Origin of the sequence: Halopenitus malekzadehii (assembly GCF_900108505.1) — an archaeon.
GTDB lineage: Archaea > Halobacteriota > Halobacteria > Halobacteriales > Haloferacaceae > Halopenitus > Halopenitus malekzadehii.
Genome location: NZ_FNWU01000003.1, coordinates 110,128 through 225,470 on the forward strand (window position 1 = coordinate 110,128; position 115,343 = coordinate 225,470).

Sequence of the window (115,343 nt, forward strand, 5' to 3'; positions counted from 1 at the left end):
TCTCGACACGCAGGACCTCGAGGAGGTCGCCGTCGTCCCGATAGAGCACGACGGGATCACGACGGACGCCGTGGTGGAGTCGATCGACTTCCGTTCGGTCAACGACCCCGAACGATGCCGGGCGACCGTCACCGCTCGAGCTGGAGCGTCGTCGCTGTCTCGCGGCGAGACGGTCTCGATCGGACCGACGCCGAACACCGGATTGACCCTTGCGGGTACGATCGAGTCGCTCGAGAACGCGGGATCGACCGCCACGTTCACCCTCACGATCGACGAGTTGACGACGGACGCCATCGAGAACACCCCGACGACGACGGCAACGGCCGCCGCGGATCGCGCCATACCGGCTGACTCAACCGCTGATTGAGGCAGCGACGCTTCCGTCGATCGGCCGCAGCGATCGCCAGTCGACCGACAGCGTCCCGTCGCCAGTCGACCGACAGCGTCCCGTCGCCAGTCGACCGACAGCGTCCCGTCGCCAGTCGACCGACAGCGCAGCGATCACCAGTCGACCGACAGCGTCCCGTCGCCGTGCGGATCCGGGGCGATCTCCTCGTCGGTCCGCCGGTCAACCACGTGGATGATGCCGTCGCCCTTCTTGGCGGGACACAGCCGCGCCGCTTCGACGTTTGCCGCGAGTTCGTCCTCGCCGATGTAGTAGGATCGGGGTTTGGCGAGCCCGGTCCCGATGTCCATCTCCCAGTTGTCGGCCGCCTCCGCACACCGCCCCGCGCCGAAGCACTTGTTCGCCTCGAAGACGATCTTATATGGCTTCTCCTCGATCGGGGGGCCCTCACCGCCGATGTCGCTCGGGCGAACCACATCCTCGCGCTCGTCGCTCATAGGTGTAGATCAGGGCGCGATCGCCTTTCGTCTATCGGTCGCCGGGCGCCGACAGCCTTAGGAAACGTCCGCCGGTACTTATGGTCGTGATCGTCGTCGCGACTGCAGACTTTCAGCTCTACCACACCGTCCTGGAGGAGCTGCGCGATCGCGGCGTCACCTTCACCACGATCGAGCCGGACGCGACGGTCAACAACGGCCTCCCTGACCGCACATCGGTGGTGATCGCGACGCCCGAGGATCGAGTCAGCCTCGGCGACCGGGACGACATCGCGTTCGTCGCCGCCGATCCCGAGGATCCCCGCGCCGCCGTCGACGAGGCGCTGGCCGCGCTCCGCGGTGGCGGCGGCCGGACCGTGGTCGGCGTCGATCCGGGCCCCTCGCCCGGGATCGCGGTCCTCGTCGGGGACACCGTCGTGGCCGCCTTTCGGGTTCCGCTGTCCGAGGCAGTCGAGACGATCGGCTCGGAGACGACAGGCGAACCCGATGCGCTGGTGCGAGTCGGGGACGGTGACCGGCTGAAAGGCGCCCGGATCGTCAACGACCTCCCGGAGGACCTCGCGGTCGAACTCGTCGACGAATCCGGCACGACCCCGTACCTCGGGGCCGGCGTTCGTGGGATGGGCGACGTCCTCGCCGCGGTCAACATCGCCCGGATCGAGGGGGAGCCCACGGCTCGGCGGGAGATCGAACCCACGGCGGGCGAACTCCAGCGGATCAAGGACGAATCCCGGAAGCGGTCGGCGGGCGACCGCACCATCGACGAAGTCCTCGCACGTCGGGTCGCTGCCGGCGAGTTGACGCTTGAGGAAGCGATCGACGAGCACCGATCCGACGATTCCTCGTGAGATCGGTGCAGTATGGGTGAGACTGTTACGGGACTGTTACTGGTCACCCCACGTCGATCGACGCGGACGCATCGCTGACCGGTGGTGAAAACGAAAGGGGAGCGCCCGAGCCGAAACGGCCCGGGCGTGCCGCCCTAAATAGGTCCCCGCTGACGCTTCGGCCCTCCAAGCGAAGCGTCACGTGAACCCAATGGCTACGTGAACTTAAGCGTGCCGGGGGCGGCAGCAATCCCCTGTCCAATCGGTCAGTTGATGCGGACGCAGTCGGTCGATCCGCTGGGACGCTGATTCGTCGTGTATTGGGACGCTGATCCTCTGGAGCGGCGAATCACCGACGCACTCTCGACCGGCCGATCCTCACTGCTTTGCCGGATGGTCGGCACGCAGGTGCGAGTTCCCGGGGCCGTGCAGGCGCTCGCGGAGGGTACCGCTACCGCGTGACCCGCCGTCGTCATCGTCGGTCGTCGAGAGGAGTCCGCGTTCGCGAAGTTCCGGAACGACCAGATCGACGAAGTCCTGGAGCGAATCGGGACGGACGACCTCCTTGACGTTGAATCCGTGGACGCCGACCTCCTCGTGCCAGTAGGCCAGTTCGTCGGCAACCTCGCTCGGCGTGCCGACGATCGTCGGGGACGTGGTTCCAAGTCCGCAAAACTGGGCGACCTCACGAACCGTCCACTCGCGGTCGGGTTGGGACTTCGTGAACGCGTTCATCGTTCCCTGGATCGCGTCGGTCTCGATGTGTTCGACCTTCTGGTCGGGATCGAGTTCGGAGAGGTCCATGTCGAGGAATCCGGACAGCAGCGCCAGCGTCGCATCGACGTCGACGTGGTCACGGTACGCGTCGTGTTTCGCCTCGGCGATCGCCTCGGTCTCGCCGACGATCGGGACGACGCCGATGAAAAAGCGCAGGCCCCCGGGATCACGACCGTGGTCGGCTGCGCGGGACTTCACGTCCGACATATACTCCCGGATCCCCTCCTCGGTGGGCTGGCTCGCGAAGACGGCCTCGGCGTTCGCGGCCGCGAACTCCCGCCCGCGGTCGGAGGAGCCGGCCTGGTAGATGACCGGCGTGCGCTGCGGTGAGGGCTCACAGCCGTGCGGGCCTGGCACCGAAAAGTGCTCGCCCTCGTGGTCGATCGCATGGACCTTCTCGGGGTCGGTATACCGGCGCGCCTCGCGATCGATCTCGACCGCGTCGTCCTCCCAGGAGTCCTCCCAGAGGGCGTAGCAGACGTCGAGAAACTCGTCGGCACGGTCGTAGCGCGTTTGCTTGTCCATCCGCTCCGCGAGCCCGAGGTTCTCCGCAGCCGACTCGAGGTAGGAGGTCACGACGTTCAACGCCACGCGGCCGTCGGTGAGATGGTCGAGCGTACTGAACTCGCGGGCGAGCTGGTAGGGGTGGGTGTAGGTCGTCGATCGGGTGATCGCGAAGCCCAACTCGTCGGTGACCTCGGCCATCGCGGGCACGACGAGCTGTGGATCGTTGGCCGGCGTCTGGACCGCCTTGTGGACGGCGGTCTCGCGATCGTCGCCGTAGACGTCGTAGACGCCGCGGACGTCGGCGAAGAAAACCGCGTCGAACCCGCCGCGTTCGGCCGTTCGCGCGACCTCGGTCCAGTATTCCCGGTCCGTATATCGGTGTGACTGGTCGCCCGGGACCGTCCACGAACCCGGCGAGACGTGTTCTACCGAGTTCATCGTGAAGAGGTTGAGGTGGATACCCTCGGACATACCGCTTGCTACCACCTCGACGTGTAATAGCCCGTAGGTAGTGGCGGGGTTTGTGGCTACCTCGGACCGGTCACGGTGTCCGGTTCGCGACGATCGCTAGTCCGTCAGCCCGTAGCCACGCCGGAACAGCGCGACGTCGATCAGCACGACGCCGGCGGTCAGCCCCGACAGCACGACCAGCGAGAACCGCGGGTCGACCTCGGCGGTTCCCAGGAAGCCGTACCGAACGCCGTTGACCATGTACACCATCGGGTTCACGAGCGAGACGTCGCGCAACAGCGGTGTGAGGTCCTCAAGCGAATAAAAGACCGCCCCGAAGAAAACGAGCGGCCGGAGGATGAACTGATTCATCACCGTGAGGTCGTCGAAGTCGGTCGCGACGAGTCCGCCGATGACGCCGAAGCTCGCGAACAGCAGCGTGATCACGATCATAAAGGCGAGCAGATAGACCGGCTCCTCAACGGGGACGGGTCGATAGAGTCCGGAGATGATCCCCCAACCGATGACGCCGATCAGGCCGCCGACGATCAGGCCTCGGGTCGCCGCCGACAGGATGTACGCCCAGACCATCCCGGTGTACGACAGCGGCGAGGTGAGAACCTCGTGAATGTACTCGTTCCACCGGCCGTGGAAGATCGAGAAGGAGGCGTTCTCGAAGCTGTTCGAGACCGCTCCGAGCACGATCAACCCGGGAAGGATGAACAGGATGTAGGGGACGTCCGCGATCGTCCCGACGCGCTGGCCCAGGATGACGCCGAAGACCGAGAAGTAGAGCACGTTCGTGATGAACGGCGGCGCGAACGTGTTCCGGGGTCGCCGGATGAACCGGAGGATCTCCCGCTTCGTCAGCGTGAGGAAGCCGGTGAGGTCGATCCGTGAGTCCTCGGTGGCCATTATCGCCCTCCCTCCCGGTCGACTGACCCGCCGACCGACCCGCCATCCCCGATCAGGGGTTCGACTTCGGATTCGGCGTCGTCGGTGCCGGAGTCCTCAGCGTCGGTGCCGGAGTCTTCAGTGTCGGTGCCGGAGTCTTCAGTGTCGGCACCGTCGCCATTAACGTCGGCACCGGCAGCACGTTCGATGTCGCCCGCATCGTCGGCGTCGGCGGCAGTATTTTCCGCGCCACCGCCGGTCGCCTCCGCCTGGCGTGTGAGGTCGACGAACACCTCTTCGAGGGAGGTCCGTTTGATCTCCAGATCGAGGATCTCGTGGCCGGCGCCGTCGAGTTCCCGGACGAGGTCCGGCGCGACCAGCCCGCCCCGTCGAGCGGTCACGACGAGGCGGTCGTCCTCGGCGGTCACCTCGTCGACGCGATCGTCGTCGCTTCTGACCGAGGCGGCGATCGTTTCGAGGGGTGCGGCGTCGTCCCGCAGCGTGACGACGATCCGGTCGTTGCCCCGGTCCATCAGCTCCTCGGGGGAGGCCACGGTCACGACCTCGCCCGAATCGAGGATCGCGACCTCGTCGCACAGCCGCTCGGCCTCCTCGATGTAGTGGGTGGTGAGCAGGATCGTGGTTCCGCGGTCGTTGAGGTCGGTGACGAGGTCCCACAGGTCCCGCCGCAGCTGGACGTCGACGCCGGCGGTCGGCTCGTCGAGGATGAGCAGGTCCGGCTGGGTCACGAGCGCCCGCGCGAGCATGAACCGGCGCTTCATCCCGCCGGAGAGCCAGTCGAACCGCGTGTCGCGTTTGTCCCAGATCCCGACCTCCTTAAGCGCCTCGTCCGCGCGCCGGCTGGCTTCCTCGGGCGGAACGCCGTGGTAGCCCGCCTTGTGCTCGAGCACCTCGCGGATCGGGAAGAACCGGTCGACGTTGAACTCCTGGGGCGCGAGCCCGATCCGGTCGCGGGCCTCCCGGTAGTCGTCCTCGACGTCGTGGCCGAAGACGGACGCCTCCCCGCCCGACGCCCGGACCAAACCGACCAGGACGTTGATGAACGTCGTCTTGCCCGCCCCGTTCGGGCCCAACAGGCCGAAGAAGGAGCCCTCGGGCACCGACAGCGACACCCCCTGCAACGCCTCCACGTCCCCGTAGCTCTTGCGGAGATCGTGGATCTCCAGCGCGTTCGTCATACCCGGATCGACGCCGTGCGCGTGGTTAAACGCCGCGAACGCCGCCCTCCGTGGGGATGTTCGACACTCGCCACGTTTCGGATTCGACCAAGCGGGAGTCGGTCGCTGACCAATCTGGCACCTATATGGCGTGAAAAATGTGGTAGACGGTCCGGAGAGGGGGATCCCATATATCGATGCCATCATTCCAATGGAGGATCGTTGTAACTACTTTCTTATTAAATATATTATATTATGCTGCTAACGAACCGTTGGAATCGGGCGAGGTACCGCTAGAGTTTTCAGACTGTTTCCTAATAGGAATCGTATGCCTAATAGGAAAGAGTCGATCTCGATAGAGTTGCGGTATCCGTTTCCGGAGGAACGGGTGTTCCGATATCAGGCAATGCAGGACGTCCTCGACGTGCTCATCGACCAACCGTATGCGGCGTACTCGATGACCGATCTCGCGACCGTCACGGGGGCAAATAAAGGAACGATCTCGAAGGCGGTCAGGCTGCTGTCCGAACTCGAGATCGTCGAGACGACGCGGGACGGGCGGACCCAGAAGGTCCGGATCAACCGTGACCGGCTCACGAAACCGGACCCGATTCTCTCGATCCCGCAAAGCGAGTTTCACCGTCCAATTCGAGCATTCCTGCAACGAATCCGGGACGAGTTGGATGAGTTGGTCGGAGTCGTCCTGTTCGGCAGCGTCGCTCGGGGTGAGGCGGACAGGGTCAGCGACATCGATCTGTTAGTGATCGTCGACGACGACAAGACGGCAGCTCGTCGGACCATCCAGGCGATCGTCAGCGATCTCGAGGACCACCGGTTCGAGGGGAACCGATACACGTTCCAGCCGCTCGTCGAATCGACTGACAGCGTTCGACGAATCGGTGACCAGCTCCGCCCCCAGTTCGACGCCGGGATCACGTTGATCGGCTCCGACCAACTCTCCGAGCTTCGGACCGAGGTGTACACGGATGAATGACGATATCCGAGACCAATTGGTCGACGCCGAGCGGACCTTCGAGGGCAGTCCCGGAACGATCGAGGAGGGGTTGGATGTGGACGACGCGGAGTTGGTCCAACTTTGCCGTGCATGCCGGCTATTGGACGTCGGAGCAAATCTCCCCGAACGAGGGTACTACACGGTCGTGATCGAGTCGGCGTTCGTCGCCATCGAGCGAACCATCCAGTTCCGGTTGATCCACGACGGGGCGATGTCTCCCGAGGAGGTCATCAGTAGCCACCGACGGCTCTACCAACGTGGTGCCGAGATCGGTCTTTATGACGACACGTTCGGGGACGACCTCGCCGAGCTGTGGACCCGGAACCGAACGAAGACCTACTACAGGCTTGGCATCGCAACGAAGGAACAGGCCGAGGCGATGTACCGGCTTGCCGACGACATTCACCGGCACCTCGTCGATATGACTCGGGTATCATACGAGTGTCTCTGTCAAGGCTAACTGATGGATACTCAATAGATAGGTGCCGGCCACTGATCCACTGGTAGAACGGACACTCTGTCGGCTCGGCCGTCGGACTTCGGATCTGAGAGTACGAGCTCCGTTGAAATCCTCCGTAGTCGATAGCTTGCAACGCCCTCAATCGCTCAGTACAGACGACTTACTAATTGCATCCTTTAAATTCAGACTCAGATGGCATATCTCTAAATCTACCGTCTGTTCCAATACGAACAGTTACTGAATAACAGTCTCCGCCTTTCGTCGGATACGTTCTCTCTATCGAATCCTCTCCATCATTGAGCGTAGCAGAAATTGTGTAGTTTCGGGGTTCGGTCGGCAATCCGCCGTCCTGTGTAATAACAGGCTGTTCCTCTTCTGCTGGGGGGACTGCTGTACTGGCATCGTAGTGTATGTCTTCTGATGATTGGACCTGTACTCGAACAGTGTGGGAACGATCGCTCCTATTTAATAATACGATCTCGCCGATACGAGTTTGAGGCTGCTGACGGCGAGCGGAACAACCTGCAAGGGAAGGTAGACCGGCACTCAACCCGACGAGGAACGTACGACGGGGCGGGGACATAACTGTCGAAACGGTCTCAATCGTGTAATGTCTTCCTATTTATAAGAAATTAAACTGATAATTATCGAAGTATATATACTATACCTTGTGTGAAATATAATATAACTATTGAGTTTGTAATTCTGGTGATTCTGCAGAAACAGATAGCTGTTGGCTTTGCGTACTATCGATATGAATTGTCAGTACGATCGATCGTGGAGCAGGGTCCGCACCTCGTCCATCCGGATATACGTCAGCTATATTCTGATACGTATATCTGCCTGCGGGGAGACAGGCAGACACAGTAGCAGCGGTATACACGGAATACCGTTCTGTAATGTTATCTGATGGATCAATAGTATTATATTTGAGAATACTTTGGATAGATCGAGTTCCGTCTTCGGGAAAGCGCCAACAGTCATCCCCAGTTTGTACGGGATCGCTCCATGGGCCGACGTCGGTGTCTGGGTCGATGATGAGTTTGTCTGCCCACGTAGGATTCTCCTCAGAGCCGGTATCTGAAATCATCAGCGCGGGGCCCATACCGGTTGTGATAGCCTCAGGCCCTCTGTTTGCGAGTGTCGCTTCAAAACGAGCTGGTGTGTCAGCTGATTGTTGGGAGAGCATCTCGGCATTGAAACTCAGATTTTGGATTTGTTGGTCAAGAGTCGATGTCGGAGATTGCGTTTCGCTCGCAGTTCCATCCGCAGATGATGGCGTCTTCCCGTCAGATCCGGATGACGACAAACACCCTGCGAGTCCACAGGCCGTAATGCCAACTAACTGGAGAGCTGAACGGCGCGAGCGGGAGTACGACATAGTTCAGGTACATCTTACAACTGTACATGTCTTGTGATGAGACTGTACTGCACGATCGTCACACTCCTCCCATCTGTCTTTTTATATAATGAATATATGCCCTATATATTTCATATATTCCAGAAATATGTGAATTATAATAATTCACCGTAAAATAAGAGAAATCTTCAGCAATCGATCGTTTCACCTCTTTCGTGTTCGCCAAATCGGCTTTCAACGAAGCCGATCCACGTCGCCACGCACCCGGATCCGCACGCTTTAGCGGCACCACGCCCTCGATCGGGTATGGACGTACTCGAGGTCGCCGCCGACGCGGTCGCGACGGGGCCGGTCTGTGACGCCTGCCTCGGCCGGCTCGTCGCCGACCGGAGCTTCGGGCTCACCAACGCCGATCGCGGACGCTCGCTGCGGACGGCGCTGGCGCTCGCCCGCGACGAGCCCTTCGAACCACCCGAGCCGGACGACTGTTGGGTGTGCGAGGGTCGCTGCACCGAGTTCGACGACTGGGCCGACCGCGCCGCGGCGGCCGTGGAGGGGATCGCGTTCGACACCTACAACGTGGGCACCCGAGCGCCGCCGCTGATCGAGGAGAACGACCGGTTCCTTCGGGAGGAATGCGGGCTCGACCCCGACGCCGGCGAGGCGTTCAACTCCGAGTTCAACCGCGAGGTCGGCAAGCGCGTCGGGCGGCTGACGGACGCCGAGGTCTCCTTCGACCGGCCACACGTCCAGTTCACGATCGATCTGGCCGAGGACCGGATCGACGCGAAGGTCAACTCCGCGTTCGTGTACGGACGCTACCGGAAGCTGGAGCGCGACATCCCGCAGACCGAGTGGCCCTGCCGGGAGTGTCACGGGTCCGGCCGTGACGGGCGGGAGCCCTGCGAGCACTGTGGCGGGACCGGTTACCTCTACGAGCACAGCGTCGAGGAGTACGTCGCCCCGATCGTCGAGGACGTGATGGACGGGACCGACGCCGTCTTCCACGGCGCCGGCCGCGAGGACGTCGACGCCCGGATGCTCGGCACCGGCCGGCCGTTCGTGGTCGAGGTCGAGGAGCCGCGTCGTCGCCGGGTCGACGTCGAGCGGCTCGAGTCCGACGTCAACGCCTTCGCGGAGGGGGCCGTCGAGGTCGAGGGGCTCCGGCTCGCCACCTATGAGATGGTCGAGCGCGTCAAGCAGCTCGATGCCTCCAAGCGCTATCGGGCGTTCGTCGCGTTCGATGAGGCCGTCGACCCCGAGGACCTCCGCGCAGCCGCCACGGAGCTTGAGGGGTCCACGATCGAACAGTACACGCCGAACCGCGTCGACCACCGGCGGGCCTCTCTGACGCGCGAGCGCGAGGTCTACGACGTCACCGTCCACGAGTCGCTTGCGGACCTCCCGGACCGTTCGGATCCCACGGACGGCACCTCGGTGGACGACACGATCGACACCGCCGTTCCGAGATCGCGTGCAGAGGAGGCGCTCCCCGATTTCGATCCCGACGATCCCCGCCACGCGATCGTCGACATTCACGGCGAAGGTGGACTCTACATCAAGGAGCTCGTCTCGAGCGATGAGGGCCGTACCGAGCCGAGCCTCGCCGGTCTGCTCGATGTCGGGGCCACGGTGATCCACCTCGACGTTCTCGCCGTGGCGGGCGAGGAGGAGCCGTTCGCCGCTGACGACTACTTCCTCGATCCGGAACCCTGACGCCGCCCCGACCATCCCGGACAGACGGATCCATCCCGACGTTGGTCGTTCGACGAAGCCGTGTGCCACCGCGGAGAACCGCCATCCGGCAGCAGCTTTATGCCCTTGTTTCACAACCACACAGGTACCGAATGAGTCGCGCACACACGATCGCGAACGTGTCCGGTGAGATCGACGGCGACGAGGCGTTGACGCACAACGTCTCCGCCGCCGCCGCGCTCGCGGACGTGGTACGGACGACGCTCGGGCCCGTCAGCCGCGACAAGATGGTCGTCAGCAACGGCGAGGTGCTGGTGACGAACGACGGGTCCCACATCGTGGACCGGCTCGACGTCGAGGCGCCGGCCGCGCGGATCGTCGCCGACCTCGCCCGTGCACAGGGCGTCGATCTCGGCGACGGTGCCACGTCCGCCATCGTCCTCGCGGGCGCCCTGCTCCGGGAGGCCGAACCCCTGCTCGAGGACGGTCTCCATCCGACGACGATCGTGAACGGCTACACGGCCGCGGCCGACCGCGCCAGGGAGCGGGCGGCTGCGGTTGCCGACTCGCGGCGCGTCGACGATGAAGAGGCGCTCCGAGACGTCGTCGCGACCGCGATCACCGGACGGTGGGACGCGGAGCGAACGGCCTTCCTGTCGGCCCTCACCGTTCGCGGCTATCGGTCGACGCTGACCGGCGACCGCGACGGAACCACCCGATCCGAACGCCTGACGATCCAGCGCGCGCCGGGCGGGGAGACAACTGACTCGGCGCTGATCGACGGGCTCGTCGTGGACACCGGCCGATCCTCGACGTCGCAATCGGACGTGCCGGCGGCCCTTCCGGACCGGCTCTCGGATCCGCGGATCGCGATCGTCGACGACGAGATCGCCCTCGAACCCGACGGCTCCGCGGCACGGGTCTCGATCGAGACCGCCGACCAGCGTCGACGTCTTCAGGAGTTCGAATCCGAGGCCTACGACGAGATCATCGAAACGCTTCGCGGGCTCGAGGTCGGCGTGCTCTTCACACAGAAGTCGATCGACGACCGACTCCGGTCCCGGCTTGCGCAGGCGGGCATCGTGTCCGTCGAGCGAACCCGACAGGACGAGATCCACAAGCTCTCGCGCGCGACCGGCGCGGAGCCGGTGATGCGGGTCGACGACCTCACGTCGGCAGCCCTCGGACGCGCGGACCTGGTGGAGCGTCGCTCCCTCGGCGGGTCGACGTTCGTGATCGTTCGTGCTGCAACGTCCACGCAGACCTCGTTGCTCCTCCGGGGCAGCCCCGAACACGTCGTCGAGGAGACCGAGCGCATCGTCGCCGACGGGCTCCGCCTGCTCGAGGGGTTCGGCCGCCGGCCGGCGCTGCTTCCGGGCGGTGGAGGGGCCGAAATCGCGCTTGCCCGTGACCTTCGCGAGTGGAGTCCGACGATCCACACCCGCGAACAGCTCGCGGCCGGTCGGTTCGCCGACGCGCTCGAGACGATCCCGGCCGCGCTCGCGCGAAACGCCGGCGCCGACGCGCTCGAGATCGTCCTCGAGCTGCGACGACGACACGATGCGGGCGATCGATCCGTCGGCTTCGACGCGACCACCGGAACGGTGACGGACGTTCTGGACGAGGGCATCGTCGATCCCCTTCCGTTGAAGGCGCGGATCATCTCCAACGCGACCCAGGCGGCGTGTGCGATCCTCCGGATCGATGGGATCATCCGGATCGCCGGGTCGATCGGTGACGCCGGACCTCACGACGCGGATGGGCTCGAAGGACACGACCACGATCACGGAAGCGGTGGCGGTCACCAACCCTCCACCCACGGGTATCCGTGGGCGATCGGCCACTGACGGTTCGAGTTCCCGTGGACGGGCCGAGGTCCTACTGAGGACCACTCATCGATCGATCGTCAGTCAGACGACCCCGACCACGATCCGGGCGAGGCCGAGCGCGGCGAGCGCGCCCACGAGGTTCACCGCGGCGTACCAGCCGGCACGCAGCCGCCGGCCCGCCTCCCACAGCCGCACCGTCTCGACGGAGAACGAGGAGAACGTGGTGTAGGCGCCGCAGGCGCCGGTGCCGACGAGAAACTGGACCGACGTGCTCGCGCCGGCGAACGCCACGAGTCCGAGGACGAACGAGCCGACGACGTTGACGGTGAACGTTCCGTACGGGAGGTCGCGATCGCCCAGACGGGCCGCAACGACCGAGCCGGTTCCGTGACGGAGTAGTGCCCCGACCGCAGCCCCGAGCCCGACGAGCAGCGATGGGTCGACCATCCCCGTCTCACCCCTCCGTGACCGTCATCGCGGCCGATCGACCCAGGAGCACGGCGATCGCTCCGAGCCCGTAGTTGGCGACGACGTTGCCGGCGCCCAGGAGGGGCGCCGACTGCATCGTCTCGAGCGCGAACGTGCTGTAGGTCGTGAACGAGGAGAGGAATCCGGTCGAGAGCACGTATCCCGTCTCCTCGGACAGCGTCCCCGCGAGCTCGGCCTCGTAGGTCAGGAACCCGAGCGCGAGACAGCCGAGGACGTTGGCCACGAGCGTGCCGCCTGGCGCGGCGACCACGCCCGCGATCGCGTGTCTGAGGGTGCCGCCGACGAATCCCCCGATCGCGATCAGCAGCGCAACCTCCATCGTCCGGCCCCATCCGTTTCCCGCGAACATATCACCGAGAGTGGGTGGAACGTACATACCTCTACCGACGGAGCGAACGGTTCACGGTGGGCGGTCCCACGCACCGATAGAGTAATGTGTCAGATGTCCGTAGGTCTTTGTGGAATGATGACAACCAACACGAAACGTGGCATCGCGGATCGGTATCGGGGTGATGCTGATGGTGTATAGCGTCCTGGGAATGGGCCTACTGTTCGTGGGCGGGGTGCTCTTCGTCAACGGGCTGTGGCTGTTGGGATACGGTTCCGACGACGACGTCGCCGTATTCAACTTTCTGACCGGGTTGATCACGTTCCTGATCGTCCTGTATTGGGCCTTCGGCGGCGACGCCTCCCTCGGAACGCCGTTCAACGCGGCCGGAACGATGCTCTTCTCCTTCACGTACCTCTGGATCGGCGCCAACGCGTATCGGGGCATCGAGGACCAGCGATCGTTCGGGTGGTACTGTTTCTTCGTCGCGCTCACGGCGATCCCAACCGGATACCTCGTCCTGCTCACTGGCGACGTCGGATTGACGGGACTGTGGTGGGTGTGGGCGGTCCTTTGGGCGGCGTTCTTCGTGCTGCTCGGGCTCGAGCGCGATGAGTTCACTGCCCCGGTCGGCTGGTTCACGGCGGCGACCGGTGTTCTCACCGCCGTCGCCGGGTACCTGATGGCCGCCGGCTACTGGCCGTGGGGGTGATCGAACGTCCACGTTTTACGGCAATATTCCGTGTTCACCGCTACCAAACCTCTAAGTACGATTCACGAGTAGACACGGACGGGTCATATGGCCCACGATACCAATGCCCGAGGTAAAGTTCGAAGTCGACGTCGACAGTCCCCCTGACGAACAGCCCGGTGCCAACCCGTTCAACCGGTGGCACCCAGACATCCCCGCCGTGGTCGAGGTCGACCCCGGCGAGACGGCCCGTCTCGAAGCCCTCGACTGGACCGGCGGCCAGATATCCGACAACGACGACCCGAACGAGGTCCGCGACGTGGACCTCAATCAGGTCCACTATCTGGCCGGTCCCGTCCACGTGAACGGCGCCTCACCGGGTGACCTCCTGAAGGTGGAGTTCCTCGATATGGGGCCGCTCAACGGGCGCTCGGAGTTCGGATTCACCGGCACCTTCTCCCAGCAGAACGGCGGCGGGTTCCTCACCGACCACTTCTCGAAGGCGGCGAAGTCGATCTGGGACCTCGACGGCTATACCGTCTCCTCTCGACACGTTCCCGACGTCCGGTATGAGGGCAAGATCCATCCCGGACTCGCCGGATGTGCCCCCAGCCAGGAGCTCCTCGAAGAATGGAACGAACGAGAACAGGAGCTCATCGACAAACACGCCGAGGACCCCGAGTCCATCCCGAACCACCCGACCGGCGAGGCCGAACCCGGCGTCGCGAACCCGCCGACGAAGGACGGCGCGCAGATGGGCGAGATGGATCCCGAGGAAGCCGACGCGGCCGCCGAAGAGGCTGCCCGAACGGTACCGCCGCGTGAACACGGCGGCAACCACGACATCAAGGACCTCTCGATCGGCTCCACGGTCTACTTCCCGGTCTACGTCGACGGCGCCAAGTTCGGCATCGGCGACTTCCACGCCTCCCAGGGCGACGGGGAGATAACCTTCTGTGGCGCCATCGAGATGGCGGCCTACGTGGACCTCAAATTCGAGGTGATCGAGAACGGGATGGAGGAACACGGGGTTTCCCATCCGATCTTCGAGCCCGGCCACCGCGGGCCGAACTTCGAGAATTACGTGACGTTCTGCGGCTACTCGGTCACCGAGGACGGCGAGCAGAAGTACATCGACTCCCACACCGCCTATCGGCGGGCCTGTCTGCAGGCCATCGACTACCTGAAGAAGTTCGGGTACACCGGCCAGCAGGCGTTGCACATCCTCGGCACGGTCCCGATCGAGGGTCGCCAGAGCGGCGTCGTCGACGTGCCGAACGCGTGCTCGACGCTGGCGCTGCCGACCGGCGCCTTCGAGTTCGACCTCTCGCCCGGCAGCCTCGGAAACGCCGAGGACCGCGGCAACCTGGTCGTCACCGACGATCCGCTGAGGTGATCCATCGGCTGCTCCCCTCGAAAGCGGCTCACTCGCGATCCGCGACACGATCGACGTCGTCGACCGCGTCGTGGATCGCGGCCGTCAACGCGGCGATATCCGCTCGATCGGCCTCCTTCTGATCGTCTTCCGTCCGATCGCCATCTGCACGGTCGTCTTCCGTCCGATCCACCCCATCCGTGAGCTCATGCTGCCGCGCGGCCGCCTGCAGGGCCAGCCGGACGACGTCGTCGGTGTCAACCACCGTGTGGCCGATCCGGTCGTTCAGGTCGTCACGGATCGCGCTCAGGGTGTTTCGCGTATCCAGCGACATCGACACCGAGGTCCGGAACGCGTGGGTCGTCTCCTCGTGAAGTCGTCGTGCCTGCCGTTCGAGGTCGTCAGCCGTGTCGGCGTCGGTCATACGGTGAGTCTCGCCGGGCAGCCTCTTAAACGTCCCCGCGCTTCCGGCGTCGATCGGGCGTGGCGCCGCGGATCCGTGTCGCGATCCCCGGGACGTTTTTTCGGCTGCGGATCCCACACCGGGTATGAGCGAGATCTCACTCGCGATCCCGCAGGGTGTCATCGACGGCCTCCCCGAGGACAGCCAGGCGACGAAACAGGACGTCCAACGGGCGGTTTCCGGGATCGAATCCCGGTTGAACGCCGAGATCGAGGCGGCGGAGGGGACCGCCGAGGCGGCGAGCATCGTCGTCGACGCCGTCGAGTTCCTCGAGGACCGGATGGAGCGATACGACTCGTTCGTCCCGGAGCTGCGTGCGTGGGGGCAGTCGCCGATCTACGCCATCACCTGGCGCAACCTGTACGCGGAGCTGATCGCGCAGTTGTACGACCACGAGTGGCTCGCCGAGGAGCTCGACCGCGAGCGGAACTACCGGATCGTCGAGGACGGGATCCGATTCGGCGGTTGACATCCTCCCCGCCCTGAGGGCGGGGTTTGAGTATTGAATCCTCCATAACCGACGACGTCCACCGCCCGTATTTAAGCATCCACCGGCCCGTGATCGGGTATGGAACTCGAGTTGCGGTTCTTCGCCACGTTTCGGGAGGCCGCCGGGTCGAAGACGGTTCACTACGAGGTCGACGGCGACGATGTGATCGTCGGCGACGTGCTCGCGGCCCTCGAGGAGGACTACGAGGGAATGCGCGGGCGCCTCATCGAGGATGGGGCGCTCGCCCCGCAAATAAACGTCCTGAAGAACGGTCGCGAGGTGCTGCACATACAGGGCCTCGAGACGCCGCTTTCGGCCGGGGACACCCTCTCGATCTTTCCACCAGTCGCCGGCGGGATCGATGAAGTCCCCGAAGGCGCGGACGAAACCGACGCGACCGATCGTCGGGAACGGTCCTACAGAGGGATCTCGCGACGGTTGGCGGCCCACTACCTCCGGAACCTCGGCGGGACCCTGGTCGGCACCGACGATCCGGTCGAGGCGACTCGGGTCGAGGGCGACGGCTGGACGGCGGAGTTGTCGGCCGATACGGTGGCCATCGGCGGCTCCCTGACGCTCACCGAGGTGACGATCGGCTTCACCGGCGATCCGTCGATCCTCGACGACCTGATCGAACGGTTCTCACAGAAGGCGATGCGGGCGGGCGGATGACGCCGGACCGATCGTCGCCCGATCGAACGACCTCCACGGACGTTGAGGGGGCTACACCGGCTGATGCGGAGGGATCCGACTCCGGATCGGATGCCGATTCCGACTCCGAGTCCGGATCCGACCCCGACTCCGGGTCGGATCCCGGTGAGGCCGCCGACGAGCTCCCGTTCGATGGAACCGTACTGGTCCAAGCCGGGGCCCTCGCGAGCGTCCCGCTCTCACGGCTCCCCGGGATCCTCCGACCGCTTCAGCGCCATCTCGGCGATCGGATCGACCAGTATCGACGCGAGTACGAGCGGGTCCTCCGGGAACCCGACCGGGAGTTGTTCCTCGTCGATCCGTCACACTGGGACGTCCTTGCGTCCGACGTCGGGCTGGACGACCGTGCGCGTGACGCCGCCAGACGAACCCACGAGGCGCAGCTGACGCGGTCCGGATCCGTGCACGACCGACGCGCGGAGTTCGAGGCCGCCCTGGAGATCCGGTCCGTGGTCGTGATCGGGGCCGACGACGACTGAGACGCGGCGGGACCCTCCGACTCCGATACGGCTTTCAGCCGCCCCGTTGGAAGGTGGGTGTATGCACGCGGATTTCCGGACGGGAGCTCGCGACGTGATCCCCGTTCTGCTCGGGGTCGCTCCCTTCGCGACGGTCGTCGGGATCGCCGCGATCGACGCCGGATTGACGCCGATGCAGGCGATCGGGATGTCCCTGTTCGTCTACGCCGGATCCTCACAGCTCGCCGCGATCGAGCTGCTCGGGGAGACCGCGCCGATCGTCGTCGTGGTCTTCACCGCGATCATCATCAACCTCCGAATGGTGATGTACTCGGCGTCGATCGCACCGCATCTGGCCGACTATCGGCGTCGTACCCGCGCCTTCCTGGCGTATTTCCTCACCGACCAGGCGTACGCGCTCTCGTTGACGGCCTACGAGAACGACGCGGTTGACGACGAGCGATGGTACTACCTCGGCGTCGCAACCCCGATATCGATCGTCTGGATGGTCTGTACCGTGATCGGCGTGGTTCTCGGCGCGGGGATCCCCGAATCCTGGGGGCTGTCCTTCGCGGTCCCGCTCGTGTTCCTGGCGATCCTCGTACCCGTGATGAAGGATCGTCCGCGAACCGTCGCCGCCGCCGTGTCGGGGGTCGTCGCGGTGGCGCTCGCCGGCGCCCCCTTCAACCTCGGCCTGCCGATCGGCGCCGTGGTTGGGATCTGTGCCGGCCTCCTCACCGAGGTGATCCGAAACAGATGACCGAACACTCCCCGGTCGCGATCTGGGCAGCGATCCTCCTCATCGGCGTCGCGACCTACCTGATCCGGCTGTCGTTCATCCACCTGTTCGGCCGGATCGACGACGTTCCGCCGGCTCTCGAGCGCGCGCTTCGGTTCGTCCCGCCCGCGGTCCTCGCCGGGCTCGTCGCCCCCGCGGTGATCACCGTCGGCCCGACGCTCGAGGCGACGATCGTCGACGAACGGCTCCTCGCCGCGGTCCTCGCGGGCGCCGTCGCCTGGCGGACCGAGGACATGTTCGCCACGATCGGCGCCGGGATGGTCGCGTTCTGGGTCCTGCGGTTCGTCGTTATGTGACCACTCTCTCCCGTGCCTCCGATTCACCTTTGAACCGCGTCGACCCCCGATCGTTTTCACGGCTCCGGCCGATCCCGCACGTATGTACGACGAGATACTGCTTCCGGTCGCTCCCGACGGCGACACGTCACGGGCGGTTCCACACGTCGTGACGCTTGCGGAGCGCTATGACGCCCGCATTCACGTCCTGGCGATCGTCGACACGCTCGAGGAGGCGCTCGGCGACCCCCAACTCGAGACGCTCACCCAGCGCCTCGAAACCGCGGCACACGACCGCGTTCACGAGGTCCGATCCGAACTCGACGAGCGAGGGATCGACGCCGACGCCCACGTCCACCGCGGCACGCCCCACGAGGCGATCCGAGCCACGATCGACGACCTCGACGTCGACCTCGTGGTGATGCCGACCCACTCCCGGGAAGGGCTCGAACGGGTCCTGCTCGGATCGGTGACGGAACGCATCATCCGACAGTCACCGGTCCCGGTGTTGTCGGTCCCGATGGAGTGACGTCGACCGTGCGTGCGTTCCGACTCGCGTACGACGGGCGGCCGTTCTCCGGGTTTCAACGCCAGCCCGACATGCCCACGGTCGAGGACGCGATCTTCGACGCGCTCGAGGGGCTCGGCGTCGCCGACCTCCCCCGTGAGCGGTCCGGCCGGCGTCCCCGTCCACCCGGCTACGCGGCCGCCGGCCGGACCGACGCGGGCGTCTCCGCCGCCGCCCAGACGATCGCCTTCGAGGCCCCGTCGTGGCTCACGCCGCGCGCGTTCAACGGACACCTCCCGAAGCACGTTCGGGCGTGGGCCGCCGCCGACGTGCCGGCCGACTTTCACGCAACCCACGACGCGACCCGGCGAACCTACCGGTATCACCTGTATGCACCCCCCGCGGAGTCGGACGGCGACACACCGTCGACCGAACCGACCGCACCGACCACGCGGACCGCGCCGACCGCGCCGGCAGTCGACGATGAACGGGTTCGGGCGGCGCTCGACCGCCTCACCGGCGAGCACGACGTGCACAACCTGACGCCGGATACCGACGGAACGATCCGGTCGATCACGGCACGTGCTACCCGAACCGGCGACGTGCTCGTCCTCGAGGTCGCCGCAGACGGGTTCCCGCGCGAGTTCGTCAGACGGCTCGTCACGCTCGTCCGCGCGGTCGGAACCGGGGACGCGTCGCTCTCGCGGGTCGATCGCGTGCTCTCGCCGGATCCGGTCGCTGGTCCCGAGGGGGTCGGCCCTGCTCCGCCGACGCCGCTCGTGCTCTGGGACGTTGCCTACGAGGAGGTCACTGACTCCGGAGACGGCACCGACACCGATGGAGACGCCGTCGACGGCGACGACCGCCGGAATACCGCGATCCGGTTCGATCCCGATCCCGAGGCGATCGACAGCACGCGGACGGCGTTCGCCGAGGAGCACGTCACGGCGCGACACGCCGCCGCGATGACCGCCGCGGTCCGGCGGCGAGTCGGATCGGACCACTGAAGCGCTACGTTCAAGTACGCCCGCTGGAAACGCCAGCGTGCACGCGCCGTTGGTCCAGTGGTAGGACATTAGCTTCCCAAGCTAATAGCCCGGGTTCAATTCCCGGACGGCGCACTCCCTGCGGTCGTGCGCCGTCCGACGTCCCGTTCGCTTCGCTCACGGGACTCCCGGACGGCGCATTTTCCGAACGGAGTGCGGACGATCGACGGGAGGGAATTGCTACCCCTGCCAGTCGCAACGTCCGAGCGACGCGTGTATCGCCGGGACGTCGATCGGCGTCAGGTGACGGCTGTCGCGGCCAGCTGCGGTGCCCGGTCGGTTGCGCGACGCCTAGTTCGAATCCGGCTTCGGATCCCGATCGTCCCGTTCGTCCGCCCCGCGGACGGCGGTCTCTGCGCGGCGCATCACCTCGCGGATCGGGAGGCCGGTGTCGGCGGCGACGGCGGCGGCGTCATCGTACTCGGCGCTGACGTCGTAGACGTCGCCGTCGGCGGTCGCGCCGAGCTTGACCGTCACGTCGTGGGCCGTCCCGTCGATCTCGATCGTGACCGATCGGAACGAGCGGTCGGCGATCCACCGGTGGGTCGCGGCGGTCTCGCGGATCCCCAGGGTGCCGGTCTCACGGGCGAGCCGTTCGGCGACGGCGTCGGCGTCGGCGGGCGGACAGATGACCGTGACGAGGTGTCCGGGACGGGACTTCTTCATCGTCGTGGGGACGATCGTGACGTCTCGCGCGCCGGCGGCCGAAAGCGTCTCCTGCAGTCCGCCGAGGACCTCGGGCGGGACGTCGTCGAGGGTGGTCTCGAGGACGGTGACCGCGTCGTGGGTTAACCGTGGATCGTGGCCGGACTCGGAGTGTGTGGTGTCGGCGTCGACGTCGGGATGGTGGGTGTGGTCGTGATCGTGGGGGGCGTAGTCGTGATGGCTGTGACCGTGATGGCTGTGGTCGTGATGACCGTGTCCGTGGTCGTACTCATCGACCACCGTCCCCCCGATCGTTCGCAGCACGTTCGGATGATCGGGGAAGGAGGCGGTTCCGGCGCCGTATCCGGCGGTCTCGACGGAGAGGGCGGGCAGGGAGTCTACGGGGTCGGCGACGGCGCCGAGGATCGCGGCGCCGGTCGGGGTCAGAAGCTCGGCGTCGACCGGACCGGCGGCGAGCGCGAGACCGGCTCGCTCGGCGATCTCGACGACCGCGGGAGCAGGAACCGGATAGACGCCGTGACTCATTCGAACCTCGCCGCCGCCGGCCGCGATCGGACCGGTGAGCACCCGGTCGACCCCGAGGTCGGCAAGCAGCAGGCACGCGCCGACCACGTCGGCGACCGCGTCGTCCGCGCCGACCTCGTGAAAGTGCGTCTCCGCGAGGGCGGTCCCATGAACGGCTGCCTCGCCCTCGCCGAGCAGTTCGAAGGCGGCGAGCGCGTTCGCCTCGACGTCGGCGGGGAGGTCCATCGACTCGAGGAGGTCGACGACCTCGGGATACGTTCGGTGGACGCCGGCACCCTCCGCGTGTTCGTCACCGTGCTCGGAGGTGTGGTCGTGTGAGTGGCCGTGGGAGTGATCGGAGGTGTGGTCGTGTGAGTGGCCGTGGGAGTGATCGGAGGGGTGGTCGTGTGAGTGATCGTGATCGGGGGAGCCATCGTGGTCGAAGCGGTCATCGTGGCTGCCGCCAACATCACCCTCCTCGTCCGTCAGCAGAACGTCGACCGTCGTCGCCCGGATCCCGTTTTTCGTCGTCTCGTCGACGACGAACCGAACCGGAAGCGCCGCCTCCAACGGTTCGAGGACGGCTGGATCGGCGCCGGCCGCGATCAGGGCGGCACAGATCATGTCGCCGGCCGCACCGGTCCGACCGTCGAACGCGAGCGTGTCCATACGAATTCGACGGCGGCGCCGCGTAAAGAGCCTCCCGCTCGTCGACGCGCCGACCGGCCTCCCGATAGCAGAAAAAAGGCACGGAGGCGACGGGGTTTTGTATCCCCTCCACATACCGTGGGATATGATGACACACGACCGAGTTCGTGTGACCGTCGGATCGCCCGGAGATCGGCCGCGATCGACGGGAGCAACAGGCTTAACCCCGAACCGCGAAGAATCACGGATACCCCCCGCGAGTCAATCATGAACGAAGTTCAACTCGAAGTGGCGAAGGCGTACCCGAACGACTCGGGTCGCGGAATCGCCAGACTCGACCCCGACACGCTGTTACATCTGAAACTCTCCCCCGGCGACATCATCGAGATCGATGGCGCCGAGACCACCGCCGCGAAGGTGTGGCGCGCCGATCGTCAGGACTGGAACACCGACACCGTCCGGATCGACGGGTTCACGCGACAGAACGCGGACGTCGGCATCGGCGAGCGCGTCACCATCCGGAAGGCGGAGGCGGAAAAAGCCGACAAGCTGGTGCTGGCACCGCCCGAGGAGGCGTCGGTGCAGTTCGGATCCGACGCCGCCGGGATGGTCAAACGCCAGATCCTCAAGCGGCCGGTCGTCGAGCGCGACATCGTCCCCGTGATGAGCTCGACGAATCATCCGTTCATGCGCTCGCCCGGCCAGGCGATCCCGCTCATCGCGGTGGAGACCGAACCGGAGGGCGTCTGTCTGATCACGGAGGACACCGACGTCGAACTGCGCGAGGAGCCCATCTCGGGGTTCGAGAAGGCCGGCGGCGGCATCACCTACGAGGACATCGGCGGCCTCCAGAACGAGATCCAGCGCGTCCGGGAGATGGTCGAGCTCCCGATGAAGCACCCGCAGATCTTCAAGAAGCTGGGCATCGAGCCGCCACAGGGCGTCCTGCTGCACGGCCCGCCCGGAACCGGCAAGACGCTGCTCGCGAAGGCGGTCGCCAACGAGACGTCGGCGTCCTTCTTCTCGATCGCGGGCCCGGAGATCATCTCGAAGTACTACGGCGAATCCGAACAGCAGCTCCGGGAGATCTTCGAGGACGCCAAGGAGGAATCGCCCTCGATCGTCTTCATCGACGAGCTGGACTCGATCGCGCCCAAACGCGAGGACGTCACCGGCGAGGTCGAACGCCGGGTCGTCGCACAGCTGCTCACGATGATGGACGGGCTGGAGACGCGCGGTCAGGTGATCGTCATCGCCGCGACCAACCGCGTCGACTCGGTCGATCCGGCGCTGCGCCGTCCCGGCCGCTTCGACCGCGAGATCGAGATCGGCGTGCCCGACGAGGTCGGCCGCAAGGAGATCCTCCAGATCCACACCCGCGGAATGCCGCTGTCGGACGACGTCGACATGGACGGGCTGGCCGACGACACCCACGGCTTCGTCGGCGCCGACATCGAGAGCCTCACGAAGGAGGCCGCGATGAAGGCGCTGCGTCGCTACCTTCCCGAGATCGACCTCGACGAGGAGGAGGTCCCGCCGAGCCTCATCGACCGGATGATCGTCAAACGCGATGACTTCGCCGGCGCGCTCAACGAGGTCGAACCCTCGGCGATGCGGGAAGTGCTCGTCGAGCTGCCGAAGATCTCCTGGGACCACGTCGGCGGGCTCGACGAGGCCAAACAGCAGATCGAGGAGGCGGTCGAGTGGCCGCTCTCCTCGCCCGAGAAGTTCGACCGGATGGGCGTCGAGGCGCCCAAGGGCGTCCTGCTGTACGGACCGCCCGGCACCGGCAAGACGCTGATGGCGAAGGCCGTGGCCAACGAGACGAACGCCAACTTCATCTCGGTGCGGGGCCCGCAGCTGCTCTCGAAGTGGGTCGGCGAGTCCGAGAAGGCGATCCGCCAGACCTTCCGGAAGGCCCGGCAGGTCTCGCCGACGATCGTCTTCTTCGACGAGCTCGACTCGCTTGCGCCGTCGCGGGGCCAGGAGATGGGCAACAACGTCTCCGAGCGCGTCGTCAACCAGCTGCTTACCGAGCTCGACGGGCTCGAGGAGATGGAGAACGTGATGGTGATCGGCGCGACCAACCGGCCGGACATGATCGACACGGCCCTGCTGCGGTCCGGCCGCTTCGACCGGCTCGTGATGGTCGGCCAGCCCGACGAGGAGGGCCGCGAGCAGATCCTTCGGATCCACACGGCCGACACCCCGCTGGCTCCGGACGTCAGCCTCCGCGAGGTCGCCGAGATCACCGACGGCTACGTCGGATCCGACCTCGAGGGGATCACCCGCGAGGCGGCGATCGAGGCGCTACGGGACGACGACGAGGCCACGGAGGTCGAGATGAAGCACTTCCGGCGCGCCATGGAGTCGGTCCGGCCCACGATCACCGACGACATTATGGCCTACTACGAGGACGTCGAACAGCAGTTCACCGGCGGCCAGCAGGCCCTCGGCGAGCGCGGCGGGAGCGGCCGCATCGGCTTCCAGTGACCTCCGACGGCTACGAACTACGTTCGGGCGCGTTCTCACACGCGGAGGAGCGTCGAACCGCCTAAGTACGCGCACACCCGATTCCCGGGTATGAGTTACCGGCCGTCCTGGCTCACGTTCGGACGCTATGCCGCCGTGACGACGGCAATGACGACGATACTCGTTGCACTCGGCGTCTACACGTCCGGCACCGGGTCCGGGCTTGCCTGCCAGGCCCAGTGGCCGCTGTGTTCCGACCAGTTGATCCCGACGCTGACGATCAACCCGGACTTCATCGAGTGGTTCCACCGCGTGTGGGCGATGGTCACCGGCTTCCTGATCATCGGCCTCGCGGGGTGGACGTGGATCGACGACGTCCCGCGCCGGACGCGGATCGCGGCCACGCTCGCGGTGGTGATCCTCCCCGTCCAGATCCTCGTCGGCGCGGTCACGGTGACGATCGGCGGCCTGGTGCCGGGCGGATACACCGTCTCGACGCACGCCGCCCACCTGATCGTCGCGCTGCTGATCGTGACCCTGCTCGGAGTGGTGTTGCTCGGTCGGGACGGTCCCGGAGCGAAACGGGACGGTCCCGAGCGGCTCCGGATCGCGGCAGGCATCGGGATCGGCGGCATCCTCCTCGGCGCGCTCTTCTCACGGGCGGTGCCGCTCGTGACCTACTCGCCGGGCGCACAGGCTGCGTTCTACCTATGGTCGCTCGTCGGGTTTCTCGGTCTCCTCGCGCTGGCTCTCCGGACGCCGGCGACGACGATCGCCGACCAAACCGCCCGTCGAGTGCGGACGCTGGCCGCCGTCGCGCTGGCCGCGCTGTTCGTGACCCTCCTGTTGGGTCGCGACCTCGTGATCTACCCCGGGTTCTGGGAGGGCGTCAACCGACTCCTGTTGGCGGTCGTGGTGGTCGCCACCGCCGCGGCGGGATGGACGCTTGCTAGGGCCGACCGGCCGCCCGAATCGGAGTCCGGGTCAGTCGGCGGCGCCGCCTCGCGGGGCGAGTGAGTCCCGGATCAGGCGAAATCGCCGAGCCCGAGCTGGTCGTCGTCATCGTCGGCCGCGGCATCGTCCGCCGTGTCGTCATCCGCCGCGTCCGACGTGGCGTCGTCCGAGGAGTCGCCGGTGGCGGCGCCGTCGTCGGTCGGTCCCGAAGGGTCGGCGTCCGCCTCCATATCCCGGTCCGGGACCCCGGCGAAGGCACCGGCGGCGTGTTCCTCGAGCAACTCCTCGCGGCGGTCCTGGGCGTCCTCGACGATGGACGCGACCTTGTTCGTCGACTCGCCGGAGCCGGTGATGGCCGACACCCCGGCGACATCGAGGTCGTAGGCGGCGGCCATCCGGACGGTCAGATCCCGGGGCGAGCAGTGGTGGGTCATCGCGGCGAGGAAGGGGAGGACCTGCAGCCGGGCGATCGCCATACTGCAGCCCTCGGCGGCGGCGATCCGTTGGACGATCTCGTCGACGGTCGCGTCCGAGGAGGGCCAAAACTGCGGTCGTCCCCAGCGCGTCCAGCCGCCGGCGGTGCCGTCGCGGGCTGCGGCGACGCCTGCGGCGGCGTTGTCGGTGACGTATCGCCAGTAGGAGTAGTCCTGCGTGGCGCGGACACGGCCCAGCCAGACGTCGGCGTTCGCGAGAAAGTCGTAGGCGCGCGTGGCCTCGGCGGCGTCGTAAGTCTTCAGGAGATTGCCCTCGATCCATTTCGTGAGGTCGTCGGGCGTCTCGTCGACGGCGTAGGCCGACTCGAGCGCCTCCTGGGCATCCTCCTCCTTCAGGACGGCGTCGAGAAACGGGAAGATCCCAAGCGACCGATCCCGGTCGCCGGTGACCACGTCCGCGAGCTCGATCCGGTCGCGCCCCTCCGCGATCGCCTGAAGGTCGTTGACGGCACCTCGGAGGTCGCCGGCGTTTTGCTCGGCGATCCGCTCGAGCGCGTCGGACTCAAAGGCGACGTCCTCCCGCCGACAGATGTCGCGCAGGACGGGGACGATCGACCGCGCGGAGACGTCCCGGAACTCGATCTCCTGACAGGCGTTCCGGAGCCCGCGGGACATCTCGTAGTAGTCGTTCGCGATGAGGACGATCGGCTGGCCCGCCTCCTTCACGAGGTCGGTGATCGCGGAGGCACCCCCCCGGTCGTAGTTGCCGTGAATGTTGTCGGCCTCGTCGACGATCACGAGCTGGCGGCTCTCGGTGTCGCCGCCGGCCGCGCCGCCGCCGGCCGCGCTGCCGCCCAGAGTGGCGTTCTTGGCCGCCCGGCCCGCGAAGCGCTCGATCACGTCCCCGGTCCGCTTGTCGGAGGCGTTGAGCTCGACGGTCTCCCACCCGCGGTCGGCCGCCAGCGCGTGGGCCGCGCTCGTCTTGCCGATCCCGGGGCTGCCGTGGACGACCACCGCCTCGCGGTGGTCGTCCCACGTGTCGGCCCACTCGGAAAGCGCCGAGACCGCCTCGTCGTTGCCGCGCACCTCCGAGAGGCTCATCGGGCGGTACGTCTCCGTCCAGTCGCTCATTGTCGAGGCAAGGGGGGAGGTGCGGTTAGTGGTTTCGGAGCGGCAGGATCGGCATATCCGATGACGGGCCCACGGTGGAGGCCAGTCGGATCGGACCGGCGAATCTATTATGACCGAGATCATATGATCGTATGCATAATAATCGACCGGGAGCGCGAACTCGAGTGGCTGCGGACCCGCCTCGCCGGCGACAGTCGGGAACTCCTGGTCGTGTACGGACGACGGCGCGTCGGGAAGACGACGCTCGTCACGGCGGCCCTCGAGGAGCTCGAAGCCGGGACGGTGTACTTCCTCTGTGACCAGCGCGGAACGCGGGCGAACGCCCGGCGGTTCGCGTCCAGATGTGCGGAACGGTTCGACGACGTTCCGCCCGACGTCGACGGATTTCCGGACGCGTTTCGATACCTCCGCGACCGGATCGAGGGTTCGTTCGTCGTGGCGATCGACGAGTTCTCGTACCTCGTCGAGGCGGACGAGACGGTGCCGTCGGTGTTCCAAACGGTGGTCGACGACGTCCTCGCCGGAACCGACGTTTCGATCGTGCTGTTGGGCTCATCGATCTCGATGATGGAGGAGGGAGTCCTCAGCTACGAAAGTCCGCTGTACGGACGGCGAACCGGCCAGTGGCGGCTCGAACCGCTGCCGATCGCGAGCGCGAGGCAGTTCTTCCCCGAGTACGGCCCCGACACGATGATCCAAACCTACGGGGTGGTTGGGGGGATCCCCGCGTACCTCGAACAGTTCGAGGCCGACCGTGACCTCCTCGAGAACGTCGAACGGCACATCCTCTCGAAGGGAGCGTTTCTTCACGAGGAACCTGAGTTCCTCCTCCGACAGGAGCTTCGAGAACCTGCGACGTACCTGGCGATCCTCGAGGCGATCGCCGGCGGCGCGACGCGGGTGTCCGAGATCGCCTCAGTCATCGATCGGAACGCGAGTGGCCTCTCACGGTATCTCAAGAACCTCGCGGAGTTGGCGATCCTCGAACGGGAGACTCAGGTCACCGATCCGGACGGACGTGGCGTCTATCGACTGACCGACGAGTTCCTCCGGTTCTGGTTCCGATACGTCTCGCCGAACCGGGCGACGCTCGAACAGGGACACACCGGATCCGTACGGGAGACGATCGCCGAGACGATGCCGACGCACACGAGCGTGACCTTCGAGGAGGTCTGCCAGCAGGCGACGCTGCTACCGGCCTTTCCCGTCCCGTGTTCCCGGGTCGGTCGGTGGTGGGACGGCGAGGATGAGATCGACGTCGTCGGCCTCGATCCCACGAGCGAGACGGTGCTCCTCGGGGAGTGCAAATGGACCCGCGATCCCGTCGGCCCCTCGTTGCTGTCCCAACTCGAGGCGCTCGAACCCGAGGTCCGGTGGCGCGGACGGGACCGAACCGCCCGCTATGCGCTGTTCGCCCGCTCGGGGTTCACGGACTCGATGCGGGAGATCGCGCGTGACCGGGCGGACGTCGAGCTGTACACGCCGGCCCGGCTGTTCGACCTGTTCGATCGGTGACCGGGAGCACCGCTCTCACGAGCGTCGGACCGGTTCACGACGCGCCGGACAGACTCACTCCTGTGCGTCGACGACGGCGACGCCGGCGAGGTTCACGATGTCTTTCACCTCATCGCCGCGCTGGAGGACGTGGACGGGCTCGTCCATTCCGACGAGCATCGGACCGATCGCCTCGGCGCCGCCGAGCCGCTGGAGCAGCTTGTAGCCGATGTTGCCGGACTCGAGGTTCGGGAAGATGAGCACGTTCGCGGGCTCGTCGAGCTCGGAGAACTCGTAGGTGTCCTCGAGGATGTCCTCGACGACGGCGGTGTCCGCCTGCATCTCGCCGTCGACCGGGAAATCGACCTCGGGGTCCTCGTGGAGCGCGTCGACGGCCTGCCGGGGCTTGCGGGTGCCCTCGTTCTCGACGCTGCCGAAGTTGGAGTAGGACAGCATCGCGGCGCGCGGCTCAACGTTGAACCGGCGGGCCAGATCGGCGGTGTGTTTGGTCACCTCCGCGAGCACCTCCTCGTCGGGGTTCTGGTTGACCGTCGTGTCCGCACAGAACACGACCCGGTTTTTGAAGGTGAGCAGGTAGACGCCGGCGACGTGCTCGGTGTCCTCGGCCGAGCCGATCACCTGCAGCGGCGGACGCAGCGCGGAGGGATAATGGTGGGTGAGCCCAGTGAGGAGGGCGTCGGCGTCGCCGCGCTCAACCATCACACTGCCGAGGTAGTTGGTGTCACGGTGGACCAGTTCGCCGGCCTCGGTCCGGGTGATGCCCTTGCGCTTGCGGATCTCGTGGAGCCGGTCGGCGTAGGGTTCGAGGCTGCGCTCGCTGGGGTCAACGATCTCCGGATCGAAGGAGAGTCCGAGCCGCTGAGCGGTCCGGCGGATCTCGCCGGCGTCGCCGAGCAGGACCGGCTCGGCGATCCCCTGTTCGGTCAGTTGGTAGGCCGCGCGGATCATCTTCTCGTCGGTTCCCTCCGCGAGCGCGACGCGTTTGGGGTCGCTTTTCGCCTTGTTCAACACGACGCGCATCATCTCCCGGGACTTGCCGAGCCGGGCCTCCAGGCGCTCACGGTACTGGGCGACGTCGACGTCGGTCCGGGCCGCACCGGAGTCCATCGCCGCCTGCGCGACGGCCGGCGCGATCTCGAAGAGGACGCGAGGGTCGAGCGGCTTCGGGATGAGGTACTCGGGGCCGAACTGCAGCGGGTCGTCGCCGTAGGCCTTCACGACCGCGTCGGGCACGTCCTGGCGCGCGAGCTCCGCGAGGGCCTCCGCGGCCGCGCGTTTCATCTCCTCGTTGATCTCGGTCGCGCGGACGTCGAGGGCGCCCCGGAAGAGGAACGGGAACCCGAGGACGTTGTTCACCTGGTTCGGGTAATCCGACCGACCGGTCGCCATGATCACCGTGTCGTCGCGGGCGTCCTTCGCGTCGTCGTAGGTGATCTCCGGGTCGGGGTTGGCCATCGCGAAGAGGATCGGGTCGTCGGCCATCGACCGGACCATCTCCTGGGAGACGATCCCGCCGACCGAGAGGCCGGCGAAGACGTCCGCGCCCGCCATCGCGTCCGCGAGGTCGCCCTCGGGGACGTCGCGGCGGGCGAACTCGCGTTTGTACTGGTTGAGCTCGCCGTTCTCGGCCCGAGCCTCGGTGATGATGCCCGTGGAGTCACACATCGTGATGTTCTCCTTGCGGGCGCCGAGCGAGACGTAAAAGCGGGCGGTGGCGATCGCGGAGGCACCGGCGCCCGAGAAGACGATCTCGACGTTCTCGATGTCCTTGCCGGTGACCTCGAGGGCGTTGAGCAGCGCGGCTCCAGAGATGATCGCGGTGCCGTGTTGGTCGTCGTGGAAGACGGGGATGTCCATCCGGTCACGGAGCCGGCTCTCGATCTCGAAGCATTCGGGCGCCTTGATGTCCTCCAGATTGATCCCGCCGAAGGTCGGCTCCATCGCGGCGACGCTCTCGACGAACGCATCCGGATCGGTGATGTCAAGCTCCACGTCGAAGACGTCGATGTCGGCGAACCGCTTGAATAGGACGCCCTTCCCCTCCATCACGGGCTTTGAGGCGCCCGCACCGATGTCGCCGAGGCCGAGCACGGCCGAGCCGTTCGAGACGACGCCGACCAGGTTCCCCTTCGCCGTGTACTCGAAGACTCGGTCCGGCTCCGCCTCGATGTCGCGACACGGCGCCGCCACGCCCGGCGAGTAGGCGAGACTCAGGTCCCGCTGGGTGTTCGTCGGCTTCGTCGTCGCGATCTCGATCTTCCCCGGTGGCTCGCTCCGGTGGTACTCCCGCGCGTCGTCGTCCATTCCCATACTCACCGCTTCCGGCGAGCGACCAAAAAGGTAACCGATACCGTCGATATTGAACGTCGACGATCGTCGAAATCAGTCGCCGGTCACGCCATCGCCGAGGCGGTCGACGAGGAGCCGCTCGAACGGCGCCGAATACTGCATCAGCATCGTTCCGATGACGCTCATACAGAGCACGTACGCGACCGTGAACGCGTATATCTCGTCGGCGACCGAACCGGCAAGGCGGGTCCCCTCCGCGAGCGCGACCGAGGCGATGATGAGCGAGAACTCCCCGCGGGTGACCATCCCGAGCCCGACGCGCGTCGATCGCCGGATGCCGAGGTCGTACACGCGCCCGCCGAGGAAGCCGGAGACGAACTTCGCCGGTGCCGTCACGATCACCGCGACCGCGACGAGGCCGACGACGCCGCCGAACAGCGAGGGATCGGTCACGAGACCGATCCAGAAGAAGAAGACGGCGGCGAAGGCGTCCCGGATCGGTTCCAGGCGGTGTTCGAGCCGGTCGACGTGGCTCGTCGCCGAGAAGGTCATCCCGACGAAGAAGGCCGCCACCGCCTCGCTGACGCCGAGCGCGAGCGCGGCGCCGGCGACGAAGACCGTGACCCCGATCGCCCGCAGCAGGAAGAACTCGCTCGAGTCGGTCGCAAGCAGCCGCTCGAACGGGGCGCTCCCGTAGATGACGAGCGCGAGCAGCAGGAGGATGAAGCCGATCGAGACCCCGACCGAGGTCGCCGCCGCACGCAGGTCACCACCGCCGAGGATGACCGCGGAGACCACCGCGAGATAGACCGCGATGAACAGGTCCTCGTAGACGAGCGTTCCGAGGATCGGACCGGCCTCGTCGTTGGCGATCCACCCCTGGTCGATGAGCGACTTCGTGATGATCGCCGACGAGGAGATGTAGACGATCCCCGCGAACAGGACGGCGGGAAGGGCCGCGCCGAAGAGGACGTAGCCGAGCACCAGCCCGATGCCGAAGTTGACGACCAGGTCGATCGTCCCGGCGCGACCGATCCGGTCCTTGCTCTCGATCAGTCGGTCGAGGTTGAACTCCAGCCCGAGGAAGAACAACAGAAAGACGATCCCGAGTTCCGCACCGAGGGAGACGAAGGCCGTCTCCTGGACGTACCAGCCGCCGACGACCGGGAGCGAGGCGTTGCCCAGCACGAATGGGCTCAGCGTCATCCCGGCGAGGATATAAAAGGGGATGACCGACTGGCCGAGCCGGCTCGCGAGCGCCCCCACGAGCGCCACTGCCGCAAAGAGGACCCCGACCTCGAACAACAGGGATTCAGCCGCCATCGGGAGCCTCCCTCAGGGCGTCGATCACCGTTCGTCGACCGGTCGGCCGAGGTGTTCACCCAGCGCCTCGACGCTCTCGCGGTCGCCGACGACGATGAGGGTGTCGCCGACCGCGAGAGCGGTGTCCGGGCCGGGGCTGGCGATGACCTCTGACTCGCCCCGCTGGATCGTCACGACCGATGCGCCCGTCTCGGCACGAAAGTCCATCTCCCCAAGCGTCTTCCCCACGACCGGGGAGCCTTCGGTAACCTCGAACCACTCCAGCATCGCGCCGCCGGGCAGCATCGCCTCCTGCACGTCGTGCTCGACGGGCTGGAAGTACGCCCCCTCCAGGATCGTCCCGACGGTCCGAGCGAGCTGGTCGGGGAGGTCGAAGAGCTTCTCGGAGTCGGCGTCCGGAGTCGGTCGTTTATAGACTTCCCGGCGACCGCTGTTGTGCGTCAGGATCACGAGCGTCTCCCCGTCGCCGAGGTCGATCTCGTGTTTCTTCCCGACTCCGGGAAGCTCCGTCTCTGTGACCGTCATATCACGATCGTTGGGCGAAGGGATTCATAAAGGGACGCGGTCCGGCGGCGTCCGTGGATCGGACAGTCATCCACGAGGCCGCCGCGGCCGATCCATCACCCAAGGACCGCGACCACGCTCCAGATCCCCGTCACGGCGAACAGCGGGATCGTGAGGTTGTCGTCGACGGGCTGGCCGCGGATCAGCGGCGGAAGCCCATCGGCGATCGTCGCACCGATCGCGCCGACGACCGCCGCGAGGGTGCCGATCGTGGGTCCGAACGCCGGGACCGTGATTGGGACGGCGACGGCGACACAGACGAAGAAGGTGATGATCCAGACCGCCGGGCGTTTGTACTCGTCGGCTGCGTTCCTCCCGAGCGCGCCGCTTACGGGATCGCCGAACGCCAGCATCCACAGCGTGGGGATGGCGATCGACGGGGAAAACCAGACCACGACGCCGGTCATACTCAGCTGGTAGAGGGCGTATCCCGCCACGTTGTCCCGCTCGTAGGAGCGCGTCAGCGTCCGAAAGATCGCGTGGTCGCACCCGATCCCGAGTCGAAGGAACTCGAGGACTGCGACGACACACAGCCCGGCAAGCAGGAGGATCCGCGTTTCGGGCCAGTCGATCCATCCCAGCAGATACGGCGCGACATAAAAGGCCCCGCCCGCGTGAACGAGCCGGCGCTCCAGCTCTATCCGGTCGCGCCAGCCGGCTGAACCCGAATCGTGGGCGCTCTCGCTCTCGGGTCGGGGAGCCGGCATCCGCCTCAGGCGGCCTCGACGTCCGTCTCGACCGAGTCGTATCGTTCGAGAAGGGTCTCGAAGCTCGCCGCATCACCGTCGCCGAGCAGTGCGGCCAGTTCCTCCGCGAGCGCGTCGACCGGGACTCGGACCTGCCTCGCCGCGTCACGCTCGCGGACCGTGACCGAATCGGGACCCTCGCCCTCGAGCCCGTCGCGGTCGACCGTGACGCAGAACGGCGTGCCGATCTCGTCCTGTCGCCGGTAGCGCCGGCCGATCGATCCGGAGTCATCGTGGGCCACCGAGAGCCCGTGGCCGCGGAGGTCCCCGGCGATTCGGTCGGCGAGGTCGACCAGGCGGTCGTCGTTGCTCACGAGCGGGAACACCGCGACGTCGACCGGTGCAATCTCGGGCGCGAGTTCGAGGTACGTGCGCTCCTCGCCGTCGATCTCGTCGACGGTGTAGGCGTGCGCCAGGACGGTCTGGACGATCCGACCGATCCCGAACGAGGGCTCGATGACGCTCGGGATGATGTGTTCGCCGGTCTCCGTCTCCGTCTCGATCGAGAAGTTCGCGACGTCCGTGTCGACGGTGGCGGCGTCGTCATCCGGAAGATCGACGGTCACCGTCTCGGCATCGAAGGCGTCAGGGTCGCGTTCGGCCAGCGCCTCGAGCGCCTCGGCGACCGCACCGGCGTCCCCGCCGAACTCGGGACCGAGCACGGACATGTCGGGATCGACCGTCGCCCGCTCGACCGTCTTGGGCTCGTCGTACCGCTTGAAGACGGTGAAGGAGTCGTCGGCGTGGGCGTCGTGTTTCGAGAGGTCGTAGGTGCCTCGGTCGGCGAATCCGGCGATCTCGATCCAGTCGCCGCCGACCTCGCTTTCGGCGTCCCAGCAGTCGGCCGCGTAGTGGGCACGCTCGCCGGGGAGGTGCTGCCGGAACCGGAACCGGCCCATGTCGACCCCGATCCGTTCGTACCACTCCTGCGCGACGCCGAGGTAGTAGCCGACCCACGCCGAGCCGATGACGCCGTCAGCGACCGCCTCGCCGACCGTCGTGTCGAGGTAGTCCCCGTCGTCGGCCTCCTGTGCGGCGGCCGGATAGAGCCGGACGTCGACGTCGGCGACGCGGTCGAGCGGCGGGTCGTCGTCCTCGGGGTCGATGAACTGTTCGAGCTCGGCCTGGGTGAACTCCCGGAGCCGCAGGAGGCCGCCCCGCGGCGAGATCTCGTTACGGTAAGCCGGACCGATCTGGGTGACCCCGAACGGGAGCTGTCCGCGGGCGTACGCCTTGATCCGCGGGAACTCGACGAAGATGCCCTGTGCGGTCTCGGGACGAAGGTATCCGGGCTGTGCGTCGCCGGGGCCGATGTTCGTCGAGAACATCAGGTTGAAGTCCTCGACGTCCTGGCCCGCAAGCGGCGTCCCGCAGTTCGGACAGGCGATGTCGTGGTCGCGGATGAGCAGCTCGACCTCCGAGCCAGGAAGCGTCTCCGCGTCCGCGATCGACGTTGCGTCCTCGATGAGGTGGTCAGCGCGGTGGGAGACTCCACACTCGCCGCACTCGACGAGCATGTCGTCGAATCCGTCGAGGTGACCCGACGCCTCGAAGACGGGCTCGGGCATCACGGTCGGGGCCTCGATCTCGTGGTTCCCCTCCTTGAGCGTGAACCGGTCGCGCCAGGCGTCCTCGACGTTCCGCTTGAGCGCGGCGCCGCGCGGACCGAAGGTATAAAAACCGGCCGTCCCGCCGTAGGCGCCGTTCGAGCCGAAGAAGAACCCCCGGCGCTTCGCCAGCTCGATGAGCTGCTCGCCGGCCATCGCTTACAGCCCCTCCAGCAGGTCGACGTCCCGAACGATGCCGGAGAGCTCGCCGCCGCTGACGAGCGGGATCTGTTCGACGTCGTTGGAGATCATCTCCTGGGCCGTTGCCGCAGCGGTCCGCCGCCCCGAGACCGTCACGACGTCGGCGGTCATGAACTCGCTGACGGGGCCGACCGGCAGTTCGACGTTGCGCGTCGGGAGATACCGGTTGCCGACCGCCTTGATCCCCTCCCAGGCCCACTCGTCGTCCTGGTTGGCGAAGCTGTCCCCGGTTCCCTCCTCACCCTCGACGACGCGAGCGACCGCGAGGATGTCGACCTCGGTGAGGATCCCCGCCATCGTCGCGTCGTCGTCGAGAACGACCGCGTACGGAACGGCCGAGAGGCCGATCTCGCGTCCGGCCACCGGGAGCGGCGCGTCGACGTAGGTGGCGTTGACCGACGGCGTCGCGAGGTCGCCGACCGCGGCGTCCCCGTCGACGTCCTCGCGCGCGATGGCGCGAACGACGTCGGTCACGGTGAGGATCCCCACGAGCGCGTCACCGTCGACGACCGGCAGGCGACGTGCGTCCTCGGCGACCATCACGGCGGCCGCCTCCCGGATGTCCACGTCGGCGCCGGTCGTCGGGACATCCCGCATCAACATCGCGAGCTGGTCCTCGTCGGGATGATCGATCAGGTCGTCGCGGGAGACCAGGCCGCGGTAGACCTCGCCCGAGTCGGTCTCCTTGACGACGGGAACGGAGGAGAATCCGTGGTCCTGAATGTACTCGAGGACGTCGTCGCGCGTCCCGGGGATCTCGACGACGACGAGATCGGAGCGTGGCGTCATCGCGTCGGCTACGTTCATAGCCCGCCTTTCGCCACCATACCTCTTGTATACTGCGAAGGGCGCCCGACGGTTCACGCCGTATCGACCGTTCGATCACGGTGCCGTCGGGGTTCGACCGATATCGGCGTCTCCGCCCGGTATCAGTTTCAATACCAAGGTATTATTGAACGGTAAACACCACATCCACACGCTTGGAAACGTGTTCGATAGTCGTTTGTCCACCACGATCGTGTATACCGCCGCGGTTCGTGGATTCGGTTCGATGAGTTTATATGTGAGTGCGAATTGATGTCAACCATGTCACGGAGTTCCACCCCCTGGGACGAGCCGGACACCAAACCACGCGACCCGCCGCTGCCGCACGCGCGGGACGCGCTCGAGCCGGTGTCATCACCCGACGTAATGGCGTCGATCGACGCCACCCCGTCCCGGTCGGAGTTCGTCATCGCGGACGTCTCCCGGGAGGACGCGTGGGTGTCGGTCGAGGAGTCCGACGCCACGGTCCTCGAGGAGTGGTGCTAACCGTTCGGAGCGACCGCAGAGAGCGGCGACGGTCCTTAGCCACCACCGCCGTCAGAGCAATCTCCGCCCTCAGCCACCACCGCCGTCAGCGGTGCGAGAGTCCACGTCCGGCGGCGTCGGTCGGTCGAAGACCTCGTTCGCGTTCCCACGCCCGAACCAGCGCCGCGATCGTTCGACAGGTCGGCGTCTCGACGCCGTGGGTCTCCCCGCGGTCGATCGCCGCCCCGTAGATCGCGTCCACCTCGGTCGAGCGCTCGGCCGCCCGGTCCTGCCGCATCGAGGAGTGGTTCGCCGCCGTCGCGTCCGCGACGCGTTCGAGGGCCGCGAGCGCGTCGCCGTTTGAGAGGTCGACCCCCTCGGCACGGGCGACCACCGCGACCTCGCAGGCCGCCTCGCGAGCGACCTCACTCGCGGGGCCGGCGGCCACCGCGGCGTTGTCGACGTCGGCGAGCGCCGTCGGCCCGTTGATCCCGGCGTTGACCGCCAGCTTGCGGAAGCGACGCCGGGGCATATCGGCCGCCGAGGCGGCCGTGATCCCGGCGGCACGGAACGCCGACGCGACGCGCTCGGCGGCGGGGTCCTGCCCCCCCGAGAGCGCTCCGACCGTCACCTCCCCGACGCCGGTACACTCGACGCGTCCGGGCGCCACCAGGCGCGCGCCGTAGGTGGCCGTGCCCGCGAGGATGCGCGTGTCCAGCGCCGCGAGGAGCCGTTCCTCGGTGAGTCCGTTCTGGAGGGAGACCACGGTGTCGTAGCGACCGGTCGCGAGCACGCGGGCGGCGGCGTCGGTGTCGCCGGCCTTCGTCGTCACGACCGCCAGGTCGGCACGCTCGCCCGTGCCGTCGGTGAGCGCGCGCGGCCGTGTGTGTGCCTCGATCGCCCCCTCGATCCGGAGGCCGTCCTCGCGAACCCGGCACATATGTGGGTCCCGACCGACGAGCGTGACGTCGTGGGTTCGGGCGAGCAGCCCGCCGACCAGGCTCCCGAGGCTGCCGGCGCCGAAGACGAGGATCCGCATACATCCGGATCCGACGTGGATCGGCAAAACGGTTGGTGGTCCAGGGGCGGAAAGCGATCGATGGTTCCGAAGCGGACGGCCAGCCGGGACATCGGCCGGTCGATCCTCGATCCGCGGCGGACCAAAACATCGAATTTATATATTGAATTGTGATCAGACATATTATTAATAATATAAGATGGCGTTCGGACGTCACCGACGCGTCAGAGACGGCGTCGACGTCGCCGATCACCGGAATACGCGCGTTATTCGGCACATCGATCCGGGGCGCAGCAACGACCAGCGATCGAGACGCGATCGGCGACGACGATCGGAGTTCACGGACGGTTTTACCGATTTCTACGTGTCTCAATCGCTATGTGAGGTATCGATGGAGGAAGATATTATTTTGTTTATATAGCATTTGAATTAATATAGTATATGAATATACACATTATATTACTCTTCTAAGGACGCCCGTGCGTCATCGGAGTACCGATCACCCATCATACTGATCCCGCACACCCGATCCCGCACACCCGATCCCGCACACCCGATCCGGCCCCTTCCCGGGGGCACGGCGGGACTCACTCGAGGACGTCCGGGTTGGCGACGTACTCCTCGTCGACCGTCCGCCCCTCGAGGACGGCGATGAGGTTCTCCGCGGTGACGTTGAGCATCATCGTCCGCGTCTCGACGGTGGCGCCGGCGAGGTGTGGCGTCGTGAGGGTGTCGTCCCGGCCGAGCACGGGGTCGTCCGGCGACGGCGGTTCCTCGTGGAACACGTCCAGCACCGCGCCGCCGATCCGATCCTCCTCGAGAACGTCGTGGAGCGCCTCGCGGTCGATCACGGCACCGCGTGAGGTGTTGACGAGGAGGGCCGACTCCCGCATCGCGTCGAGTTCGTCCGCGCCGATCAACCCGCGCGTTTCCGGGGTGAGCCGGACGTGAACCGAGGTGACGTCCGACGTCGCGAGCAGGTCGTCGAACGAGACGAGCTCCGCGCCGACGTCGGCGGCCTGCTCCTCGGAGATATAGGGGTCGTACGCGACGATCCGCTCACAGAACGGGCGGATCCGTTTCGCCGTCTCGGAGCCGGCGGCCCCGAGTCCGATGATGCCGACGGTCTTGCCGCGCAGTTCCGTCCCCCACCAGTCCTGCGAGCGCCAGCCGCCGGCCTCGATGTGGTCCTGTGCCTCGGGAATGCGCCGGATGTGTGAAAGGATCGCGCCGACGGTGAACTCCGAGACCGCGACCGCGTTCATCCCGGGCGTGTGCAGGACGACGACGCCCTCCTCGGTGGCCGCCTCGACGTCGATGTTGTCGATTCCCGACCCCGGCTTCGCGATCGCTTTGAGGTTCGGCGCGTTTCGAATGAGGTCGGCGTCGTACTCGTTTTCCGAGTGGACGAACAGGCCCTCGGCGCCGTCGACGTAGTCGCGGAGCGTTTGGGGGTCGTAGCGTTGCTTGTCGATCACGCGGACGTTGACGCCGTCGAAGGCCGACTCGACGCGATCGATCGATCGCGTACTGAGGATGTCGTGGCTCACGAGGCGCCATTACCACCCATGTGTGAAAACTGTTCGGGGGAGCGTGGGCGATGGTGGGGGTGGTGGATGAATCCGGGTGCTGGTGACCGAGACCGGCGCCAGGCGCGGATCAGGCGACGATATCGCGGAACGTCTCGAGGTCGGCGTCCTCGAGGGTCCGGATCGTCTCCGCGAGGTCGTCGACGCGCTCGGGGTCGAGTCGGGTCTCGGCACATTCGCGGAACTTCGCCTGAAGCCGCTCCTCGCTGACCGGGTTGTTCGGGCTGCCCGGAGCGTACTGCATCTCCCCGCGAAGGCTCTCGCCGGACGTGGTGGTCACGCGGACGATGGCACCGTATCCCGCGAACTCCTCGTCGAACAGGTTCTCCTCGAACGCACGCGACACCATCGAAACGGCCTCCTTCGTCGCCGGCTCCTGGACGTACTCGTCGGTGAACTCGTGAATGCCGGCGTCGCCCTCACGGAGCACTGCGGCGAGGCAGAACTCGATGGAGAACTTCGCCTGCAGGGCGTTATCCGGCTGTTCGTGGTGGAGCATCTCGCTGGCCGCGTCGTCGAGGGTCACGACGACGTCCTCGACGGTCTCGGGCGAGAGGTCGTGTTCCTGGACGAGATCGCGCATCGCGTCCATCGCGGCGTGGGTGATCACGCCGGACGGATACGGCTTGAACCCGATGTCGGGGACCGCCCAGTCCGAGCCGAGACCGTCGGTGATCTCGGCGGGGTCGTAGGCGTCGTCGATCGTCATCACGCGGTTGTAGCCGATCTTCCCCTCGAGGATCTCGGTATCGGCCGTGAATCCGGAGCGAGCCAGCAGCGCGGCCCGAACGCCGATCTGTGCCGCGTGGCCGGCGTGGAGCGGCTTCGTCATCGTTCCGAAGTTCTTCTTCAGCGCCGAGGAGCCGGAGGCGACGATCCCCAGCGCGTTAGGAATCGCGTCGCCCTCGAGGTCCAGCACCGTCGCCGCCGCGGCAGCAGCACCGAACGATCCCGCGGTGCCGGTGCTGTGCCATCCGTTCTGGTAGTGTTCGGGATACGTACTGTGACCGACCCGGTAGGCGACCTCACAGCCGACGACGTAGCCGGTGAGGAGGTCGGTACTCGAGGCGTCGACCTCGTCGGCGGCGGCCAGCGCCGCCGAGAAGACGGGTGAGGTCGGGTGGATCACGATCGACTCGAAGGTGTCGTCGTAGTCGACGGCGTGGCCGAACGCCCCGTTCGCGAGCGCGGCGGCCGGCGCCGACCGCGGCTCACGGGCATACACGGTCGCCTCCCCGTCCCCGCCGTGGGCGTCGACGTAGTCGTAGATCGTGTCGCCGAGTTCGTGGTGGGCCCCGAACAGCGAGACCCCGACGTTGTCCATGATCGCGGTCTTGGCGTGATCGAGTACCGGATCCGGGATGTCGTCGTAGGTCGTCGACTCGATGAACTCACAGAGTACGGCTGTTTCTCCCATACCCGGGAGTCGCCGTCCGGTCACATTAGCGTTTCGTTGTCACGGATCACGGTCGACGAGCTGACACCGGTTGCTCGTCGGTCATTCCGCCGGAACGGTCACGACCGGGATCTCCGTCGAGAGCAACACGGATTGCGTCACGCTGCCGAACAACGCCTTGCCGATCGGCGTCTGCTTCCGGCCGCCGACAACGAGGTAGCGGGCATCGATCGAATTCGTGTAGCTCACGAGCTCCTGTGCCGGGTCCCCGATCCGGCCGACCGGGACGAAGTCGTCGGTCACCTCTGAGGCGATGTCCGCCGCGTCGCTTTCGGCACCCTCGAGAACCGTCTCCGTACCGCCGCTTGCCGCCTCGACTTCCTCGCGGTCGCGAACGTGCACGACGTGAAGCTCCTCATTGAACGCGCCGGCAAGGGTCCGTCCCTCGGAGACACTATCGACATCGGTCGTGTCGTCAACGGCTGCCACGATTACCATATCCGGTATCGACAGGGCGGACCATAATAACGGTTGGGGGTAGCTGTCGGAGAGCCCGTCCTCACGACGCCGATCGGATCCGGTAAGACCCCACAGAAACCGAAGAGGTAAACCGGCGTGCGAGAAATCCGTCGCGAAGGAGTCACACACAGTACAATGGTCACCCGGAATCTCGCGAAGCGAGCGGGAACCGTCCGCGATCGCCTTGCCTCCTATGAGGTCGTGTTGTTGATCTCGGGGATCTGGTTCCTCGTGCAGGGGCTTCGATACCTGTTCCCGCCGCTGTTCGATACGTTTCAGACGACCTACGGCGTCTCGAACACCGAGACCGGACTCCTGTTTACGGCGCTGCTCATCGGGTACTCGATCGTCCAGTTCCCGGCGGGGACGCTCGCGGACCGTGTCAGCGAAGCCAAGATGATCGCCGGCGGCGCGGCGGGGTTCGCGGTCGCGGCCCTGATCGCGGCCAGCGCCCCGACGTTCCCGACGCTTGCCGGATCGGCGGTTCTGATCGGGCTCACGACGGGGATCCACAAGACCGTCGCGATCCCGTACCTCTCCCGAACGTACGCCGAACGGAAGGGATTCGCCATCGGGGTGATGGACACGATCGGCCAGTTCGGCGGCGCCGCAGCACCGCTTTTCATCGCCGTGATATTGGTATCGGCGCTCCCGTGGAACGTCGCCTTTCTGACGGGGGCGGCGGTGAGCGCCGCGTTCGCAGGGCTGTTCTACGTCCGGGTGGTTCGGCGCGAAGCCCCGGTGGGGATCGTCGACGACGACGGCGACGACGACGTGCAGGGCGTCGAGGATGACGACGTGCAGGGCGTCGAGGATGACGAAGGGGTGGACGTCGAAGACGACGAGGACGTCTCCTACAGGGAGATCTTCTTCAACACCAAGTTCCTGCTGTTCGTCCTCATCGTGATGGCGTACACCTTCGCCTGGAACGGGTTCACCTCGTTTCTGCCGCTGTTCCTCATCGACGCAAAGCCCCTCGCGGACGAGACCGCGAGCCTCGTGTACAGCCTCCTGTTCGTCGCGAGCCTGACGCAAACCGCGACCGGCTGGATCAGCGATCGGCTCAGCCAGGTGAACATTATGTTGAGTCTGTTGTCCGTGATCGTCGTCGGCCTGACGCTGATACTGTTCGTCGACGGCGTGTGGGCCCTCGGCGGGATCACGTTGCTGATCGGGATCGGGTTTCACGGGTTCAGGCCCGTCCGCGATGCACATCTGATGGAACTCATCCCGGAGTCGATTCGTGGCGGGACGTTCGGGATCGTCCGGACGCTGATGACCGCGGTCGGGGCGATCGGGCCTGCCGCGGTCGGATACATCTCCGACGTGAGCGGCTACATCGCGGCATTCTCCTTCCTGAGTGCGGTCCTCGCCGGATCGGTGGTGCTCATCATCGTGATGCGATCAGCGTGATGCGACCAGCCTGATGCGACCAGCCTGATGCGACCAGCGTGATCCCGGTGGCCCGTATCGAGCGTTGTGGAGGCTATCGTTCCACATACTCGAACAGGCGAGGATCGTGAAACCGGACTGAACGACGCGCCGTGCGGATTGTATTTACATAACTACTTGTGTAATTTGATTCTCGATCGCGGCGTGCGTCGGCAACGACGAGGAAACGGTGGAACCACGAACGACGACGGATGCCCGAACGGTGATGGGAACGGATCCGTCGATCGACGCGAACAGCGGAGATGACACCCCGATGAACCGATCGGAGCGGACTCGACGGAGCGGAACGACGAAGCGAAACGACGAAGCGGAACGACGAAGCGGAACGACGAAGCGGAACGACGGAACGGACTCGTCGGCGGACCGTGCCGCATCGGCAGAGCATACCACATCGCGCGATGACGCCTCACTCACCCGGGAGGATGCGGTTCGAGAGCGATCCGAATCGAACCGCCGATGTGATCGCGCACGGCAATTCGTTCGATCATACAGAACGAATGTGGGGTGGCGGGTGGGGACATCACGGCACGCCGTGACGGGTGCAGTCGAGGCATCGATCCGCAGCGAACGACGGAGACGGCGAATGACATAAACACACACACACACAACTCACACACAGAGACACGCCGTGTAGCCGACACGAGGGGGATCAGCGGTGAATCGATACGGACGGCAGGCGGACGTTTATTCCGTATGACGGAACGATATCGAGCACGGGAGCGTCGACCGGGATGTGGTATCGGGGCCGATCACGTCTCGGGTATCGGGACCACGAACTTCCCCGTTCAATAGCTTTATTATGATCGGTATGTTTTTGTATGATACTTCAATGCTTCAGAGAGACACCGTCAAGCTCACCGATCAACAGCGATTGGTACGTGACTCGATACGCGACATCTGTTCGGACTTCGATGCGGCATACTGGCGCGAGCAGGACGCCGAGGGCGAGTACCCGCAGGAGTTCGTCGACGAGCTCGCCGCCGGCGGATGGTTCGGCGCGCTGCTCCCGGAGGAGTACGGCGGCGCCGACATGGGCACCGAGGAGGTCGTGGTGATGATGGAGGAGATCGCGGCCTCCGGCGGCGGCTTCAGCGCCGCACAGTCCGTCCACGGCGCGATCTACAACTCCGTGCCGATCGTCGAATACGGCAGCGAGGAGCTCAAATCCGACCTCCTCCCCGCGGTCGCCAGCGGCGAGACATCGATCCAGGCGTTCGGCCTCACGGAGCCGAACGCGGGTTCGGACTCGACATCGATCGAGACGCGTGCCGTCCGCGACGGCGACGACTACGTCATCAACGGCCAGAAGATCTGGATCTCGCGGGTCGACGCGAGCGACTACCTCGTGTTGATGGCCCGAACCACGCCGAAGGAGGACGTGGAGAAGCGAACGCGCGGGCTCACGATGTTCCTCGTCGACCTCGAGGACGCCTACGACCAGGGCGGCCTCGAGATCGAACGGATCGACAAGACGGCCAGCAACTTCGTCCACTCCTATGAACTGTTCTTCGAGGATCTCCGGGTTCCCGCCTCACACGTGATCGGCGAGGAGGGCGAGGGGTTCTATCAGATGCTCGACGGCCTCAACGAGGAGCGGCTCGTGATCGCCGCCGAGTGCATCGGGCTCGGAGAGGCCGCGATCGAGGCGGGCGTCGAGTACGCGAACCAGCGGGAGGTCTTCGACCGGAAGATCGGTTCGAACCAGGCCATCCAGCACCCGCTGGCCGAGGGGCACGCACACGTCCAGGCGGCGAAGGGAATGGTGTACGACGCCGCCAGCGTCGTGGACGACGAAACGGATTCCAAGAGCGTCGGCGCCCGCGCGAACATGGCGAAGTTCCTGGCCGCGAAGGCCGCCTTCGAGGCCGCCGATGCCGCCGTCCAGACCCACGGCGGGTTCGGCATCGCGCGGGAGTACGACGTGGAACGGTACCTCCGTGAGGCACGTCTCACGCGGCTGGTTCCGATCACGCAGGAGCTCGCGTTGAACTACATCGGCGAAAACGTTCTCGGGTTGCCACGATCGTACTGATGAGGGACCGCATCACCGGGGATCCCCCGCGCCTCTCAGCGACCGAGGCGGCCCGCGAGGTCGGCGACGACGACACGCTGCTCGTGAGCGGGTTCGGCAGCGTCGGCTACCCGAAGGTCGTCCCGCTCGCGCTGGCGGAGTCGGACCGCGATCGATCCCTCACCGTGGTGAGCGGCGGGAGCGTCGGGCCGGAGATCGACGACGCGCTCGTCGAGGCGGGAGCCCTCGAGCGGCGGTTTCCCTACCAGGCTCGCGCGACGTCGCAGGCGGCGATCAACGACGGTCGCGTCGCCTTTCACGACAGGAACATCAGCACGCTCGGCGACGAAGTCCTCTACGGTGACCTGGCCGACGGCGACGTCGCGATCATCGAGGCCCTCGCGGTAGGCCCTGACTGGCTGATCCCGACGACCAGCATCGGACAGACGCCCGCGTTCGTCGAGAACGCCGACCGGCTGATCGTCGAGGTCAACCGGACGGTCCCCCGGGACGTCCGTGCGTTTCACGACGTCTATCGGACGGGACGGCCGCCGAACCGGGAGCCGATCCCGCTGCGGGATCCCGGTGGCCGGATCGGCACCGACCGCGTCACGTTCGCTCCCGAGTCGCTGGTCGGGGTCGTGGAGTCCGACCGTCGGGATCAGCCCTACGAATTCCGCGATCCGACGGCCGACGACCGCGCCATCGCCGACGCGCTCCGGACGTTCCTCGAGGCCGAAGTCGAGCGGTCGCCGCTGTTCCGGGACTCCCTGCGGATCCAGTTCGGGGTCGGCAGCCTCGGGAACGCGCTGATGGGGGCGCTCGGCGAGGCCGACCTCGGCGATCGCGAGTTGATCTACTTCGGAGAGGTCATCCAGGACGGCCTCCTCGACCTGCTCGACGACGGGGACCTGGCGACCGCCAGCGCGACCTCGCTCGCCCTCTCCGCAGAGGGGCAAGACCGGCTGTTCGAGCACGTCGACCGGTACGCCGAGGACATCGTGCTCCGCCCGGCGGACCTCTCGAACAGCCCGACGCTGATCGACCGGTTCGGCGTCGTCGCGGTGAACAGCGCCCTGGAGGTCGATCTCTTCGGACACGTGAACTCGACGCACGTCAACGGAACGCGAGTGTTGAACGGCGTGGGTGGAAGCGGCGATTTCAACCGCAACGCGGCGTTGACCGTGCTCGCGCTCCCCGCGACCGCGGCCGACGGCGACATCTCCCGGATCGTCCCGATGACACCCCACGTCGACCACACCGAACACGATATCGACGTCGTTGTCACCGAACAGGGCGTCGCGGACCTCCGCGGGGCATCGCCGCGGGAAACCGCCACGGCGCTCATCGAGAACTGCGCGCATCCGGCGTACAGGGACGACCTGCACGAGTACCTCGAACGCGGCGAGCGACGCGGCGGGCACATCCCCCACGACATCGAGACGGCACTCGACTGGCACGTCGATCGGTGATCGCGGACATCGGGAGGACGCATACGCTGCATCGTGACACGGTAACGATTTACTACCCCGGGACGTATCGCTATGTATGTCACCGACGTCACCGGAGCAACGGATCGGATCGTTCGTCGCCGACCTCGAGTATCGCGACGTCCCGGACGAGGCGATCGAGACGATCGAACGGGCCGTTCTCGACACGATCGGGGTCACGCTCGCGGGCGCGGTCGCGCAGGTTGGACGCGCGACGACACGATCAGACGGTCCCGATCCCGACACGGCGGACGCCGCATCGCTGCTCGGACTCGACGCATCGGCGTCGCCGGCGGAGGTCGCCCTCCGGGTTGGAACCGCCAGCCACGCGCTCGATTACGACGACCTCTCGTGGGCGATGGACGGGCATCCGAGCGTCACGCTCGTGCCGGCGCTGTTTGCACTCGCCGACGCGGAGACGAGCGGACAGGACTTCATAACGGCGTACGCCGCCGGGTTCGAGACGGAATGCGCCGTCGCCGAGCCGATCAGCCCGGCACACTACGAGCGCGGCTGGCACGCCACCGCGACGTTCGGGACGTTCGGGGCGACCGCGGCGGCGGCACACCTCCTCGGGCTGGACGCCGACCGGACCGCGACCGCACTGTCCATCGCGGCCTCGACGGTCGCCGGGCTGAAACGGAACTTCGGATCGATGACGAAACCGCTCCACGCCGGGCTCTGTTGCCGGTCGGGCGTCACTGCCGCCCGCCTGGCGCGCGACGGGCTCTCGGCCGACGCGACCGCGGTGAGCGGTGACGGCGGGTTCTGGGATCTGTACGGCCCCGCAGGGAGCGAGGACGACGGTGTGGACGCCGAGGCCGGCGACGCCGACGCGTTCTCGATCGGCGACCGCTGGCGGCTTGCGGAAGTGGGTATCAACGCCAAGGCGTACCCGTGCTGTTATTTCACTCACACGGCGATCGCGGCGACACAGGACATCCGTGACCGGGAGTCTCTAGATCCCGAAACGATCGAGGACATCACCGTCACCGCGTCACCGGGGGCCGCCGACGCGTTGAGCCATTCGGACCCGACGACGGGATTGGAGGCGAAGTTCTCCATGGAGTACTGCGTGGCGAGCGCTGCGGTCCGTGACCGCGTCGCCCTCGGAACGTTCGACGACGACGCGATCGACGATCGGGCCGTCCAGCGCGTTCGCGAGCGCGTCACGCATCACACTGACGCCGACCTTGCCTACGACGCACACGCGTCCACGGTGCGGATCGAGACCGACGACGGGGCGACCTACCGCCGGGAGCTGGAGCGACCGCCGGGAACACACGACGATCCGCTCTCGGCCGCGGCGTATCGCCGAAAGTTCATCGACTGTGCCACGGTCGTGCTCGAGGAACCGGTCGCCGCCGAGTTACACGACGTCTTCACGTCGCTGGCGAGCGTCGAGTCGGTTCCGACGGCGATCGCCGCGGCGGAGTAACGGTAGCCACACACGTGCCGGACAGGGGAGGGTATAGGGTTCAGGTGGCAGGGTGGCGTGTGTCGGGTGTAGGTGGCCATATCTCGGATGTAGGGTGGCGTGTGTCGGGTGTAGGACGAACAGCGTACTGGGGGACGGGACCATACAGTTATGATGGCGCGGCGGAAAGGATCCGCTGATCGGTGCCGATCAACGACCGATCGAGAGTGACGAATATATGACGACCACGGATACCGACGACGATTCGGACGCGCAGGACAGGGAACTGATCGCTGGGTGGCATGGACGCTACTACGAGGACTTCGCGGTCGGGAACGTGTACAAACATCCGTTCGGCCGGACGGTCACCGAGACCGACAACGTCTGGATGACGAACGTGACGATGAACCTCAACCCGATGCACTTCAACGAGGCATACGCCGCCGAGACGGAGTTCGGCGAACGCCTGGTCGACGGGACCTTCGTCATCGCGTTAGCGGTCGGGATGAGCGTCATCGACGTGTCGGTCAACGCGACGGCAAACCTTGGCTACGACAACGTGCGCCACCACAACCCAGTCTTCCACGGCGACACGCTGTTCGCCGAAAGCGAAGTGCTCAGCAAGCGCGAGCTCGAATCCCGCGACCACGTCGGGATCGTCGAGACTGAACTGCGAGCGTACAACCAGAACGACGATCTCGTGTTGAGCCTGGAGCGAACCCCGATGGTTCTCAAACGCGAACACGCCGATCCGAGCGCCGCGACCCCGCCGGGATGGCCCGAGGGGATCGGGACACAGCCCAAGGATCTCTAACCACGTCGAGGGCGCGGCGACCGGCAGATGGGGACCCGTTTCAGCACTGTGGGGGGTGGAGCCGCCAACCGCAACGAGCAACCGAAGCGGAGCGACGGGAGTGGGTAGGACTGGGTGGATTACCCACCGAACCAGCCACCACAAGAGCCAGTCATAAAGTAGTGATATCGACAGTTATATTTATATATCGACATATATTCTGACGGGTGAAAAATCGTGGAGATGAGGGGTTTCGGTGGTGGGCAGATATCGGTATCACGGAATAGACTGCCGAGATCGACACAATACGGCCACTAATCGGGGCGGAAACGATCGAAGCCGTCCGTCACGATCGAACGAGAGCAGCGGAGACGTGACTCTGTAACGTCGTCACCAGCCGATATATCAATTGAGTATTTCTATTTGAATATAGAAATAGTGGAGAAGAGCACCGGCTTCCGGAACCGGTCACACGTCGCTATCTGTCGTCCATCGTTCCCTATCAATCTCCCATTCATCGCCCCCTGTTCGGTTGACCATACCATCGGCGATCGTCCATCTCCACCACTGCGATCGTCCATCTCGATCACTTTTCCGTCGACCATCGGCGAGCGATGGTCACCAGCCATCGACGTCGGCACCAAATTGACGTCGGCGTCCGGTCATAGCGGCCGTGCTGATCGGTCATCTCGCGGCCGTCGATCCAAAGCGGCTCCGTCGGCAAAGTATGTCAAATAAAGTCAAAAACCCTTTTAATCGGGTGTGGGTATGTTATGGATGCACCATGAAACGTGTTAATAGACGGCAAGTCCTGAAATCAGGCCTTGCGACTGGGACGGTCGGACTGGTTGCCGGATGTACCGGCAACGGAAACGGCAGCGGCAATGGCAACGGTGGCGGCAACGGAAACGGCGGCGGCAACGGCGACGGAAACGGTGGCGGCAACGGCGACGGAAACGGTGGCGGCAACGGCGACGGAAACGGTGGCGGCAACGGCGACGGAAACGGTGGCGGCAACGGTGGCGGATCTGACTTCCCCTCCGAGCCCCTAACCGGCGTCGTCGCGTACTCCGAGGGTGGCGGTGTGGACCGCGAATTCCGTCAGATCCAGCCGTACTTCACCGAGGAAGTCGGCGTCGAGGTTGCTCCCGAGTATATCGCCGGTGCCGGAACGCGGCGCGGCGTTCGGACCGTGCTCGAAGCGGACAGTCTCCACACGTATGGGATGGTCGCGACGCCGGAGGCCGGCGCGGCGGTCGCCTTCGACGACGCTGAGGGAACCGACACCGGCTACGGCGTTGAGGATATGATGCCGATCGGGAACCACGTCAGCCAGATGTCCATCCTCCGCATCCGGGAGGACGAGGACCGCTTCTCGACGATCGAGGAGCTGGTCGATTACGCGGCGGACAACGAGATCACCGTCGGTGCCTCCGGCCCGACGAAACGAAACATGCTGGCGAACATCAAGCTGGCCGAAGCCACCGAGGCCTCGTTCCAGTACGTCCCCTACGACGGCGGCGGACCGACGCAGACCGCGCTGTTGCAGGGTGAGATCGACGTTGCCAACCGCAGCGTCTACAACAGCCTCGACATCATCGAGGATTCCCAGTGTATCGGCGTCTTCTGGGACGAGAACCGCTGGCCCGAGCTGACCGACGACGCCCCGCCGGTCAACGAGGCTCTCGGCACCGACATCGACTTCGCCGGGACGGTCGGTCGATACTTCTGGTTCGTCAGCGCGGCCCTGGCGGACGAGAATCCCGACCAGTTCGACCACCTCGTCGAGTCGTTCCAGGCGGCGATGGAAAGCGACGAGTACATCTCCCAGCTCGAGGGCGGCGACTACGACGAATCCGGCAAGCTGGACTACATGGGTCCCGAGGCGACGCTGGAGGCGAACATCGGAGACTACGAGACGTACCAGGAGTTCATCCCCCTGTTCAACGAGTACGTCCAGAACTGAACGCCGTCATTTTTTTATTATGTCTGCCAATGAAAACGAGTCAGTAACTGAGGGTACAGACAAATTCGCGGTCGGTGAGGAGGCGATCCAGCGGCTCGTGCTCCCGACGGCAGCGCTGGTGTTGTCGATCCTCTATGTGAACAGCGTGCACGGGCGGATCTCGATGTTGAACCTCCGGTATCCGTATGCCGTCATTGGCGTGCTGGTTCTCCTCACGCTCGGCGTGTACGTACAGGAACTACGTGCGATCTGGCGAATCCGCCGAAACGAGGACCGACCGCCGTTCGTCGACTCGATAACCGACCGGGCCCACAAATGGCGGAAGTCGATCGCGCTCGCCGTGTTCGGCTTCATCTACCTGTGGTTAGTTGATTTCCTCGGGTTCTTCGTCTCCTCCACGCTCCTGATCGCGTCGCTGATGGTCGTTGCGGGGGAACGGGACTACCGACGGGTGATCCTGATCACGGTGACCGTGTTGGTCGTGATCCGGGTATTCATCAACTTCCTAAATATGTCGCCGCCGGAGGGACTGTTCCTATGACGGGACCGCGGACCGCCCTCAGCGAGGTGATCGGCCGATGACCGCGGTACAGCCGATCATCGAGGCGCTCGGCATCCTGTTCACGCCGGGGAACCTCGCCATCCTGATCGCCGGCGTCTGCGTCGGCGTCGTGGCGGGTTCGATCCCGGGCTTCACCGGCGCGAACACGGTGGCGATCGCGCTCCCGATCACGCTTCCGATGTCGCCGGCGATCGCGCTGGCGTTTATGTCCGCCATCTACATCGGCGCGAACTACGGTGGCGCGATCCCGGCAGTGCTTATCAATACGCCCGGAACCTCGGGTGCAACGGCGACCGTCCTGGACGCGTTCCCGATGTCGAGACAGGGGAAGGCGTCGAAGGCCCTCGGCATATCGATACTGGCCAGCGTGATCGGCGGGATACTCGCAGCGATCATCATCCTCGTCTTACTCGATCCCATCGGTCAGCTGGCGTTCCAGTTCACGAACCGCGAGATCTTCGTCCTCGGCCTGTTCGGACTGGCTGCGGTGGGTGCCACGCTCGGGGAAAACCTCCGAAAGGGGCTCTTCTCGGGGTTCCTGGGCCTGCTGATCGCGGCGATGCCGATCGACCCGACGACCGGCCAGCGCCGGCTCGACTTCGGCTACTTCGCCCTGTACGACGAGGTGCCGTTCATCCCGATCATCATCGGTGTGTTCGCGATCACCGAGCTGTTCTTCCTCATCAATCAGGATCAGATCAGCGAGGACACGTCGGTGAAGACGTCGTACTCCGGCATTCTCGAGGGCTTCAGATACGTGATCTCGCGGCCGTTCCAGACGCTTCGCGCGATGACGGTCGGACTGCTCGTCGGCTCGATGCCCGGCGCGGGGACGTCGATCGCGAACTTCGTCAGCTGGGCGATCGCGAAGCTGATGTCCTCGGATCCGTCGTCGTTCGGTGAAGGGAATCCGGACGGCGTCATCGCCTCTGAGTCGTCCAACAGCGCCGTGACCGCCGGGTCGCTGGTGCCGACGTTGGCGCTCGGGATCCCCGGGAGCGGGACGACCGCGGTGATGCTGGGCGCGCTGTTGCTCCACGGCGTCCAGCCCGGGCCGACCTTTATGCAGGATTTCGCCTTCGAGGCGAACCTGATCATCGTGTCGCTGCTCATCTCCAACGTCATCCTGTTGATATTCGCGTTCGCCATCTCGCGATATATCGTCCGCGTGGTGTTGTTGCCGAGTCGGTATATCGTCCCGGTGATCCTCGTCTTAACGGTCATCGGCGCGTACGCGCTTCGGACCAGTATGTTCGACGCGTGGCTGATGCTCCTGTTCGGAATCGTCGGAGTCGTGATGCGGCAGAACGACTACCCGGCGGTGCCGTTGATCCTGGGCGTCGTTCTCGGTCCGATCGTCGAGAGCGCGTTCCTCAGGAGTATGCTGATCAGCGGCAACGACTACACGTACTTCTTCGAGACGACGATCGCGAACATCTTCTGGGTGTTGATCGCCGTCTCGCTGCTTGGACGCCCCCTCGCGAACCTGCTCAAGCAGGTTCTACAGCCGCGGTTCGCGGGCCTGTTCGACTGAACCGCCCCCGGACGCGCCGCGTCCGGACGTCGGTTCCCATTTCAGGTAATCATTGTCGACGGGGCCGCATCGTTCCGCGTTCCCTTCCATCGTTCGGGTCTGTCGACGGCACGAAACGCGGACGGTGTCATATCTCCGCCCTGCTAGCGTCGTCGTCGCGCAATGAGGAAGGATCCGTAACGCTCCGGTTTAGCTGACTTGAGGCGGTAAGCCCCCTTCCTCAGCGAGCGCCGACCGAACGGGAGGAGCGAGCAGGGAGGGGATACAGCGCCGCACGGTTCTCATACACTCTACGGTTACAGGCCCACGCAGTCGTAACGTTTTTGCAGTAGGGTAGCATAGTATTGACCGAACCCAATGGAGTACGACCTCGACTCGGGAGCGCACTCGACGTATTCCCTGCACTACCACCTGATACTCACCACGAAGTATCGGCGCGGAGTGCTAACCGAGGAGCGAACCCAATTCATTCACGAGGTCATCAGCGGGTTCACGGACAACTACGGTGTCGAACTGACAAACCTCGATGGCGAGGACGACCACGTACACATCCTGTTCCGAGCGAAACCAACCACAGACCTCGTGAAGTTCATCAACACGGTCAAGGGCGCGACCGCCCGCCGAATCCGCAACGAGTACGCGGACGAACTGAAGACCGAACTGTGGGGAGACTCGTTCTGGAACGACTCGTACTGCCTCATCTCGACGGGGCAGGTGTCGCTGGATGTGCTGAAACAGTACGTCGAGAACCAACGCGGGTAGAGAGCCATGTACTACGCCTACAAGTACCGTCTCAAGCCGTCCGATGCTCACCGCGAAGAGTTGGACCGCCACCGAGATATTTGTAGGCAACTCTACAACCATACACTCTACCGCCTCAACAAGTACCAAAACGAACACGGAGAACTGCCGTCCATGACCGCCCTGCGGTCGAAACTGCCCGACCTCAAGAAGTGGTGGGACGGCCTCTCCGACGTGTACTCGAAAGTTCTCCAAACCGTCGTGGAACGCCTGTTCGACAATCTCAAAGGGCTCTCGGCGCTCAAGGAGAACGGCTACGGCGTCGGTCAACTCAACTGGAAGCCGCCACGGGAGTTCCGCAGTTTCACCTACAGTCAGTCTGGCTTCAAGCTCGACAAGAAGGGCGGTCAGACTGTGCTGTCACTCTCGAAACTCGCAGACATTCCGATTCGGCTCCACCGACCCATCCCCGACGACGCCACACTCAAGCAGGTCACGGTGAAGAAGGAACCGACGGGCGAGTGGTTCGCCACCTTCGGCGTCCAAATGGACCGTGAGCCGCCCGAACCGCCTGAGACTCCCGAGAAGTGCGTCGGTATCGACGTGGGGATTCTCAAGTACGCCCACGACACGGATGGTACGGCGGTCGGGTCGCTCGACCTCTCCGACGAACGCGAACGTTTGGAACGCGAGCAACGGAAACTCTCGCGGAAGCAACACGGGTCGAACAACTACGAGAAGCAACGGCGGCGCGTTGCGGAGTGTCACGCCGATCTCCGTCGGAAGCGCCGCGACTTCTTGCACAAACTCTCAGCGTACTACGCTCGGGAGTACGACCTCGTGGCGGTTGAAGACCTGAACGTGAAGGGGATGATGGAGTCGCCGTCGAACAGCCGCAACACGGCGTCTGCCGCGTGGCGGACGTTTCTCTCGTTGCTCGAATACAAGTGCAAGCGAGAGGGAACGCACTTCGTCGCGGTGAATCCGCGTGGTACGACCAAGGAGTGCGCGTCGTGTGGTGTCTCGACGGAAAAGCCGTTGTGGGTCCGTGAACACTCGTGCCCGTCGTGTGGGTTCGAGGCGGACAGGGACGCGAATGCGGCGTGGAACATTCTTTCTCGCGGCCTCGAAAAAGTAGGAGTGGGATACTCCGAATCAACGTCCTCAGAATCGCGTTGCGATTCTGATGTGCGGACGAGAGCTGCGCTCTCGTCAACGCCTGTGGAGACTGCGCTCCCTGTGGATACACCTGTATCTGCAAAGCGCGTCGTGGAAGCAGGAAGCCCTACCCTCAAGAAGCGAACGGCGTCAGCCGTGAGCGAGTAGGGTAGGGTAGTTCACACGGGGCGAGGATCACCAACGTCAGTGTCTGGTTCTCCCACAGTCGTCCGGTCAGGGGGAGGAGAGCAGCGACGGGAGATCGCGGAGCGAGTCGATGATCGCGTCGGGGTCACGTGCGTACTGCTCCCACGAGCGGTCCGTTCGGTCGAGCCACACCGTCTGCAGCCCGGCGTTGAGAGCGCCGTTGACGTCGCTCCAGCTGGCCGTGACGTGAAGCAGGGCTTCGGGAGCGACATCCAGCCGCGTCGCAGCGTACTCGTAGAGCTTCGCGGCCGGCTTGTACGTCTCGATCGCGTCAGCGCTGATGGTCGCCCGAAGAAGATCGTCGATCTCGGCCGTCTCGACGAGCGACTCGAGGAGGGTCGGATCACCGTTCGAGAGGATCGCGATCGAATAGCCCGCGTCACGAACTGCTTCCAGACCGTCGCGAACGTCCGCGTAAACGTCGAGGTCGTGATAGCTCGCGAGGATTTCCTCGCGATCGGCTGCGGACACATCGACGCCGTGGACGTCGAGCGCGTACTGTAGCGCGTGCCGGTGGCGTTCGGTGGCCGGGCGATAGACGCCCACCGCGTTGCCGACGACCGCGTACTCTCGGGACCGAAGCTGCCAGATGCGGGCAACCGCCCGCGGCTCGTCCGTATACGGTTCGAGGGCATGTCGCGTCGATTCGACGTCGACGAGCGTGCTGTAGGAATCGACCAGCACGGCGTCAACGCGGGATGAATCAAGGGTCATACGTGGGACGAGGTGGGCGCCATACGTGAGATCGATCGGGTCGGGAACTCACACGATGGTGGCGTCGACGATCGGATCGACGCGATCGAGCGACTCCAGGTCGTCACACAGATCCACGAGCGAGTCGGTCTGATCGTCGGAGAGCAGTCCCGCGGCCTGTTCGGTGAGTTTCGCCTCGAGACGATCCCGGCTGAAGGGATTGCGAGCGTGACCGGGCGCGTGATCGAGGCGCGTCTCGTAGCGCTGGCCGTCGGCCACGATCTCGACGATGGTCGGCGTCGAATCGGGGTGTTCCTCGACGAACGCGGTGAGGTCCTCGCTGTCCTCGACGGCGACGCGCTCCATCAGGGCGTGGACGGTCGGGTCGTTGCGATGGGTGGCGTGGTAGTGATCGGGCGTGACGTCGCCGTACAGGATCGCGATGGCGGTCGTGTACGGAATGCTGTGGTCGGCGCTCTCGCGCGTGAGGTCGGTCGACCACTTCGTCTCGTCGGCCAGTATCTCCGCCGCCTCGGCGAAGGTGTGGATCACGACCTCCTCGACCGCGTCGGGATCGATGTCGTGGTCCTGAACGAGCGCCTGCACACCGGCGATCATCGGCTGCATGTAGTAGCCACACGGGAAGGGCTTGAGGTGAGCGTCCATAATCCGGTAGTCGGCACCGTCACGGCCACCGAGCCGGTCGACCGTGAGTTCGCGATCGGCGACGACCTCGAAGAATCCCGCGGGCCCCTCGAAGACCGCCTCGGGACCGGTGATGCCGGCACGGGCCATCTGACAGGCCTGGATCCCGCCATGTGTCGCGTAGGCGGTCGCGATCCCCTTCCACATACTCACCTCGCCGCGCCGGGAGATCCCCAACGAGACGGTCGAGGCGCCGACGATCCCGATCGCGTTCCGCAGTTCGCTGCGGGAGAGCCCCATCAGCGACCCGGCCGCGACGGCGGTTGCGAGCGAGCCCCACGTCACGTAGTCGTACCCGTTGCCCCAGGTGACGCCCGTATCGAGCCCCAACCCTTCGACCTCGTAGGCAAGAACGATCGCCCGGAGCAGTTCCATCCCGGAGCATCCCTCAGCTTGGGCCACGGACAGCAGCGCGGGAATGTGGTCGCTCGGGTGACAGGCCCGTCCCTGGCTGATGTAGGTGTCGTTGTAATCGAGGTACCGAGCCATCGTGGTGTTCAACAATCCGGCATACTCGAGCGACGTCGGCGACCCGCTACAGAGCACGGTCGCGTCGTCGGTGCCGGCGGACCCGCCGTATATCGACCGCAGCCGCTTGCTCGGGGGACTGGTGTATCCGCCCAGACAACACCCGAGCGTGTCGAGCGTCAGTCGTTTTGCTTTCGCCTCGACCGAATCGGGGAAATCGCGGTCCGCCGTCTCCGCGGCGTACTCGGCGAGCAGCTCGCTGGTCAGTTGCATAGTCGTATCTCCAAGTAACTACTGATAAATATATTGGAATCGGAAACGTACGGACACGATCCCGCGTCCGTCAGCCGAAGTCGATGGTCGAGGCCGCCGATCGGGACCGATGATCGAGGCCGCCGATCGGGACCGGTGATCGAGGCCGCCGATCGACCCCGTCAGTCGACGCGGTACTCCTCGAAGACGTCCTCGTCGATGGTAACGCCGAGACCCGGCTCGCTCGGCGGGTCGATCCGGCCGCCATCCTGCACGTAGATCGCCTCGCGGTTGTCGATGTAGGGACCGGCGATGTACTCGCCGGGGTCCTCGATGTCGTCGTCGAGGACGGCGAACTCGATCAGGGTGCACTGTCGGCTCGCGGCGGCGACGTGGAGGCTCGCCGCGTAGTTGATCGCGGGCCCGAGCGCGTGGGGGACGAGCTGCTTGTTGAACGCCTCAACCAGCGTCGCGACGCGCGAGGCACCGGTGATGCCGCCGACGTAATCGAGCGACGGCTGGTAGATGTCAAGCGCGCCGGCTTTGAGGTGGTCGAGCGCCGGGTAATGCGGCGTATGGGTCTGGTAGCCGGAGATCGGGACGTCGACCGACTGGGTCAGCTCGGCCTGCCCCTGGATGTCCGTGTGGGCGATCGGCTCCTCGAACCACTCGACCTCATACTCGCTCGCGGTCTCCGCGACGCGGCGTGCGTCGGTCGCGTCGTAGGAGGTGTTCGCGTCGATCGCGAGCCCGAAGTCGTCCGGAACGGCGTCCATGATGGTCCGGATCCGGTGACGGTCCTCCTCGACGCCGAAGCCGGCGCCGATCTTCATCGCCTCGAACCCCTTCTCGTGGAGCCAGTCGGCGTACTCGACGAGCTCCTCGGCGGTCTTGTCGGCCGGGAAGGTCGCGTACGTCTGGACCTCGCCGGTCTGGCCGCCGAGCAGCTGGTAGACCGGCTTGCCGGCGTCCTTGCCTTTGATGTCCCAGAGCGCCTCGTCGATCGCGCTCAGGGCGCCGTAGGCACCCGCCCGTTTCACGTGGAGGTAGAGCTCGTGCCAGATGTCCTTGACGTGTCGGGGGTCCTTCCCCTCGATGTGTCGTGACAGCGAGTCGATCGACTGTGCGAGAAATCGATTGTTCTCCTCGGAACGGTAGAACGATTCGCCGTAGCCGGTGATGCCGTCGTCGGTGTGAATCCGCACCACGACGGAGCTGATCTCGAGTTCGCGAGCGCCGACCTGCGCCGGAAGAGAGGCTGCATCGACGGCACTGCCGAGAACTGCCGTTTCAACATCGGTTATTTGCATGCTCGTGTAGCAAGCACTTCCGGTATGTAAATATGAGGGGATATAAACAATATTAACCGGGATCGGCAGTCGTCCTACGAGAGGACGTACTTGCTCCAGCCGCCGTCGACGCTGACGACTTCGCCGGTGATGTAGCTCGCCCGCGGCGAGGCGAGGAACGCGACGGCGTCGGCGAACTCGTCGGGATCACCCGACCGGTCCAGCGACACTTCATCGATCCGGGTCTGTAACGCCTCCTCCTCGGTGATGTCCCGATGCTCCGCGCGCCGTTCGACCTTGTACTTGAGCCGGTCGGTCATCACGAACCGGGGCGTGACGACGTTCGACCGGACCTCCGGGGCGTACTCCCGCGAGATCGTCTTGGCGAGCCCGTACAGCCCCAGCCGGAACACGTTCGAGATCGCGTGCCCCTTGGGTGGTTCACGTGCTGACGCGCTCGTGACCGTGATGAGCGACCCGACGTCGCTCTCCTGTAAGTGGGGCAGGACCGCCTCGGTCATCCACCGCGTGCTGGAGATGACGCCGGCGTAGCTGTCGTCCCACTGCTCCTCGGTCGCCTCCTCGAAGGTCACCGCCGGCGGTCCGCCGTGGTTGTTCACGTGGACGTCGACGCCGCCGAACTCGTCGACGGTCTCCTCGACGAGTCGGTCGACGTCGTCCCGGTTCGTCACGTCGCATTCGACGGGCAACACGCGATCGGCGTCGACGTCGGCCTCCACGGCCAGTGACGCCGCCGACTCCTCGGCCCGCTCCATCGACCGGGAACACACCGTGACGTTCGCACCCTCCTCGAGCAGCCGCTGCGCGGACGCGTAGCCGAGCCCCTTGCTCGATGCGGCGACGATCGCCGTTCTGTTTGCTAGTTCGAGATCCATCTAGACGGAGTGACGGCGGAAGATCACTAAAGTTCTTCTATGTGATCCCGTGACGTGATCGTCCCGGGACGGTCGGGTCCAACTCGATCGGTCGGAACGGGATCGGCGCGTCAGGCGGTGTCGCGTGACGGCGAGGTCTCGAAGACGTCGAAGGCGTCTCGGTTTCGATCGAGGGCACCATCGAGGGTCGTCGCGTACGGAACCGTAATTTCGTGGTGTGAGCCGTGAGACCGGACGTCGACGGGACCGACGTGGCCGTCCTCGACGGGGCCAAAAACGGCGGATTCGGCCCCGAGGACGACCAGGTCGCCGATACGGTCGGGTGGGAGGTCGAACCGTGCGGCCGCCTCCGCCCGCGAGCACACGACGTCGATGTCGGGATGGTCCCGGATCACGGCGCCCGCCGCGTCCGGATCGTCGACGTGGACGTACGCGGCCCCGCCGAGGTTTCGGTGATGGTACGTGTGCCGATCGCGGATCAGCCGGACGACGACGGGATCGTGTCCGGCCGCGGCGAGGATCGATTCGAGGTCGACGACCGTCGTCTTCCGCGACATTCCGTGATCCGCGGTGACGACGACGTCGTCGGCGCGGTCGGCGACCGTGGCGATCCCCTCGTCGAGCGCCCGGATCCACTCGACCGCGCGGGACTCGTCCGGGGCGTGCTTGTGGGGGACGACGTCCGTCGTGGAGACGTACAGCCAGTCGAGGTCGCGGTCCGCGAGGACGAACGCGGCGGCGTTGAGGACCCACTCGCTCGCGTGCCCGGAGTAGATATCCGGCGCCGGGCCGATCGCCTCCTCGAGCCAGGTCGGCGGATCCTCGGCGCTGGCGGCGACTACGCAGCCGCGTCCGATCATCCGCCGGAGCTTCTCCTTGACGACCAACGCGCCGGCGCGATCACCGCCGTCGGCCGCCCGCTGGAGGACGGAGTCATGCCGGAGGAACGAGGGGTCCGTCATATACACCCGATCGCCGCGTTCCGCGTCGTAGTACGTGTTGCCGGTGATGCCGTGGTCGCGAGGCGGCACGCCGGTGACGATCCCGACGTTGTTGACGTTCGTGAGGGTCGGCACGGCCGCCGAACAGGTTCCCGCCCGCCCGGCCGCGGCGATCGCGTCCCAGCCGGGGGTGTCGACGTCACCGAGATAGGTCGGATCGAGGCCGTCACAGCAAATAACGACGTTCGTCATAGCGCGGATACAACGGGAACCGATATAAACGTGTACCACGGCTCCGGTCACCAGTTGTGAACACACGCGATCGATCAGGTCGGTCGGAGAACCAGTCACCGAAGTCGGTCGGAGGACCGGTCCCCAGTCAGATCACCGGTTATAAAACCAGGCTCTGGTCAATGCTCTTGCCAGAAACAGGAGCCCCACGCCGAAACAGGCGAGCGCGTAAGTCCGATCACCGATCACCATAATCGCGATCCCCGACAGCACGAGGAAGACGCCGACGGCGACGTCCGCCTGAATTCCCTCCACCGCTGAGTGAGCCATTATCCCTGCGTTCGACGCCGGGCGTCAAAAGTCCCCGCGGTTCGGACGTGAACAGTCCCCGCGGTTCGGACGTGAACAGTCCCCGCGGTTCGACCGACCGCCGCCGTCACTCGACGAGCCCTTCCTCCCACCGCAGGTACTGGTCCATCTCCCGATCGCCCTGCGCGTACGGCTTCCGCGTCGCCCGCCGTGGCTCCCGCAGCACGCGGTCGGCGTCGCCCTCCGCGATCGGCAGGTCGGCAGCCCGCCAGGCCTCGACGCCCCCATCGAGGACGGTGACGGTCTCGATCCGGCCGCTATGGACGAGCTGGGCGCCGGCGCGATCGGCGACCGTGCCGGTCTCGCAGGTCAAGACGACGTCGGTAGTCCGGCCACTTTCGGCGTCGTCGTCCGCGCCACTGAGATCATCGGTCAACACGTCGCCGAGTTCGTACCGGGGCGCCCACCACGAACCCGGCACGTGTCCGTCCGTATAGGCGTCGTAGTCGCCGACGTGAACCACCGTTCGCTCGTCGATCGTGTCCGACAGCGTTGCCGGGGAGACGTACTCGACGCTGCGCGCGACGATGTCGCCGCCGAGGGGCTCGACGTCATCCTCGGTCACGAGCGACCGGCCGTCCTCGGTCCACGCGGTCGTTCCGCCCGCCAGCACGTGGACGTTCTCGAACCCCATACGGTCGAGCCAGTACGCCGTGATCCCGGCTCGGACGTCCGTCTCGGAGATTACGACGATCTCTGCATCGCGAACGGCGATGTGGCGGCCTGCAGTCTGAACCAACTGCCCGCCGGCGACGTGGGTCGATCCGGGAAGGTGCCCATCCGCGAACTCCGGCTCGGTTCGCACGTCGAAGCGGTAGACCACGTCCTCGTCGGCGGCCGACTCCTCGAGCCGATCGAGGTCCGCGGGCGAGAGCATCGACACGTCCGTGTCGGCCAGCAGCTCCCGCGCCGTTTTCCGGAGCCGATCGCGTCGGTCCGGATCGACCGTCGCGTCGTCGGGGCGACCGGGGCCAGCCGCCAGCTCCTTGCCGGCGAGTTGCCACCCCATCGTGCCGTTTTCCAACTCGTAGACGTTGTCGATCCCGAGCGCCTGAAGGGTTGCCGTGCCGATGATGCTTCGGGTTCGACCGGCACAATGAACGACGACCGGCTCGTCGTCCTCTCGAACCGCCTCGACGTACAGCGGGAGATCGAACCCCTCGACGTTGACCGATCCCGGGATGGTTCCCCATCGCTCGTATTCGGGCGGGTTACGCACGTCGATCACGGTCACGTCGTCCCGTCGTTCCTCCAGATCGTCCGGACTGATCGTCGGCAGATCTCGCGTCGCCGCCACCTGTTCGCCGAACGCCTTGCTCTCGTAGTTGAACGCGGTGGCGTGCACGTCCCCGTCGGCCTCCACGAGGTCGTACCCTGCCGCCGCCCACGCCTCGACGCCGCCGTCCAGATAGTCGACGGTCTCGTAACCGAGCGCTTCCAGCCATCTCGCGTCGGTCACCGATCGTTCGCCGTGATCATCACACAACACGATCGGCGTCGATCGGTTCGGCACGAGTTCGGGGAGCCGCCGCTCGAGCTCGCGGCGCGGAACCCACGTGCTCTCCAGAATGTGTCCCTCCACGTACGCGAGCGAGGGTCGAACGTCGATGAGTGCGACCGGATCCGAGGAGTCGAGTCGCTCTCGGAGCGCGGCCGGTGCGTGTGACCCAGCCATCGTATACCTTGGTACCGAATTACAACCGATGGCTAATAACCTGTCGGTTGGCGGGTGTGGGCGCGGTCGGGCGACGAACAGTCGATGCGATGATCGACGTCGCCGTCAGCGGTCGGCAGGCGACCGTCGTTGACCGATCGCCGGCGGTGCCGCCCATCGGGCGACAGGCGATGGATCGGAACAAGGCTTTAAGCGTCTCTCCGCCGAGGGGGCAGACGATGCAGGCAATCGTGTGTCACGGCTTTGAGGACCACAGCATCGAGACGGTCCCCGAGCCGGAGCCGGAGAACGGCGACGTGAAGGTCGCCATCGATCGTGTACAGCTCAGCGTCACGGAATGCGCCCTCTACCGCGGGCAGCGGATCGCCCATTACGAGGCGATCAAACGCCGGTTCGAGGACGGTCCGGCGCAGGTGTTCGGCCACGAGTTCTGCGGCCGCGTGGTCGAGCTCGGGGAGGACGTCTCGAGCTTCGAGATCGGCGACCGGGTGTACGCCCCGGCGAAGATCCCGTGTCACGACTGCCGGCAGTGTGACCGCGGATTCGAGCTCCACTGTCCGAACAAGACCTATCTCGGCTACGACACGCCGGGGGCGCTGGCCGAGTACGCGGTCTTTCCGGCGGAGGGGCTGTGTACGGTTCCAGAGGGCGTTTCCGACGCGGAGACGGCGGCGCTGCAGCCGCTGGCGAGCTCGATCCTCGCCGTCGACGAGGCCGACATCGGAACCGGTGACGTCGTCGCGGTGATTGGAACCGGCGTGATGGGGTATCAGTGCGCGCAGTTGGCGCGGACCCAGGGGGCTCGGACGGTGATCGGGGTCGACGTCGATCCCGAAAAGCTGGACGTTCTCGCGGCCCACGGCTTCGAGACGGTCAACGCACGCGAAACGGATCCGGTTCAGGCGGTCGAGGCCGCCACCGCGGGCGTCGGCGCCGACGTGGTCTTCGAGGCGGTCGGTGGCGAACAGAGCCACGGGACCGAGGGGTCCGACCCACTGGCGCAGGCGTTCGGGATGGCCCGGTCCGGGGGGTCGGTCGTCCAGGTTGGCTACATCATCGATGAGATTTCGATCGCGCCGCGAGCGGTCCGCACCAAGAGCGTCGACTGGATCAACCCGGTCACCGGCGTCACCGCGCCGACGCCGAACACGACGACCGGGGAGCTGGCGGGCGAGCTCGTCGACGACGGCCGCGTCTCGCTGGAGGAGTACATCACCCACGAGCTCGACGGGCTCGAGTCGTTCGAGACGGCCGTCGAGATAACGTTGAACAAGGCGGAATACGGAGCACGCGGCCCCGCCCAGATCGTGCTTTCGGAGTGATCGGCCGCTCGGAGTAGCCGTCCCGCCCGTCGAGAATACACACCTATTTTATACGTGACGTGTGATCGATACACGATGAGATCTATCGAGACGAGCGCCGTTTCCCGACGGATCGTGGACGACGTGATCGGCGTCGATGCGACGGACGACGTCGTCGTGCTCACCGATACGGGGAAACTGGACATCGCGGAGACGATCGCTGCGGCCTGTCGAGCGACCGGGGCGATGACCGTCGTGGAGATCATGCCGCGAACCGACGAACACGGCAACGAGGCGCCGGACACGGTCATCGCCGCGATGACGGCGGCGGACGTGGTGTTCACCGCGACGACCAACTCGATCACCCACACGGACGGGTTCCGGAACGCGCTCGAGTCGGGTGCTCGAACGGCGGTGTTCCGGGGCGTCACCGAGGACATGTTCGTCGCCGGCGGGATCGACACCGACTACGAGCGACTGCGCGAGCGGACCCTCGCCGTCCGCGAGGCGCTCGATGCTGCCTCGGAGGCGACAGTTCGGAGCCCCGCGGGGACGGACGTCACGCTCGACCTTCGCGGCCAGCCCGCCTTCTCGCTCGACGGATACTGCCACGAACACAACGACAACCTCGGTGCGTACCCGGCCGGGGAGTCGCCGACCTCACCCGCCTCGGGAACCGGCACGATCGTCATCGACTATTCGATGGACGGCATCGGGCGACTGGACGACCCGATCGAGTTGACCCTGGAGGACGGCGACGTCACCGCGGTGTCGGGCGGACGGGAGGCCGACGAGCTTCGTGAGACGATCGAGGGGGCGGACGCGGGTGCGCGGAACCTCGCCGAGTTCGCCATCGGGACGAACCCGGACGCCCGGCTCGTGGGCAACCTCGCCGAGGACAAGAAACGGCTCGGAACGATCCACTTCGCGATCGGCGACGACCAAACGCTTGCGGGAGAGACCCGGTCGTCGATCCATCTAGACGGGCTCGTGCGAAAGCCGACCGTCGAGCTCGACGGGACGCGGATCCTGGATGCCGGCGATCTCCGACGCGACCGTCTGGATGACGTCACGGGGCGGGACGAGTGACGATCGGGAGCGGGACACGCGATCAGCGGTGACACGGAAGCGTGGATGCCGGTTCAACGCCACCGATTCGACATTGCGGAACGAACTGGCGAAAATCGCGTCGGAATGGTCACACGTGGACGGCCGAAACGTCCGGAATCCACCGTCGAGACCGTTGTTGCGTAGCGTCGAACGGAAGACGATGAACGACGATCGAATCCTGGAGCCACCGACCGCGCCGACCGGAGATACTGACTATCGTAATATTGTAATTCAACACGGTCAGGTGTGCGTGATGTTCAACTCGAGCTCGTTCGCCGTCCCCAACAGGAGGTTCGGAAGGTCCTCGTGGAACCGATCGCCGCGCAGTCGGTGGCTCGGGCCGGACACGCTCAACGCGCCGATCACCACGCCGCCGTCACCGAGGATCGGGACGCCCACCGCGTGGAGGCCCTTGAGGTTCTCCTCCCGATTGAAGCTGTAGCCGCGCTCCCGGATCTCCGCGAGCTCGTCCAGGAGTTCCTCCCGGTCCGTGATGGTGTGATCGGTGAATCCCTCGAAGTCGGTCTGTTCCAGAACGTCGAACAGTTCGTCCTCATCGAGGTTCGCGAGGATCGCCTTCCCCGCCGCCGTCGCGTGCAGGGGGATCCGGCTTCCGATCCCCGGATCGGTGCGCACCGCGTCGTCGCCGAACGCCCGGTGGATGTAGACCGCATCGCCGTGTTCCCTGACGATGAACTGCGCCCGCTCGCCGGTCCGTTCGGCGATCTCCTCGACCTTCTTCGTCGTCAGGTCGTACCCGGCCTGGCGGGTTCGGGCGTGCTGGCCGAGCTCCAGGAACCGCAGGCCGACGCGGTACTCGTTGTCCGTCTTGACCACGTATCCGAGGTCGGAAAGCGTCGACAGGTGTCGATAGACGGTGCTTTTCGCGTACCCGAGCTCGGCGGCGACCTCGGTCACCGTCGCTCCCTCGAGCCGCTTGATCACCTCGACGGTCTCGAGCATCGTTCTGGTCGTTTGCACCGTATCCCTGTTCCCTGTGTCCGTTCCCCGTGTCATATATCCACTATTGACGGGGGCCTACAAATATCGTTCGATCATATAGAACGTGGATGGCGGTTCGAAGGACGGTCTCAACGGGGAGGGGCCTGGCAGCCACACGACCGCATCGCCGGAAGGCCTACGCTTAAGCCGATCGGCGACCTTCCGACGGGTAGAGACACACCGATGACCCCCAACGATCGAGCGATCGTCGGCTTCTCGATGATCGGCCACTCGATGTTTCACCTGTACGAGCTCGCGATCCCGCTGTTCATCGTCTACTGGCTCGTCGCGTTCGACGTCTCCGCAGCAGTGATCGGGTTGCTCGTCGGCGGTGGCCTGGCGATGATCGGTCTCGGTGCGATCGGCAGCGGCGTGCTCGCGGACGAATACGGGTCCAAACGGCTGATGACGGCGTCGATCCTCGGGATGGGTGGGTCGTTCCTGCTCATCGGGCTCGCGCCGCGCATCGAGGTCCTCGCGCTCGCGTTGATCGTCTGGGGGATCGCCTCCAGCCTGTATCACCCCGCTGCGCTGTCGCTTTTGACCCGGGGACCCACCGAACGCGGAACCGCACTGGCGTACCACGGCGCGGCGGGAAACGTCGGGACCGCACTCGGACCGTTCGCGGCGGCGGTGCTGTTGACGGTCGCTCCCTGGAAGTGGGTGGCGATCGCGTTTGCGGCCCCCGCGGTCCTCGCGGCGGCGATCGCGTTCCGATTCGAGTTCGACGAGCGCGCCGGATCCGACGGCGTGAACGGAGACGGCCCCGACGTCGACGAAGAGACCGGAACCGACGTCGACGAAGAGACCGGAACCGACGTCGACGAAGAGACCGGAACCGACGTCGACGAGCGCACGACCCGCGGAGGCATCACCGACCTCCGCGGGTTTCTGGCGCAGTCGAAACACCTCTTCACCGGGGGGTTCCTCGTGGCGTTCGCGATCATGATGGTTCACGGCGTCTACTCACGGGGGATCCTCTCGTTCCTGCCGGAGATCCTCGCCGACCTCCCGCTTTTCGCCCCGGTTCCGCTGGGCGAGCGAACCATCGAGCCGAGCCAATACGTCTTCGCGGGGCTGCTCCTGTTGGGGGCGGGGGGCCAGTACGTCGGCGGCAAACTGACGGATCGAACGCGGACGGTGGTCGCGCTCATCGCGACGTACGTGGTCCTCGTCGGCGCCTCGCTCGCGTTCCTGCCCGCAGCCGAGGCGGGCATCGTACCGATGCTCATCGTCTGCGGTGCCCTCGGGTTCACCATCTACATGACGGCGCCGATCCGACAGGCCCTGTTGGCGGAGTATTCCGACGCCGACGTTCGCGGGCTGTCCTTCGGCTACTTCTACCTCGGGGTCTACGGCGTCGGCGCCGTCGGCGCCTCCCTCGCCGGATTCGTGTTGACCTACGGAACGACCGGGACGTTCTTTCTCGTCTTCGCCGCCGTCGCGGCCCTGGCGGTCGGCCTGGGCGTCCTGCTGATCGTCCGGTACGCCACGGCTGCGCCGACCACGACGGACACGGAAGGCGCGGCAGAGACCGTGAATACGGCAGAGACGAGGGAGACGAGGGAGACGACGACCGATGAGGGTCATTGAAGCGTTCGGATTACAGCCATAATCTTGTAATATATCGGGGGCGGAACGGAACGAAGGCGGCAAGACGTTCACCATCGCCGAATATGGTTCGAGATGACACGCCTCGTACGCGCCGGATGACTCCTTGTTCACCACTACAGAACGGATCACCGATGACAGCTGACGCGGTTGAGATCCTCATCCAAACACGAAGTCGAGTTCGATGACGTTGGCCGTCTCGCGGACGGCCTCGGTGAGTTCGGGCTCACGGTCCGGATCGGTGAACTGACGCGATGGGCCCGACACGCTGACCGATCCGATCACCGTTTCCTCGACGAGAATGGGGGCAGCAAAACAGCGGAGCCCGAGGATGCTCTCCTCGGCGTCGATCGCGATCCCGGTCTCGCGGATCTCCGCGAGTTCCGACTCCAGAGCCTCCCGTGAGGTGATCGTGTGGTCGGTGAACGAGGGAAGCCCGTGCGTCTCGACGATCTCGTCGACGCGGTCCTCGGGGAGATGTGCAAGCAGGGCTTTGCCGGTCGCGGTCGCGTGCATATGCCGGCGCTCGCCGCGGGTCATCGCGCCGTCGGCCGCGCCGCCGGCGTTCGCGGCGTGGACGCAGGTACCCTTGCCGCGTTCCTCGACGACGAGGTTCGCCCGTTCGCCGGTCCGATCGGCCAACTCCTCGACGTGTGACCGGCCGCGTCGATAGACCGGAAAGCCCTGTTGGACGGCCGTCCCGAGGCGCAGGAAGTCGCCGCTCAGCCGGTAGTGGCCGTCCTCCTTCCGGAGATAGCCGATCTCCTGCAGCGTGTGGAGGTGCGTGTACGCCGTGCTCTTCGACAGCGACAGCTCGTCCGCGATCGCGGACGCGCCGGCGCTCTCGAGCCGTTCGATCGCTTCAATGATCTCGAACGCTCGCTCGACGGCACCGATCGTCTTGGTGGTCCCACCCATACGTATGGGACACAGGGCGTGGTCGCAAATACCTTTTCATCGATAGTGAACGACATCCCGGGATCGACGGCGGACGCGGGGGCGCAGGCGTGGCAACGCGGACGTGACTGTGCGGGCGTGCCGACGGTGGTGTGCCGCTGCGGACGGGCTCGTCCGGGGGACGCCACCGAAGAAGATATATCACGGGAGCAAGACCACCGATCGAGATGGGAGAAACCCAATTCGCGTTGCCCGACGTCGGCGAGGGCGTCGCCGAGGGCGAACTCGTCGCCTGGCTCGTCGAGGAGGGCGAGCGCGTCGAGGAGGACCAGCCCGTCGCCGAGGTGGAAACCGACAAGGCGATCGTGGAGATCCCCGCAGCCTACGACGGCGTCGTCACGCAGCTTCACGCCGAGGCAGGCGAGATCGTGCCCGTCGGGGACGTGATCGTTACCTTCGACGTCGACGAGGAGGGATCGACGACCGAGAGCGACACGGAGTCGGCAACGGCCGACGCCGACCGGGGAGGGAACGACGGTGACGCCGCCGGCGATGAAACCGACGCGGCGGTGACCGAGGGCACCGGCACGGTCGACACCCCGACCGATCGCGTGTTCGCCCCGCCGAGCGTTCGCCGATCCGCGCGCGAGGCCGACGTGGACCTGGCGACCGTCCCGGGAAGCGGCCCGGGCAGGCGCATCACCGGCGATGACCTCCGTGCAGCCATCACCGGACGATCGCCACCGGACGGCCAGGACGAGCTGACGGCGTCCGAGGGCGGATCGATGGCGACCCCGGGCGGATCGATGGCGTCCGGAGGCACGCCGACGGATGCCGATGATGGACCGCCGGCGGGCGAGAACGGCCGAACGAGGAGTGACCCGACGGTCGGCGGGAGCGACGGTGTCGGCGCGCGGAACGCCGATCGGGATCGGACGCTCGCGATGCCCGCAACCCGAGAACTCGCTCGGGAGGAGGATATCGACATCGATGCGGTTCCCGCAAGCGAGCGGCGCGACGGCGAGGCGTACGTCACGCCCGAGGACGTGCGCGCATACGTCGCGGGCGAGACCGGCGTCGACGCCAGCGCTTCCGGATCCGGAGTCGACGACGGAACCACCGGATCCGGCCCAGCAGCCGCCGGGGGCGCAAGTTCCGGTACCGAGTCAGAAGCCGGGACTGAAGCGGATACGGAGGGGACCCAGCTGGGTGACCGGATCCCGTATCGGGGCGTCCGCCGGACCATCGGTGAACGGATGGCGACCGCGAAGTACACGGCCCCGCACGTCAGCCATCACGACGAGGTCGACGTCAGCGACCTGGTCGAGACGCGCGAACGCCTCACCGCGTCGACGACCGAGGACGCACCCCGGCTAACCTACCTGCCGTTCGTGATCAAGGCGGTCGTGGCGGGACTGCGTGCACAGCCGATCCTCAACGCGGAGCTGGACGAGGCGGCCGAGGAGATCATCGTTCACGACAGCTACGACATCGGCATCGCGGTCGCGACCGACGCGGGGCTGATGGTGCCCGTCGTCGAGGACGCCGACGAGAAGGGGCTCCTCGAGCTGGCCGCTGAGGTCCGTGATCTCGCCGCCCGGGCCCGGAATCGAACGATCTCGCCCGAGGAGCTGCAGGGGAGCACGTTCACGATCACGAACCTCGGGGCGATCGGCGGCGAACACGCCTCGCCGATCATCAACTACCCGGAGGTGGGGATCCTGGCGCTCGGCGAGATCAAGCGGAAGCCGGCGGTCCACGAGGGCGAGGTGGTTCCCCGGGACCTGTTGACGGTCTCGATGTCGGTCGACCACCGCGTGGTCGATGGCGCCGACGCCGCCCGGTTCACGAACGAGGTTACGCGGTACCTGAACAACCCGGACCTGCTGTTGCTCGAGTAATCATGGTGATGGGAGACGTCACGACCGGAACGGACGTATTGGTTATCGGCGGGGGCCCCGGCGGCTACGTGGCCGCGATCCGCGCCGCACAACGCGACCTCGACGTCACGCTCGTCGAGAAGGACGCCTACGGCGGGACCTGTCTGAACCACGGCTGTATCCCCTCGAAGGCGCTGATCAACGCCGCGGACGTGGCCCACGAGGCGGCACACGCCGAGGGGATGGGTATCCACGCCGATCCGGCGGTCGACGCGGCCGCGTTGACCGACTGGAAGGACGACGTCGTCGACCAGCTTACCGGCGGCGTCGAGAAGCTGTGTAAGGCGAACGGCGTGACCCTCATCGAGGGGACCGCCGCGTTCTCCGGCGAACACACCGCCCGAATCGCCCACGGCGGCGACGGCCAGGGGATGGAGTCCGTCGAGTTCGAGCACGCGATCGTGGCGACGGGGAGCCGGCCGATCGAGATCCCGAACTTCCCGTTCGCCGAGGAGGCCGTGTGGTCCTCGCGGGACGCGCTGGCCGCCGACACCGTCCCCGACCGGCTCGTGGTCGTGGGCGCCGGCTACATCGGCATGGAGCTCTCGACGACGTTCGCCAAGCTCGGCGCCGACGTCACCGTGGTCGAGATGCTCGACGACGTGCTCCCGATCTACGAGGACGACGTGAAACGCGTCGTCCGGTCGCGCGCCGAGGAGTTGGGGATCGACTTCTCCTTCGGCGAGGGCGCCAGCGACCGGCGCGAGACCGACGACGGGGACGGAGACGGGGACGGGATCGAGATCGTCACCGAGACCGAGGACGGCGAGGAGTCGGTCTATGGGGCCGACCGCGTGCTGGTCGCGGTCGGTCGCGAGCCGGTCACGGACACGCTCGAACTGGACGCAGCCGGCCTGGAGCCCGACGAAAACGGGGTCCTCAAGACCGACGCGCAGGGCCGGACCGACCTCGACCACGTCTTCGCGGTCGGCGACGTCGCGGGCGACCCGATGCTCGCCCACGCCGCCAGCCACGAGGGCATCGTCGCCGCCGAAACCATCGCGGGCGAACCGGCCGCTCTCGACGCGCAGGCGATCCCGAGCGCGGTGTTCACCGATCCGGAGATCGGGACGGTGGGACTTACCGAGGCCGAGGCCGCCGAGGACGGGTTCGACCCGGTCGTCGGCGAGATGCCGCTTCGTGCGAGCGGGCGCGCGCTCACGATGGACGAGACCGACGGCTTCGTCCGGATCGTCGCCGACGAGCCGAGCGGCTACGTCCTGGGCGGGCAGGTCGTCGCCCCCGAGGCGTCGGAACTGATCGCGGAGATCGGCCTCGCGATCGAGATGGGCGCGACCCTCGAGGACGTCGCGACGACCGTTCACACCCATCCGACGCTGTCGGAAGCCGTGATGGAGGCCGCAGAAAACGCCCTCGGGCAGGCGATACACACCCTCAATCGGTGAGACGACCGTCCCCACGACGGATCCGCGGACGCCGGGTCACGCCATCCGACCACCGGAACACATATTACATCCCTGTTCGAGGGTGATCGTATCGTATGAACGAACGGCCACGTCCGGGACCCTCGGGATCCGTCGACGTCGAGGGCGTCTCACAGGGCGATCTCGACGTCGGGACCCACCGGGTGGTGGACGCCGATGGATCGGTGGTCTCCCCCGAGGCGGTTCCCGACCTCGACGACGACTGGTTCCGCGAGTTGTACCGGTGGATGGTGTTGCAACGGACCTTCGACGAGCGCGCGACGAAGCTCCAGCGGCGGGGGATGCTCGGGACGTATGCCTCGGGGCAGGGCCAGGAGGCGAGCATCATCGGCAGCGCGTTCGCGTTGGTCGACGAGGACTGGATCTTCCCGTACGGGCGGGAGGCCGGAGCCCTGTTGATGCACGGCCTCTCGATGCGGGACCTCCTGTTGTACTGGCGCGGCGTCGAGGACGCCTCGCGGATGGAGGGCGCGAACGTCTTCGGGTTCGCGATCTCGATCGGCTCACACATCCCGGTCGCGACCGGGAAGGCCTGGGGACAGAAGCTCGACGACGAGGACGCGGTCTCGTTCGTCAACCTCGGCGACGGGGCGACCTCGACCGGCGCGTTCCACGAGGGAATCAACTTCGCGGGCGTGCTCGGGGTCCCGGCGGTGTTTTTCACCCAGAACAACCAGTACGCGATCTCGATGCCCTTCGAGGAGCAGACTGCCGCCGACACCGTCGCCCAGAAGGCGCTCGCCTACGGAATGGACGGGATCCGGGTCGACGGCAACGACGTCCTCGCGGTCTACAACGCGGTCGCGACGGCCCGCGAACGGGCGCTTGCCGGCGAGCCGATGCTCGTGGAGGCGGTGACGTATCGCCGCGCCGCCCACACCACGAGCGACGATCCGACGCGGTATCGAGAGGACGAGGAGGTCGAGGCGTGGGAACGGCGGGACCCCCTCGAGCGCTACCGGTCGTTCCTCGAGAAGCGTGGGCTGCTCGAGGCCGTCGACGAGGAGGCGATCCGCGAGGAGGTGAACGAGCTGTTCGACGAGGCGGTCGCGGCGGCGGACGACTACCCGGAGCGGGACCCCGAGGAGCTGTTCGAGTGGCTGTATGCGGACCTTCCGCCGGAGCTCGAGCGACAGCGCGATGCGTTCCTCGACCTGCTCGAACGGCGACCGGAGCTGTACGAGTACATCGAGCACCGGCCCAAGGGGTGATCCAATGAAGGCAACCATCATCGAAGCGATAAACGACGCATTACACGAGGAGATGGCCAGCGACGACCGGACCGTGGTCTTCGGCGAGGACGTCGCCGAGTCCGGCGGCGTGTTCCGGGCGACCGAGGGGCTCCTCGAGGAGTTCGGCGGGGACCGCGTCCTCGATACGCCGCTGTCGGAGATCGCGATCGTCGGCGGCGCGATCGGGTTGGCCGCGCACGGCTACCGGCCGGTCGCGGAGATCCAGTTCTCGGGGTTCCTCCCGCCGGCGTTCGACCAGCTCGTGACGAACGCGAGCCGGCTCCGGTGGCGGACCCGCGGGGAGATCACCGCGCCGATGACGGTGCGGACCCCCTACGGCGCCGGCGTCCGCGCGCTCGAGCACCACTCGGAGAGCCTGGAGGCGTCCTACGGTCATCTTCCGGGGCTGAAGGTGGCGATCCCGAGCACGCCGGCCGACGCCAAGGGGATGTTGACGAGCGCGATCCGCGACCCCGATCCGGTGTTGTTCATGGAGCCGAAACACGTCTACCGATCGTTCCGCGAGGAGGTTCCCGAAGGGGAACACACGACCCCGCTGGGAGAGGCCGCGGTTCGCCGAGAAGGGTCCGACGTGACCGTGATCGCGTGGGGTGCGATGATGCACAACACGCAGGAGGCACTCGCGGACCTGCCGGACGTCGACGCCGAGCTGATCGATCTCCGATCGATCTCCCCGCTGGACCGCGAGACCGTGGTGACGTCCGTCAAAAAGACCGGCCGCTGTGTGATCGTCCACGAGGCCGCCAAAAGCGGCGGCTTCGCCGGCGAGCTGATCGCGACGATCAACGACGAGGCGCTCGCGTACCTCGAGGCGCCGGTGCGTCGGGTGACCGGGTTCGACACGCCGGTTCCGCTGCTGTCGATGGAGGACTACTACATCCCGCACCCGCCCCGCATCGAGGAAGCGATCGTCGAGACGGTCGAGTACTGACCGGGGGCGGTAGCGCCGTCGACCGCCATTCGGGCCGACTCGGGGCTCCCGATCCGGAGCTTCCGATCTGGGACACCCGACCCGGGTCTTCCGATCTGGGACACCCGACCCGGGGCTCCCGACCCGGACTCTCCCGTCGACGCGGGGCCCTCCGCGGAACCGGTCGATCCGGCCGGCGGATCATCGATATCGTTCGTGTTAGTTATCGAAAGTTACTTAATAACCGATTCGGATTGTATGAGTCGAATGTTACCGATGAACGCGTTAACAGGGAGTGCACCGCTCATCGTCGACACGATCCTGAACCCGATCGTCGTGTTGGCGATCGGGATCGGGTTGGTCGTACTGTTCATGATGCGGTTGGAGTTACCGGCGTTCCTGGCGCTGATCCTCGCGACCTTCGGCGTCGGGTTGATCTCGCCGAGCGTACCGGTAGCCGATATTCCCAGCTCGGCAGCGAATACGTTCGGGTCGATCCTCGGGGCCGTCGGGATCCCGATCCTGATGGCCGCGTTGATCGGCAAGTGTCTGATAGAGAGCGGGGCCGCCGACCGGATCGTTCGCGGCTTCCACTCGACGATCGGCGAGGGACGCGAGGACGTGACGTTGCTCGGCAGCAGCTTCGTGTTGTCGATCCCGGTGTTCTTCGACACCGTGTTCTACCTGCTGGCCCCGATCGCCAGGGCGATGCGGGCACGAACCGGCGAGAAGATGGGGCTGTACACCACGGCGATCATCGGCGGCGCGTTCGCCGCCCACGCGCTGATCCCGCCGACTCCCGGGCCGATCGCGGTCGCCGGCGAGTTCGACATCGACCTCGGGATCGTCATCATCGCGGGGCTCCTGATCGGGTTCCCGACCTCGATCATCGGGGGGCTCATCTACGGTCGGTGGATCGACGCCCGGATGGACGTCCCGCTGCGGGAGGCGCTCGGCACCACCGTGGAGGACCTCAACGAGACGATGGAGCGGTCGACCGCCGAGCTGCCGGGCTTCCTCGAGGCGATGGCGCCCATCGTGCTCGCGGTGATCCTCGTGGCAGCGAACACGATCGCGACGAACCTCCTGCCGGAGGGGGCATCGATCCTGACCGTCACCGGATTCCTCGGCGACGCGAACATCGCGCTGACGGTGGCCGCCCTCGCCGCCATCGGCACGTTCTACCGGTTCCAGGAGGGCGATCTCGAGGTGTTCAACGACGAGCTGGTGACCGCCCTGAAGGACGGCGGAAACATCATCGCGATCACCGCGGCCGGCGGCGCCTTCGGGGCGATGCTCGGTTCGGCCGGCGTGGGCGACTTCCTCGTGAACGTGATGCAGAATCTCGGGTTCGGCGCGCTCGTGACCGGCTGGCTCATCGCCGCCGTGTTGATCGTCTCGACGGGATCGCTGACCGTGGCCATGATCACGGGTGCGACGATCATGTCCTCGTTCCTCGACCAGCTGGCGGTCCACCCGGTCTACCTGCTGTTGGCGATCGGCACCGGCGCGATGTTCTTCGCCTGGCACAACTCCAGCCCGTTCTGGATCATCAACGAGATCGGCGGGCTCGAACAGGACGAGACGCTCCGGACGTTCTCGTTCGTCGGGCTCGTGATGTCGGTCACCGGTCTGATACTCACCCTGATCGTCTCGACCGTGGTCCCGATGGCCTGATCAGCGATCCGCCGGCTTTCCTCCGACAGTCGAGTCGTATAAGTACCACCATCGCGTGAAATGACCACACATGGACATCGAGTTTCTGGACGACACCTCGCTGTCGGAGTCGCAGATCGCCACGAGCGATCAGAGCCTGGAGGACCACAGCAGCGACTGGGGAACGATGCCCGGCGAGGAGCATCCACCCGACGTCGTGGTGTGGCCGGAATCGACCGAGGACGTCTCGAGCGTCCTCGCGGCGGCGAACGATCGTGGGATCCCGGTGACGCCGTACGCCGCCGGAACCAGCCTGGAGGGACACGCCGTTCCGGTCGAGGGCGGGATCAGCATGAACATGACGCGGATGGACGACGTCCTGGACGTCCGGCCGGACGACTTCCAGATCGACGTCCAGCCCGGCATTCTGGGGTCGGTCGTCGACGAGACCGTGGCCGAACACGGGTTGTTCTTCCCGCCGTTGCCCTCCTCCGGAAAGATCTCCACGATCGGCGGAATGATCGCGAACGACGCAAGCGGGATGCAGACGGTCAAATACGGCGAGATCCACGACTGGGTGCTTCGGCTCGAAGCCGTGCTCGCTGACGGAACGGTGATCGAGACCGGAAGCCGGGCGAGCAAGACCTCCGCGGGGTACAACCTGATGGACCTGCTCGTCGGCAGCGAGGGAACGTTGGCGGTCGTCACCGAGGCGACCCTCGAGCTCGCCGGGATCCCCGAGCAGATATGGGGCGGGCGAGTCGTCTTCCCGAACCGAACCGAGGCGTCCGCGGCGATCGCCGACGCGGTTCGGTCGGGCGTCGACGTCGCCAAGATCGAGCTGATCGACGAGCTGAGCGCGGCGATGGCCAACCGCTATCTCGACGCCGACTTGCCGGACGTCCCGATGGCGTTCGTCGAGTTCCACGCGAACCACCACGTCGAGTCGGAGATCGAGTTCTTCCGGTCGATACTCGCGGGTTACGAGGTGGAGGACGTCCAGATCGCCGAGTCAGGGCCCGAGATGGAGCGGCTCTGGGAGGTGCGTGAGGAGATGGCCTCGGCGCTGAAACAGTACGACCCCGACCTGACGATGCTCACCTCCGGCGACGTCACCGTCCCGATCAGCAAATACGCCGAGCTGATCGACCACATCTCCACCCTCGAGGCGGAACACGACCTCGAGATTCCCTGTTTCGGCCACGCGGGCGACGGAAACATCCACTACACCGTGATGGTCCGCCGTGACGACCCGGACCATCGCGCACTCGGCGAGCGCGTCGACGCCGAGATCGTCCACCACGCGATCGAACTCGGCGGCACCTGCACCGGCGAGCACGGCGTGGGACGCGGAAAGACGGCGTACCTCCCCGAGGAGTTCAATCAGGCGACCGTCGACACGATGGGACGGATCAAGGAGACGATGGACCCGAACGGGATCCTGAACCCCGGGAAGCTGTTCTGAGGCGGCATAGAGCGAGGTGGAGTCGTGAACGATCGCCGGCAGGCGTGTCGATCGCGATAGTGATGGCACAACGTTTAACATACGTCCCGGACTGAGAGACAGTATGAGTGGGAGAGTCACCCGATTCGAGCAGTCAGCGACGCAAGGGCCAACGACGGTCGATCGGATCCACGCAGACGAGTTCGACGACGCGCTCGCGGACGTGCTCGAGGGGCCGGCGGTCGGTGCGCCACTCCCGTTCGAAGGCGTCTCGCTCCCGCAGGACGTCACGAGGAACCCGACGCCGCGGGAGTTACGGAACGCACGGATCGGTGTCACACCGGTCGGCCCCGCCGTTGCGGATCTCGGAAGCGTGGTGGTACGTTCGGGAGCCGAGGGGGCAGAGCAGATCAGCCTCTACCCGGACACGCACGTCGCGGTGCTGGCCGCAAGCGACATCCAGCCCACGATCGCGGACGCGATCACCGAAATCGGCGCACGCGTTGCCTCCGGGCTGACGAGTGCGGTACTTGCAACCGGACCGAGCGGGACCGGCGACATGGGATCGGTGGTGTACGGCGCACACGGACCCAGCTCGGTCCACGTGATCGTGCTGGAGGACCGATGAGCGACGCCGAGCAGTCGACGGGGGCGACGCGGGGGCGCTCGAGTTCGCGAGCGGAGAAAGCTGCCCGGATCCGGGAGCTGCTGGCGACCGAGGGCGAACAGATCCACGGCAACGTCAGCGTGTTCAACGAGGGCCGGTATCGGCGGTACGCCGAACTCGACGAGACGGAGGAGTATCGCGCCGCGTCTCGGCGGATCAAGGAGGAGTCGATCGATCGGCTGCCGGAACTGATCGAGGAGGTGACCGCGACGGTGGAAGCCAACGGCGGCGTCGTCCATCTGGCCGAGGACGCGTCCGAGGCGAACCGGATCCTCAACGAGATCGTCGCTGACGCCGGCGCCGAGACGGTCGTCAAGGGGAAATCGATGACGACCGAAGAGATCGAGATGAACGAGGCGCTGGCGGACGCCGGGGTCGATACTTACGAGACCGATCTCGCCGAATACGTCCTGCAGCTCGCGGACGAATCGCCCAGCCACATCGCGTCCCCGGCGATCCACAAATCGAAGGCGGAGATCGCCGACCTCTTCGAGGAGACGTTCGACCCCGAGGCGCCGCTCGAAACGGCCGAGGAGCTGACGGCGTTCGCGAGCGACCAGTTGGCCGATCGGATCGCGGAGGCGGACGTCGGGATCACCGGCGCGAACTTCATCACTGCCGATACCGGAACCCTTGCGCTGGTGACGAACGAGGGGAACGCACGCAAGTGCATCGTGACGCCGGACACGCACGTCGCCGTGGCGGGCGTCGAAAAGCTGGTCCCGTCGATGGAGGACCTCTCGCCGTTCTTCAACCTCATCGGTGCCGCGGGCGCCGGACAGGACGTAACCGCCTATCTCTCGCTGTTCACGCCGCCGGTGGAGACGCCTGCGATCGATTTCGAGCATCCCGACGTTGAGGGGTTTGGCGAGGCAACCGACCGGGAGTTCCACCTCGTCCTCCTGGATAACGGCCGGATGGCGATGCGGGAGGACGAGGATCTCCGCGAAACGCTGTACTGCGTCCGGTGTGGCGCGTGCGCGAACTCGTGTGCGAACTTCCAAGAGGTCGGCGGACACGCCTTCGGCGGGGAGACCTACAGCGGCGGGATCGCGACCGGCTGGGAGGCGGGGGTCCACGGAATGGACAGCGCCGCCGAGTTCAACGACCTCTGTACCGGCTGCTCGCGGTGTGTAGACGCCTGCCCGGTCAACATCGACATCCCGTGGATCAACACCGTCGTCAGGGATCGGCTCAACGAGGGTGCGGACCCATCGACGTTCGACCATCTCGTCGACGGTCTCAGCCCCGATTCGGAGTCGTCGGGGATCGGCCTCGGCAAGCGGCTCTTCGGCAACTTCGAAACGCTCGCAACGGTGGGGAGCCGGACGGCGCCGGTCTCGAACCTGGTGGCGAGCTCGTCGATCGCCCGCAGGGTCCTCGAACGTGTCGCCGGCGTCGATCGGCGGCGTGAGCTGCCCCAGTTCGCACGGTCGACGTTCTCGACGTGGTTCAACGCGCGTGAGGACGTGACGATCGAGAACCCGACACGCCGGGTTGCGCTGTATCCGGATGTGTACACCGAATATATCGATCCCGAGCGCGGGAAGTCGACAGTCCGGGTCCTCGAGGCACTCGGCGTCGACGTGATGGTCCCCGATGTGGGTGGCAGCGGACGAGCACCGCTCTCACAGGGAATGGTGACGACGGCTTCTGAGAGTGCCGAGGCGGTCGCGGAGGCACTAACGGAGCCGATCGCGGCCGACCGGGACGTCGTCGTTATCGAGCCGAGCGACCTCGCGATGTTCAAACGGGAGTATGAACGGCTGCTCCCCGAGGAATCGTTCGAACGACTCGCCGGGAACAGTTACGAGGTCCTCGAGTACGTCTACGGTCTGCTCGAACACGGCGCGGACCGGGACGCGATCGCGGGCCCGGAAACGGCTGTCACCGATTCATCGAATGGCGAGAGGGCGATCGCCTACCACAGCCACTGCCAGCAGCGAACCCTCGATCTGGAGCCGTACACGGTCGCGGTGCTGGAAGCAGTTGGATACGATGTCGTCACCTCCGATGTAGAGTGTTGCGGGATGGCCGGGAGTTTCGGCTACAAATCGGAGTACTACGAGCTGAGCGTTGCGGTTGGCGATCGGCTTCGCGACCAGTTTACGACCGACGATCGCGACGAGAGAATCGTCGTCGCGAGCGGTACGTCCTGTGGCGATCAACTCGACTCGCTGCTCGATCGGGACTCGAAACATCCGATTCAGCTGCTCGATCCCGTCCAGCAGTAGGCCGGAACGGGACGGGTCACGTTCGACCGATCGCCGTGAGAATTATAAGTAAATTTAAGATATATTTATAATGATCTACTTAGACATACGGATATGGATTCGAACGATAGCGGGCGAACAGCGCGTTCGCCGTCGCTCAGCCGGCGTCAATCACTGAAGAAGATCGCGGTTCTTGGAGCGGCGACCAGCACGCCGCTGCTTGCAGGCTGTACCGGAAACGGTGGAAATGGAAGTGGTAACGGCGGAAACGGTGGTAACGGCGGATCCGATGGAACCGAAAGCGGCTCTCAAGACGGTTCGAGTGGCGGATCAAACGAGGAACTCGACATCACGCTTGCAAGCACCTACGAGGAAGGACACATCAACGTGCAAGCAGCGAAGATGTTCCGGGACCGGATCGAGGACGAATCGGACGGGGCGATCACGGTGGAAGTCGCGTCGGGAGGTTCCTACGGATCCGAGGCCGAAATAACCGACCTCGCGAGCCAAAACGTCGTCGGAATGCATTCGGGCGCCGGGGTTCCCTTCTCGATGTATGCTCCTGAATACTACATCATCGACATGCCGTTCGTGATGGAGGACGCCGACCACCTCTTCGAGGTCGTCGAAAGCGAGAAGTTCGCGCCAGCATACGACCTCCTGATCGAGGAAGGCAACCAGCGACAGCTCGGTGGGCGGTTCTATCGAGGACAGCGCTACTTCACAGCGAACGAGTCGGTGTCACACCCGGACGACGTTCAGGGTATGCAGTTCCGATCGCCGCCGCTTGAACCGTGGGTCCAGATCTGGAGCGAGATCGGGGTCGAACCGACCTCGGTCGCGCTCGACGAGCTGTTCAGCGCGCTCCAACAGGGCGTCGTTGATGCAGCGGAGGGAGACATCGAACAGATCCACTCGTTCAATTATCCGGAGGTACAAGACTATCTCTCGGCGACCAGACACGCGCCGTTCTCAGGGGCGATGTATATGAACGAAAGCCTCTACCAGAGTCTCTCGGAGTCGCACCAGACGTTGGTGAATGAGGTTGCAGCCGAAGTCGCCGAGGAGGCCAACGAAATGGGAATGCAGCGGGAACAGGAACTGATCGACGATCTCGTCGATCAGGGGATGACGCTCGTCGAGGACGTCGACAGGCAGGCGTTCCGCGACCGGGCACGGCCGGCGGTGAACGCCCTGTTCGAGGACCGGTGGGCAGGGACCTGGGAGGAGTGGCGAAACGTCTGAGCGGTGCGCAAACCGGCGTCGATCACGTCCTCGTTACGACGACGGCCGCGATGGTGCTCCGCGTTTCGATCCCGAGAGGTGTCGGGAATTCACCCAGAACATATATATGGTTGATGTGCGGATCGTCTCTATGGAGATCGATCAGTCCCTCGGTATCAAACGACAGACGACGTTCGATACGATCGTCCTCGTCGGTACCGTTGGGATGTTCGCAACGCTGATCGTCCTGGCGAGTTCACAGGTATTAGTTCGAAATCTGAACCTCCCGATCAGTCTCCCGTGGACGGAACCAACGTCCCGTTATCTGCTCATCGTGGCGACGTATTTCGGGGCTGCAGTCGCCTCACGAAACGACGAACACGTGCGGATGTCGTACTTGCTCGAGAAGCTCGAACGACGAGCTCCGCGTGTGACGCGATGGGTCGACGTGATCAACACGACGGTCGTCGTAGCATTCGTCGGATTCATAGCGTACGGAACGCTGCTCTCGATGTCCGCCAACTGGAACTCGGACATCGGCGGGATCGGATTTCTCACCTCGGGCTACGTCTATCTGGGAATCGCGCTCGGTTTGGGGAGTATGCTCGTCTACGAGCTGCTGGGCCTGCGGACGGCCGTCGATCGAATCCGCACCGCCAATCCCGACCAGGAGGGGTGAAGGATGGAGCTTGCGATCATCGGACTGTTGTTCCTCGGAACGCTCCTCGTGCTGTACGGACTGGGCGTGCCGGTCGCGGTCGCGATGGGGGTTACCGTCATCACCGTGATGGCGTCACCGTACGGACCGTCGTTCAACTACACGCTGATCAGCAATCAGCTGCTGTTCGGGTTGAACTCGTTCACGCTGCTTGCCATCCCGTTTTATTTGCTTCTCGGGCGGTTGATGAACCGAAGCGGCTTCACCGAGGACATCTTCGAGTTCGCCAACTCGGTAGTCGGCTCGGTTCGGGGCGGAATCGGGTACGTGAACGTACTCGCATCGCTCATCTTCTCAGGTATGTCCGGGCTTGCGCTGGCCGACGCCGCCGGATTGGGTCGCGTCGAATACTCCGTGATGCGTGAGTACGATTACGACAAGGACGTCGCACTCGGGATCACGGGCGGATCGGCGATCATCGGGCCGATCATTCCGCCGAGCGTCCCGATCATCATATACGGGGTGCTGGCCGGCGAATCGATAAACGCACTGTTCCTCGCGGGAATCATCCCGGGATTCCTGCTTGCGGTCACGCTGCTGCTCTCGGTCGCGATTGTCACCCGGATCAGGGGATACGGGGCGACGGGGACGTTCGATCCAAGACGGGTGCTCGAAACGTTCGGAACGGCGGCGATCGCCCTCGTCATTCCGGTGCTCATCATCGGCGGGATTCTGTCCGGACTCTTCACCGCTACGGAGGCCGGAGCGATTACCGTCGTGTATATCACTATCTCCGGGATGGTGTTCGGAGATCTCACCATCAGCAAGATCGTCGCCGAAACGCGTGATGCAGCGGTCGAAACGTTCTCTCTCACGTTCATCATTGCGATCGCCGCCGCGTATGGCCTCGTCGCACTTGAGCTCCGATTGCCGATGATGCTCGTCGACGCGATCACCGGGGTGACGACCGATCCGACCTATATGCTGCTATTGTTAGTGGCGTTGTTCCTCGTGGTGGGGACGTTTATGGAGACCGTCGCCGCAATAACTGTCCTCGTTCCGGTGTTGGTTCCGGTGATCGACATCGCCGGCATCGACCCGATCCACTTCGGAATCGTAATGGTACTCACGCTGATGATCGGCCTACTGACCCCGCCACTGGGAATCATCCTGTTCGTGCTGGAGCAGGTGACCGATGCCTCACTCGAAGAGGTGATGCGTGCGATCGTCCCGTACTACGTCCCGTTGCTGATCGTGCTCCTCATCATCGTCTTCGTACCCGAAACCACGACCTACATCCCGTACGAATTCCTGTGAGAGGAGGATCCGTTTCACCCAGGGAGCTTCTCACATGAAGTCCGCAATGCCGGACTGCTTGTTCGTGTCGTCCTCGAAGACGGACTCAAGCGACCGTTCGAGCACCTCGAGACGCTGTTTGGTGTAGGGGCGGCAGTCGAACCGGTCGGCGACGGCGATCGCGGTGTCCATATACTTGTTCACCGAGCCCTCGTGCACGGTGAGGTTCACCCGGCCGCCACACTCGCGACACTCACCCGACAGCGGCATCCGGCGGTACTTCTCGCCGCAGTCGAGACACCGCGTCTCCTGTCTGGAGAACGCCCGAAGGTTGCCGATCAGGTCCGGCAGGAAGTGGTACTCGATGACGCGCTCGGCGACGTCGGTCTCGTCGACCGCCCGGAGCTTCCGGGCGAGCTCGAGCTGGGCGTCCATCTTGTTCATCATCGACCCGAGCGTCTTGTACGCCGATAGATCCGGCCCGAGCGCGATGTCCGAGGTGTCGTGGGTGTGGTCGAATCCGCGGTACTGGTCGGGCGTCCCCAGGGTGTCCTCGCCGATCCGGATCGCGTCCTCGACGTCGTCGGGGTCAGCCATCTCCAGGGTCGCCTCGTAGAACTCGCGGGGATACTGCCGGACGATGTCCATGTTGTGCGCCTCGTCGTCGATCTCCGAGGGGTCGATCCGCGAGGACATCACGAGGGGGGCGTCCATACTTCCCCCCCGTTTGTCAGGGAGAAATGACTTCGAGAAGTTTAACAGCCCATCCATTAGTAACATTACACAATCCTCGTCGCCGTCGCACTGACCGGAATAAAGTCCGTTAGCCACCAATGAATGTGTTCCACTGACAGTCAGACAATATACATATTCTACATCCGACTTTTCATATGAGATCGACGATATACCGATATATTCGTCATCGATCCCGGCCGAGACGTCGATCGCGGTGGCGCCACCATCGGCCCGGACGGAGCCGGATCGATCCGATCCAGGTCGATCGGTGACGGATCGATCCGAGCCGGTCGAGGCTCCGGCCGGCGCCGGGATCTCGTCGTCGGTCGTCAACTCGGACGCGGGCACGCGCTCGATCTCGGGGACGTCATCCGTTTCGGCCTCGGAATCGACGCCCGATCCGGCCGCAGGATCGGCTCCCGGCCCGGCCGCCGTCGAACGACGGAGCATCGTGTGATCGGGGGTGACGCGGAGCATCCGTCCGTCAGTGGTTTCGATCCGAACCAGATGGTCGGGGGCGGGATGTCTCGAGACCGCCTCGACCGGCCGCACGGTCCGGGTGCCGTCGTCGTCGATCGAGGGGACGTACACGGGGTCGGCGAGCTCCTGGACGAGCGCGCCGACGGCGTCCTCGTCGGCGGTTTCCGGGTCGAGACGCTCCTCGACGAGCGCCTCGATGGTGTCACGGTGCCAGCCGCCATCCCCGTCCCCGCCCTCGTCCGCGAACGCGACCGTGGTCTCCGGGTGGAAACAGTTCCGGCGCTTGGCCGCGTGGAAGTACGGGTGCGCGTACCCCACCGCCGCCGAGGTGAAGCCGATCACGCGACCCACGGTCGCGGCGCTCGTGTGCGGCGCCATCCCGAAGACGAGCTCGCCGACGAGGTCGTCACGCTCGGTGATCTCGTAGAAGCGCGGCAGGTCGTAGAACTGCTCGAGGAGGTCGTCGACGAAGTCGGCCGTCTTCATCATATGCTCGGCGGCGCCGTCGGAGAGGACGACATCCTGCACCTTCAGCTCGACGAGCTGGTCGTCGTGTCGGAGAGGTTCGCCGTCGATGTCCGTCTCGTAGCCGAGCTCCCGGAAGTGGCCGACGGTCACGTCGAGCTCGGCGGGCCGGACGGCAGTCACCGGCAGGTCGGTCATATCGTACCGGACCGTCCCGTCCTTGAACGCGGTCACGCCGTTCTTCGCCCGCAGAACACCCTTCTCGATCGGCTCGGGGGTCTTGTTCGTGGAGGTGAGTCCTTTGACCCCCTTCAGGATCTCGAAGGCGGCCTCCCGCTCGCCGACCGACTCCAGCGCCGACCGGTAGGCGTCGTTCAGGTCGATCTCCCGGCGGGAGACGGCCGTTACCTCCCGGTCACACCGCGGACATTCGACGCGGCCCGCCTCGTCGGGCTCGCATTCGGTCCCGCACTCGCGACACTCGTAGTAGGGCTCGGTGTGGGACCCACAGTCCGGACAGTCGTTGTGAAAGGTGTGCGTGCCGCAGGCGGGGCACTTGCGATCGGCGACGTCGAGCTCGATGACGCCCCGACGCCCCGAATCGTCCATTCCGCCGGCGGCATCGGCGACGTTGCGCTGTGACCCGCCGGCCTCCCCGATCGGGAACAGCGTGTGGACGGCCGGCGAGAGGTCGCGGCTCTCGGACTTCTCCGGACGGCCCATCCGGTTGCCGATCCGGGTCGGCGCGCGCTCGCGCACCGCGAAGGGCGCGACCTCGGTGACGGCCCGCACCGCGTTCTCGCCGTCCGCCCAGTTCCGGGCCGTCGCCGACAGTTCCTCCCAGGTGAGCCGAAGTCCGTCGTCGACCCCGAGCGAGCGCGCGAACGGTCGCCACTCGGGGATCCGCAGCGAATCCGGCGTTCGGGAGTGCTCGACGAGCAGGGTCTCGAGCGCCGCCGTCGTCGCCTCGGTGCGCTCGATCGTCAGGACGCCCTCGACGACCTCGCCGTCGGCGACCGCGGTCGCGAGGGTCTCGAACCGATCGACCGGCAGATCGTGCCAGAGATAGGTGTACGCGGGATGCAGCGGACAGTCGTAGTCGGTCGCCCACGCGAGCGCCTCCTCGACGGTCGGGTGCTCGAGCTCGACGTGGGGATCGTCCGACAGCGCCTGAACGTCGGCACCCGACGCCTCGAAGTCCTGGATCCACCACTCGTACACGTAGGAGGCCGGCGCGAGGGGGTGGTTGTTCTCGATGAACTCCCCGACGTTCACGAGGTACTCGCCCAGATCGAGCACCTTCTCGACGCCGTTGCGGACCGCGAGCGCCTCCTCGACGTCGTCGATCCGGCGGACGTCGCCGTTCGCGAGCCGGACGGTCGGCCCCTCGATCGTGTCCACCGGGACGACGCCGGCCGCCTTGCCCGGGCGCTCGGTCTTGATCTGCGTGCCGGTCGCGAGGAAGTCGTCGACGAGGTGCATCGTCGCCGGATGGACCCCAGCGGTCGCGAACCCGTGATTCCGGGAGCGGCCGTATCGAAGCCGGAATCCGCCGGCCTCCGAGGGGTGTGAGAAGACCGGCCGCCCCGCGATCAGGTCGCGCAGGTACTTGGTGGCCGAATCGACGCGTTTGGGCCCGGCGTCGACGGCATCCGTATCTGAATCGTCCACGACGTCGGCGTCAACCGCTCCATCGGCGGGGGCGGCGGCGTCCGCTTCGGCATCCGCGTCCGCCTCGGCATCCGCGTCCGCCTCGGCATCCCCGGCGTCGGCGGTGGAAGCGTCCGGGTCGTCACCATCATCGGCGTCCGCGTCGCTCGCGCCTCCACCGTCACCCTTCCCGATCGTCCCGTCGATCAGGTCCTGGAGCCAGGGCCAGTCGACCGCCTCGAGATCGCGGGTGTATCGCTGGATCTTCGGGGCCTTCAGCGCGATCCCCTCCGCCAGAACGAGACACATCCCGCCGCGCGAAGAGTTCGTGTCCACGCGTTCGAGGTCCCGAAAGCCCGAGACCTCCTCGTCGCCGGTGGCCTCCCCGTCGAGCATAATCGGCATGTTCCGGGCGATGAACTTCGTTTCCGTGTCCTTCGGGGAGTACTGGAGGCCGGTCTCGGAGTCGTAGAGGGCGACTTCCTCGGCGTAGCGTTCGACCTCGTCGTCCCGGGGCTTGAACTCGTCTATCCCGAGCAGCGACCGGGCGTAGTCGGCCACGAGCACCGACAGCGCCTGCGCGGTCCCACCCGCCGACCGGATCGGGCCGGCGTAGTAGACGTTGACGAACTCGGTTCCGTCGTCGTTCTCGAGCAGCTCGACCCGGTCGATCCCCTCGATCGGCGCAGCGACGACGCCCTCGGTCAGCAGCGCGACGGCGGTCCGAACCGCTCCCTCGATCTTCCCCTCTCGGGAGTCGTAATCGCCGACGGTCCCCTCGACGAAGTCGGTGACGAGCTCGAGGGCCGCCTCCTCACGGGACATCTCGCCCTCGAGCTCGCGGACGCGCTCGGCGACGCCGTCGATCCCGAGGATGTTCTCGACGCGGTCGGCCATGTCGCGGGCGACGGGGATCTCGATCTCCGGCTTCGGGTCCTTCCCCCGTTCCTTGGCCGCCTCCGCCACCTCGAAGGCCTCGTCCAGCTGGTCCTCGATCCGCGCGAAGTAGCGCTCGTCGTCGGGACGCATCTCCGTCTCCGTCATCGCGACCGGCCCTCCGTCCTCACAGCCACAGATCGAGGTCGGTGGCGGCGTCGTGTTCGCGAACCAACGGCTCCGCGAAGGTGCGAAGATACACCTCGCCGGCGAAGACGGTGGCCGAATCGAGGTGCCCCGCGAGCGCCTGCCCGCTCTCCCGGGAGAATACCGCGTGCGTGTGTGCGAAGACGTCGTCGTCGAGCCGCGCGACGTTGCCCACACAGGCGGCGACCTCGAGCGGCTCGTCGAAGGTGACCGACCGGTACTCGGTGTCGTCCTGGTCGTAGAACCAGATCTCCGCGTCCTGGACCGCGCCCATCGCGTTGAACCAGCCCGCCTCGGCGTCGACCTCACGGGCCAGGTCCTCGATCTCCGCCCGCCAGTCGGCGCCCGTCTCCAGCCGTGCGAGGTACTCCCCCGTCGACTCGACCGCTCGGTAGTGCATACGCGTCGATGAGGCGGGTGACGAGGAAAAACCTTCGCCGTCGCGGTTCCGTCGCGTTACGGTAGAGGATGAGGCGATCGACTTGAGTGTCTATGGCCAAAGTACTGAGCAGAGGGGTTTGAGGCGTATGCATCGAGGCCGACGGTCTTAATTTCCCCGAACCATATTATATATCGCACTATATAGTTTATACCCCCTCCAGCGGTGCGACGACTGGCCCTACTGCTCGAATTGTCCGGGTGACCGGCGCCTGAAGAGGCGAATATGCGTTCGCACTATGGCTCGACGTACACGACGATCCGTATCGCGACATGTGAGAGCCGAATCACGAGAGGCGGACCAAGAGAACCCTGGATTCCGCGTAGTCCGTCCCGGTTGCGTTCATCTCCGCCACGAAGATCGATCTACGAGAGTCGATCGGACCCACGACACCGAGAGACGAATCCGTCCGTCCGCAAACGATTCGAAGTCGTATTTCGGCCGGGTTCAAGCGGGTTACCGAGCGATCGAAGCGATATCAGGACCGTGACTCTATAAATTTCATAATGCGATATTGAATGTCGCATCGGGCGTTGAAACGAACTCGATCGGGAGATCCTCCGCCAGAGGCCATAGGTGGGAGATCTACACACCGGAGACGAGCCGAAGTGAACTCACAAGTCGGATGGAACGCCTCGGGATCGCCGCGGAGACATCCGTCACCACGTACAGTTCCTGCGATAGGGGAACGGGAACGGCGACCGCCGATCCCTAACCAGTTGCGGACAGGCGTGTACTCCCCTGGGTCAACCCGATCGGACGGCCAAACGGACTCACACGGTTCGCATCACCGGGCGCGACGATCGGTTTCAAGACGCTGCCGGACGGACCGGGAGGTGTGAGCGAGGACACGGAACGATCGGGGGAGGGAACCGACTATGGTGAGGCGATCCTGACCGCCGACGGGGTCGAGTTCGGCGAGCGCGACGCCGCCCTCCTGCGGGCGATCGACCGGACCGGGTCGGTCGCGACCGCAAGCGCCGAGCTCGAGCGGTCTCGGGCGCGCGCACTCACGCGGATCGAGACGCTCGAGGAGGCCTTCGGAACCCTCGTGGAACGGACGCGGGGCGGCAGCGGCGGCGGCGGGAGTCGGCTGACCGCGGCGGCCGAGACGCTGTTGACCCGGTATGACCGGCTCCAGGCCGCGCTGACCGCGGCGGCGCGGGTCCCCGAAACGGTCCTCGAGGGGACGGTGACCGACGTCGACGGGGAACTGGCGACGGCGGAGACGTCGGTCGGCGAGGTGCGGGCGCTGCGGGGCCGGGAGGCGATTGGGGACGGAGACGCGGTGCAGCTCCGGATCGGTGCGGACGCGGCCACGTTGTCGGCGGCCGGCGAGGCGTCGGGCCCGGATTCGACGAGCGCCAGAAACCGGGTGCAGGGAACGGTGACCGGCGTCGACCGGGGGGAGACGGTTCGAACCGTGACGGTCGACATCGACGGGACGGCAGTCATCGCGCTCGTGACCGCCGAGAGCGCGTCGCGGCTGTCGCTGGCCGCGGGCCGGAACGTGGTCGTGACCTGGAAGGCGACCGCGACGCGGATGGTTCCGGTGGAATCGTCGAGGGAGCGATGAAACGCAGCGGAAGGGACGGCGACGGTGGTCGCTAGACCCAGAGTAGCTGCGCGTGGCGCGTCCCGTCGAACTCGAGGACGGCGTCCTCGTCGACGAGGCCGGCCTCGAGGGCGACGCCGACGGCCGTCTCGCCGACGATGTTCGCGATCTGTGCGCGCTGGAGGCCGGCGACGACCTCCTCGCGGGTCGCCTCGACCGCGTCGGGGCCGCCGTAGAACTCCTCGGTGACCGCGAGCGTGGCCGCCTCGTTCTCGAAGGTCTTGCCCAGACAGTCGGGGTCACAGACGGAGACGAGGACGCCCTTTTGTGTGTCCCGCTCGCGCAGGAGCATCTACCGGCCTCCGCGCTCCGAGTCGAAGCCGTCGGACCCGTCCCCGGAGTCGCCGTCGACACCGTCTCCAGCGTTTCCGCCGAGGACGTCGTCGAGTCCGCCGCCGAGGCCGCCGCCGGCGTTTCCGTCAAGGCCTGAGCCGCGACCGCCGCCGCGTCCGGGGTCGGTCCCTCGGGCGCCGCCGGCGGCCCCTCCCGACTCGCGATCGGTTACCGGCCCGCCACCGCCGTGCTCCTCGACGAGCTCGCGTTCGCGTTCCTGTCGGAGCTGTTCGGCCTCCTCGGCGACCTCCTCGGCCTCATCGTGCTCGCCGGTTTCCTCGAGCGCGCGGGCCTTCTCCTCGAGGACGTCGGCGTTCCGGTGGCCGAGGCGGATCGCGTTGTTGAACGCGGTGACGGCGTCCTCGGCGAGGCCGCGCTCGAGCAGGAAGAACCCGCGGTTGTACCAGGCCTGGGCGAACCGTGGGTCGATCTCGACGGCGCGTTCGGCGTGTTCGAGCGCCTCCTCGTGGCGTCCGAACTCCCAGAGCGCGTACGCGAGGTTCGTCTCCGCGGTCGCGGCGTGTTCGGAGTCGTCGTCGATCCGGAGCGCCTCCTCATAGGCCCCGATCGCCTCGTCGTACTCCTCGAGCTCGGCGTGTGCGACCCCCTTGTTCACCCAGGCCTCCTGGGCATCCAGGGAGTCCTCCGAGGCGTACATCGCTGCACGCTCGAAGGTGCCCGTCGCCTCCTCGAAGCGGTTGATCCCCATGTACGAGAGGCCGACGTCGAGCAGCTGTTCGACGTCGACCTGGTCGTCCGCGATGTTCCGGCGGTCGAGCGCGTCCGTGATGACGCGCGTATCGACCGGGTCCACGGCTGACGGGTCGGCGTTCAGCTCCGGCGGGTCGAGGGTGAACTCCTCGTAGTCCTCCTCGAGCCCCTGCCCGGCCGAGAACTCGTGGTCGTGATCGTCCGGCTCGTCGGTCATATGGCGCGATTTGGAGGTCGCGGCGGGTAAGGGTTACGTCACGGGGGATCCACGGCCACTGGATGCGGTGACCACGAGTGTACACCGGGCGGCGCATTTTTGTCCGTCCGGTACCGATCGACCGACGGAATGCGCGCGTTCTTCGCAGTCGACCTGCCGAGGGACCTGGCTGCCCGGATCGCCGAAGTGCAGGGGACGCTCCGATCGGCGGACGGGCTGCGGTTCACCGACCCCGAGCAGGCGCACGTCACGCTCGAGTTCCTCGGCGACGTTCCCGTGGGCTCCGACGGCGAGGGGAACGGAAACGGGGAGGTGAACGGCGGAGGAACGGGCGACGAGGAGGACGACGACCACGGGATCGAGGCGGTGATCGAGGCCGGACGAGAGGCGGTTCGGAAGGCGAACGTCGAACCATTTACGGCGTCGATCCGGGGACTCGGCGCGTTTCCCTCGACCGAGTACATCCGCGTGGTCTGGGCGGGCGTGGGCGATGGAGCGGCCGAACTGACGCGGCTTCAAGCGGCGATCGAATCTCGAACGACCGACCTCGGCTACGAACCCGACGACCACGAGTTCACGCCGCACGTGACCCTGGCCCGGATGGACGATGCGCGCGGGAAGGAGCTCGTGCAGGAGACTATCCGAAACGCCGAGGCGAACATCGGGACGTTCACCGTCGAGGCGGTTCGGCTCAAGCGGTCGAGGCTGACCGAGTCGGGGCCGGTCTACGAGACCGTCGAGTCGTTCCCGCTGTCACCGTGATCGGTCGCCCGGGTGCTCTCCGTGTGGTGGGTGGTGACCCGTACGCGGTCGATCCGTGTCGCCGTCGCCGAGAGCACCTCGAGCGTGACGCCCGCGAGTTCGACGCGGTCGCCCTCAGCAGCCACCCGACCGAGGTGGTGATGGACGAGGCCGGCGACGGTCTCGAAGGCCTCAGTCGTCGGAAGATCGGTCCCGAGCGTCTCGTTGAGGTAGGTGACCGTCGCCCGCCCGCGAACGACCGCCACGCCGTCGTCGACGATCCGGATCGGATCAACCTCCCCGTGCCCGACGATCTCGCCGACGATCTCCTCGATCACGTCCTCCATCGTCGCGAGCCCGACGACCGCGCCGTGTTCGTCGACGACGAGCACCAGCCGGACGCCGTCGGCCTGCATCTCCGAAAGGAGCTCATCGAGGGGTTTCGTTTCGGGGACGAAGGTCGGGTCGGCGAGGAGATCCCCGAGCTCGTCGAGACGGGTGTCGGCCGGTTCGGACCGGGTCATCGCGTCGCGGACGTCGAGAACGCCGCGGACGTCGTCACGGTTCTCCCCGTACACCGGCAGCCGCGTGATCCCCTCACGGGTTCCGGTGTCGATCGCCTCGGCGAGCGTGGCGGAGACGGGAAGCGAGACGACGTCGGTTCGCGGCACCATCACGGCGGTGACGGCGGTGGCATCGAGATCGAGGACGCGTCGGATGATCGCGGTCTCGTCGGACTCGAGGACGCCCGTCTCCTCGCCGGAGAGGACGATCGTCTCGATCTCCTCGCGGGAGAGATAGGTCTCGAAGCCGGCCTCCCCGCCGGTGATGCGGTTGACGACGCCGACGGCCGCCTCGAAGACGACGAGCACCGGCCAGAGGACGCGCTGGACCAGGACGACGATCCCGGAGACGCGCAGCGCGTGTCGCTCCGCGTTGGTAACGGCGTAGGACTTGGGCGCGATCTCCCCGAAGATGATGACGAACACCGAGGTGAAGACGGTCGCACCGGTGGCCGCCTGGCTCGGCGGCAGCACCTGGACGAGGACCGCGGTCGCGACGGCAGCGGCGGCGATGTTGGCGACGTTGTTGCTCACGAGGACGGTCACGAGGAATCGGTGTGGATCGTCTCGAAGTCGGGCAAGCGCGGCCGATCCGGGCGTTTCGGCCGCGACGAGCGAATCGATCCGGTGCCGACCGATCGAGAAGACGGCAAGTTCGCTGCTCGAGAAGAAGGCGCTGATCGCGGTCAACACCAGGATGGTAACCAGTCCCGCGCCGATCGCTGAGACGTTCATACGGATGCTTCGCGTGAGAGGCGCATAAGCGTCGGCCACGAACGCTCAGGTCGATCGCCGGCGAAACGGATCGAAAGTCGGTGAAACGGATCGAAAAACCCGTCCTGAGAATCGTAACCGAATGCCGTGATACCACGGAACACGGCCCACAGCCGTCGATGAAAAAGGATTAACCACCCGACGCGGATCGGTTCAGATATGAACGTTCTCGTGACCGATCCGATCGCGGACGCGGGCCTCGATCGGCTCCGAGAGGCGGGCTATACGGTTGAAACCGACTACGACATCGAGGGCGGCACGGAGCTCATCGAGGCGATCGAGGGCGTCAACGCCCTGATCGTTCGGTCGGGGACCGAGGTCTCACGCGACGTCTTCGAGGCGGCCGAGGACCTCGTCATCGTCGGGCGGGCCGGGATCGGCGTCGACAACATCGACATCGACGCCGCGACCGACCACGGCGTCATCGTGGCGAACGCGCCGGAGGGGAACGTCCGCGCCGCCGCCGAACACACGGTGGCGATGACCTTCGCAGTCGCACGCTCGATCCCGCAGGCGCACGGCCGCCTGAAGGACGGCGAGTGGGCGAAAGGCGAGTTCCTCGGCGCCGAGGTCAACAACAAGACGCTCACGATCGTCGGCCTCGGGCGCGTCGGCCAGGAGGTCGCCAAACGACTCGACTCGCTCGGAATGGACCTCGTGGTCTATGATCCCTACATCTCCCAGGAACGCGCCGAACGGATGGGCGCGGAGCTCATCGAGGACCTCCACGACGCGCTCGCGGCCGGCGACTTCGCGACGATCCACACGCCGCTGTTGCCCGAAACCGAGGGGATGATCGGCGAGGCGGAACTCGCCCAGCTCGAGGGCGGCTACCTCATCAACTGCGCCCGCGGCGGGATCGTCGACGAGGATGCCCTCGCGACGGCCGTCGACGACGGCGTGCTGGCTGGGGCGGCGCTCGACTCCTTCGCGACCGAGCCCCTGCCGACCGACTCGCCGCTTTTGGACGTCGAGGACGTCGTCGTCACCCCGCATCTCGGTGCCTCGACGGAGGCGGCCCAGGAGAACGTCGCGACCGACACCGCCGACGCGGTGATCGCGGCGTTCAACGACGAGCCGGTCATCAACGCGCTCAACGCGCCCTCGGTCGACGAGAGCGCGTTCCCGCGCATCGAGCCCTACATCGACCTGGCCGAGACCGCGGGGAAGGTGGCCGCACAGCTGCTCGAGGGGCGTATCTCCCGGATCGAGGTGACCTACGAGGGTGACATCGCCGAGGAGGAGATCGACCTCGTCACCGCGTCGGCACTGAAGGGCGTCTTCGAGCCGCTCGAGTGGCAGGTCAACGCGGTGAACGCGCCACAGCTCGCCGAGGACCGCGGGATCGACGTCGTGGAGTCGAAGAGCCGACAGAGCGAGGACTTCCAGAGCGTCGTCCGTGTCACCGTCCACAACGGCGACGAGGAGCTGTCGGTCGAGGGAACGCTGTTCGCCGGCGACGACCCCCGGATCGTCCGGATCGACGGGTTCCGCGTCGATGCGGTCCCCTACGGGCACATGCTCGTTGCCCGGAACGCGGACAAGCCGGGCGTCATCGGCCTCATCGGGACCGTCCTCGGCGACCACGACGTGAACATCGCCGGGATGTTCAACGCCCGCGAGGTCCACGGCGGCGAGGCGATCACGGTCTACAACCTCGACCAGGAGGTACCGGACGCGGCGGTCGAGGAGCTGCTTGCTGACGACCGGATCATCACGGTCACGGAGATCACCCTCGACGCGGCGAACGGGCGCGAGGAGTAGGCGTCGAACGGGCGCGAGGAGTAGGCGTCGAACGGGCGCGAGACGGGTTTTTCGTCAGTTCTCGAGCAGCTCGAGCACGGCGCCAACGTCGTTTTCGACCGGCTCGGGGTCGTTGCCGGCCTCGTAGGCGGCGTCGGGGTCCTTGAGGAGGTGTCCCGTGGTCAGACAGACGACGCGCTCGTCATCGTCGACGACGCCCTGGCGACGGAGTTTCCGCAGGCCGGCCACGCTGGCGGCGGAGGCGGGTTCGACGCCGACGCCCTCGGCAGCGAGTGCGCGTTGGGCGTCGGTGATCTCGTCGTCGGAGACGGCGACGGCGGTGCCGCCGGTGTTCCGGATCCCGGGCAGCGCCTTCGGCGCGTTGACCGGATTGCCGATGCGGATCGCGGTCGCGCGCGTCTCGACGTCCTCCCAGCGGCGGACCTCGTCAGCCCCATCCTCGATCGCTTCGACCATCGGAGCGGCGCCTTCGGCCTGGACGCCGGTGAGTTTGGGGACGTCGTCGACGTCGAGCGCGCCCGACTGGACGAGCTCGCGGAAGGCCTTGTACAGCGCCGCGGTGTTGCCGGCGTTGCCGACCGGCAACACGATCCGGTCGGGGTAGGTGTCGTGATCGGCGTGGAACGCCTCGAGGATCTCGAAGCCGATCGTCTTCTGGCCCTCGAGCCGGAAGGGGTTCAGCGAGTTGAGCAGGTAGGCCTCCCCGCGGGCGGCGAGCTCCTGAACGATGTCGAGGCAGGCGTCGAAGTTGCCGTCGACCTCGAGGATCCGCGCGTCGTGGAGGCTCGCCTGGGCGATCTTGCCGGCGGCGACCTTGCCCGCCGGGAGGAGGACGAGCGTCTCGAGGTCCGCCCGGCCGCCGTAGGCGGCGAGCGCGGCCGAGGTGTTGCCCGTGGAGGCGCACGCGAGCGCGCCGACGTCGAGCTCCTCGGCGACGCGGACGCCGACGGTCATTCCGCGGTCCTTGAACGAGCCCGTCGGGTTCATTCCCTCGTGTTTGACTCGGAGCGTCTCGACGCCGACGTCGGCCTCGAGCCGTGGGACGGTGTGCAGCGGCGTGTCGCCCTCCGGCAGGGTGACGCCGATGTCGAACGGGAGCGCCTCCCGGTACCGCCAGACGCCGCGGTCGGGGCCGTCCGCGGACGCGCCCTCGCCGAAGTCCTCGAAGGTCGGCGGGGTCGCATAGCGGGCCTCAAGCAGGCCGTCACAGTCGTCACAGGTGTAGCGGACGTCCTCAAAGGGGGCGAACGTGGAGCCGCACGCGATACAGGCGAGCCACACTCCGTCGTCGGCGCACTCGGGAGCGTCCGGCGCGGGCGTGTCGAGGTCGAGCGTCATCGTTCGAGGGTTACCCCGCCGACATAAAAGGTGGGTGGTCCGAGCGGGGCATCAGGTCGTCGTCGACTTCGACTTGTCCTCGGTCTCGGGGAGATCGACGCCCTCGGCCGCCTCCAGGTTGGCGGTCTCCTTTTCGGTCGCGACGTGCCATCGATCGACCGTGGATTCGTACTCCGCGAGGATGTCCGAGACCGCCGCCTTCAGGTCGTCGTCGTTGACGTTCACCTCGAAGACGAACTCCTCGTCCGCCTCGCCGCGGCCGACGCGCTGAATGTTGGCGCTTATCAGTTCGTTGTCGAAGTAGTACGGCGCAAGCTGGGTCATCACGTTGCGATAGACGGTGTCCTCAACCTTTCGGATGGCCTTCCGACCGGCGGAATCGGCGGCGCGCGCGACGTGTTCGATCGACTCGCCCCACCGGTCGATCGCGCCCTCGTTGTCGCCGGCCTCGACCTTCTCGTAGGACTCCGAGAGCTTCTCGCCGGCGGTCTGCATGTCCTCGCTCGCACTCTTGCCCGCCTTTTCCCCCTCGCCCTTGCTCACGGAGGCCTGTTCTGCGGTCTTCGCCGAAACGTCCTCGTCGATCAGCTCGTGGGCGCGCGGGCGCCACTCGTCCCACTCGTGGAAGGCGTCGTCGTTGACGTCGGCCTCCCGAAGCGCCTGCGTGATCTTCTCGCCGTGTTCAACCATATCCCCCCAGTCCCCGCGGATCTTGAACCCGGAGATGCTCTCTTCCATCGGTTAGCCGAGGCGTACGTAACGGAGCCGTAAAGCCCCTCCGGCAGGCCGCGTGGTCGGGCGTCGCCGTGTTTTTTGTCGATCGACCAAGAGGGGACGGCCATGGGCTACCGTATCGTCGATCCCGACGCGATCGATCCCACCCCCGATCGGCCCTGCGAGCAGCGTGCGCTGACCGAGCCTGCGGGACTCGAACACGTCGCGATGAACCGCTATCGGGCCGACCCGGGCGAATCGATCCCGCTCCGGTACCATTTCCACGAGAAACAGGAGGAAGCGTTCTACGTACTGGCGGGCGAGCTGGCCGTCGAGACGCCGGAGAAAACCTACACGGTACCGTCCGGATCCCTGTTCGTCGTCGATCCGGGCGATCCACAGCGCGCGTACAACCCCGCGGACGCCGCAGAATCGATCGAGATCCTGGCGATCGGGGCCCCGCAGACGACGGGCGACGCCAGGCAGCACGACCCGAACGAGCCGGATGACGACGCCGGCGCGGAGTAACCGATAGAGCGGGGACGATCGGAACCGGTCAGGTCGGAGCGGAACAGGTCGAATCGGAGCAGATCGAGCCCGATCAGGCGGCGTCGCCGTCGCTGTCGCCGTTTCCGGGCGCGTGTACCTCGTCGTTCCGGGAGTCCCACACGAACCAGAGCATCACGATCGTCATCCCCACGACGGCGACGCCGGCCGCGACGGTCGCTGCCGTTATCAGTTCTTGCATATCCCAGCATCCGCCGGCTGCATAAATCAACGTGTCGGCTTCGGTCGAACGCGGCGGCGGCATCCGTCGAACGCGTCGATGTCGATTTCGGTCGAACGCGGCACACGGCGCGTGCCGAATTCCGCCGGGAGGATGCCGGGATTCTTGACCGTCGGGCGCGACCACTTCGACGATGAACGTCTACGACGCGTGCAAGCCGGCGCTGTTCGCGCTCCCGGCGGAGACCGCACACCGGTCGATCCACCGGCTGTTGCGGACGATCCAGGGAACCCCGGTGACGGACCTCCTCCGGCGACGGTACGTCGTCGAGGATCCCCGGTTGCGAACCTCGGCGTTCGGCTGCTCGTTCCCGAACCCGGTCGGCGTCGCCGCGGGATTCGACAAGAACGCGGAGATCCCGCGCGCGCTGGCCGCGCTCGGGTTCGGCCACGTCGAGGTCGGCGGCGTCACTGCGGAGGCACAGCCCGGAAACCCGCGGCCCCGGATGTTCCGGTTGCGGGAGGACCGTGGACTCATCAACCGGATGGGGTTCAACAATCAGGGCGCCGATCGCGTCGGCCGGCGACTCGGTGCCGAGCCGCTTCCGACCGTCCCGGTCGGGATCAACATCGGGAAGTCGAAGTCGACGCCGCTCGCGGAGGCACCCGGAGACTACGAGTACACCTACGAGCGCGTTGCGGACGCCGGCGACTACTTCGTGGTCAACGTTTCAAGTCCGAACACGCCCGGACTCCGGTCGCTGCAGGACCGGGACGCCCTCGAGTCCATCCTGGGGACGCTTACCGACGCCGGCGCCGATCCGCTGCTCGTGAAACTCTCACCGGACCTGCCGCGACCCGCCATCGAGGAGGCGCTTGCGGTCGTCGACGACCTCGGTCTGGACGGCGTGATCGCGACCAACACGACGACGGACCGGCCGGACTCGCTGCAGAGCCCGCAGCGTGCCGAACGCGGCGGCCTCTCCGGCAAGCCGATCGAGGGGACCGCGACCGACCTGATCCGGTTCATCGCCGAACGAACCGACGTGCCGATCGTCGGCGTGGGCGGAGTCGACGACGCGTACGGCGCCTACGAGAAGATCCGCGCCGGCGCGTCGGTCGTCCAGCTATACACCGGGTTGGTGTATCAGGGACCGAGCGTGGCTCGCGACATCAACGAGGGGCTTCTCGAGTTGCTCGATCGCGACGGGTTCGAGTCGATCGAGGACGCCGTCGGCGCCGATCTGTGACGGTGGGTTCCTCCCAGATCCGCAGTGGGGACCGCTCAGTCGCCCGTCCGCACGATCACGGCGGCGTCACCGGCCTCGAGCAGGTCGCCCTCGCCCTGATACTGTCGGTCGGTTTCGACCGTGAACTCCTCGGGGGACAGCTCGTGACCGGCAACGTGTAGCTCGCCGTCGACGAGTTCGTACTCGCCGGCCTCGATGCCGGCCTCGATGTCGGGGACGTCGCCGCCGTAGGCCGGCCCGACCGTGGCATAGTCGAGGTCGATCCCGGTCGTGACCGTCTCGACGGGCGCCTCCGCGTCGGGATGGACGCGCAAGTCCCCGACGTGCATCACGCCGGTGACGTCGTCCTCGAAGCCGCGGACGTCTCCGTACACCTCGACGACGTCGATGGGCGCGTTGAGCGGGAGCTGTTGGTCGCTTTTGAACTTCCGGAGCGCGCCGACGACCGCCATCGCGAGCTCGCCGGCGTCGTGGTCCGCCTCCAGCCCGAGCGGTTCGGGCCAGTCGGCGAGGTGGATCGACTCGGCGGCCGCGGGCGTCTCGTCGGACGCCCCATCGGCGGCGCCGTCGACGTACTCGGCGTGCCAGATCTCCTCGGTGACGTGTGCAAGCAGCGGGGCGAACAGCTTCAGGAACCGGCGGTGGGCCGTCCGGAGGGTGTACCGGGCCGAGTCGTCCTCCCGCTGTTTGGCGATCTCGAGGTAGTCGTCACAGAACGTGCCCCAAAAGAACGTCCGGAGGCCGTCGCGGGCCTTCGAGAACTCCCGGTTCTCGAGATGCTCCGTGAGCCGCTCGAGCTCCCGGTCGATCTCCGCGAGCAGCCACCGGTCGAGCTCGGCCAGCTCGTCGGGCTCCGCCGGGTACGGCTCCGGCGCGAGCGACTCGACGAGCTTCGAGGCGTTCCACAGCTTGCGGATGAGCTTCTCGCCCGCGCGCAGGCCCTTCTCCTGGTAGGGGAGGTCGTCGCCGATCGCGGAGCCGGCGGCCCAAAAGCGGGCGGCGTCGACCGGGTACTCCTCCAGCACGGCGTCGGGGTCGACGACGTTGCCCTTCGATTTCGACATCTTCTCGCGGTTCTCGTCGAGGACCATCCCGTTGATCATCGTCGACTCGAAGGGCACCTCGCCGGTGTGTTCGTAACACTTGATCACCGTGTGGAACAGCCAGAAGGAGATGATGTCGTGGCCCTGTGGGCGAACGTCGATCGGGTAGATCTCCGGCCGGTCCATCGTGAACTCGCCGGCGTCGGCGTCGTAGTCCCAGCCGGCGTTGATGAGCGGCGTGAGCGAGGAGGTGGCCCAGGTGTCGAGCACGTCGTCCTCGGGAACGAACTCTCCGTGGCCACACTCCGGACAGGCGTCGACGGGCGGGTCGTCCGAGAGGGGATCGACAGGGAGGGCGTCCTTCTCGGCGATGACCTCGTGGTCGCAGTCCGCGCAGTACCAGACCGGGAACGGGATGCCCGAGGAGCGCTGCCGGGAGATGAGCCAGTCCCACTGGAGCCCCTCGACCCAGTGTTCATACCGGGTGAACATCTTCTCGGGGAACCAGTCCATCTCGCGGCCGGCCTGGAGGTACTCCTCGCGCTTGTCGAGAACCTTCACGTACCACTGCTCGGTGACGAGGAACTCGACGCCGACGCCGCAGCGCTCGTGGACGTTGACGGTGTGGGTGATCGCCCGCCGGTCCAGCAGCGCGCCCTCGTCCTCGAGGTCGCTCACGATCGCCTCCCGAGCCTCCGAGGAGTGCATCCCCTCGTAGGGGCCGGCCACGTCGGTCATGTGGCCCGACTCGTCGATGGCGACGCGGAGGTCCAGATCGTGGGCCTGGTACCACTCGATGTCGTTCTGGTCGCCAAAGGTACAGCACATCACGATGCCGGACCCCGTCTCCATGTCGACGCGATCGTCCGCGATGATCGGCACGTCGTGGCCGAACAGCGGGATCGTCGCCTCCTGGCCGACGAGGTGTTGGTTCTCGTCGTCGTCAGGGTGGACGAAGACGGCGACGCAGGCGGGCAACAGCTCCGGCCGCGTGGTGGAGATGGTGAATCCCTCGCCGGAGTCGGCAACGGCGAACTCGATATCGTGGAAGTGGGAGTCCTGCTCGTCGTCCTCGGTCTCGACCTGCGAGATGGCCGTCTCACACTCTGGACACCAGATGGCGGGTGCCTGCTCGCGGTACTCGCGACCCTTCTCGTAGAGGTCGATGAACGAGAGCTGGGAGACGCGCTGGACCTCGGGGGAGATGGTGCGGTAGGTGTTGTTCCAGTCGATCGACAGGCCCATCGCCTGCATCTTCTCGGTGAAGTCGGCCTCGTACTCCCGGCAGACCTCCCGGCACTTGCGCTGGAACTCGCGGCGCTCGAAGTCCTGATGGCGGACGTCGAGTTCGCGCTCGGTCAGCCGCTCGGAGGCGATCCCGTTGTCGTCGTAGCCGAACGGGTAGAGAACGTCGCGGCCGTTCATCCGGTGGAACCGGGCGACGACGTCCTGAAGGATCGAGCCGTAGACGTGGCCCCAGTGGAGGTTCCCCGAGACGGTCGGTGGGGGGGTATCGATCGCGAACGCGGTGTCCGGATCGGCGGTCTCCTCCGGATAGGCGAACGTCTCGTCGTCGACCCATCGGCGCTGCCAGCGCGCCTCGACGGCGTCGGGGTCATACTCTCCGCTGGGCATTCTTGGGTGTCGATACCGCCGGTTGCCTGTTAAGCGCCTCGATCGGTGCAGCGACGGCCGTCGGGAGAACCGTCCGGCTTCCGCCTACTCGAGCGCGTCCAGCCGGAACTCGAAGGCCGCCACCGGCAGCTCCATATCGTGCTCGACGAGCACGGCGGGGTGAACCTCGCCGATCACGCCGACGGTCTCGCCGTCGATCTCGATCGCGGCGGTGCGTCCGTCGATGAAGGTCGGATGGTCGGTCGGCGGCGTCGCGAGGTCGACGTCGAAGTCACGGCAGACCGCCTGCAGCCGGGCCTTCGCGTCCTCGTAGCTCGCGTCGGTCCGGGCGAGGACGGCCGCGACCGTCCGACGTTCGGCGACGTTCGTGTTCTCGGTCTCGTCGCGCTCGGCGGCCAGCCCGATCTCCGCGAGGTCCTGGGGGTACGCCCGGTGAGTGTTCCGCTCAAGGACCATCAACAGCGAGGGGAGCGCCCACGTGCGCAGCTGCGTGTAGTCCTCGCTGTAGGGTTCGGTGATCTCGACGGGCTCGCCGCCCCCGGCGACGTCGGTCCCGGGATCGACGCGCAGCCGGTCGTAGTTCTCCGGGCCGCTTATCATGTGGAAGTTGAGCAGGTCCTCGAAGCCGAGCCCGACGAGGCCGTCGCGGGCCGCGTCCTCGAGTCGCGACCGGTCGTGACGGCCGCCGACGGTCCCGACGTCGGGATAGCGCGGTTCGAGGTCGTTGAACCCGTAGGCGCGCCCGACGTCGTCCACGAGGTCGTAGGGGTGGAGCACGTCGACGCGGTACGGCGGGACCTCGACGTCGTAGACGACGTCCTCGCCCAGCGAGTAGGTCGCATCGAGCCCGGAGCGCTCGAAGAGGTCGACGACCTCGTCGGGCTTGAACGAGACGCCGATCGTCGACTCGATGCGGTCGTGGGAGACCGACTTCTCGGTCACATCGAGGTCGGGCCGGACGAGCGTCCGGCCGGCGCTCGGGTGGGATGCGGTCGATGAGTCGCTCCCGCCGGCGATCGGCTCGACGTCGGCGGCGCCGTCAGCACCGGCTCCGCCGTCAGCGTCGCCGTCCGGATACGCGATCTCGACGTCCTCGATCGTGGCGCCACGGGCGGAGAGCGCGTAACAGACGATCGCGAGCATCCGGTCGATCGTCCACTGGTCGGTTCCCGTCATCTCGACGAGCAGCTCGCGGCTGCCCGTGGTCACCTCGGTCCGGCGCCCATTGATGACCGGCGGGAACGAGAAGAGCCCGAGGTCGTCGTAGATGGCCGGATAGCGGTCGTACTCCGCGACGAGGTCGGCGTAAGTGCGGCCGGTGTCGTGGTTCTCGAGCACGTCCGCTGGAGTCATCTCGGCGTCCGAATCGAGCGGGACGAACGTGTCACCCTCAGGGTCGACCCCGCGGTAGGTGATCGCGTTGCCGTCGCCGTCACTCTCCGCGTTGCCCTTGAGCATCGCGAGGTCGTGGATGCCGATCGCGCCCTTGGCGCGCTTGCGGCCCATCGTCGCGTGCAGCTTCTCCTGGAGCTGGATGAGCGAGTCGAGCGCGTCGTCGTCAAGATCCACGCCGCGAACGACCGCGCCGGTGACGTACGGGCGCTCGTCGGGGACCGAGTCCGCGACCTCGATCGTCCAGTCGGCGTCGTTGGTGTCGGGAACGTGGACGCCACGGGCGTCGCCGTAGTGGTAGCGCAGCGATCGGGCGATCCCCTCGACCGAGAGCCGGTCCAAGCGGTCCGGCGCGAACTCGAGCTGGAGGTCGCCGTCCTCCGTCTCGCCCTCGAACTCCAGTCCGAGCGCGAACAGGTCGTCGATGAACTCCTCGTCGGTCTTCTCGTGGCCGGTCAGCTCGCGCAGCTCGTCGGGGTCGACGTCGACGACGGGCATTACCGCACCACCTCCGTCTCCCGCAGCAGTTCCAGATCACACAGCGTCCCGTGCACGTCGCGGATGTCGTCGAAGCCGTACATCAACATTAAGAGTCGCTCCAGGGCGAGTCCCCACGCCATCACGTCGCACTCGACGCCGAGCGGGCCGAGCACCTCCTGGCGGAACAGTCCCGAGTTGCCGATCTCGATGAGCTCGTCCGTCTCGGGGTGACGGCCGAACAGCTCGAAGGACGGTTCCGTGTAGGGGTTGTAGTGCGGTTTGAACTGTACGTCGGTGATCCCGAACTGCCGGTAGAACTCCTCGAAGGTACCCATCAGGTCCCGCACCGAGAGGTCCTCGGCCATCACCCAGCCCTCGATCTGGAAGAACTCGAGCAGGTGGGTCGGGTCGAGGGTGTCGTTGCGGTAGACCTTCTCGACCGAGAAGAACCGTTGTGGCGGTTCCAGGTCGCCGAGCGCGAACCCGGAGAGGTGCCGCATCGACAGCGAGGTGGTGTGGCCGCGCAGGTCGATCGCCCGCGCGACGTCCTCGGTCCACGGCGAGTGGTAGCCGTCGCCGTCCTCGCCCCAGCCCTCCCGATGGGCGCGCTCGACCCGGTCGAGCAGCCCCGGCGGAATCGACTCCATCGGCGGGAGATCGAGCGCGAACTGGTCCCAGTGGGTCCGCGCGGGGTGGTCCTGGGGCATGAACAGGCAGTCGTTGATCCAGAACTCCGAATCCGCGTGGGGGCCATCCATCTCCCGAAAGCCCATCCCGACGAGGACGTCCTTCACGCGGTCGGCGGTCTGCCGGAGGATGTGTTTGCGCCCGCCGGTCGCAGTCTCGGCGTCCGCCTCGACGTTGTACTCGGCGAACTCCACGTCCCGCCACTCCCCGCTCGTGAGCAGCTCGGGCGTGAGCCGGTCGACCGTCTCGGCCGTCTCGATCCCCTCCATCAGGGCGGTCACGCCGTCCTCCGAGAGCGTGACCGAGCGCACGGTCGACTCGCTTCGCTCGATGAGTCCGCGGCGCTCCAGGCGCTCGAGGACGTCGGCGTCGATCGATTCTGGTGGTTCGATGGAGGCGTCCCGGTCGGGCGCCGTCTCGCCGGGGTCCGCCGTCACGTCGGGAGCCGCCGCGGCGATCGCTTCGAGCGCGAGCGCCTCGGGGTCGTCCGCGGGATCGACGTCGGGGTCGGCGGTGATCTCGCCGGACTCGATGGTCCCGTAGCCCTTGCGGGCGTAGTTCGAGAGGGCGATGTCGACGGCGCCACCCTCGAGGTCGGCTCCGCCGATGACCTCGCCCATCGACTGGGGCGCGTCGTCGGCGCCGGCGTCGAGGGCCGCCCGGTGGAGTCGGATCTCCGGCAGATCCGTTTCGACGTACTCGCGGCCCTCGTCGGTGATCGCCACCGAGACCTGCTCGGCCTCGCTGACCGTGAGCAACCCCTCGTCCGCGAGCTCGAAGGCGACCCGCGTGACGGTCTCGGGTTTCTCGTCGATCTCGGCCGCGAGATCGTCGATCGGTCGGTCGTCGGTCGCGCTCGCGGCCTCGAGGACCGCGAGTTGGGCTTCCGTGAGTCGCATATGGTGGATGTATCGTGTGGGTCGGCGTCGTCTCTCGTGCGTACGTTCGGCGGCGTGAGGGTCGTAAGCGTTCCGTGTTCGGTCGGCCGCCGCGATCGTTTCAGCCGGAGGGGCCGAACGAACCGGGGTCGCGAACACGGTGCGCGCGGTTTCACCGCCTCGCTGCGGGACGTCCCACAGCAGGGCGGATCCGCCACGCGCGAGTCAGCGAAAACCGAACTCGAACCCGAAGCCGGCGCGGTCACGGGCGATCCGAACGGTGGCGGGTTCGAGTGCCATATCCGGGAGTGCGGTCGGCGACGATATATGCGTTGTGCGTCGTCCCGGAAACGGTGGCAGCCACCTCCGGGAACCGACCAGCAGTATCCCGCAGGAACCGACCCGCTTAATCCCGGGCCGTCCAACGCGGAGGTATGAGCGAGCGCGACGACGAGGGCGACCGCGGGACCGAATCCGGAGCCGAAACTGGCACCGAATCCAAGGCCGGGACGTTCACCGACGGCTTCGAGGTGATCCCGGCGGTCGACGTCCAGGACGGCGAGGTCGTCCAACTCGTCCAGGGCGAGCGCGGGACGGGGAAACGGTACGGCGACCCGGTTGCGGCGGCCGAGCGCTGGATCGACGAGGGCGCGGAGACGCTGCATCTCGTGGATCTGGACGGCGCCTTCGAGGGGGAGCGCGTCAACGCCCCTGCGTTCGAGGCGATCGTCGACGCGGTCGGCGACGACGTCGCCCTCCAGCTCGGCGGGGGGATCCGGACCGCCGAGGACGCGCGCACGCTGCTCGATCTGGGGATCGACCGCGTGATCCTGGGCACCGCGGCCATCGAGGATCCCCCGATCGTGGAGGTCATCTCCGAGACGCATCCCGGGACGGTCGTGGTGAGCCTCGACGCGAAGGACGGCGAGGTCGTCGTCTCGGGATGGACCGAGTCGACCGGCCTCGACCCCGCCGAGGCGGCGGCGCGCTACGAGTCGCTGGGCGCGGGCGCGATCCTCTTTACGAACGTCGACGTCGAGGGACAGCTCGAGGGGATCGACCGCGAGGCCGTCGAGGCAGTCGTGGAGGCGGTCGACGTCCCCGTGATCGCCTCCGGCGGGGTGGCGAACCTCGACGACGTGGTCGCGCTCCGGGAGGCGGGGGCGGCCGCAGTCGTGATCGGCACGGCGCTGTACGAGGGATCGTTCACGCTCCGGGAGGCACAGGGAGCCGCGGCCGGCGACGGCACGAAGTGAGCGACGCGGTCGGGCACCCGGAGCGGACTTGAGAGTGAGCGTTACTCCTCGGCCGACTGCACCCCGGAGCGTTACTCCTCGGCCGACTGCTCCTCGGCGGGGCGCTCGCGTTGGACGACGAACACCGGCCCGAGAAACCGCTCGGCGACCTGCTCGGCGGGCATTCCGAAGAGGAACGTCGTGACCGACGGGTCCGTTTCGCCCATCACGACCGCGTCGTGATCGGCGGCATGACGAGCGATCGCATCGAGCGGCGCGTCCGGGTGTTCAAGGATCGTGTCGATCGACCCCGGGCTGACGCCGCGATCGACGAGCGCGTTTGCGGTCGATTCCAAAAGCGCCTCGCCGTCGGTATCCGCCTCGTCGTCATCGAGCGCGTGGTACAACGTGATCGTCGCGTCGGTCGTCGCGAACAGGCCGGCGGCCAGGCGGGTGTTTCGGTCGAGTCCGACGTCGCCCCGAACGGCGAGCAGCACCGACTCGGGTGCGTCGGTGCCGTTGGGAACGAGTACCGCGAGACAGTCGTGTTCGTAGATCAGCCGGTCGATCGTCGCCTGCGCCTCGTGTGTGAAGACGAGGCGGACGTCGACCGTGGCGCCCGCGTCGGAAAGCGCCGCCGCGAACTCCTCGAGTTTAGCCATCGCACGCTCGCCGAACTGCTCGCGGGCCTGGTCGGCCGCGGTCTGGTCGGGAATGACGTGGTAGCCGGCGAGCACGACGTGTGCGTCCGCGAGCAGGTCCGCGATCCCGGTCGGCAGCGACTCGCCCTCGAGAACCCGGATCGGATAGAGGACGGTCGGACGGTTCGGCGCGTCGGTCGTGGATGTGGGATCGGTGTCAGTCATGGATTAGAACGCTCCCTTGAGTGCGACGTCGGTGGCGTAGTATCGGTACCAGGCGTAGGCGGCGATCATCACGGCGGCGCCGACGCCGATCGACGCCGGCTGCATGAACGCGATGAGCGAGAGGCTCGCGAGCGCGCCGAGACCGGCGACGAGGTATCCCGCAGGACAGCGGAACGAGGGGGTGTACCACTCGGGCGACTCGCGTCGAAGCTGTATCAGGGCGACGCAGACGAGTCCGTACATCACGAGATGGAGCACGGAGGCGACCTCCGCGAGCAGCTCCACCTGGCCGGTCGCCGTGAGCACGACGATCGGACCCCCAGCCAGCCCGAGGGCGACGTGTGGCGTGCCGTACCGGAGGTTGAGGCGGCTGGCGGACGCGGGGAGGAGGTCGTCGCGGCTCACGGCGTAGACCGCACGGGAGGCGCTGAGGATGGAGGCGTTCGCGCTCGAGAACGTGGCGAGCAGCCCGGCGACGACGATCGCGAGGGCGCCCGGCAGGCCGACGAAGGCGCGAGCGACCTCGACCATCGCGGTTTCGCCGAACTCGCCGAGCCGGACGCTCCCGAACGCGCTGGTCGCCACGAAGATCGTGACGACGTAGAACACGCCGACGACGAGCACCGATCCGACCATCGCCAGCGGCAGGTTTCGGCTCGGGTTCGTGATGTCGCCGGCCACGGTCGCCACCTGCGCGAAGCCGAGATACGAGGTGAACACGAGCGCGGCGGTCTGCAACACCGGCATCATTCCGCCGGGCGGGAGGAACCGCTCCGGAGTCGATTCCGTGCCGAACACGCCGAGCGCGTCGAGGCTCCCGTAGCTCAGGAACAGCGTGAGGATGACGAGCAAGACGATCACGATCGCGTTCTGCAGCGACGCCGTGTTCTCGGTGCCGAAGACGCTGAGGACGGTGAGCGCGACGCCGAAGGCGATCCCCAACGGCACTGCCGGATCCACCGGTAGGGCGATCCCCGCCTCGGCGAACACCTGGCCGGCGTAGCTGCCGAGCCCGACGAGATAGAACGCGGCCGCGAACACGAGCCCGAGCCAGAGGCCGATGCCGATGACCGCGCCGGGACCGGTGCCGAGTCCCCGAGAGATGAAGAAGTACCCGCCGCCGCTGCGGGGCATCGCGGTCGCCAGTTCCGACAGCGGGAGCGCGACCAACAGCGCGACGACCGCCCCGATCGCGAACGAGAGCGATGCGGCCGGCCCCGCGTTCTCCGCGGCGAGCCCCGGAAACACGAAGATTCCCGCACCGATCATCGTCCCGATGCCGATCGCGAGCCCGCCGACGAGCCCGATCGTCCGTTCGAGCTCACCCTCGCCTCGATCGCGGTCGTGTTCGACGACGGGCTCGGAGGAGTCAGTCGGTGGCGTCCCTTCGAGGACGTCATCGCGTCCCATACGCGTGGATCGGGGGTGTATCGGAAATAGCCACCGCCAAAGTGACCGAATCGAACGGTCCACGAGCGGCTCGCCCGCAATCCCCTTAAGAGTCGCCCGCGAGTGGCCGGTATGAGCGACCCGAGCGAATCGGACGGCACCGACCGCAGTGCGGCCGTCTCGCGGGCGACGGCGGAGACGGAGATCGATCTCACGCTGGCGCTCGACGGGGACGGGGACGGCGAGATCGACACCGGGATCGGCTTCTTCGACCACATGCTGACGGCCTTCGCCACGCACGGGCTGTTCGACCTGACCGTCCGGTGTGACGGGGACACCCACATCGACGACCACCACACCGTCGAGGACGTGGCGATCTGTCTGGGCGAGGCGTTCGCGGAGGCGCTGGGCGATAAGCGCGGGATCCGCCGATACGCCGACCGTCGCGTCCCGCTCGACGAGGCGGTCGCGTCCGTGGTCGTCGACGTCTCTGGGCGACCCCACTACGAGTTCACGGGTGAGTTCTCCCAGGAGTCGATCGGGGGATTCACGAGCGTGATGGCGGACCACTTCGCGATGTCGCTTGCCCACAACGCCGGCCTGACGCTGCACGCCGAGGTCGTCCGCGGCGAGAACGCCCACCACGAGGTCGAGGCGCTGTTCAAGGCGCTCGCGCGCACGCTCGACGACGCGACCCGGATCGACGAGCGGCGCTCGGACACCCCGAGCACGAAGGGCGACTTATAAGCGATGTTCGACGAGATCCTGGGCAAGTTCGAGGGGTCGCCGAGCCAGCAGGCGGTGATCCGCCTGCTCTTGGAGCGCGGGTTCTCCGTCAACGAGGACGGGCGCGTGGTCTCGGGCGGGATCGAGATCCCCTACACCGGGATCGCGCGCGAGCTGGACGTGGACCGCCGCGTCGTCGACTCGACGACCGACACGATCCGAGAAGATCCGGAGCTGCGCCGGATCTTCGCGAACATCTCCTCGATCCCGAGCCTGATGGATCTCGCGCCGGTGCTCGAGTTGACCGTTCTCACGGTCGAAGTGGCCGCAGCGGACGAATCCGGCATCGTCGCCGAGGTGACCGGACTCATCGCCGACCACGAACTCACGATCCGACAGGTCATCAGCGACGATCCGGAGTTCGCCGCCGACCCGAAGCTCTACGTGATCCTCGACGACGACGTGCCGGGCGAACTACTCGTGGCCATCCGGGAACTTCCCTACGTACGCCGCGTCGAGTTCTGAGCCGACGAGGACGGGAATCACATCGCGAATACGGAACCCGCGCGAACACACGCACGTACCGTCAATACGTCCCACGCCCATATGGACGGTATGAGCACCGAGTACGGCTGAACCGGCTCCGAACCGTCATCGACGCGCTCGAGTACCCGATCGAACGGGCCGACGCGCGCGAGGAATTGTCCGACGTGACGCTGCTGTACGCCGACGGGCGGGAGTCGCTGGCCGCGGTCGTCGCCCGGTCGAACGACGACGTCTTCCGGTCGATGGAGGATCTCGAGGCCGCGGTTTTCGGGAACGTTCCGGTTGAAGCAGTCGGCGAACCGGGGCAGTCGGACGGCGACGCCTAGTACAGCCGATTTCGCGTCCATTTTGCGAGGGGACCTGCCGTCAACCGCCTCGGGGTCAAGCCCGTGGCATCCGCCTCGCTATTCTGTGAACCAGCAGCGACGATCGTGAGACACCTCCGCATATTTCACTTTCACCCACCTGTTAACGTGGGTTTATATGGGAGAGCGAACAAGCGGGGTGTACATGCCCGAAGACGAACTCGAAGACCTCCCAGGCGTCGGCCCCGCGACCGCGGACAAGCTCATTGACACCGGCTACGAGAGCTACCAGAGCATCGCGGTCGCCAGCCCCGGGGAGCTGTCGAACACCGCCGACATCGGCTCCTCGACCGCCTCGGACATCATCAACGCCGCCCGGGAGGCCGCCGACGTCGGCGGCTTCGAGACCGGCGCGGCGGTCCTCGAGCGACGCGAGCAGATCGGCAAGCTCTCCTGGCAGATCGACGAGGTCGACGAGCTGCTCGGCGGCGGCGTCGAGACGCAGTCGATCACGGAAGTCTACGGCGAGTTCGGCGCCGGCAAATCGCAGGTGACCCACCAGCTGGCGGTCAACGTCCAGCTGCCCCGCGAACACGGCGGGCTCGCCGGCGGCGCCATCTTCGTGGACACCGAGGACACGTTCCGGCCCGAGCGGATCGACGACATGGTTCGTGGCCTCGACGACGAGATCCTCGAGGCGGAACTCGAACGGCGCGAGATCGAGGGGACGCCGAACAGCGACGAGGCGCTGGCCGAACTCACCGAGGCGTTCCTCGACCGGATCCACGTCGCGAAGGCGTTCAACTCCAACCACCAGATCCTGCTGGCCGAGAAGGCCAAGGAGCTCGCCGGCGAACACGAGGAGAGCGAGTGGCCGATCCGGCTCGTCTGCGTGGACTCGCTGACCGCCCACTTCCGCGCCGAGTACGTCGGCCGGGGCGAGCTCGCCGAGCGCCAGCAGAAGCTGAACAAACACCTTCACGACCTGATGCGGATCGGCGACCTGTACAACACGTCGATCCTCGTCACCAACCAGGTCGCCTCGAACCCCGACTCCTACTTCGGTGACCCGACCCAACCGATCGGCGGCAACATCCTCGGCCACACCTCCACCTTCCGGATCTACCTGCGGAAGTCGAAGGGCGACAAGCGGATCGTCCGGCTCGTCGACGCCCCGAACCTCGCCGACGGCGAGGCCGTGATGCGCGTCCAGGACGCCGGCCTCAAACCGGAATAGGCCGGCCCGAGAGGACACGCAGGCGTCGGTTACACACCACTCACGCGAGTCGACACCATCTGTTGCAACGATTTCCGCGACGGCGACCGACGATTTTCGCGACGGCGACTCACGAGGAGCGCGCGCGAGCGTTTCGGGCACACACACCACCTATCCGACAAAACGATCGTCAAATTGTCCGGCAACATTTGTAATGTAACTGCCGAGAATACGTCCTTATATTGGCCTAATTCGATTGTATATCTGACGAACGTTGACTTATCTGCATATATTAACCTATTTTTCAACTCTATGATTTATATGTCTCCATCCATCCCAATCGGAACGTGATTTCGAACACGAACACGGAGGAATCGGTTGGAATAGTTCACGATCGTAAACCATCCATCCCCGATAGGGCGGTGATCGTCTGATGGTGGGCACGGGGCTCCTGGCGCAGGTCGATCCCTCGGTGATCGCCGAGGGCGTGAATCTGCTGTGGGTTGCGGTCGTCTGTTTCCTGATCTTCTTCATGCACGCCGGCTTCGCGATGCTTGAGGCGGGGCAGGTGCGTGCGAAGAACGTCGCCAACCAGCTGACGAAGAACCTGCTGACCTGGAGCGTCGGCGTCCTGGTCTACTTCCTGATCGGGTTCGGCGTCGAGGCCGTCGCGGGCGGAAGCGGCGTCTCGATGGAGACGTTCACGGCCGCGATGACCGCGCCCGACGGCGCGTGGGTCAACAGCTGGCTGTTCGGTGCCGTCTTCGCGATGACGGCGGCGACGATCGTTTCCGGCGCGGTCGCCGGCCGCGCGAAGCTCCGCGCGTACGTCGGCTACACGATCGTGCTGTCGGCAGTCATCTACCCGGTCGTCGCGGGGATGTCCTGGTACGGCGGCGGCCTCCTCGCGGGGCTCGGCTTCACGGACTTCGCGGGCGGGATGGTCGTCCACGGGATGGGCGGCATCGCCGGCCTCACGGCCGCGTACGTGATCGGCCCGCGGATGGACCGCTACGCCGGGGACGGCTCGACGAACGTCATCCCGGGCCACTCGATGACGTTCGCGGTGCTCGGAACGCTCGTCCTGGCGTTCGGCTGGTACGGCTTCAACGTCGGCACCACCGCGACCGTCTTCGCCGTCGAGAACGGCGAGTTGACGCTTGGCGGCTTCGGGGTCGTCGGTCGCGTCGCGCTCACGACGACGCTCGGGATGGCCGCCGGGGGCATCGGCGCGGCGCTTGGAGCCCTCGCACTCACCAAGAAGGTCGATACCCTCTACGTCGCCAACGGGCTGCTGGCGGGACTGGTCGGCGTTACCGGGATCGTCGACCTCGTCACCTGGTGGGGCGCCATCGCGGTCGCGCTGGTGTGCGGCCTCCAGCTCCCGTTCGTCTTCGAGTTCGTCTCGGACACGCTGAAGATCGACGACGTCTGTGCGGTCTTCCCGGTCCACGGCTCCGCCGGCGTCATCGGGATCCTGGCGCTGCCGTTCGTCCACGTCGACGGCTTCTCGGTCGACCTGCTCGTCTCGCAGGTCGTCGGAACCGCCGTGATCACGGTCTGGACCGTCCTCGCGACCGCAGCGGTCTTCGGCGCCTTCAAGGTGGCCGGACAGGCCCGCGTCGCGCCCGAACACGAGCGTGAGGGGCTCGACGTCTCCGAACACGGCGTCGACACCTACCCCGAGTTCGGCAAGCCGATCGCCGCCGACGGGTCCGGAGCCAGCGTCCGCGCCGACGGCGGCGCGGAGGCCGGCACCGAGATCAAGATGGTCACGGCGATCGTTCGCCCCGAGAAGCTCGGCGAGATCAAGACCGCGCTCGCCGGGATCGGCGCGCCCTCGCTGACGGTCACGAACGTCTCCGGCCGCGGCTCCCAGCCCGCCAAGACGGGCCAGTGGCGCGGCGAAGAGTACGTCGTCGACCTGCACCAGAAGGTGAAGATCGAGTGCGTCGTCGCCGACATCCCGGCCGACGAGGTCGCGGCGGCGATCCGCGAGGCCGCAAGCACCGGCGAGCCCGGCGACGGGAAGGTCTTCGTCCTGCCAGTCGAGGACGCACTGCAGGTGCGCACCGGCACGGCCGGGCCCGAGGCGGTCTGAAGCAGCGAGACCGCGAGACGGGGCGGTAACCCGACAGCCGACCCCGAAGGTTGCGGCCCAGCCCGACGCGTCACTCCTCGGCGTCGAGCCGGTCCCGAACCAGTGACGAGTCGGACGCGGTGCACTCGGGCCGGCCGCAAACGCCGGCGTCGGCGCCGGCACGCTCCACGCCCGCGGAGAGACGGTCGATCGACCAGTCGACGTCGTGATCGTGCGTTCGACGGTGCTCGTCCAGGGCGGTCCGTGCTCGACGAAGGGACGAAAGCGTCTCCGAGAAGCCGCAGGACGCACAGTCGACAGTCACGCGCGATGGTGCCATGATCGATCGATGGCGACTGTGAGCCAAAACGATCGCGGTTCGAACGGAATCCCTTTTTCACCTCCCGACCGAAGGAGGGCGTATGAACAACGACCGCTCGCGCGCGCTGTACGACCGCGCGCTCTCGGTGCTGCCCGGCGGCGTCAACTCCTCGGTGCGGGCGACGCTCCCGCACCCGGTGTTCGTCGACCACGGAGACGGCGGCCACGTGATCGACGCCGACGGAAACCGGTACGTCGACTGGGTGATGGGCTACGGCCCGCTGTTGTACGGCCACGACGTCCCCGAACCGGTGACGGCGGCGATCCAGTCCGCGGCGGCGGACGGCCCGATGTACGGGGTCCCGACCGAGATCGAGGTCGAACACGCCGAGTTCATCGCGCGCCACGTCCCGAGCGTCGAACAGGTCCGGTTCGTCAACTCCGGCACCGAGGCGACCGTTTCGGCGGTCCGGCTCGCCCGGGGCCACACGGGTCGCGACAAGATCGTGGTGATGCAGGGCGGCTACCACGGCGCCCAGGAGTCGACGCTCGTCGAGGGTGAGCCGGGAGCGCAGGTGCCCTCCACCGCGGGCGTTCCCGAGGAGTTCGCCGAACACACCCTGCCGGTCCCGTTCAACGACCCCGATGCCGCACGCGAGGTCTTCGACGATCACGGCGACGACATCGCGGCGGTGCTCGTCGAGCCGATCCTCGCCAACTCCGGGATCGTGATGCCCGTCGACGGCTACCACGAAACGCTGCGCGAGCTGTGTGACGAGCACGGCTCGCTGCTCGTCTTCGACGAGGTGATCACCGGCTTCCGCGTCGGCGGGCTGGGCTGTGCACAGGGAAAACTCGGCGTGACCCCCGATCTCACCACGTTCGGGAAGATCGTCGGCGGCGGGTTCCCGGTCGGGGCGATCGGCGGCCGAGCGGACGTGATGGAGGGGTTCACGCCGGCCGGCGACGTCTTCCAGGCCGGGACCTTCTCGGGACATCCGGTGGCGATGGCGGCCGGCAAGGCCTATCTCGAGTACGCGGCCGAACACGACGTCTACGAGCACGTCAACGAGCTCGGGCGCCGGCTTCGGGAGGGGATCACCGACATCTGTGCCGAACAGGCGCCGACGTACACGGTCGTCGGGACGGACTCGCTGTTCAAGACGGTCTTCACGCGCGAGGGCCCGATCGGTGGGGACCTCGAGACGTGCTGTCCGGCGGGCTGTACCCAGGACCCCGACTGTCCGCGGTACGACTACTGCCCGAAGACGGGCGCCGACGTCGCCCGCGCGGAGACCGACCGCTGGGAACGCGTCTTCCGCCAGGAGATGACGGATCAGGGGATCCTCCTCACCGGCAACCAGTTCGAGAGCCAGTTCGTCTCCTACGCACACACCGAGGCGGACGTCGAGGAGACGCTCGAGGCGTACAAACACGCGCTCTGAGCGGCGAAATGACGCGCTCCGAGCCACGAAAGCATCGCGGCCGGAGTCGACGAACGCGCAACGACCTGACGCGACCGAAATTGGTGACCTTTTCACCACCGGGACCGACGGATCGAGTATGACACGATCGCTTCGACTCGCGACTCGCGGATCCGACCTCGCCGTGAAACAGGCGGCGACGGTCGCTGACGCGCTCGCGACCCGGCGCCGGGAGGTCAAGACCCGAACGGTCGAGACCCGCGGCGACCAGGTCCCGGATGCGCTCATCCACGAGCTGGGAAAGACGGGCGCGTTCGTCCGGTCGCTTGACGAGGAGGTGCTCTCCGGCGACGCCGACCTCGCGGTCCACTCGCTGAAGGACGTCCCGACGGAGGGGCTCGACGACCTCGTCATCGCCGGCGTCCCCGAGCGCGCGCCGGCCGGCGACGTTCTCGTGACTCCCGAGGGAGACGACCTCGCCGACCTCGAGCCGGGGTCGACGATCGGAACCGCCTCGCTGCGCCGCACCGCCCAGATCAAGGCCGCCCGCCCCGACCTCGAAGTGGAGCCGATCCGTGGCAACGTCGACACCCGGATCGAGAAGCTGCTCGCGCCCGGACTCCAGCGCGAACACGGGGCCCGGATGGAGGCGCGGTCAGAGGAGAAGGGTGAGACCGGCGAGACGAACGGAGACGACCACGCTGGCGACCGCGATGAGGACGGCGACCGGACGGAAGACGGGGACGATCGCGAGTTCGAGGCGACCGTCGAGGAGTGGTTCGACTCGCTCTCCGAACTCGAACGCGGAGCGATGGAACGAGACGTTGAGACCGAGTACGACGGGCTGGTGCTCGCGGAGGCCGGACTCGCGCGATCCGGGCTGCTCGATGCGGTCCCGACGGCGCGGCTCGAGCGCGGCGAGTTCGTCCCGGCGGCCGGCCAGGGCGCGATCGCCGTCGTCGCGGCGGATCCGGACGTGGTAGAGGCGATCCGGTCGGCGGTCGACCACTCGCGGACGCGCGTGGAGACGAGCGTCGAGCGGACGATCCTCGAGGAGCTCGGCGGCGGCTGCATCGCCCCGATCGGCATCAACGCGATCGTGCAGGGATCGTACGTGCACACGACCGTCCGCGTGCTCTCGCGGGACGGGACCGAGGAGGTGGCCGAGACGCGCGATCTCGACATCGAGCACTACGGGCAGGACGCGCAGGCGTTCGGCCGGGACCTGGCCGAACGGGGCGCCGACGAGTTGATCGAACGCGCGCGCGAACGGAGCGAGGAGGATGACGGAGGACGAGAGGAGGATGACTGAAGACGACGGTCGGAGCGACGGATTCGAGGACGAGACCCAAACCGAGGGCCCCGAGGACGAGATCCCGACCGACAGCCACGAGGAAGCGACCGGCAAGGTCTACCTCGTCGGGTCGGGGCCCGGCGATCCGGAGCTACTGACGGTGCGGGCGAACCGCCTCCTCGAGGCGGCCGACGTCGTGCTCCACGACAAGCTTCCGGGCCCGGAGATCATCGAGTCGATCCCCGAGGAGAAGCGCGAGGACGTCGGCAAGCGGGCCGACGGCGAGTGGACGCCCCAGGAGTACACCAACCGCCGGCTGGTCGAACTCGCCCGTGAGGGAAAGACGGTCGTCCGGCTGAAGGGCGGCGACCCCTTCGTGTTCGGCCGGGGCGGCGAAGAGCTCGAGCATCTCGCGTC

General features: G+C 66.4%; 98 protein-coding genes, 1 tRNA gene and 1 pseudogene (2 of these 100 only partly in view). 58 read left to right on the top strand and 42 right to left on the bottom strand.

Annotated features, from left to right (window positions below; all coding sequences use genetic code 11):
* Nucleotides 1-367: the 3' portion of an Rrf2 family transcriptional regulator gene (locus BLW38_RS07800; RefSeq protein ID WP_092816669.1), read on the top strand. It extends 227 nt beyond the left edge of the window; 367 of the gene's 594 nt are visible here — the last part of the coding sequence; its start codon lies beyond the left edge, outside the window; it ends in the stop codon at nt 365-367.
* 134 nt (nt 368-501) lie between these two features.
* Here BLW38_RS07800 and BLW38_RS07805 read toward each other — a convergent pair whose 3' ends face one another.
* On the bottom strand, nt 502-843 hold the full coding sequence (locus BLW38_RS07805; protein ID WP_092816671.1) for a ferredoxin: 342 nt from the start codon (nt 841-843) through the stop codon (nt 502-504).
* An 86-nt stretch (nt 844-929) separates the two neighbouring features.
* Here BLW38_RS07805 and BLW38_RS07810 point away from each other — a divergent pair, with 86 nt between their 5' ends.
* Complete coding sequence (locus tag BLW38_RS07810) at nt 930-1,691, top strand: hypothetical protein (RefSeq protein WP_092816855.1); 762 nt, start codon at nt 930-932, stop codon at nt 1,689-1,691.
* A gap of 357 nt (nt 1,692-2,048) precedes the next feature.
* Here BLW38_RS07810 and BLW38_RS07815 read toward each other — a convergent pair whose 3' ends face one another.
* From BLW38_RS07815 to BLW38_RS07825, 3 genes are all read right to left on the bottom strand, one after another.
* Nucleotides 2,049-3,425 carry an LLM class flavin-dependent oxidoreductase gene (locus tag BLW38_RS07815; RefSeq protein ID WP_092816673.1) on the bottom strand — a complete coding sequence of 459 codons (1,377 nt, stop codon included), beginning with the start codon at nt 3,423-3,425 and terminating at the stop codon, nt 2,049-2,051.
* A gap of 96 nt (nt 3,426-3,521) precedes the next feature.
* Entirely contained in the window at nt 3,522-4,319 is a 798-nt protein-coding gene (locus BLW38_RS07820) for an ABC transporter permease (RefSeq protein WP_092816675.1), read from the bottom strand.
* Nucleotides 4,319-5,497: an ABC transporter ATP-binding protein gene (locus BLW38_RS07825; RefSeq protein WP_092816677.1), complete on the bottom strand. Its 1,179-nt coding sequence runs from the start codon at nt 5,495-5,497 to the stop codon at nt 4,319-4,321. The genes BLW38_RS07820 and BLW38_RS07825 overlap by 1 nt, the downstream gene beginning before the upstream one ends.
* 385 nt (nt 5,498-5,882) lie before the next feature.
* Between BLW38_RS07825 and BLW38_RS07830 the strand changes: the two genes are divergently transcribed.
* The 4 genes from BLW38_RS07830 to thsB all read left to right on the top strand — a co-directional run bounded on the left by BLW38_RS07830 (nt 5,883) and on the right by thsB (nt 11,853).
* A complete protein-coding gene (locus BLW38_RS07830) occupies nt 5,883-6,470 on the top strand; it encodes a nucleotidyltransferase domain-containing protein (protein WP_092816679.1) in 588 nt (195 codons plus the stop codon).
* The gene (locus BLW38_RS07835) at nt 6,463-6,951 is read left to right on the top strand and encodes a hypothetical protein (RefSeq protein ID WP_092816681.1); all 489 of its coding nucleotides are present in this window, start codon (nt 6,463-6,465) and stop codon (nt 6,949-6,951) included. The genes BLW38_RS07830 and BLW38_RS07835 overlap by 8 nt, the downstream gene beginning before the upstream one ends.
* A 1,666-nt stretch (nt 6,952-8,617) precedes the next feature.
* Nucleotides 8,618-10,027 (top strand): tRNA pseudouridine(54/55) synthase Pus10, encoded by a 1,410-nt coding sequence (locus tag BLW38_RS07840; protein WP_092816683.1) that lies wholly within the window; start codon nt 8,618-8,620, stop codon nt 10,025-10,027.
* A gap of 131 nt (nt 10,028-10,158) precedes the next feature.
* The gene (thsB, locus tag BLW38_RS07845) at nt 10,159-11,853 is read left to right on the top strand and encodes a thermosome subunit beta (protein WP_092816685.1); all 1,695 of its coding nucleotides are present in this window, start codon (nt 10,159-10,161) and stop codon (nt 11,851-11,853) included.
* Between the two features lie 63 nt (nt 11,854-11,916).
* On the opposite strand, the gene crcB is transcribed toward thsB, so the two are convergent.
* Complete coding sequence (gene crcB, locus BLW38_RS07850) at nt 11,917-12,282, bottom strand: fluoride efflux transporter CrcB (protein WP_092816687.1); 366 nt, start codon at nt 12,280-12,282, stop codon at nt 11,917-11,919.
* 7 nt (nt 12,283-12,289) lie between these two features.
* Nucleotides 12,290-12,673, bottom strand: coding sequence for a fluoride efflux transporter FluC (locus BLW38_RS07855; protein WP_092816856.1), 384 nt, complete (start codon nt 12,671-12,673; stop codon nt 12,290-12,292).
* Nucleotides 12,674-12,842: 169 nt separating this feature from the next.
* Here BLW38_RS07855 and BLW38_RS07860 point away from each other — a divergent pair, with 169 nt between their 5' ends.
* Both BLW38_RS07860 and fmdA read left to right on the top strand, forming a co-directional pair.
* Nucleotides 12,843-13,364: an AmiS/UreI family transporter gene (locus BLW38_RS07860; RefSeq protein WP_218143040.1), complete on the top strand. Its 522-nt coding sequence runs from the start codon at nt 12,843-12,845 to the stop codon at nt 13,362-13,364.
* A gap of 103 nt (nt 13,365-13,467) precedes the next feature.
* Nucleotides 13,468-14,739: a formamidase gene (gene fmdA, locus BLW38_RS07865; RefSeq protein WP_092816689.1), complete on the top strand. Its 1,272-nt coding sequence runs from the start codon at nt 13,468-13,470 to the stop codon at nt 14,737-14,739.
* A gap of 28 nt (nt 14,740-14,767) precedes the next feature.
* Here the strand turns inward: fmdA and BLW38_RS07870 are convergent, their stop codons facing one another.
* Nucleotides 14,768-15,142: a hypothetical protein gene (locus BLW38_RS07870; RefSeq protein ID WP_092816691.1), complete on the bottom strand. Its 375-nt coding sequence runs from the start codon at nt 15,140-15,142 to the stop codon at nt 14,768-14,770.
* Nucleotides 15,143-15,266: 124 nt separating this feature from the next.
* Here BLW38_RS07870 and BLW38_RS07875 point away from each other — a divergent pair, with 124 nt between their 5' ends.
* The 8 genes and pseudogenes from BLW38_RS07875 to BLW38_RS07910 all read left to right on the top strand — a co-directional run bounded on the left by BLW38_RS07875 (nt 15,267) and on the right by BLW38_RS07910 (nt 19,543).
* Complete coding sequence (locus tag BLW38_RS07875) at nt 15,267-15,650, top strand: hypothetical protein (RefSeq protein ID WP_092816693.1); 384 nt, start codon at nt 15,267-15,269, stop codon at nt 15,648-15,650.
* Nucleotides 15,651-15,749: 99 nt separating this feature from the next.
* Nucleotides 15,750-16,028, top strand: a pseudogene (locus tag BLW38_RS07880) (ubiquitin-like small modifier protein 1); the annotation flags it as partial.
* Nucleotides 16,029-16,339: 311 nt separating this feature from the next.
* Nucleotides 16,340-16,861 (top strand): hypothetical protein, encoded by a 522-nt coding sequence (locus BLW38_RS16495; RefSeq protein ID WP_245710103.1) that lies wholly within the window; start codon nt 16,340-16,342, stop codon nt 16,859-16,861.
* 61 nt (nt 16,862-16,922) lie between these two features.
* On the top strand, nt 16,923-17,600 hold the full coding sequence (locus BLW38_RS07890) for an AzlC family ABC transporter permease (protein ID WP_092816695.1): 678 nt from the start codon (nt 16,923-16,925) through the stop codon (nt 17,598-17,600).
* A complete protein-coding gene (locus BLW38_RS07895; RefSeq protein WP_092816697.1) occupies nt 17,597-17,935 on the top strand; it encodes an AzlD domain-containing protein in 339 nt (112 codons plus the stop codon). Before BLW38_RS07890 ends, BLW38_RS07895 begins: the two co-directional genes overlap by 4 nt.
* An 82-nt stretch (nt 17,936-18,017) precedes the next feature.
* Nucleotides 18,018-18,443 (top strand): universal stress protein, encoded by a 426-nt coding sequence (locus tag BLW38_RS07900; RefSeq protein ID WP_092816699.1) that lies wholly within the window; start codon nt 18,018-18,020, stop codon nt 18,441-18,443.
* An 8-nt stretch (nt 18,444-18,451) separates the two neighbouring features.
* Nucleotides 18,452-19,429: a tRNA pseudouridine(38-40) synthase TruA gene (truA, locus tag BLW38_RS07905; RefSeq protein WP_245710104.1), complete on the top strand. Its 978-nt coding sequence runs from the start codon at nt 18,452-18,454 to the stop codon at nt 19,427-19,429.
* A gap of 43 nt (nt 19,430-19,472) precedes the next feature.
* A tRNA-Gly gene (locus BLW38_RS07910) sits at nt 19,473-19,543 on the top strand.
* A gap of 216 nt (nt 19,544-19,759) precedes the next feature.
* On the opposite strand, the gene larC is transcribed toward BLW38_RS07910, so the two are convergent.
* On the bottom strand, nt 19,760-21,307 hold the full coding sequence (gene larC, locus BLW38_RS07915) for a nickel pincer cofactor biosynthesis protein LarC (protein WP_092816703.1): 1,548 nt from the start codon (nt 21,305-21,307) through the stop codon (nt 19,760-19,762).
* Nucleotides 21,308-21,553: 246 nt separating this feature from the next.
* On the opposite strand from larC, the gene BLW38_RS07920 reads away from it, so the two are divergent.
* Nucleotides 21,554-23,779 (top strand): CDC48 family AAA ATPase, encoded by a 2,226-nt coding sequence (locus BLW38_RS07920; protein WP_092816705.1) that lies wholly within the window; start codon nt 21,554-21,556, stop codon nt 23,777-23,779.
* A 90-nt stretch (nt 23,780-23,869) separates the two neighbouring features.
* Complete coding sequence (locus BLW38_RS07925; protein WP_092816707.1) at nt 23,870-24,775, top strand: COX15/CtaA family protein; 906 nt, start codon at nt 23,870-23,872, stop codon at nt 24,773-24,775.
* An 8-nt stretch (nt 24,776-24,783) separates the two neighbouring features.
* Here the strand turns inward: BLW38_RS07925 and BLW38_RS07930 are convergent, their stop codons facing one another.
* The gene (locus BLW38_RS07930; RefSeq protein ID WP_092816709.1) at nt 24,784-26,277 is read right to left on the bottom strand and encodes a replication factor C large subunit; all 1,494 of its coding nucleotides are present in this window, start codon (nt 26,275-26,277) and stop codon (nt 24,784-24,786) included.
* 138 nt (nt 26,278-26,415) lie between these two features.
* On the opposite strand from BLW38_RS07930, the gene BLW38_RS07935 reads away from it, so the two are divergent.
* Nucleotides 26,416-27,792, top strand: a complete 1,377-nt coding sequence (locus BLW38_RS07935) for an ATP-binding protein (protein WP_092816859.1) — start codon at nt 26,416-26,418, stop codon at nt 27,790-27,792.
* A 54-nt stretch (nt 27,793-27,846) separates the two neighbouring features.
* Here BLW38_RS07935 and BLW38_RS07940 read toward each other — a convergent pair whose 3' ends face one another.
* From BLW38_RS07940 to BLW38_RS07965, 6 genes are all read right to left on the bottom strand, one after another.
* Nucleotides 27,847-30,102, bottom strand: coding sequence for an NADP-dependent malic enzyme (locus tag BLW38_RS07940; protein WP_092816711.1), 2,256 nt, complete (start codon nt 30,100-30,102; stop codon nt 27,847-27,849).
* Nucleotides 30,103-30,174: 72 nt separating this feature from the next.
* On the bottom strand, nt 30,175-31,404 hold the full coding sequence (locus tag BLW38_RS07945) for a cation:proton antiporter (protein ID WP_092816712.1): 1,230 nt from the start codon (nt 31,402-31,404) through the stop codon (nt 30,175-30,177).
* 24 nt (nt 31,405-31,428) lie between these two features.
* On the bottom strand, nt 31,429-31,929 hold the full coding sequence (locus tag BLW38_RS07950) for a cation:proton antiporter regulatory subunit (RefSeq protein ID WP_092816713.1): 501 nt from the start codon (nt 31,927-31,929) through the stop codon (nt 31,429-31,431).
* Between the two features lie 95 nt (nt 31,930-32,024).
* Nucleotides 32,025-32,675, bottom strand: coding sequence for a diacylglycerol/polyprenol kinase family protein (locus BLW38_RS07955; protein ID WP_092816714.1), 651 nt, complete (start codon nt 32,673-32,675; stop codon nt 32,025-32,027).
* A 5-nt stretch (nt 32,676-32,680) separates the two neighbouring features.
* The gene (glyS, locus tag BLW38_RS07960; protein WP_092816715.1) at nt 32,681-34,477 is read right to left on the bottom strand and encodes a glycine--tRNA ligase; all 1,797 of its coding nucleotides are present in this window, start codon (nt 34,475-34,477) and stop codon (nt 32,681-32,683) included.
* A gap of 3 nt (nt 34,478-34,480) precedes the next feature.
* Nucleotides 34,481-35,329, bottom strand: coding sequence for a CBS domain-containing protein (locus tag BLW38_RS07965; RefSeq protein WP_092816716.1), 849 nt, complete (start codon nt 35,327-35,329; stop codon nt 34,481-34,483).
* Between the two features lie 279 nt (nt 35,330-35,608).
* Between BLW38_RS07965 and BLW38_RS07970 the strand changes: the two genes are divergently transcribed.
* Entirely contained in the window at nt 35,609-35,833 is a 225-nt protein-coding gene (locus tag BLW38_RS07970; protein WP_092816717.1) for a DUF7556 family protein, read from the top strand.
* Nucleotides 35,834-35,918: 85 nt separating this feature from the next.
* Here BLW38_RS07970 and BLW38_RS07975 read toward each other — a convergent pair whose 3' ends face one another.
* The 4 genes from BLW38_RS07975 to BLW38_RS07990 all read right to left on the bottom strand — a co-directional run bounded on the left by BLW38_RS07975 (nt 35,919) and on the right by BLW38_RS07990 (nt 40,313).
* The gene (locus tag BLW38_RS07975) at nt 35,919-36,851 is read right to left on the bottom strand and encodes a ketopantoate reductase family protein (protein ID WP_092816718.1); all 933 of its coding nucleotides are present in this window, start codon (nt 36,849-36,851) and stop codon (nt 35,919-35,921) included.
* A gap of 566 nt (nt 36,852-37,417) precedes the next feature.
* Nucleotides 37,418-38,380 (bottom strand): hydroxyacid dehydrogenase, encoded by a 963-nt coding sequence (locus BLW38_RS07980; RefSeq protein WP_092816719.1) that lies wholly within the window; start codon nt 38,378-38,380, stop codon nt 37,418-37,420.
* Between the two features lie 109 nt (nt 38,381-38,489).
* Nucleotides 38,490-39,836, bottom strand: coding sequence for an MmgE/PrpD family protein (locus BLW38_RS07985; protein ID WP_092816720.1), 1,347 nt, complete (start codon nt 39,834-39,836; stop codon nt 38,490-38,492).
* 81 nt (nt 39,837-39,917) lie between these two features.
* Complete coding sequence (locus tag BLW38_RS07990) at nt 39,918-40,313, bottom strand: universal stress protein (RefSeq protein ID WP_092816721.1); 396 nt, start codon at nt 40,311-40,313, stop codon at nt 39,918-39,920.
* Between the two features lie 156 nt (nt 40,314-40,469).
* On the opposite strand from BLW38_RS07990, the gene BLW38_RS07995 reads away from it, so the two are divergent.
* From BLW38_RS07995 to BLW38_RS08045, 10 genes are all read left to right on the top strand, one after another.
* Entirely contained in the window at nt 40,470-41,747 is a 1,278-nt protein-coding gene (locus BLW38_RS07995) for an MFS transporter (protein WP_092816722.1), read from the top strand.
* Between the two features lie 868 nt (nt 41,748-42,615).
* Nucleotides 42,616-43,818, top strand: coding sequence for an acyl-CoA dehydrogenase family protein (locus BLW38_RS08005; RefSeq protein ID WP_092816724.1), 1,203 nt, complete (start codon nt 42,616-42,618; stop codon nt 43,816-43,818).
* Entirely contained in the window at nt 43,818-45,269 is a 1,452-nt protein-coding gene (locus BLW38_RS08010) for an acetyl-CoA hydrolase/transferase C-terminal domain-containing protein (RefSeq protein WP_092816725.1), read from the top strand. The genes BLW38_RS08005 and BLW38_RS08010 overlap by 1 nt, the downstream gene beginning before the upstream one ends.
* Before the next feature lie 76 nt (nt 45,270-45,345).
* On the top strand, nt 45,346-46,725 hold the full coding sequence (locus BLW38_RS08015) for an MmgE/PrpD family protein (protein WP_092816726.1): 1,380 nt from the start codon (nt 45,346-45,348) through the stop codon (nt 46,723-46,725).
* 217 nt (nt 46,726-46,942) lie between these two features.
* Nucleotides 46,943-47,518, top strand: a complete 576-nt coding sequence (locus BLW38_RS08020; RefSeq protein WP_092816727.1) for a MaoC family dehydratase — start codon at nt 46,943-46,945, stop codon at nt 47,516-47,518.
* Nucleotides 47,519-48,281: 763 nt separating this feature from the next.
* Nucleotides 48,282-49,463: a tripartite tricarboxylate transporter substrate-binding protein gene (locus BLW38_RS08025; RefSeq protein WP_092816728.1), complete on the top strand. Its 1,182-nt coding sequence runs from the start codon at nt 48,282-48,284 to the stop codon at nt 49,461-49,463.
* Between the two features lie 19 nt (nt 49,464-49,482).
* Nucleotides 49,483-50,004: a tripartite tricarboxylate transporter TctB family protein gene (locus BLW38_RS08030; RefSeq protein ID WP_092816729.1), complete on the top strand. Its 522-nt coding sequence runs from the start codon at nt 49,483-49,485 to the stop codon at nt 50,002-50,004.
* 37 nt (nt 50,005-50,041) lie between these two features.
* Complete coding sequence (locus BLW38_RS08035; RefSeq protein WP_092816730.1) at nt 50,042-51,559, top strand: tripartite tricarboxylate transporter permease; 1,518 nt, start codon at nt 50,042-50,044, stop codon at nt 51,557-51,559.
* A 357-nt stretch (nt 51,560-51,916) separates the two neighbouring features.
* Nucleotides 51,917-52,321 (top strand): IS200/IS605-like element ISHmu6 family transposase, encoded by a 405-nt coding sequence (gene tnpA, locus BLW38_RS08040; protein ID WP_092816731.1) that lies wholly within the window; start codon nt 51,917-51,919, stop codon nt 52,319-52,321.
* A 6-nt stretch (nt 52,322-52,327) separates the two neighbouring features.
* Complete coding sequence (locus BLW38_RS08045; protein WP_092816732.1) at nt 52,328-53,626, top strand: RNA-guided endonuclease InsQ/TnpB family protein; 1,299 nt, start codon at nt 52,328-52,330, stop codon at nt 53,624-53,626.
* 66 nt (nt 53,627-53,692) lie between these two features.
* On the opposite strand, the gene BLW38_RS08050 is transcribed toward BLW38_RS08045, so the two are convergent.
* From BLW38_RS08050 to BLW38_RS08075, 7 genes are all read right to left on the bottom strand, one after another.
* Nucleotides 53,693-54,379: a haloacid dehalogenase type II gene (locus BLW38_RS08050; RefSeq protein ID WP_092816733.1), complete on the bottom strand. Its 687-nt coding sequence runs from the start codon at nt 54,377-54,379 to the stop codon at nt 53,693-53,695.
* A 48-nt stretch (nt 54,380-54,427) separates the two neighbouring features.
* A complete protein-coding gene (locus tag BLW38_RS08055) occupies nt 54,428-55,804 on the bottom strand; it encodes an MmgE/PrpD family protein (RefSeq protein ID WP_092816734.1) in 1,377 nt (458 codons plus the stop codon).
* Between the two features lie 161 nt (nt 55,805-55,965).
* Entirely contained in the window at nt 55,966-57,093 is a 1,128-nt protein-coding gene (locus BLW38_RS08060) for a mandelate racemase/muconate lactonizing enzyme family protein (RefSeq protein WP_092816735.1), read from the bottom strand.
* Between the two features lie 74 nt (nt 57,094-57,167).
* Nucleotides 57,168-57,968: an SDR family oxidoreductase gene (locus tag BLW38_RS08065; RefSeq protein WP_092816736.1), complete on the bottom strand. Its 801-nt coding sequence runs from the start codon at nt 57,966-57,968 to the stop codon at nt 57,168-57,170.
* A 110-nt stretch (nt 57,969-58,078) separates the two neighbouring features.
* Nucleotides 58,079-59,161 carry an alkaline phosphatase family protein gene (locus BLW38_RS08070; protein ID WP_092816737.1) on the bottom strand — a complete coding sequence of 361 codons (1,083 nt, stop codon included), beginning with the start codon at nt 59,159-59,161 and terminating at the stop codon, nt 58,079-58,081.
* A gap of 132 nt (nt 59,162-59,293) precedes the next feature.
* A complete protein-coding gene (locus tag BLW38_RS16230) occupies nt 59,294-59,470 on the bottom strand; it encodes a hypothetical protein (protein WP_177167463.1) in 177 nt (58 codons plus the stop codon).
* Between the two features lie 106 nt (nt 59,471-59,576).
* Nucleotides 59,577-61,184, bottom strand: a complete 1,608-nt coding sequence (locus BLW38_RS08075; RefSeq protein ID WP_092816738.1) for a rhodanese-like domain-containing protein — start codon at nt 61,182-61,184, stop codon at nt 59,577-59,579.
* Between the two features lie 218 nt (nt 61,185-61,402).
* Here BLW38_RS08075 and BLW38_RS08080 point away from each other — a divergent pair, with 218 nt between their 5' ends.
* Nucleotides 61,403-62,506: a zinc-dependent alcohol dehydrogenase gene (locus BLW38_RS08080; RefSeq protein ID WP_092816860.1), complete on the top strand. Its 1,104-nt coding sequence runs from the start codon at nt 61,403-61,405 to the stop codon at nt 62,504-62,506.
* 75 nt (nt 62,507-62,581) lie between these two features.
* On the top strand, nt 62,582-63,574 hold the full coding sequence (locus tag BLW38_RS08085; protein ID WP_092816739.1) for an aminopeptidase: 993 nt from the start codon (nt 62,582-62,584) through the stop codon (nt 63,572-63,574).
* Between the two features lie 261 nt (nt 63,575-63,835).
* Here the strand turns inward: BLW38_RS08085 and BLW38_RS08090 are convergent, their stop codons facing one another.
* On the bottom strand, nt 63,836-64,612 hold the full coding sequence (locus tag BLW38_RS08090; RefSeq protein ID WP_092816740.1) for an IclR family transcriptional regulator: 777 nt from the start codon (nt 64,610-64,612) through the stop codon (nt 63,836-63,838).
* Nucleotides 64,613-64,780: 168 nt separating this feature from the next.
* Here BLW38_RS08090 and BLW38_RS08095 point away from each other — a divergent pair, with 168 nt between their 5' ends.
* Nucleotides 64,781-66,190, top strand: a complete 1,410-nt coding sequence (locus BLW38_RS08095) for an MFS transporter (protein ID WP_092816741.1) — start codon at nt 64,781-64,783, stop codon at nt 66,188-66,190.
* A 177-nt stretch (nt 66,191-66,367) separates the two neighbouring features.
* On the opposite strand, the gene BLW38_RS08100 is transcribed toward BLW38_RS08095, so the two are convergent.
* Nucleotides 66,368-67,126: an IclR family transcriptional regulator gene (locus tag BLW38_RS08100; RefSeq protein ID WP_092816742.1), complete on the bottom strand. Its 759-nt coding sequence runs from the start codon at nt 67,124-67,126 to the stop codon at nt 66,368-66,370.
* 206 nt (nt 67,127-67,332) lie between these two features.
* On the opposite strand from BLW38_RS08100, the gene BLW38_RS08105 reads away from it, so the two are divergent.
* The 11 genes from BLW38_RS08105 (at nt 67,333) to BLW38_RS08155 (ending at nt 81,832) form a co-directional block, all read left to right on the top strand.
* Nucleotides 67,333-69,006 carry a dihydrolipoamide acetyltransferase family protein gene (locus tag BLW38_RS08105; protein ID WP_092816743.1) on the top strand — a complete coding sequence of 558 codons (1,674 nt, stop codon included), beginning with the start codon at nt 67,333-67,335 and terminating at the stop codon, nt 69,004-69,006.
* A gap of 2 nt (nt 69,007-69,008) precedes the next feature.
* Nucleotides 69,009-70,451: a dihydrolipoyl dehydrogenase gene (gene lpdA, locus BLW38_RS08110; protein WP_092816744.1), complete on the top strand. Its 1,443-nt coding sequence runs from the start codon at nt 69,009-69,011 to the stop codon at nt 70,449-70,451.
* Nucleotides 70,452-70,546: 95 nt separating this feature from the next.
* Nucleotides 70,547-71,701: a pyruvate dehydrogenase (acetyl-transferring) E1 component subunit alpha gene (gene pdhA / locus BLW38_RS08115; RefSeq protein ID WP_092816745.1), complete on the top strand. Its 1,155-nt coding sequence runs from the start codon at nt 70,547-70,549 to the stop codon at nt 71,699-71,701.
* 4 nt (nt 71,702-71,705) lie between these two features.
* Nucleotides 71,706-72,674: an alpha-ketoacid dehydrogenase subunit beta gene (locus BLW38_RS08120; protein ID WP_092816746.1), complete on the top strand. Its 969-nt coding sequence runs from the start codon at nt 71,706-71,708 to the stop codon at nt 72,672-72,674.
* Between the two features lie 255 nt (nt 72,675-72,929).
* Entirely contained in the window at nt 72,930-74,330 is a 1,401-nt protein-coding gene (locus BLW38_RS08125; protein WP_092816861.1) for a GntP family permease, read from the top strand.
* 70 nt (nt 74,331-74,400) lie between these two features.
* The gene (locus BLW38_RS08130; RefSeq protein ID WP_092816747.1) at nt 74,401-75,774 is read left to right on the top strand and encodes an FAD-binding oxidoreductase; all 1,374 of its coding nucleotides are present in this window, start codon (nt 74,401-74,403) and stop codon (nt 75,772-75,774) included.
* A 103-nt stretch (nt 75,775-75,877) separates the two neighbouring features.
* Entirely contained in the window at nt 75,878-76,381 is a 504-nt protein-coding gene (locus BLW38_RS08135; RefSeq protein WP_218143041.1) for an LUD domain-containing protein, read from the top strand.
* Nucleotides 76,378-78,654: an LUD domain-containing protein gene (locus BLW38_RS08140; protein WP_092816749.1), complete on the top strand. Its 2,277-nt coding sequence runs from the start codon at nt 76,378-76,380 to the stop codon at nt 78,652-78,654. The genes BLW38_RS08135 and BLW38_RS08140 overlap by 4 nt, the downstream gene beginning before the upstream one ends.
* Nucleotides 78,655-78,747: 93 nt before the next feature.
* Nucleotides 78,748-79,878: a TRAP transporter substrate-binding protein gene (locus BLW38_RS08145; protein ID WP_218143042.1), complete on the top strand. Its 1,131-nt coding sequence runs from the start codon at nt 78,748-78,750 to the stop codon at nt 79,876-79,878.
* 130 nt (nt 79,879-80,008) lie between these two features.
* Complete coding sequence (locus BLW38_RS08150; protein ID WP_177167464.1) at nt 80,009-80,536, top strand: TRAP transporter small permease; 528 nt, start codon at nt 80,009-80,011, stop codon at nt 80,534-80,536.
* Between the two features lie 3 nt (nt 80,537-80,539).
* Nucleotides 80,540-81,832 (top strand): TRAP transporter large permease, encoded by a 1,293-nt coding sequence (locus BLW38_RS08155; RefSeq protein WP_092816751.1) that lies wholly within the window; start codon nt 80,540-80,542, stop codon nt 81,830-81,832.
* Nucleotides 81,833-81,862: 30 nt separating this feature from the next.
* On the opposite strand, the gene BLW38_RS08160 is transcribed toward BLW38_RS08155, so the two are convergent.
* Both BLW38_RS08160 and BLW38_RS08165 read right to left on the bottom strand, forming a co-directional pair.
* Nucleotides 81,863-86,170, bottom strand: coding sequence for a DNA-directed DNA polymerase II large subunit (locus tag BLW38_RS08160; protein ID WP_092816863.1), 4,308 nt, complete (start codon nt 86,168-86,170; stop codon nt 81,863-81,865).
* A 34-nt stretch (nt 86,171-86,204) separates the two neighbouring features.
* Nucleotides 86,205-86,624 (bottom strand): PPC domain-containing DNA-binding protein, encoded by a 420-nt coding sequence (locus BLW38_RS08165; RefSeq protein WP_092816752.1) that lies wholly within the window; start codon nt 86,622-86,624, stop codon nt 86,205-86,207.
* 877 nt (nt 86,625-87,501) lie between these two features.
* Between BLW38_RS08165 and BLW38_RS08170 the strand changes: the two genes are divergently transcribed.
* Nucleotides 87,502-88,239 (top strand): TOBE domain-containing protein, encoded by a 738-nt coding sequence (locus BLW38_RS08170; RefSeq protein ID WP_092816753.1) that lies wholly within the window; start codon nt 87,502-87,504, stop codon nt 88,237-88,239.
* Nucleotides 88,240-88,270: 31 nt separating this feature from the next.
* On the opposite strand, the gene BLW38_RS08175 is transcribed toward BLW38_RS08170, so the two are convergent.
* Nucleotides 88,271-88,570: a DUF424 domain-containing protein gene (locus BLW38_RS08175; RefSeq protein ID WP_092816754.1), complete on the bottom strand. Its 300-nt coding sequence runs from the start codon at nt 88,568-88,570 to the stop codon at nt 88,271-88,273.
* Entirely contained in the window at nt 88,571-89,539 is a 969-nt protein-coding gene (locus tag BLW38_RS08180; RefSeq protein WP_092816755.1) for a tetratricopeptide repeat protein, read from the bottom strand.
* 129 nt (nt 89,540-89,668) lie between these two features.
* Between BLW38_RS08180 and thpR the strand changes: the two genes are divergently transcribed.
* Nucleotides 89,669-90,301: an RNA 2',3'-cyclic phosphodiesterase gene (gene thpR / locus BLW38_RS08185; RefSeq protein WP_092816756.1), complete on the top strand. Its 633-nt coding sequence runs from the start codon at nt 89,669-89,671 to the stop codon at nt 90,299-90,301.
* On the opposite strand, the gene BLW38_RS08190 is transcribed toward thpR, so the two are convergent.
* Nucleotides 90,265-91,578 (bottom strand): hemolysin family protein, encoded by a 1,314-nt coding sequence (locus BLW38_RS08190; protein ID WP_092816757.1) that lies wholly within the window; start codon nt 91,576-91,578, stop codon nt 90,265-90,267. The genes thpR and BLW38_RS08190 overlap by 37 nt on opposite strands.
* A gap of 198 nt (nt 91,579-91,776) precedes the next feature.
* Here BLW38_RS08190 and serA point away from each other — a divergent pair, with 198 nt between their 5' ends.
* Complete coding sequence (serA, locus tag BLW38_RS08195) at nt 91,777-93,381, top strand: phosphoglycerate dehydrogenase (protein WP_092816758.1); 1,605 nt, start codon at nt 91,777-91,779, stop codon at nt 93,379-93,381.
* Nucleotides 93,382-93,435: 54 nt separating this feature from the next.
* Here serA and thrC read toward each other — a convergent pair whose 3' ends face one another.
* Entirely contained in the window at nt 93,436-94,719 is a 1,284-nt protein-coding gene (gene thrC / locus BLW38_RS08200; RefSeq protein ID WP_092816759.1) for a threonine synthase, read from the bottom strand.
* A gap of 51 nt (nt 94,720-94,770) precedes the next feature.
* The gene (locus BLW38_RS08205) at nt 94,771-95,457 is read right to left on the bottom strand and encodes a DUF5828 family protein (protein WP_092816760.1); all 687 of its coding nucleotides are present in this window, start codon (nt 95,455-95,457) and stop codon (nt 94,771-94,773) included.
* Nucleotides 95,458-95,559: 102 nt separating this feature from the next.
* Between BLW38_RS08205 and BLW38_RS08210 the strand changes: the two genes are divergently transcribed.
* Nucleotides 95,560-95,961, top strand: a complete 402-nt coding sequence (locus BLW38_RS08210) for a cupin domain-containing protein (RefSeq protein WP_092816761.1) — start codon at nt 95,560-95,562, stop codon at nt 95,959-95,961.
* A 73-nt stretch (nt 95,962-96,034) separates the two neighbouring features.
* Here the strand turns inward: BLW38_RS08210 and BLW38_RS16235 are convergent, their stop codons facing one another.
* Nucleotides 96,035-96,181, bottom strand: coding sequence for a hypothetical protein (locus BLW38_RS16235; protein ID WP_177167465.1), 147 nt, complete (start codon nt 96,179-96,181; stop codon nt 96,035-96,037).
* Between the two features lie 172 nt (nt 96,182-96,353).
* Here BLW38_RS16235 and BLW38_RS08215 point away from each other — a divergent pair, with 172 nt between their 5' ends.
* On the top strand, nt 96,354-97,409 hold the full coding sequence (locus BLW38_RS08215; RefSeq protein WP_092816762.1) for a quinone-dependent dihydroorotate dehydrogenase: 1,056 nt from the start codon (nt 96,354-96,356) through the stop codon (nt 97,407-97,409).
* 35 nt (nt 97,410-97,444) lie between these two features.
* On the opposite strand, the gene BLW38_RS08220 is transcribed toward BLW38_RS08215, so the two are convergent.
* The 3 genes from BLW38_RS08220 to pheS form a co-directional block, all read right to left on the bottom strand.
* Entirely contained in the window at nt 97,445-100,087 is a 2,643-nt protein-coding gene (locus BLW38_RS08220; RefSeq protein WP_092816763.1) for a valine--tRNA ligase, read from the bottom strand.
* 84 nt (nt 100,088-100,171) lie between these two features.
* Nucleotides 100,172-101,977 carry a phenylalanine--tRNA ligase beta subunit-related protein gene (locus BLW38_RS08225; protein ID WP_092816764.1) on the bottom strand — a complete coding sequence of 602 codons (1,806 nt, stop codon included), beginning with the start codon at nt 101,975-101,977 and terminating at the stop codon, nt 100,172-100,174.
* Nucleotides 101,977-103,545: a phenylalanine--tRNA ligase subunit alpha gene (gene pheS, locus BLW38_RS08230; protein ID WP_092816765.1), complete on the bottom strand. Its 1,569-nt coding sequence runs from the start codon at nt 103,543-103,545 to the stop codon at nt 101,977-101,979. The genes BLW38_RS08225 and pheS overlap by 1 nt, the downstream gene beginning before the upstream one ends.
* 413 nt (nt 103,546-103,958) lie before the next feature.
* Here pheS and hisA point away from each other — a divergent pair, with 413 nt between their 5' ends.
* Nucleotides 103,959-104,780, top strand: coding sequence for a 1-(5-phosphoribosyl)-5-[(5-phosphoribosylamino)methylideneamino]imidazole-4-carboxamide isomerase (gene hisA, locus BLW38_RS08235; RefSeq protein ID WP_092816766.1), 822 nt, complete (start codon nt 103,959-103,961; stop codon nt 104,778-104,780).
* A 71-nt stretch (nt 104,781-104,851) separates the two neighbouring features.
* Here hisA and BLW38_RS08240 read toward each other — a convergent pair whose 3' ends face one another.
* Nucleotides 104,852-105,625 (bottom strand): universal stress protein, encoded by a 774-nt coding sequence (locus tag BLW38_RS08240; protein WP_092816767.1) that lies wholly within the window; start codon nt 105,623-105,625, stop codon nt 104,852-104,854.
* 3 nt (nt 105,626-105,628) lie between these two features.
* Nucleotides 105,629-107,035 carry an APC family permease gene (locus BLW38_RS08245; protein WP_092816768.1) on the bottom strand — a complete coding sequence of 469 codons (1,407 nt, stop codon included), beginning with the start codon at nt 107,033-107,035 and terminating at the stop codon, nt 105,629-105,631.
* Nucleotides 107,036-107,146: 111 nt separating this feature from the next.
* Between BLW38_RS08245 and hisB the strand changes: the two genes are divergently transcribed.
* From hisB to BLW38_RS08270, 5 genes are all read left to right on the top strand, one after another.
* Nucleotides 107,147-107,761, top strand: a complete 615-nt coding sequence (gene hisB, locus BLW38_RS08250) for an imidazoleglycerol-phosphate dehydratase HisB (RefSeq protein ID WP_092816769.1) — start codon at nt 107,147-107,149, stop codon at nt 107,759-107,761.
* Between the two features lie 3 nt (nt 107,762-107,764).
* A complete protein-coding gene (locus tag BLW38_RS08255; protein WP_092816770.1) occupies nt 107,765-108,265 on the top strand; it encodes an amino acid-binding protein in 501 nt (166 codons plus the stop codon).
* 107 nt (nt 108,266-108,372) lie between these two features.
* On the top strand, nt 108,373-108,612 hold the full coding sequence (locus BLW38_RS08260; protein WP_092816771.1) for a DUF5789 family protein: 240 nt from the start codon (nt 108,373-108,375) through the stop codon (nt 108,610-108,612).
* A gap of 184 nt (nt 108,613-108,796) precedes the next feature.
* On the top strand, nt 108,797-109,828 hold the full coding sequence (gene radA / locus BLW38_RS08265) for a DNA repair and recombination protein RadA (protein WP_092816772.1): 1,032 nt from the start codon (nt 108,797-108,799) through the stop codon (nt 109,826-109,828).
* 412 nt (nt 109,829-110,240) lie between these two features.
* A complete protein-coding gene (locus tag BLW38_RS08270) occupies nt 110,241-111,908 on the top strand; it encodes an ammonium transporter (protein WP_092816773.1) in 1,668 nt (555 codons plus the stop codon).
* A gap of 70 nt (nt 111,909-111,978) precedes the next feature.
* Here the strand turns inward: BLW38_RS08270 and BLW38_RS08275 are convergent, their stop codons facing one another.
* Nucleotides 111,979-112,227, bottom strand: a complete 249-nt coding sequence (locus BLW38_RS08275; protein ID WP_092816774.1) for a DUF7542 family protein — start codon at nt 112,225-112,227, stop codon at nt 111,979-111,981.
* A gap of 82 nt (nt 112,228-112,309) precedes the next feature.
* On the opposite strand from BLW38_RS08275, the gene hemL reads away from it, so the two are divergent.
* The 3 genes from hemL to cobA form a co-directional block, all read left to right on the top strand.
* Nucleotides 112,310-113,653 (top strand): glutamate-1-semialdehyde 2,1-aminomutase, encoded by a 1,344-nt coding sequence (gene hemL / locus BLW38_RS08280; protein WP_092816775.1) that lies wholly within the window; start codon nt 112,310-112,312, stop codon nt 113,651-113,653.
* 118 nt (nt 113,654-113,771) lie between these two features.
* The gene (gene hemC, locus BLW38_RS08285; RefSeq protein WP_092816776.1) at nt 113,772-114,944 is read left to right on the top strand and encodes a hydroxymethylbilane synthase; all 1,173 of its coding nucleotides are present in this window, start codon (nt 113,772-113,774) and stop codon (nt 114,942-114,944) included.
* Nucleotides 114,937-115,343, top strand: partial view of a uroporphyrinogen-III C-methyltransferase gene (cobA, locus tag BLW38_RS08290; protein ID WP_092816777.1) — the start only. Its footprint extends 499 nt past the window's final position; only the first 407 of its 906 coding nucleotides appear in the window; it begins with the start codon at nt 114,937-114,939; its stop codon lies beyond the right edge, outside the window. Before hemC ends, cobA begins: the two co-directional genes overlap by 8 nt.

Coding starts and splice junctions, on each gene's coding strand:
- BLW38_RS08130 (WP_092816747.1), top strand. CDS start 74,401: ATGGACATCGAGTTTCTGGACGACACCTCGCTGTCGGAGTCGCAGATC.
- BLW38_RS07870 (WP_092816691.1), bottom strand. CDS start 15,142: ATGACCGACGCCGACACGGCTGACGACCTCGAACGGCAGGCACGACGA.
- BLW38_RS08190 (WP_092816757.1), bottom strand. CDS start 91,578: ATGAACGTCTCAGCGATCGGCGCGGGACTGGTTACCATCCTGGTGTTG.
- BLW38_RS08155 (WP_092816751.1), top strand. CDS start 80,540: ATGGAGCTTGCGATCATCGGACTGTTGTTCCTCGGAACGCTCCTCGTG.
- BLW38_RS08020 (WP_092816727.1), top strand. CDS start 46,943: ATGACGACCACGGATACCGACGACGATTCGGACGCGCAGGACAGGGAA.
- BLW38_RS08060 (WP_092816735.1), bottom strand. CDS start 57,093: ATGCAAATAACCGATGTTGAAACGGCAGTTCTCGGCAGTGCCGTCGAT.
- BLW38_RS07825 (WP_092816677.1), bottom strand. CDS start 5,497: ATGACGAACGCGCTGGAGATCCACGATCTCCGCAAGAGCTACGGGGAC.
- crcB (WP_092816687.1), bottom strand. CDS start 12,282: ATGGTCGACCCATCGCTGCTCGTCGGGCTCGGGGCTGCGGTCGGGGCA.
- BLW38_RS08080 (WP_092816860.1), top strand. CDS start 61,403: ATGCAGGCAATCGTGTGTCACGGCTTTGAGGACCACAGCATCGAGACG.
- BLW38_RS08045 (WP_092816732.1), top strand. CDS start 52,328: ATGTACTACGCCTACAAGTACCGTCTCAAGCCGTCCGATGCTCACCGC.
- BLW38_RS08205 (WP_092816760.1), bottom strand. CDS start 95,457: ATGGAAGAGAGCATCTCCGGGTTCAAGATCCGCGGGGACTGGGGGGAT.
- BLW38_RS08135 (WP_218143041.1), top strand. CDS start 75,878: ATGAGTGGGAGAGTCACCCGATTCGAGCAGTCAGCGACGCAAGGGCCA.
- BLW38_RS07830 (WP_092816679.1), top strand. CDS start 5,883: ATGCAGGACGTCCTCGACGTGCTCATCGACCAACCGTATGCGGCGTAC.
- thrC (WP_092816759.1), bottom strand. CDS start 94,719: ATGACGCTCGACCTCGACACGCCCGCGCCGGACGCTCCCGAGTGCGCC.
- BLW38_RS08145 (WP_218143042.1), top strand. CDS start 78,748: ATGGATTCGAACGATAGCGGGCGAACAGCGCGTTCGCCGTCGCTCAGC.
- BLW38_RS07965 (WP_092816716.1), bottom strand. CDS start 35,329: ATGAACGTAGCCGACGCGATGACGCCACGCTCCGATCTCGTCGTCGTC.
- BLW38_RS08015 (WP_092816726.1), top strand. CDS start 45,346: ATGTCACCGACGTCACCGGAGCAACGGATCGGATCGTTCGTCGCCGAC.
- radA (WP_092816772.1), top strand. CDS start 108,797: ATGCCCGAAGACGAACTCGAAGACCTCCCAGGCGTCGGCCCCGCGACC.
- BLW38_RS08035 (WP_092816730.1), top strand. CDS start 50,042: ATGACCGCGGTACAGCCGATCATCGAGGCGCTCGGCATCCTGTTCACG.
- BLW38_RS08215 (WP_092816762.1), top strand. CDS start 96,354: ATGAACGTCTACGACGCGTGCAAGCCGGCGCTGTTCGCGCTCCCGGCG.
- BLW38_RS08275 (WP_092816774.1), bottom strand. CDS start 112,227: ATGGCACCATCGCGCGTGACTGTCGACTGTGCGTCCTGCGGCTTCTCG.
- BLW38_RS07840 (WP_092816683.1), top strand. CDS start 8,618: ATGGACGTACTCGAGGTCGCCGCCGACGCGGTCGCGACGGGGCCGGTC.
- larC (WP_092816703.1), bottom strand. CDS start 21,307: ATGGACACGCTCGCGTTCGACGGTCGGACCGGTGCGGCCGGCGACATG.
- BLW38_RS07815 (WP_092816673.1), bottom strand. CDS start 3,425: ATGTCCGAGGGTATCCACCTCAACCTCTTCACGATGAACTCGGTAGAA.
- BLW38_RS07940 (WP_092816711.1), bottom strand. CDS start 30,102: ATGGGAATGGACGACGACGCGCGGGAGTACCACCGGAGCGAGCCACCG.
- BLW38_RS07995 (WP_092816722.1), top strand. CDS start 40,470: ATGGTCACCCGGAATCTCGCGAAGCGAGCGGGAACCGTCCGCGATCGC.
- glyS (WP_092816715.1), bottom strand. CDS start 34,477: ATGGCCGGCGAGCAGCTCATCGAGCTGGCGAAGCGCCGGGGGTTCTTC.
- lpdA (WP_092816744.1), top strand. CDS start 69,009: ATGGTGATGGGAGACGTCACGACCGGAACGGACGTATTGGTTATCGGC.
- BLW38_RS07920 (WP_092816705.1), top strand. CDS start 21,554: ATGAACGAAGTTCAACTCGAAGTGGCGAAGGCGTACCCGAACGACTCG.
- BLW38_RS07900 (WP_092816699.1), top strand. CDS start 18,018: ATGTACGACGAGATACTGCTTCCGGTCGCTCCCGACGGCGACACGTCA.
- BLW38_RS07895 (WP_092816697.1), top strand. CDS start 17,597: ATGACCGAACACTCCCCGGTCGCGATCTGGGCAGCGATCCTCCTCATC.
- BLW38_RS08125 (WP_092816861.1), top strand. CDS start 72,930: ATGAACGCGTTAACAGGGAGTGCACCGCTCATCGTCGACACGATCCTG.
- BLW38_RS08225 (WP_092816764.1), bottom strand. CDS start 101,977: ATGCCCGTCGTCGACGTCGACCCCGACGAGCTGCGCGAGCTGACCGGC.
- BLW38_RS07890 (WP_092816695.1), top strand. CDS start 16,923: ATGCACGCGGATTTCCGGACGGGAGCTCGCGACGTGATCCCCGTTCTG.
- BLW38_RS07860 (WP_218143040.1), top strand. CDS start 12,843: ATGGTGTATAGCGTCCTGGGAATGGGCCTACTGTTCGTGGGCGGGGTG.
- BLW38_RS07975 (WP_092816718.1), bottom strand. CDS start 36,851: ATGCGGATCCTCGTCTTCGGCGCCGGCAGCCTCGGGAGCCTGGTCGGC.
- BLW38_RS07925 (WP_092816707.1), top strand. CDS start 23,870: ATGAGTTACCGGCCGTCCTGGCTCACGTTCGGACGCTATGCCGCCGTG.
- BLW38_RS08090 (WP_092816740.1), bottom strand. CDS start 64,612: ATGACACGGGGAACGGACACAGGGAACAGGGATACGGTGCAAACGACC.
- hemC (WP_092816776.1), top strand. CDS start 113,772: ATGACACGATCGCTTCGACTCGCGACTCGCGGATCCGACCTCGCCGTG.
- BLW38_RS08180 (WP_092816755.1), bottom strand. CDS start 89,539: ATGACCGACGAGCCGGACGATCACGACCACGAGTTCTCGGCCGGGCAG.
- BLW38_RS07820 (WP_092816675.1), bottom strand. CDS start 4,319: ATGGCCACCGAGGACTCACGGATCGACCTCACCGGCTTCCTCACGCTG.
- tnpA (WP_092816731.1), top strand. CDS start 51,917: ATGGAGTACGACCTCGACTCGGGAGCGCACTCGACGTATTCCCTGCAC.
- BLW38_RS07930 (WP_092816709.1), bottom strand. CDS start 26,277: ATGAGCGACTGGACGGAGACGTACCGCCCGATGAGCCTCTCGGAGGTG.
- BLW38_RS08105 (WP_092816743.1), top strand. CDS start 67,333: ATGGGAGAAACCCAATTCGCGTTGCCCGACGTCGGCGAGGGCGTCGCC.
- BLW38_RS08055 (WP_092816734.1), bottom strand. CDS start 55,804: ATGCAACTGACCAGCGAGCTGCTCGCCGAGTACGCCGCGGAGACGGCG.
- BLW38_RS07875 (WP_092816693.1), top strand. CDS start 15,267: ATGAGCGAGATCTCACTCGCGATCCCGCAGGGTGTCATCGACGGCCTC.
- BLW38_RS07945 (WP_092816712.1), bottom strand. CDS start 31,404: ATGGCGGCTGAATCCCTGTTGTTCGAGGTCGGGGTCCTCTTTGCGGCA.
- BLW38_RS08025 (WP_092816728.1), top strand. CDS start 48,282: ATGAAACGTGTTAATAGACGGCAAGTCCTGAAATCAGGCCTTGCGACT.
- BLW38_RS07955 (WP_092816714.1), bottom strand. CDS start 32,675: ATGCCGGCTCCCCGACCCGAGAGCGAGAGCGCCCACGATTCGGGTTCA.
- serA (WP_092816758.1), top strand. CDS start 91,777: ATGAACGTTCTCGTGACCGATCCGATCGCGGACGCGGGCCTCGATCGG.
- BLW38_RS08120 (WP_092816746.1), top strand. CDS start 71,706: ATGAAGGCAACCATCATCGAAGCGATAAACGACGCATTACACGAGGAG.
- BLW38_RS07950 (WP_092816713.1), bottom strand. CDS start 31,929: ATGACGGTCACAGAGACGGAGCTTCCCGGAGTCGGGAAGAAACACGAG.
- BLW38_RS08030 (WP_092816729.1), top strand. CDS start 49,483: ATGTCTGCCAATGAAAACGAGTCAGTAACTGAGGGTACAGACAAATTC.
- BLW38_RS07855 (WP_092816856.1), bottom strand. CDS start 12,673: ATGTTCGCGGGAAACGGATGGGGCCGGACGATGGAGGTTGCGCTGCTG.
- BLW38_RS08140 (WP_092816749.1), top strand. CDS start 76,378: ATGAGCGACGCCGAGCAGTCGACGGGGGCGACGCGGGGGCGCTCGAGT.
- BLW38_RS08165 (WP_092816752.1), bottom strand. CDS start 86,624: ATGCACTACCGAGCGGTCGAGTCGACGGGGGAGTACCTCGCACGGCTG.
- BLW38_RS08065 (WP_092816736.1), bottom strand. CDS start 57,968: ATGGATCTCGAACTAGCAAACAGAACGGCGATCGTCGCCGCATCGAGC.
- hisB (WP_092816769.1), top strand. CDS start 107,147: ATGAGCGACCCGAGCGAATCGGACGGCACCGACCGCAGTGCGGCCGTC.
- BLW38_RS08245 (WP_092816768.1), bottom strand. CDS start 107,035: ATGGGACGCGATGACGTCCTCGAAGGGACGCCACCGACTGACTCCTCC.
- thpR (WP_092816756.1), top strand. CDS start 89,669: ATGCGCGCGTTCTTCGCAGTCGACCTGCCGAGGGACCTGGCTGCCCGG.
- pdhA (WP_092816745.1), top strand. CDS start 70,547: ATGAACGAACGGCCACGTCCGGGACCCTCGGGATCCGTCGACGTCGAG.
- BLW38_RS08270 (WP_092816773.1), top strand. CDS start 110,241: ATGGTGGGCACGGGGCTCCTGGCGCAGGTCGATCCCTCGGTGATCGCC.
- BLW38_RS08210 (WP_092816761.1), top strand. CDS start 95,560: ATGGGCTACCGTATCGTCGATCCCGACGCGATCGATCCCACCCCCGAT.
- BLW38_RS07985 (WP_092816720.1), bottom strand. CDS start 39,836: ATGGGAGAAACAGCCGTACTCTGTGAGTTCATCGAGTCGACGACCTAC.
- fmdA (WP_092816689.1), top strand. CDS start 13,468: ATGCCCGAGGTAAAGTTCGAAGTCGACGTCGACAGTCCCCCTGACGAA.
- BLW38_RS16230 (WP_177167463.1), bottom strand. CDS start 59,470: ATGGCTCACTCAGCGGTGGAGGGAATTCAGGCGGACGTCGCCGTCGGC.
- BLW38_RS08075 (WP_092816738.1), bottom strand. CDS start 61,184: ATGGCTGGGTCACACGCACCGGCCGCGCTCCGAGAGCGACTCGACTCC.
- BLW38_RS08160 (WP_092816863.1), bottom strand. CDS start 86,170: ATGCGTCCCGACGACGAGCGCTACTTCGCGCGGATCGAGGACCAGCTG.
- thsB (WP_092816685.1), top strand. CDS start 10,159: ATGAGTCGCGCACACACGATCGCGAACGTGTCCGGTGAGATCGACGGC.
- BLW38_RS08005 (WP_092816724.1), top strand. CDS start 42,616: ATGCTTCAGAGAGACACCGTCAAGCTCACCGATCAACAGCGATTGGTA.
- BLW38_RS08010 (WP_092816725.1), top strand. CDS start 43,818: ATGAGGGACCGCATCACCGGGGATCCCCCGCGCCTCTCAGCGACCGAG.
- hemL (WP_092816775.1), top strand. CDS start 112,310: ATGAACAACGACCGCTCGCGCGCGCTGTACGACCGCGCGCTCTCGGTG.
- BLW38_RS08255 (WP_092816770.1), top strand. CDS start 107,765: ATGTTCGACGAGATCCTGGGCAAGTTCGAGGGGTCGCCGAGCCAGCAG.
- BLW38_RS08095 (WP_092816741.1), top strand. CDS start 64,781: ATGACCCCCAACGATCGAGCGATCGTCGGCTTCTCGATGATCGGCCAC.
- BLW38_RS08050 (WP_092816733.1), bottom strand. CDS start 54,379: ATGACCCTTGATTCATCCCGCGTTGACGCCGTGCTGGTCGATTCCTAC.
- pheS (WP_092816765.1), bottom strand. CDS start 103,545: ATGCGACTCACGGAAGCCCAACTCGCGGTCCTCGAGGCCGCGAGCGCG.
- BLW38_RS08175 (WP_092816754.1), bottom strand. CDS start 88,570: ATGCTCCTGCGCGAGCGGGACACACAAAAGGGCGTCCTCGTCTCCGTC.
- BLW38_RS07805 (WP_092816671.1), bottom strand. CDS start 843: ATGAGCGACGAGCGCGAGGATGTGGTTCGCCCGAGCGACATCGGCGGT.
- BLW38_RS08150 (WP_177167464.1), top strand. CDS start 80,009: ATGGAGATCGATCAGTCCCTCGGTATCAAACGACAGACGACGTTCGAT.
- hisA (WP_092816766.1), top strand. CDS start 103,959: ATGAGCGAGCGCGACGACGAGGGCGACCGCGGGACCGAATCCGGAGCC.
- BLW38_RS08240 (WP_092816767.1), bottom strand. CDS start 105,625: ATGACTGACACCGATCCCACATCCACGACCGACGCGCCGAACCGTCCG.
- BLW38_RS16495 (WP_245710103.1), top strand. CDS start 16,340: ATGACGCCGGACCGATCGTCGCCCGATCGAACGACCTCCACGGACGTT.
- BLW38_RS07835 (WP_092816681.1), top strand. CDS start 6,463: ATGAATGACGATATCCGAGACCAATTGGTCGACGCCGAGCGGACCTTC.
- BLW38_RS08220 (WP_092816763.1), bottom strand. CDS start 100,087: ATGCCCAGCGGAGAGTATGACCCCGACGCCGTCGAGGCGCGCTGGCAG.
- BLW38_RS07970 (WP_092816717.1), top strand. CDS start 35,609: ATGTCACGGAGTTCCACCCCCTGGGACGAGCCGGACACCAAACCACGC.
- BLW38_RS16235 (WP_177167465.1), bottom strand. CDS start 96,181: ATGCAAGAACTGATAACGGCAGCGACCGTCGCGGCCGGCGTCGCCGTC.
- BLW38_RS07990 (WP_092816721.1), bottom strand. CDS start 40,313: ATGGTAATCGTGGCAGCCGTTGACGACACGACCGATGTCGATAGTGTC.
- BLW38_RS08070 (WP_092816737.1), bottom strand. CDS start 59,161: ATGACGAACGTCGTTATTTGCTGTGACGGCCTCGATCCGACCTATCTC.
- BLW38_RS08085 (WP_092816739.1), top strand. CDS start 62,582: ATGAGATCTATCGAGACGAGCGCCGTTTCCCGACGGATCGTGGACGAC.
- BLW38_RS08100 (WP_092816742.1), bottom strand. CDS start 67,126: ATGGGTGGGACCACCAAGACGATCGGTGCCGTCGAGCGAGCGTTCGAG.